This window comes from Mammaliicoccus sciuri (genome assembly GCF_002901825.1).
In the GTDB taxonomy this organism is placed as follows: Bacteria; Bacillota; Bacilli; order Staphylococcales; family Staphylococcaceae; genus Mammaliicoccus; species Mammaliicoccus sciuri.
On the sequence record NZ_PPQD01000026.1, the window covers coordinates 121,236 to 236,578 of the forward strand.

General features: G+C 33.0%; 123 protein-coding genes (1 of these 123 only partly in view). 30 read left to right on the forward strand and 93 right to left on the reverse strand.

Going from position 1 to position 115,343, the window contains the following annotated elements; translation table 11 throughout:
• Positions 1-18 precede the first annotated feature (18 nt).
• From rpmJ to rpsJ, 25 genes are all read right to left on the reverse strand, one after another.
• A complete protein-coding gene (gene rpmJ / locus CD035_RS07880) occupies positions 19-132 on the reverse strand; it encodes a 50S ribosomal protein L36 (RefSeq protein ID WP_003156543.1) in 114 nt (37 codons plus the stop codon).
• 32 nt (positions 133-164) lie between these two features.
• Complete coding sequence (gene infA, locus CD035_RS07885) at positions 165-383, reverse strand: translation initiation factor IF-1 (RefSeq protein ID WP_001118443.1); 219 nt, start codon at positions 381-383, stop codon at positions 165-167.
• 307 nt (positions 384-690) lie between these two features.
• Positions 691-1,338, reverse strand: coding sequence for an adenylate kinase (locus CD035_RS07890; RefSeq protein ID WP_048541064.1), 648 nt, complete (start codon positions 1,336-1,338; stop codon positions 691-693).
• Between the two features lie 18 nt (positions 1,339-1,356).
• On the reverse strand, positions 1,357-2,658 hold the full coding sequence (gene secY / locus CD035_RS07895; protein ID WP_048541066.1) for a preprotein translocase subunit SecY: 1,302 nt from the start codon (positions 2,656-2,658) through the stop codon (positions 1,357-1,359).
• Positions 2,658-3,098: a 50S ribosomal protein L15 gene (rplO, locus tag CD035_RS07900; RefSeq protein ID WP_025906782.1), complete on the reverse strand. Its 441-nt coding sequence runs from the start codon at positions 3,096-3,098 to the stop codon at positions 2,658-2,660. Before rplO ends, secY begins: the two co-directional genes overlap by 1 nt.
• 30 nt (positions 3,099-3,128) lie before the next feature.
• A complete protein-coding gene (gene rpmD, locus CD035_RS07905; RefSeq protein ID WP_025906783.1) occupies positions 3,129-3,308 on the reverse strand; it encodes a 50S ribosomal protein L30 in 180 nt (59 codons plus the stop codon).
• 16 nt (positions 3,309-3,324) lie between these two features.
• Entirely contained in the window at positions 3,325-3,825 is a 501-nt protein-coding gene (rpsE, locus tag CD035_RS07910; RefSeq protein WP_025906784.1) for a 30S ribosomal protein S5, read from the reverse strand.
• An 18-nt stretch (positions 3,826-3,843) separates the two neighbouring features.
• Positions 3,844-4,206, reverse strand: a complete 363-nt coding sequence (gene rplR / locus CD035_RS07915; protein WP_037589017.1) for a 50S ribosomal protein L18 — start codon at positions 4,204-4,206, stop codon at positions 3,844-3,846.
• 27 nt (positions 4,207-4,233) lie between these two features.
• Entirely contained in the window at positions 4,234-4,770 is a 537-nt protein-coding gene (gene rplF / locus CD035_RS07920) for a 50S ribosomal protein L6 (protein WP_025906786.1), read from the reverse strand.
• A 29-nt stretch (positions 4,771-4,799) separates the two neighbouring features.
• Positions 4,800-5,198 carry a 30S ribosomal protein S8 gene (gene rpsH, locus CD035_RS07925; RefSeq protein ID WP_025906787.1) on the reverse strand — a complete coding sequence of 133 codons (399 nt, stop codon included), beginning with the start codon at positions 5,196-5,198 and terminating at the stop codon, positions 4,800-4,802.
• A gap of 29 nt (positions 5,199-5,227) precedes the next feature.
• Positions 5,228-5,413, reverse strand: a complete 186-nt coding sequence (locus CD035_RS07930) for a type Z 30S ribosomal protein S14 (RefSeq protein WP_016998812.1) — start codon at positions 5,411-5,413, stop codon at positions 5,228-5,230.
• A 27-nt stretch (positions 5,414-5,440) separates the two neighbouring features.
• Positions 5,441-5,980, reverse strand: coding sequence for a 50S ribosomal protein L5 (gene rplE / locus CD035_RS07935; protein ID WP_025906788.1), 540 nt, complete (start codon positions 5,978-5,980; stop codon positions 5,441-5,443).
• Between the two features lie 25 nt (positions 5,981-6,005).
• Positions 6,006-6,326 carry a 50S ribosomal protein L24 gene (rplX, locus tag CD035_RS07940; RefSeq protein WP_048541067.1) on the reverse strand — a complete coding sequence of 107 codons (321 nt, stop codon included), beginning with the start codon at positions 6,324-6,326 and terminating at the stop codon, positions 6,006-6,008.
• Between the two features lie 43 nt (positions 6,327-6,369).
• Complete coding sequence (rplN, locus tag CD035_RS07945; protein ID WP_016911102.1) at positions 6,370-6,738, reverse strand: 50S ribosomal protein L14; 369 nt, start codon at positions 6,736-6,738, stop codon at positions 6,370-6,372.
• A gap of 33 nt (positions 6,739-6,771) precedes the next feature.
• The gene (rpsQ, locus tag CD035_RS07950) at positions 6,772-7,035 is read right to left on the reverse strand and encodes a 30S ribosomal protein S17 (RefSeq protein WP_016911101.1); all 264 of its coding nucleotides are present in this window, start codon (positions 7,033-7,035) and stop codon (positions 6,772-6,774) included.
• Between the two features lie 23 nt (positions 7,036-7,058).
• Positions 7,059-7,274, reverse strand: a complete 216-nt coding sequence (gene rpmC / locus CD035_RS07955; protein WP_016998808.1) for a 50S ribosomal protein L29 — start codon at positions 7,272-7,274, stop codon at positions 7,059-7,061.
• Positions 7,264-7,698, reverse strand: coding sequence for a 50S ribosomal protein L16 (rplP, locus tag CD035_RS07960; RefSeq protein ID WP_016998807.1), 435 nt, complete (start codon positions 7,696-7,698; stop codon positions 7,264-7,266). Before rplP ends, rpmC begins: the two co-directional genes overlap by 11 nt.
• Positions 7,699-7,700: 2 nt before the next feature.
• Positions 7,701-8,354, reverse strand: a complete 654-nt coding sequence (rpsC, locus tag CD035_RS07965) for a 30S ribosomal protein S3 (protein WP_025906790.1) — start codon at positions 8,352-8,354, stop codon at positions 7,701-7,703.
• A gap of 28 nt (positions 8,355-8,382) precedes the next feature.
• Positions 8,383-8,739 (reverse strand): 50S ribosomal protein L22, encoded by a 357-nt coding sequence (gene rplV, locus CD035_RS07970; RefSeq protein ID WP_025906791.1) that lies wholly within the window; start codon positions 8,737-8,739, stop codon positions 8,383-8,385.
• Between the two features lie 25 nt (positions 8,740-8,764).
• Positions 8,765-9,043, reverse strand: a complete 279-nt coding sequence (gene rpsS / locus CD035_RS07975) for a 30S ribosomal protein S19 (RefSeq protein ID WP_025906792.1) — start codon at positions 9,041-9,043, stop codon at positions 8,765-8,767.
• Between the two features lie 64 nt (positions 9,044-9,107).
• Positions 9,108-9,941 carry a 50S ribosomal protein L2 gene (rplB, locus tag CD035_RS07980; RefSeq protein WP_025906793.1) on the reverse strand — a complete coding sequence of 278 codons (834 nt, stop codon included), beginning with the start codon at positions 9,939-9,941 and terminating at the stop codon, positions 9,108-9,110.
• Positions 9,942-9,972: 31 nt separating this feature from the next.
• The gene (gene rplW, locus CD035_RS07985) at positions 9,973-10,251 is read right to left on the reverse strand and encodes a 50S ribosomal protein L23 (protein ID WP_025906794.1); all 279 of its coding nucleotides are present in this window, start codon (positions 10,249-10,251) and stop codon (positions 9,973-9,975) included.
• A complete protein-coding gene (gene rplD, locus CD035_RS07990) occupies positions 10,251-10,874 on the reverse strand; it encodes a 50S ribosomal protein L4 (protein ID WP_025906795.1) in 624 nt (207 codons plus the stop codon). The genes rplW and rplD overlap by 1 nt, the downstream gene beginning before the upstream one ends.
• A gap of 29 nt (positions 10,875-10,903) precedes the next feature.
• Entirely contained in the window at positions 10,904-11,566 is a 663-nt protein-coding gene (gene rplC, locus CD035_RS07995) for a 50S ribosomal protein L3 (RefSeq protein WP_025906796.1), read from the reverse strand.
• A gap of 31 nt (positions 11,567-11,597) precedes the next feature.
• Complete coding sequence (gene rpsJ / locus CD035_RS08000; protein ID WP_016998799.1) at positions 11,598-11,906, reverse strand: 30S ribosomal protein S10; 309 nt, start codon at positions 11,904-11,906, stop codon at positions 11,598-11,600.
• 317 nt (positions 11,907-12,223) lie between these two features.
• Here rpsJ and CD035_RS08005 point away from each other — a divergent pair, with 317 nt between their 5' ends.
• Positions 12,224-12,592 (forward strand): hypothetical protein, encoded by a 369-nt coding sequence (locus CD035_RS08005; protein ID WP_048541070.1) that lies wholly within the window; start codon positions 12,224-12,226, stop codon positions 12,590-12,592.
• Between the two features lie 54 nt (positions 12,593-12,646).
• On the opposite strand, the gene CD035_RS08010 is transcribed toward CD035_RS08005, so the two are convergent.
• Positions 12,647-13,981 carry an NCS2 family permease gene (locus CD035_RS08010; protein WP_025906798.1) on the reverse strand — a complete coding sequence of 445 codons (1,335 nt, stop codon included), beginning with the start codon at positions 13,979-13,981 and terminating at the stop codon, positions 12,647-12,649.
• A gap of 224 nt (positions 13,982-14,205) precedes the next feature.
• Positions 14,206-16,341, reverse strand: a complete 2,136-nt coding sequence (locus CD035_RS08015) for a DNA topoisomerase III (protein ID WP_048541072.1) — start codon at positions 16,339-16,341, stop codon at positions 14,206-14,208.
• A gap of 142 nt (positions 16,342-16,483) precedes the next feature.
• On the opposite strand from CD035_RS08015, the gene CD035_RS08020 reads away from it, so the two are divergent.
• The 3 genes from CD035_RS08020 (at position 16,484) to CD035_RS08030 (ending at position 19,192) form a co-directional block, all read left to right on the forward strand.
• Positions 16,484-17,356 (forward strand): GNAT family N-acetyltransferase, encoded by an 873-nt coding sequence (locus tag CD035_RS08020; RefSeq protein WP_048541074.1) that lies wholly within the window; start codon positions 16,484-16,486, stop codon positions 17,354-17,356.
• 162 nt (positions 17,357-17,518) lie between these two features.
• Positions 17,519-18,376, forward strand: coding sequence for a GRP family sugar transporter (locus CD035_RS08025; RefSeq protein ID WP_048541076.1), 858 nt, complete (start codon positions 17,519-17,521; stop codon positions 18,374-18,376).
• 30 nt (positions 18,377-18,406) lie between these two features.
• On the forward strand, positions 18,407-19,192 hold the full coding sequence (locus tag CD035_RS08030; protein WP_048541078.1) for a glucose 1-dehydrogenase: 786 nt from the start codon (positions 18,407-18,409) through the stop codon (positions 19,190-19,192).
• A gap of 53 nt (positions 19,193-19,245) precedes the next feature.
• Here CD035_RS08030 and CD035_RS08035 read toward each other — a convergent pair whose 3' ends face one another.
• Positions 19,246-20,157 (reverse strand): AEC family transporter, encoded by a 912-nt coding sequence (locus CD035_RS08035; RefSeq protein WP_037589023.1) that lies wholly within the window; start codon positions 20,155-20,157, stop codon positions 19,246-19,248.
• A gap of 104 nt (positions 20,158-20,261) precedes the next feature.
• The gene (gene ybaK, locus CD035_RS08040; protein ID WP_171992046.1) at positions 20,262-20,744 is read right to left on the reverse strand and encodes a Cys-tRNA(Pro) deacylase; all 483 of its coding nucleotides are present in this window, start codon (positions 20,742-20,744) and stop codon (positions 20,262-20,264) included.
• Between the two features lie 45 nt (positions 20,745-20,789).
• Here ybaK and CD035_RS08045 point away from each other — a divergent pair, with 45 nt between their 5' ends.
• The gene (locus CD035_RS08045; protein ID WP_088592203.1) at positions 20,790-20,957 is read left to right on the forward strand and encodes an SE1832 family protein; all 168 of its coding nucleotides are present in this window, start codon (positions 20,790-20,792) and stop codon (positions 20,955-20,957) included.
• A gap of 15 nt (positions 20,958-20,972) precedes the next feature.
• Positions 20,973-21,293, forward strand: a complete 321-nt coding sequence (mspA, locus tag CD035_RS08050) for a membrane stabilizing protein MspA (protein ID WP_048541081.1) — start codon at positions 20,973-20,975, stop codon at positions 21,291-21,293.
• 69 nt (positions 21,294-21,362) lie between these two features.
• Here the strand turns inward: mspA and CD035_RS08055 are convergent, their stop codons facing one another.
• The 5 genes from CD035_RS08055 to CD035_RS08080 form a co-directional block, all read right to left on the reverse strand.
• On the reverse strand, positions 21,363-22,523 hold the full coding sequence (locus CD035_RS08055) for an aminotransferase class I/II-fold pyridoxal phosphate-dependent enzyme (protein WP_048541083.1): 1,161 nt from the start codon (positions 22,521-22,523) through the stop codon (positions 21,363-21,365).
• Positions 22,524-23,111: 588 nt separating this feature from the next.
• On the reverse strand, positions 23,112-26,276 hold the full coding sequence (locus CD035_RS08060; protein WP_048541085.1) for an efflux RND transporter permease subunit: 3,165 nt from the start codon (positions 26,274-26,276) through the stop codon (positions 23,112-23,114).
• 125 nt (positions 26,277-26,401) lie between these two features.
• Positions 26,402-27,652, reverse strand: coding sequence for a lipid II:glycine glycyltransferase FemX (locus CD035_RS08065; RefSeq protein ID WP_048541317.1), 1,251 nt, complete (start codon positions 27,650-27,652; stop codon positions 26,402-26,404).
• 366 nt (positions 27,653-28,018) lie between these two features.
• Positions 28,019-28,786 (reverse strand): VOC family protein, encoded by a 768-nt coding sequence (locus tag CD035_RS08075; protein WP_048541087.1) that lies wholly within the window; start codon positions 28,784-28,786, stop codon positions 28,019-28,021.
• Between the two features lie 17 nt (positions 28,787-28,803).
• Positions 28,804-30,006 (reverse strand): multidrug effflux MFS transporter, encoded by a 1,203-nt coding sequence (locus CD035_RS08080; protein ID WP_048541089.1) that lies wholly within the window; start codon positions 30,004-30,006, stop codon positions 28,804-28,806.
• A 149-nt stretch (positions 30,007-30,155) separates the two neighbouring features.
• On the opposite strand from CD035_RS08080, the gene CD035_RS08085 reads away from it, so the two are divergent.
• Positions 30,156-31,196, forward strand: a complete 1,041-nt coding sequence (locus CD035_RS08085) for an SDR family oxidoreductase (RefSeq protein ID WP_048541091.1) — start codon at positions 30,156-30,158, stop codon at positions 31,194-31,196.
• A gap of 141 nt (positions 31,197-31,337) precedes the next feature.
• On the opposite strand, the gene moaA is transcribed toward CD035_RS08085, so the two are convergent.
• The 6 genes from moaA to CD035_RS08115 are packed head-to-tail and all read right to left on the reverse strand — an operon-like array spanning position 31,338 to position 35,392.
• Positions 31,338-32,360, reverse strand: coding sequence for a GTP 3',8-cyclase MoaA (moaA, locus tag CD035_RS08090; protein WP_048541093.1), 1,023 nt, complete (start codon positions 32,358-32,360; stop codon positions 31,338-31,340).
• Positions 32,361-32,388: 28 nt separating this feature from the next.
• Positions 32,389-32,979 carry a molybdenum cofactor guanylyltransferase MobA gene (gene mobA, locus CD035_RS08095; protein WP_048541095.1) on the reverse strand — a complete coding sequence of 197 codons (591 nt, stop codon included), beginning with the start codon at positions 32,977-32,979 and terminating at the stop codon, positions 32,389-32,391.
• Positions 32,980-32,986: 7 nt separating this feature from the next.
• On the reverse strand, positions 32,987-33,220 hold the full coding sequence (moaD, locus tag CD035_RS08100) for a molybdopterin converting factor subunit 1 (RefSeq protein WP_048541098.1): 234 nt from the start codon (positions 33,218-33,220) through the stop codon (positions 32,987-32,989).
• A complete protein-coding gene (locus CD035_RS08105) occupies positions 33,220-33,669 on the reverse strand; it encodes a molybdenum cofactor biosynthesis protein MoaE (RefSeq protein ID WP_048541318.1) in 450 nt (149 codons plus the stop codon). The genes moaD and CD035_RS08105 overlap by 1 nt, the downstream gene beginning before the upstream one ends.
• Positions 33,670-33,677: 8 nt before the next feature.
• On the reverse strand, positions 33,678-34,136 hold the full coding sequence (gene mobB, locus CD035_RS08110; RefSeq protein WP_048541100.1) for a molybdopterin-guanine dinucleotide biosynthesis protein B: 459 nt from the start codon (positions 34,134-34,136) through the stop codon (positions 33,678-33,680).
• Positions 34,133-35,392, reverse strand: coding sequence for a molybdopterin molybdotransferase MoeA (locus tag CD035_RS08115; protein ID WP_048541102.1), 1,260 nt, complete (start codon positions 35,390-35,392; stop codon positions 34,133-34,135). The genes mobB and CD035_RS08115 overlap by 4 nt, the downstream gene beginning before the upstream one ends.
• A 67-nt stretch (positions 35,393-35,459) precedes the next feature.
• Here CD035_RS08115 and moaC point away from each other — a divergent pair, with 67 nt between their 5' ends.
• A complete protein-coding gene (gene moaC, locus CD035_RS08120; protein ID WP_048541103.1) occupies positions 35,460-35,939 on the forward strand; it encodes a cyclic pyranopterin monophosphate synthase MoaC in 480 nt (159 codons plus the stop codon).
• Here moaC and CD035_RS08125 read toward each other — a convergent pair whose 3' ends face one another.
• From CD035_RS08125 to CD035_RS08190, 14 genes are all read right to left on the reverse strand, one after another.
• Positions 35,940-36,440, reverse strand: coding sequence for a MogA/MoaB family molybdenum cofactor biosynthesis protein (locus CD035_RS08125; protein WP_048541105.1), 501 nt, complete (start codon positions 36,438-36,440; stop codon positions 35,940-35,942).
• An 11-nt stretch (positions 36,441-36,451) separates the two neighbouring features.
• Entirely contained in the window at positions 36,452-37,453 is a 1,002-nt protein-coding gene (locus CD035_RS08130) for a ThiF family adenylyltransferase (RefSeq protein WP_048541106.1), read from the reverse strand.
• Positions 37,454-37,575: 122 nt separating this feature from the next.
• Entirely contained in the window at positions 37,576-38,736 is a 1,161-nt protein-coding gene (locus CD035_RS08135) for a nitrate/nitrite transporter (protein ID WP_048541108.1), read from the reverse strand.
• Positions 38,737-38,942: 206 nt separating this feature from the next.
• Entirely contained in the window at positions 38,943-39,596 is a 654-nt protein-coding gene (gene nreC / locus CD035_RS08140; RefSeq protein WP_048541110.1) for a nitrate respiration regulation response regulator NreC, read from the reverse strand.
• 16 nt (positions 39,597-39,612) lie between these two features.
• On the reverse strand, positions 39,613-40,647 hold the full coding sequence (locus tag CD035_RS08145; protein ID WP_048541111.1) for a sensor histidine kinase: 1,035 nt from the start codon (positions 40,645-40,647) through the stop codon (positions 39,613-39,615).
• Positions 40,644-41,087 carry a nitrate respiration regulation accessory nitrate sensor NreA gene (gene nreA, locus CD035_RS08150; RefSeq protein ID WP_048541113.1) on the reverse strand — a complete coding sequence of 148 codons (444 nt, stop codon included), beginning with the start codon at positions 41,085-41,087 and terminating at the stop codon, positions 40,644-40,646. The genes CD035_RS08145 and nreA overlap by 4 nt, the downstream gene beginning before the upstream one ends.
• Positions 41,088-41,114: 27 nt before the next feature.
• Positions 41,115-41,795, reverse strand: coding sequence for a respiratory nitrate reductase subunit gamma (gene narI / locus CD035_RS08155; protein ID WP_048541115.1), 681 nt, complete (start codon positions 41,793-41,795; stop codon positions 41,115-41,117).
• A complete protein-coding gene (narJ, locus tag CD035_RS08160) occupies positions 41,788-42,363 on the reverse strand; it encodes a nitrate reductase molybdenum cofactor assembly chaperone (RefSeq protein ID WP_048541117.1) in 576 nt (191 codons plus the stop codon). The genes narI and narJ overlap by 8 nt, the downstream gene beginning before the upstream one ends.
• Positions 42,356-43,912, reverse strand: a complete 1,557-nt coding sequence (gene narH / locus CD035_RS08165; RefSeq protein WP_048541119.1) for a nitrate reductase subunit beta — start codon at positions 43,910-43,912, stop codon at positions 42,356-42,358. The genes narJ and narH overlap by 8 nt, the downstream gene beginning before the upstream one ends.
• Positions 43,902-47,573: a nitrate reductase subunit alpha gene (locus CD035_RS08170; protein WP_048541121.1), complete on the reverse strand. Its 3,672-nt coding sequence runs from the start codon at positions 47,571-47,573 to the stop codon at positions 43,902-43,904. The genes narH and CD035_RS08170 overlap by 11 nt, the downstream gene beginning before the upstream one ends.
• 200 nt (positions 47,574-47,773) lie before the next feature.
• On the reverse strand, positions 47,774-48,373 hold the full coding sequence (locus CD035_RS08175; protein ID WP_048541123.1) for an ATP-binding cassette domain-containing protein: 600 nt from the start codon (positions 48,371-48,373) through the stop codon (positions 47,774-47,776).
• 6 nt (positions 48,374-48,379) lie between these two features.
• On the reverse strand, positions 48,380-49,048 hold the full coding sequence (gene modB / locus CD035_RS08180; RefSeq protein ID WP_048541125.1) for a molybdate ABC transporter permease subunit: 669 nt from the start codon (positions 49,046-49,048) through the stop codon (positions 48,380-48,382).
• Positions 49,049-49,059: 11 nt separating this feature from the next.
• Positions 49,060-49,827: a molybdate ABC transporter substrate-binding protein gene (gene modA / locus CD035_RS08185; RefSeq protein ID WP_037589049.1), complete on the reverse strand. Its 768-nt coding sequence runs from the start codon at positions 49,825-49,827 to the stop codon at positions 49,060-49,062.
• Between the two features lie 161 nt (positions 49,828-49,988).
• Entirely contained in the window at positions 49,989-52,349 is a 2,361-nt protein-coding gene (locus tag CD035_RS08190) for an FdhF/YdeP family oxidoreductase (protein ID WP_048541127.1), read from the reverse strand.
• Positions 52,350-52,483: 134 nt separating this feature from the next.
• Here CD035_RS08190 and fdhD point away from each other — a divergent pair, with 134 nt between their 5' ends.
• Complete coding sequence (gene fdhD, locus CD035_RS08195; protein ID WP_048541128.1) at positions 52,484-53,278, forward strand: formate dehydrogenase accessory sulfurtransferase FdhD; 795 nt, start codon at positions 52,484-52,486, stop codon at positions 53,276-53,278.
• Between the two features lie 45 nt (positions 53,279-53,323).
• Here fdhD and CD035_RS08200 read toward each other — a convergent pair whose 3' ends face one another.
• The 5 genes from CD035_RS08200 to CD035_RS08220 all read right to left on the reverse strand — a co-directional run bounded on the left by CD035_RS08200 (position 53,324) and on the right by CD035_RS08220 (position 56,898).
• On the reverse strand, positions 53,324-54,070 hold the full coding sequence (locus tag CD035_RS08200; protein ID WP_048541130.1) for a GNAT family N-acetyltransferase: 747 nt from the start codon (positions 54,068-54,070) through the stop codon (positions 53,324-53,326).
• Positions 54,071-54,084: 14 nt separating this feature from the next.
• Positions 54,085-54,636: a biotin transporter BioY gene (locus CD035_RS08205; protein ID WP_048541132.1), complete on the reverse strand. Its 552-nt coding sequence runs from the start codon at positions 54,634-54,636 to the stop codon at positions 54,085-54,087.
• 76 nt (positions 54,637-54,712) lie between these two features.
• A complete protein-coding gene (locus tag CD035_RS08210) occupies positions 54,713-55,567 on the reverse strand; it encodes an ROK family protein (protein WP_048541134.1) in 855 nt (284 codons plus the stop codon).
• A gap of 9 nt (positions 55,568-55,576) precedes the next feature.
• On the reverse strand, positions 55,577-56,215 hold the full coding sequence (locus tag CD035_RS08215) for a FadR/GntR family transcriptional regulator (RefSeq protein WP_048541135.1): 639 nt from the start codon (positions 56,213-56,215) through the stop codon (positions 55,577-55,579).
• On the reverse strand, positions 56,215-56,898 hold the full coding sequence (locus CD035_RS08220) for a FadR/GntR family transcriptional regulator (RefSeq protein ID WP_048541137.1): 684 nt from the start codon (positions 56,896-56,898) through the stop codon (positions 56,215-56,217). Before CD035_RS08220 ends, CD035_RS08215 begins: the two co-directional genes overlap by 1 nt.
• Positions 56,899-57,047: 149 nt before the next feature.
• Here CD035_RS08220 and CD035_RS08225 point away from each other — a divergent pair, with 149 nt between their 5' ends.
• Both CD035_RS08225 and CD035_RS08230 read left to right on the forward strand, forming a co-directional pair.
• Positions 57,048-57,917 carry an N-acetylneuraminate lyase gene (locus tag CD035_RS08225; RefSeq protein ID WP_048541140.1) on the forward strand — a complete coding sequence of 290 codons (870 nt, stop codon included), beginning with the start codon at positions 57,048-57,050 and terminating at the stop codon, positions 57,915-57,917.
• Positions 57,918-57,947: 30 nt separating this feature from the next.
• Positions 57,948-59,456 carry a sodium:solute symporter family protein gene (locus CD035_RS08230; RefSeq protein WP_048541142.1) on the forward strand — a complete coding sequence of 503 codons (1,509 nt, stop codon included), beginning with the start codon at positions 57,948-57,950 and terminating at the stop codon, positions 59,454-59,456.
• A gap of 370 nt (positions 59,457-59,826) precedes the next feature.
• On the opposite strand, the gene CD035_RS08235 is transcribed toward CD035_RS08230, so the two are convergent.
• Entirely contained in the window at positions 59,827-60,759 is a 933-nt protein-coding gene (locus CD035_RS08235) for an ABC transporter substrate-binding protein (RefSeq protein WP_048541144.1), read from the reverse strand.
• 191 nt (positions 60,760-60,950) lie between these two features.
• Positions 60,951-61,325: a YbaN family protein gene (locus CD035_RS08240; protein ID WP_048541146.1), complete on the reverse strand. Its 375-nt coding sequence runs from the start codon at positions 61,323-61,325 to the stop codon at positions 60,951-60,953.
• Positions 61,326-61,471: 146 nt separating this feature from the next.
• Here CD035_RS08240 and CD035_RS08245 point away from each other — a divergent pair, with 146 nt between their 5' ends.
• Positions 61,472-62,410 carry a DMT family transporter gene (locus CD035_RS08245; RefSeq protein WP_048541148.1) on the forward strand — a complete coding sequence of 313 codons (939 nt, stop codon included), beginning with the start codon at positions 61,472-61,474 and terminating at the stop codon, positions 62,408-62,410.
• A gap of 45 nt (positions 62,411-62,455) precedes the next feature.
• Here CD035_RS08245 and CD035_RS08250 read toward each other — a convergent pair whose 3' ends face one another.
• The 14 genes from CD035_RS08250 to CD035_RS08315 all read right to left on the reverse strand — a co-directional run bounded on the left by CD035_RS08250 (position 62,456) and on the right by CD035_RS08315 (position 76,646).
• Positions 62,456-63,625 (reverse strand): acyl-CoA dehydrogenase family protein, encoded by a 1,170-nt coding sequence (locus CD035_RS08250; protein WP_048541150.1) that lies wholly within the window; start codon positions 63,623-63,625, stop codon positions 62,456-62,458.
• A 144-nt stretch (positions 63,626-63,769) separates the two neighbouring features.
• Positions 63,770-65,161, reverse strand: a complete 1,392-nt coding sequence (locus CD035_RS08255) for an L-cystine transporter (RefSeq protein WP_048541152.1) — start codon at positions 65,159-65,161, stop codon at positions 63,770-63,772.
• A gap of 316 nt (positions 65,162-65,477) precedes the next feature.
• Complete coding sequence (locus tag CD035_RS08260; protein ID WP_048541153.1) at positions 65,478-66,146, reverse strand: ABC transporter ATP-binding protein; 669 nt, start codon at positions 66,144-66,146, stop codon at positions 65,478-65,480.
• A gap of 11 nt (positions 66,147-66,157) precedes the next feature.
• Positions 66,158-67,078, reverse strand: coding sequence for an ABC transporter permease (locus CD035_RS08265; protein WP_048541155.1), 921 nt, complete (start codon positions 67,076-67,078; stop codon positions 66,158-66,160).
• Positions 67,075-68,241, reverse strand: a complete 1,167-nt coding sequence (locus tag CD035_RS08270) for an ABC transporter permease (protein WP_048541157.1) — start codon at positions 68,239-68,241, stop codon at positions 67,075-67,077. The genes CD035_RS08265 and CD035_RS08270 overlap by 4 nt, the downstream gene beginning before the upstream one ends.
• Positions 68,242-68,259: 18 nt before the next feature.
• Positions 68,260-69,759, reverse strand: coding sequence for a DUF6583 family protein (locus tag CD035_RS08275; RefSeq protein WP_048541158.1), 1,500 nt, complete (start codon positions 69,757-69,759; stop codon positions 68,260-68,262).
• 77 nt (positions 69,760-69,836) lie between these two features.
• Positions 69,837-70,445 (reverse strand): C39 family peptidase, encoded by a 609-nt coding sequence (locus CD035_RS08280; protein WP_048541160.1) that lies wholly within the window; start codon positions 70,443-70,445, stop codon positions 69,837-69,839.
• Positions 70,446-70,595: 150 nt separating this feature from the next.
• Complete coding sequence (locus tag CD035_RS08285; protein WP_048541161.1) at positions 70,596-70,952, reverse strand: transcriptional regulator, SarA/Rot family; 357 nt, start codon at positions 70,950-70,952, stop codon at positions 70,596-70,598.
• Between the two features lie 418 nt (positions 70,953-71,370).
• On the reverse strand, positions 71,371-71,724 hold the full coding sequence (locus CD035_RS08290) for a DoxX family protein (RefSeq protein WP_025906850.1): 354 nt from the start codon (positions 71,722-71,724) through the stop codon (positions 71,371-71,373).
• Entirely contained in the window at positions 71,724-72,776 is a 1,053-nt protein-coding gene (locus CD035_RS08295) for an LLM class flavin-dependent oxidoreductase (RefSeq protein WP_048541162.1), read from the reverse strand. The genes CD035_RS08290 and CD035_RS08295 overlap by 1 nt, the downstream gene beginning before the upstream one ends.
• A 128-nt stretch (positions 72,777-72,904) precedes the next feature.
• Positions 72,905-73,270, reverse strand: coding sequence for a hypothetical protein (locus tag CD035_RS08300; protein WP_227532046.1), 366 nt, complete (start codon positions 73,268-73,270; stop codon positions 72,905-72,907).
• Between the two features lie 24 nt (positions 73,271-73,294).
• On the reverse strand, positions 73,295-73,843 hold the full coding sequence (locus CD035_RS08305; RefSeq protein WP_048541163.1) for a tubby C-terminal domain-like protein: 549 nt from the start codon (positions 73,841-73,843) through the stop codon (positions 73,295-73,297).
• Between the two features lie 30 nt (positions 73,844-73,873).
• Positions 73,874-74,620 (reverse strand): transcriptional regulator, SarA/Rot family, encoded by a 747-nt coding sequence (locus tag CD035_RS08310; protein WP_048541165.1) that lies wholly within the window; start codon positions 74,618-74,620, stop codon positions 73,874-73,876.
• Between the two features lie 19 nt (positions 74,621-74,639).
• Positions 74,640-76,646 (reverse strand): helix-turn-helix domain-containing protein, encoded by a 2,007-nt coding sequence (locus CD035_RS08315; protein ID WP_048541167.1) that lies wholly within the window; start codon positions 76,644-76,646, stop codon positions 74,640-74,642.
• Positions 76,647-77,134: 488 nt separating this feature from the next.
• Here CD035_RS08315 and CD035_RS08320 point away from each other — a divergent pair, with 488 nt between their 5' ends.
• Positions 77,135-77,914: a CHAP domain-containing protein gene (locus CD035_RS08320; protein ID WP_048541169.1), complete on the forward strand. Its 780-nt coding sequence runs from the start codon at positions 77,135-77,137 to the stop codon at positions 77,912-77,914.
• A 43-nt stretch (positions 77,915-77,957) separates the two neighbouring features.
• Here the strand turns inward: CD035_RS08320 and nhaC are convergent, their stop codons facing one another.
• Positions 77,958-79,358 carry a Na+/H+ antiporter NhaC gene (gene nhaC, locus CD035_RS08325; protein ID WP_048541173.1) on the reverse strand — a complete coding sequence of 467 codons (1,401 nt, stop codon included), beginning with the start codon at positions 79,356-79,358 and terminating at the stop codon, positions 77,958-77,960.
• Positions 79,359-79,738: 380 nt separating this feature from the next.
• Here nhaC and CD035_RS08330 point away from each other — a divergent pair, with 380 nt between their 5' ends.
• From CD035_RS08330 to CD035_RS08340, 3 genes are all read left to right on the forward strand, one after another.
• Complete coding sequence (locus CD035_RS08330) at positions 79,739-80,299, forward strand: CHAP domain-containing protein (RefSeq protein WP_048541175.1); 561 nt, start codon at positions 79,739-79,741, stop codon at positions 80,297-80,299.
• 144 nt (positions 80,300-80,443) lie between these two features.
• A complete protein-coding gene (locus CD035_RS08335) occupies positions 80,444-80,842 on the forward strand; it encodes a DUF4870 domain-containing protein (protein WP_048541176.1) in 399 nt (132 codons plus the stop codon).
• A gap of 231 nt (positions 80,843-81,073) precedes the next feature.
• Entirely contained in the window at positions 81,074-82,366 is a 1,293-nt protein-coding gene (locus CD035_RS08340) for a cation:dicarboxylate symporter family transporter (protein WP_048541320.1), read from the forward strand.
• Between the two features lie 42 nt (positions 82,367-82,408).
• Here the strand turns inward: CD035_RS08340 and gmpC are convergent, their stop codons facing one another.
• Genes gmpC through CD035_RS08355 form a run of 3 tightly spaced genes read right to left on the reverse strand, consistent with a single transcriptional unit; the run spans position 82,409 to position 84,961 of the window.
• On the reverse strand, positions 82,409-83,251 hold the full coding sequence (gmpC, locus tag CD035_RS08345; RefSeq protein ID WP_048541178.1) for a dipeptide ABC transporter glycylmethionine-binding lipoprotein: 843 nt from the start codon (positions 83,249-83,251) through the stop codon (positions 82,409-82,411).
• Between the two features lie 31 nt (positions 83,252-83,282).
• Positions 83,283-83,942, reverse strand: coding sequence for a methionine ABC transporter permease (locus tag CD035_RS08350; RefSeq protein WP_048541180.1), 660 nt, complete (start codon positions 83,940-83,942; stop codon positions 83,283-83,285).
• Positions 83,942-84,961, reverse strand: a complete 1,020-nt coding sequence (locus CD035_RS08355) for a methionine ABC transporter ATP-binding protein (protein WP_048541182.1) — start codon at positions 84,959-84,961, stop codon at positions 83,942-83,944. Before CD035_RS08355 ends, CD035_RS08350 begins: the two co-directional genes overlap by 1 nt.
• Before the next feature lie 261 nt (positions 84,962-85,222).
• Between CD035_RS08355 and CD035_RS08360 the strand changes: the two genes are divergently transcribed.
• Positions 85,223-85,534, forward strand: a complete 312-nt coding sequence (locus CD035_RS08360) for a DUF485 domain-containing protein (protein ID WP_048541184.1) — start codon at positions 85,223-85,225, stop codon at positions 85,532-85,534.
• On the forward strand, positions 85,531-87,078 hold the full coding sequence (locus CD035_RS08365; protein ID WP_048541185.1) for a solute symporter family protein: 1,548 nt from the start codon (positions 85,531-85,533) through the stop codon (positions 87,076-87,078). Before CD035_RS08360 ends, CD035_RS08365 begins: the two co-directional genes overlap by 4 nt.
• 203 nt (positions 87,079-87,281) lie before the next feature.
• Here the strand turns inward: CD035_RS08365 and CD035_RS08370 are convergent, their stop codons facing one another.
• From CD035_RS08370 to fdhF, 4 genes are all read right to left on the reverse strand, one after another.
• On the reverse strand, positions 87,282-88,409 hold the full coding sequence (locus tag CD035_RS08370; protein ID WP_048541186.1) for an FAD-dependent monooxygenase: 1,128 nt from the start codon (positions 88,407-88,409) through the stop codon (positions 87,282-87,284).
• Between the two features lie 105 nt (positions 88,410-88,514).
• On the reverse strand, positions 88,515-89,282 hold the full coding sequence (locus tag CD035_RS08375; RefSeq protein WP_048541187.1) for an N-acetylglucosaminidase: 768 nt from the start codon (positions 89,280-89,282) through the stop codon (positions 88,515-88,517).
• A gap of 123 nt (positions 89,283-89,405) precedes the next feature.
• On the reverse strand, positions 89,406-89,876 hold the full coding sequence (locus tag CD035_RS08380; protein WP_048541188.1) for a helical membrane plugin domain-containing protein: 471 nt from the start codon (positions 89,874-89,876) through the stop codon (positions 89,406-89,408).
• On the reverse strand, positions 89,876-92,815 hold the full coding sequence (gene fdhF, locus CD035_RS08385; RefSeq protein ID WP_048541189.1) for a formate dehydrogenase subunit alpha: 2,940 nt from the start codon (positions 92,813-92,815) through the stop codon (positions 89,876-89,878). Before fdhF ends, CD035_RS08380 begins: the two co-directional genes overlap by 1 nt.
• Positions 92,816-93,035: 220 nt before the next feature.
• Between fdhF and CD035_RS08390 the strand changes: the two genes are divergently transcribed.
• The 5 genes from CD035_RS08390 (at position 93,036) to CD035_RS08410 (ending at position 99,309) form a co-directional block, all read left to right on the forward strand.
• A complete protein-coding gene (locus tag CD035_RS08390) occupies positions 93,036-94,481 on the forward strand; it encodes a carbon starvation CstA family protein (protein WP_048541190.1) in 1,446 nt (481 codons plus the stop codon).
• 316 nt (positions 94,482-94,797) lie between these two features.
• Positions 94,798-96,096, forward strand: coding sequence for a D-serine ammonia-lyase (locus CD035_RS08395; protein WP_048541191.1), 1,299 nt, complete (start codon positions 94,798-94,800; stop codon positions 96,094-96,096).
• Positions 96,093-97,025 carry a DMT family transporter gene (locus tag CD035_RS08400; RefSeq protein ID WP_048541194.1) on the forward strand — a complete coding sequence of 311 codons (933 nt, stop codon included), beginning with the start codon at positions 96,093-96,095 and terminating at the stop codon, positions 97,023-97,025. The genes CD035_RS08395 and CD035_RS08400 overlap by 4 nt, the downstream gene beginning before the upstream one ends.
• Before the next feature lie 24 nt (positions 97,026-97,049).
• The gene (locus CD035_RS08405) at positions 97,050-97,511 is read left to right on the forward strand and encodes an NUDIX domain-containing protein (protein WP_048541195.1); all 462 of its coding nucleotides are present in this window, start codon (positions 97,050-97,052) and stop codon (positions 97,509-97,511) included.
• Positions 97,512-97,836: 325 nt separating this feature from the next.
• Complete coding sequence (locus tag CD035_RS08410) at positions 97,837-99,309, forward strand: catalase (RefSeq protein WP_048541196.1); 1,473 nt, start codon at positions 97,837-97,839, stop codon at positions 99,307-99,309.
• Between the two features lie 282 nt (positions 99,310-99,591).
• On the opposite strand, the gene CD035_RS08415 is transcribed toward CD035_RS08410, so the two are convergent.
• Positions 99,592-100,788, reverse strand: a complete 1,197-nt coding sequence (locus CD035_RS08415) for an MFS transporter (protein WP_048541198.1) — start codon at positions 100,786-100,788, stop codon at positions 99,592-99,594.
• Positions 100,788-101,219, reverse strand: a complete 432-nt coding sequence (locus CD035_RS08420) for a MarR family winged helix-turn-helix transcriptional regulator (protein WP_048541200.1) — start codon at positions 101,217-101,219, stop codon at positions 100,788-100,790. The genes CD035_RS08415 and CD035_RS08420 overlap by 1 nt, the downstream gene beginning before the upstream one ends.
• Positions 101,220-101,383: 164 nt before the next feature.
• Here CD035_RS08420 and CD035_RS08425 point away from each other — a divergent pair, with 164 nt between their 5' ends.
• Together CD035_RS08425 and CD035_RS08430 are read left to right on the forward strand one after the other, a co-directional pair.
• Positions 101,384-102,574, forward strand: coding sequence for a M20 family metallopeptidase (locus CD035_RS08425; protein ID WP_025906878.1), 1,191 nt, complete (start codon positions 101,384-101,386; stop codon positions 102,572-102,574).
• A gap of 117 nt (positions 102,575-102,691) precedes the next feature.
• The gene (locus CD035_RS08430; protein ID WP_048541202.1) at positions 102,692-103,927 is read left to right on the forward strand and encodes an ammonium transporter; all 1,236 of its coding nucleotides are present in this window, start codon (positions 102,692-102,694) and stop codon (positions 103,925-103,927) included.
• 95 nt (positions 103,928-104,022) lie between these two features.
• Here the strand turns inward: CD035_RS08430 and CD035_RS08435 are convergent, their stop codons facing one another.
• Positions 104,023-105,324 (reverse strand): Na+/H+ antiporter NhaC family protein, encoded by a 1,302-nt coding sequence (locus tag CD035_RS08435; RefSeq protein WP_048541205.1) that lies wholly within the window; start codon positions 105,322-105,324, stop codon positions 104,023-104,025.
• A gap of 159 nt (positions 105,325-105,483) precedes the next feature.
• Between CD035_RS08435 and CD035_RS08440 the strand changes: the two genes are divergently transcribed.
• Entirely contained in the window at positions 105,484-106,092 is a 609-nt protein-coding gene (locus tag CD035_RS08440; protein WP_048541208.1) for a hypothetical protein, read from the forward strand.
• A gap of 82 nt (positions 106,093-106,174) precedes the next feature.
• Here CD035_RS08440 and CD035_RS08445 read toward each other — a convergent pair whose 3' ends face one another.
• The 3 genes from CD035_RS08445 to CD035_RS08450 are packed head-to-tail and all read right to left on the reverse strand — an operon-like array spanning position 106,175 to position 108,777.
• Positions 106,175-107,014: a helix-turn-helix domain-containing protein gene (locus CD035_RS08445; RefSeq protein WP_037589104.1), complete on the reverse strand. Its 840-nt coding sequence runs from the start codon at positions 107,012-107,014 to the stop codon at positions 106,175-106,177.
• A 22-nt stretch (positions 107,015-107,036) separates the two neighbouring features.
• Entirely contained in the window at positions 107,037-107,177 is a 141-nt protein-coding gene (locus CD035_RS13945; RefSeq protein ID WP_153653931.1) for a hypothetical protein, read from the reverse strand.
• Between the two features lie 52 nt (positions 107,178-107,229).
• Positions 107,230-108,777: a M4 family metallopeptidase gene (locus CD035_RS08450; RefSeq protein ID WP_048541212.1), complete on the reverse strand. Its 1,548-nt coding sequence runs from the start codon at positions 108,775-108,777 to the stop codon at positions 107,230-107,232.
• Positions 108,778-108,985: 208 nt separating this feature from the next.
• Between CD035_RS08450 and iadA the strand changes: the two genes are divergently transcribed.
• A complete protein-coding gene (gene iadA, locus CD035_RS08455) occupies positions 108,986-110,131 on the forward strand; it encodes a beta-aspartyl-peptidase (RefSeq protein WP_048541214.1) in 1,146 nt (381 codons plus the stop codon).
• A gap of 133 nt (positions 110,132-110,264) precedes the next feature.
• On the opposite strand, the gene CD035_RS08460 is transcribed toward iadA, so the two are convergent.
• Positions 110,265-110,636 (reverse strand): winged helix-turn-helix transcriptional regulator, encoded by a 372-nt coding sequence (locus CD035_RS08460; RefSeq protein WP_048541216.1) that lies wholly within the window; start codon positions 110,634-110,636, stop codon positions 110,265-110,267.
• 119 nt (positions 110,637-110,755) lie between these two features.
• Here CD035_RS08460 and CD035_RS08465 point away from each other — a divergent pair, with 119 nt between their 5' ends.
• Positions 110,756-111,946: an MFS transporter gene (locus tag CD035_RS08465; RefSeq protein WP_048541217.1), complete on the forward strand. Its 1,191-nt coding sequence runs from the start codon at positions 110,756-110,758 to the stop codon at positions 111,944-111,946.
• A 71-nt stretch (positions 111,947-112,017) separates the two neighbouring features.
• Here CD035_RS08465 and CD035_RS08470 read toward each other — a convergent pair whose 3' ends face one another.
• A complete protein-coding gene (locus CD035_RS08470) occupies positions 112,018-112,734 on the reverse strand; it encodes a tyrosine-protein phosphatase (RefSeq protein ID WP_048541219.1) in 717 nt (238 codons plus the stop codon).
• Positions 112,735-112,920: 186 nt separating this feature from the next.
• On the opposite strand from CD035_RS08470, the gene CD035_RS08475 reads away from it, so the two are divergent.
• Both CD035_RS08475 and CD035_RS08480 read left to right on the forward strand, forming a co-directional pair.
• The gene (locus CD035_RS08475; RefSeq protein ID WP_048541221.1) at positions 112,921-113,523 is read left to right on the forward strand and encodes a nitroreductase family protein; all 603 of its coding nucleotides are present in this window, start codon (positions 112,921-112,923) and stop codon (positions 113,521-113,523) included.
• A gap of 84 nt (positions 113,524-113,607) precedes the next feature.
• Entirely contained in the window at positions 113,608-113,790 is a 183-nt protein-coding gene (locus tag CD035_RS08480) for a hypothetical protein (protein WP_025906889.1), read from the forward strand.
• Positions 113,791-113,982: 192 nt separating this feature from the next.
• Here the strand turns inward: CD035_RS08480 and CD035_RS08485 are convergent, their stop codons facing one another.
• Entirely contained in the window at positions 113,983-114,549 is a 567-nt protein-coding gene (locus tag CD035_RS08485) for a GNAT family N-acetyltransferase (RefSeq protein WP_048541226.1), read from the reverse strand.
• 13 nt (positions 114,550-114,562) lie between these two features.
• Positions 114,563-115,343, reverse strand: partial view of an ROK family protein gene (locus tag CD035_RS08490; RefSeq protein ID WP_048541228.1) — the 3' portion only. The gene runs 89 nt beyond the window's last position; only the last 781 of its 870 coding nucleotides appear in the window; its start codon lies off the right edge, out of view; its stop codon occupies positions 114,563-114,565.

Genomic DNA, 115,343 nt, shown 5'->3' on the forward strand with positions numbered 1-115,343 from the left:
ATTTACACCTCTCTTTTATTAGCCTTGTTTTTGTTTGTGTTTTGGATTTTCACAAATCACCATTACTTTACCTTTACGACGAATAACTTTACATTTTTCGCAAATTGGTTTTACTGATGGTCTTACTTTCATCTTTGTATACCTCCTTGTATTTGGAGTGACGATTATTTATAACGATAAGTGATTCTTCCGCGTGTTAGGTCATACGGAGACATTTCAACTGTTACTTTGTCGCCAGGTAGAATTCTAATATAGTTCATACGGATTTTACCACTAACGTGTGCTAAAATTTCATGTCCATTTTCTAATTCTACTTTAAACATAGCGTTTGGTAAAGTATCTAATACTGTACCTTCTAATTCGATTACATCTTGTTTAGCCATGATCATTTCCCCCTTTTTCTATTCATTCTCGTGAAATACAAACGTATTTCATGTTTTAAAACCTGGTCCAAAATTAGAGACATACTTTAGGTGATTAAATCACATAGAATAAGCACAGGTTTATAAAATTGGGATGATTTAATACTTAAGATTTGCATTCGACAACACTTCAAATACTTATCGCTTCTTGTAATCACTCCGATTGTATTCCAAAAACCTAAATACTATCTTGATTCTTAAAATTGAACGCATTCACGCGTTCAAGAATCACCTAAAGCTAGGCGAATTCGGGGTGAAAGCGTCATTACTATAATGATTCAAGAATTTGAATAACATCTTCAGTAACATTATCAATTTGTCTAGAACCATCGATGTTTTTAAGGACACCTTGATTTTCATAGAAATCTAAAAGTGGTTTAGTTTGTTTAACATTAACACTTAAACGATTTGCTACTGTTTCAGGGTTATCGTCTTCACGTTGATATAATTTACCACCGTCAAGATCACAAACACCTTCAACTTTTGGTGGATTAAATACTAAATGATAAGTTGTTCCACATACTTCACAAATTCTTCTGCCAGTTAAACGATTCATAAGTTCTTCTTCCGCAACTTCGATGTTAATAACAGCATCTACTTTACGATTTAAGTCACTTAAAATTTCATTTAATGCATCAGCTTGTTCAACTGTACGAGGAAAACCATCTAGTAAAAATCCTTTTTTCGCATCTTCTTCAGCTAGTCTTTCTCTAACGATACCTATAGTCACTTCATCTGGTACAAGTTCCCCGCGATCCATATAAGATTTAGCCTCTTTACCAAGGTCAGTCTCTTCTTTGATCGCTTTACGGAACATATCACCAGTTGAGATATGAGGAATAGGGTATTTCTTAACAATTTCACTCGCTTGAGTACCTTTACCTGCACCAGGTAAACCCATTAAAATGATGTTCATAAAAACCCTCCTACTTGCTTATCGTCTTCTAAAGCCTCTATATTCACGTTGATTGAGTTGAGCTTCTAAAGTTTTCATTGTTTCAATTGCAACACCGATAACGATTAGTAAGCTAGTACCACCAACTTGTATTGCTTGAGGTAAATTCATTAACTTAATTGCTAAAATCGGAATAATAGAAATTAAAGCTAAGAAAATTGATCCCACAAACGTTAAACGATAAAGCACTTTAGTGATGTATTTTTTAGTTTGATCTCCAGGTCTAATACCTGGTACATAACTACCTTGTTTTTGTAAGTTTTCTGCCATCTTTTCAGGATTAACCTGAACAAATGCATAAAAGTATGCGAAAGCTATAATTAAAATAACATATACAATCATACCAATATTATGAGAAGGATCTGCGTAATTTGTAACTGTTTGCGCCCATTCTTGATCAGGGAAGAATAATGTTAAAGTCTTCGGAAGCATAAAGAATGCCATCGCAAAGATTACCGGAATTACACCTGCTGCATTAACTTTTAAAGGTAAATATGTTGCGTTTGCAGATAAAGAACCACCTGCGCCTTGAGTTTGACGTTTAGCATATTGAATAGGAATTTTACGAATTGCTTGAAGTACATAAACTGCACCAACAGTAAGTAAAATCATACCTACGAATAAACCAATCGCTTTTAACCAAGCCATAGTAGTATCATCTGCGCCAACAAAACTTTGTTGGTAAAACTGAATTAATGAGTTTGGCATAGAAGATAATATACCAGCGAAGATAATAATAGATATACCATTACCAACACCAAATTGTGTTATCTGTTCACCTAACCACATTAAGAAAGCTGTTCCTGCAGTTAAAACAAGTGCTATTAACACATAATTTAAGACTGAAGTATTTTGAATTAAATTACCACCGAGCATATTATTAAATGAATATGACATACCTAAGCCTTGAACAAAGGCTAATACAATTGTGAAGTAACGTGTAAATTGATTAATCTTTTTACGACCAACTTCACCTTGTTTAGACCACTCTGTAAACTTAGGTACAACATCCATTTGTAATAATTGCATTACGATTGAAGCAGTAATGTAAGGCATAATACCCATAGCTAAAATTGAGAAGTTCTGCAAGGCACCTCCACCGAATGTGTTAAACAAATCGGTAATACCTTGCGAACCTTTATTTTGATTAAAAGCATCTGGATTAACACCAGGAGCTGGAATATATGTTCCAACTTTAAATATAACGAGCATTGCTAGTGTGAATAATATCTTGTTACGAATATCTTTAGTCTTCAAAAAACTAACGATCGTTTCAAACATTAGATCACCTCATGCGTTCCGCCCTTACCTTCGATTGCTTCAATAGCTGAAGCTGAGAATTTATGAGCTTTTATTGTTAATTTCTTTTCTAATGAACCGTTTCCTAAAACTTTAACGCCAGATTTTTCAGATTTAACAACACCTGATTCTACTAATAATGCTGGTGTAACTTCAGTTCCTTCTTCGAAACGATTTAATTGATCAAGATTAACAATTGCATATTCTTTACGGTTGATGTTAGTGAATCCACGTTTTGGTAAACGACGGAATAATGGTAATTGACCACCTTCGAAACCTAAACGAACACCGCCACCTGAACGTGCTTTTTGACCTTTAGTACCACGACCACTTGTTTTACCGTTACCTGTAGCCATACCACGACCAACACGGTTACGTTCTTTACGAGCACCTTTAACTGGTTTCAACTCATGTAATTTCATTTTGGCACCTCCTTAATACTTTAGATGAATTTATTTTTCAGTAACTTTTACTAAGTGACTTACTTTGTCGATTTGCCCACGAATCGCAGGATTATCTTCAACTACTACAGTTGAGTTTGTTTTTTTAAGTCCTAGCGCTTGAACTGTCTTACGTTGAGTTTCAGGACGACCAATAACGCTACGAGTGAGGGTGATTTCTAATTTAGCCATAGTGTTTGTTCCCTCCTTAATTTAATAATTCTTCTACTGATTTACCGCGTAGACTAGCTACTTCTTCGGCATTTTTAAGTTCTTTAAGTCCTTCGATTGTAGCACGAACCATGTTGATTGGTGTGTTAGAACCTAATGATTTACTTAAGATATCAGTGATACCAGCAAGTTCTAAAACGGCACGAACTGGTCCACCTGCAATAACACCTGTACCAGGTGCTGCTGGTTTAATTAAAACACGACCTGCACCAAAACGTCCAATAACTTGGTGAGGAGTTGTTCCTTCAACACGTGGAACTGTTACTAAGTCTTTCTTAGCATCTTCTACTGCTTTTTTAATTGCTTCAGGTACCTCTTGAGCTTTACCAGTACCGAAACCTACGCGACCATTTTTATCTCCAACAACTACTAAAGCTGTAAAACGGAAACGACGACCACCTTTAACTACTTTAGCTACACGGTTAATCGTAACTACGCGCTCTTCAAATTCTTTAACTTCTTGTTCTTTACGACGCATGAGTGTCCCTCCTTTAAATTAAAATTGAAGTCCGTTTTCACGAGCTGCATCAGCTAATGCTTTGATACGTCCGTGGTATAAATATCCTCCACGATCAAATACTACAGCGTCAACGCCTTTTTCAGCGGCACGTTTTGCAACGATTTCGCCTACTTTAGCAGCTGCTTCTACATTACCTGATTGCTCTAGGTTAAATTCTTTATCTACAGTTGATGCTTGAGCGATTGTTACACCGTTTAAGTCATCAATTACTTGAGCATAAATATGTTTGTTTGAACGATATACGTTTAAACGTGGCTTTTCGCTAGTTCCAGCTAATTTAGCACGTACGCGGGCATGTCTTTTCAAACGAACTTTATTTTTGTCGATTTTAGCGATCATGTTAGTGCTCCTTTCTTATCTTAATGATTACTTACCAGTTTTACCTTCTTTACGACGAACATATTCGCCTTCGTAACGAATACCTTTACCTTTGTAAGGTTCTGGTGGACGGATTGAACGGATATAAGATGCAATTGCACCAACACGTTCTTTTGAAATACCTTCTACTTTAACTTTAGTGTTTTTCTCTACTGATAATGTGATTCCATCTTCAGCAACGATTTCTACAGGGTGAGAATAACCAACGTTTAAGATGATATTTTTACCTTGCATTTGGGCACGGTAACCAACACCAATAAGTTCTAAGTTTTTCTCGAAACCTTTAGATACACCTTCAATCATGTTAGCGATTAAAGCACGAGTTGTACCATGGATTGTTTTATGTTCTTTAGAGTCAGATGGACGTACAACTTCTAAGCTGTTGTCCTCTTGTTTATATGTCATTTCTTCATTAAAAGTACTAGTTAATTCACCTTTAGATCCTTTAACTGTTACTGTGTTACCTTCGATAGTAACAGTAACGTCTGAAGGGATCTCAATAATTTTCTTACCAACACGGCTCATTATGTGGGCACCTCCTTATAATTTTATAATTACCAGATATAAGCTAATACTTCTCCACCGATTCCACGTTGTCTAGCATCTTTATCAGTTAAAACACCTTCAGATGTAGAAACAAGTGCAATACCTAAACCGTTAAGAACTTTTGGAAGTTCATCAGCTTTAGCATAAACACGTAAACCTGGTTTAGAAATACGTTTTAATCCTGTGATAACGCGCTCGTTGTTTTGACCATATTTAAGGAACATACGGATAACACCTTGCTTATCATCTTCGATATATTCTACGCTTTTTACGAATCCTTCTTTTTTAAGGATTTCAGCGATTTCTTTTTTAATGTTTGATGCAGGTAACTCTAATTTTTCGTGACGTACCATGTTTGCGTTACGCACGCGAGTTAACATATCTGCAATTGGATCTGACATTGTCATTTGTGTTTCCTCCTTTCATTCTTTTGAGTTTACCAGCTAGCTTTACGTACGCCAGGGATTTGGCCTTTGTATGCTAGTTCACGGAAACAAATACGGCAAAGTTTGAATTTACGATATACTGAGTGTGGACGTCCACAACGTTCACAACGAGTGTATTCACGAACTCCGAATTTTTGTTTACGTTGTTGTTTAGCGATCATTGATTTTTTAGCCACTTAATTAGCCTCCTTTATAATTAGAGATTACTTTTGAAATGGCATACCGAATTGTGTTAACAATTCACGAGCTTCCTCGTCAGTGTTAGCAGTTGTAACGATAACGATATCCATTCCTCGTACTTTACTTACTTTATCATAGTCGATTTCAGGGAAAATTAATTGTTCCTTAACACCTAAAGTGTAATTTCCACGACCGTCGAATGCTTTTTTAGAGATACCACGGAAGTCACGTACACGTGGTAATGAAACTGAGATTAATTTATCAAAGAATTCATACATTCTTTCTCCACGTAATGTAACTTTTGCACCGATTGGCATACCTTCACGAAGACGGAAAGTCGCAATAGATTTTTTAGCTTTAGTTACTAATGGTTTTTGACCAGTGATTGCTTGAAGTTCTTCAACTGCAGAGTCTAAAACTTTAGAGTTTTGAACTGCATCACCGATACCCATGTTTACAACTATTTTTTCGATTTTTGGTACTTCCATAACTGAACTATAGTTAAATTTCTTAACTAACTCAGCAGAAATTTCATTATTAAACTTTTCTTTTAAACGTGTCAAAGTGGATCCTCCTTTCACTTAATAATTATTCATTTGATGATTTGATTTCTTCGCCAGATTTTTTAGCGATACGAACTTTTTTACCATCTACTACTTTGAATCCAACACGAGTTGGTTCGTTTGTCTTAGGATCAAGTAATTGAACGTTTGATACGTGGATAGTACCTTCTGTTTCTAAGATACCACCTTCTGGATTGAACTGAGTTGGTTTTTGGTGTTTTTTAATGATGTTTACACCTTCTACAACTACGCGTTCTTTCTTAGGTAATGCTTCTAAAACTTTACCAGTTTTACCTTTATCTTTACCTGAGATAACGATTACGTTGTCACCTTTACGTACGTGCATGTGTAGGCACCTCCTTAGGAATTTTGTTTTTTATCATTATAGATTAAAGTACCTCTGGCGCTAGAGAAACGATTTTCATGAAGTTACCTTCACGTAATTCACGCGCTACAGGACCGAATATACGTGTACCACGTGGACCTTTGTCATCACGGATGATTACACATGCATTTTCGTCAAATTTGATGTAAGAGCCATCTTCACGACGTACACCTGATTTAGTACGTACAACAACAGCTTTAACAACTTCACCTTTTTTAACAACGCCACCTGGTGTAGCATTTTTAACAGTAACGACGATTACATCACCAATGTTAGCTGTCTTACGACCAGATCCGCCTAAAACTTTGATTGTTAATACTTCACGAGCACCAGAGTTGTCTGCTACTTTTAAACGTGTTTCTTGTTGGATCATCTTTGTTTGACCTCCCTTATCTTTATACTTCTATTAAATAATTACTGATTCTTCAACGATTTCAACTAGACGAAAACGCTTAGTTGATGATAAAGGACGTGTTTCTGCAATCTTAACGATATCGCCCATTTTTGCTGAATTGTTTTCATCATGCGTTTTATATTTTTTTGAATATTTTACGCGTTTACCATATAATTTATGAGTTTTGTATGTTTCAACAACTACTGTAATAGTTTTATCCATTTTATCTGAAACTACTTTACCAACGTAAACTTTGCGGTCATTTCTTTCACTCACAGTAATGAACCTCCTCTACTTGATTATTTATTATCTGCTGCTTTCTCTTCTTCGATTTCTCTTTCGCGAACGATTGTTTTTAGACGTGCAATCGTCTTTTTAACTTTTCGAATGTTAGCAGTCTCTTCAAGTTGACCAGTTGCTAACTGAAAGCGTAAGTTGAATAATTGCTCTTTAGCTTCTTTGATTTCTTTTTCAATTTCAGTAGTGGTTAAATTTCTGATATCCTTAGCTTTCATTTGTGTCACCACCCAATTCTTCACGTTTTACAAACTTAGATTTAACTGGAAGTTTGTGTGCTGCAAGACGTAATGCTTCACGTGCAACTTCTTCTTGAACACCTGCAACTTCGAACAAGATACGTCCTGGTTTAACTACTGCTACCCATCCTTCAACTGCACCTTTACCTGAACCCATACGTACTTCTAAAGGTTTTTTAGTATAAGGTGTATGTGGGAATATTTTGATCCATACTTTTCCGCCACGTTTCATGTAACGTGTCATTGCGATACGAGCTGATTCGATTTGACGAGAAGTAATCCAAGCTGCTGTTTGAGCTTGTAAACCGTACTCACCAAATGTTACTTCATTTCCGCCTTTTGAACGACCAGTTGTTTTTGGACGATGTTGACGACGGAATTTAACACGCTTTGGTAATAACATTATTATTTTCCTCCTTCACTAGACTTCTTTGTAGGAAGAACTTCTCCACGGTAGATCCATACTTTAACACCTAATTTACCGTAAGTAGTGTCGGCTTCTTCATGTGCGAAATCAATGTCTGCACGTAATGTATGAAGTGGAACAGTTCCTTCTGAATATTGTTCTGCACGAGCGATATCTGCGCCACCTAAACGACCAGATACTTGAGTTTTGATACCTTTAGCTCCCAATTTCATTGCGCGTTGGATAGCTTGTTTTTGAGCACGACGGAAAGATACACGGTTTTCTAATTGACGAGCAATATTATTTGCTACCAATGTTGCATCTAAATCAACTTTTTTGATTTCGATAACGTTGATGTGTACTTTTTTGTTAGTCAATGCGTTTAATTTGTTACGTAATTTTTCAATTTCTGAACCGCCTTTACCAATAACCATACCTGGTTTACCAGTGTGGATAGCGATATTGATACGATTTGCTGCACGTTCAATTTCAACACTTGAAACTGAAGCTTCTTTTAATGCTTCTGCGATATATTTACGAACTTTTAAGTCTTCATGTAAAAGTGTTGCGAAGTCTTTACCTGCATACCACTTTGCTTCCCAGTCACGAATTACACCGACACGAAGTCCGATTGGATTAATTTTTTGACCCACTATATTCCCTCCTTAATGATTTAGTTAATTATGCTTCTTTAACTTCTTTAGCTTCTTTTTCGCCAACTACGATTGTAATATGGCTAGTACGTTTGTTAATCGCACTTGCACGACCTTGTGCACGTGGACGGAAACGTTTCAATGTAGGTCCTTCATTAGCGTAAGCTTCTTTTACTACTAATGTGTCAGGATTTAAATCATAGTTATGTTCTGCATTTGCTAATGCTGACATTAATAATTTTTCAACAACAGGTGATGTTGCTTTGTTTGTTAATTTTAAGATGGCAATTGCTTCTGCCACTTCTTTACCTCTAATAAGATCTAAAACTAATCTCACTTTACGAGGTGCGATTCTTATTGTTCTAGCAACCGCTTTTGCTTCCATTGTGACTTCCTCCTCTTTTTAGAAATTAGCGTTTAGTCTTTTTGTCGTCTGCAGCATGACCTTTATAAGTACGTGTAGGTGCAAACTCTCCTAATTTATGTCCAACCATATCTTCAGTAATGAAAACTGGCACATGTTTACGACCATCATATACTGCTATTGTATGTCCGATGAAGTTAGGAAATACTGTTGAACGACGAGACCATGTTTTAATAACTGATTTTTTTTCACCTTCGTTTTGAGCTTCAACTTTTTTCATTAAATGATCATCAACGAAAGGTCCTTTTTTAAGACTACGAGCCATTATGGCGCCTCCCTTCTTATTTAATGCGCGCGGCATCTAAGCCGCACACGTAAATAAGGTATTATTATTTTTTCTTACGACCACGAACGATAAATTTAGATGAACGTTGGTTTTGTTTACGAGTTTTCTTACCAAGTGTTGGTTTGCCCCATGGAGACATTGGTGATTTAAGACCGATTGGTGTACGACCTTCACCACCACCATGTGGGTGATCGTTAGGGTTCATTACAGAACCACGAACTGTAGGACGTTTACCCATCCATCTAGAACGACCAGCTTTACCAATTGTGATTAATTCGTGTTGTTCATTACCAACTTGACCGATTGTTGCACGACAAGTAGATAAGATCATACGAACTTCACCTGATTTAAGACGAACTAGTACGTATTTACCTTCTTTACCAAGTACTTGAGCACTTGTACCAGCTGAACGGACTAATTGTCCACCTTTACCTGGTTTTAATTCGATGTTGTGAATTGTAGTACCAACTGGGATATCAGTTAATGCTAATGCATTACCTACTTTGATATCTGCATCTGGACCATTGAATACTTCTTGTCCTACTTTTAATCCTTTAGGAGCAATGATATATCTTTTTTCACCATCTGCGTATACTAATAATGCGATATTAGCTGAACGGTTTGGATCATACTCGATAGTTGCTACTTTAGCAGGAATTCCATCTTTGTTACGTTTGAAATCAATTACACGGTATTGACGTTTATGACCGCCACCTCTGTGACGAACTGTCAATTTACCTTGGTTGTTACGTCCCGCTTTTCTCGGAAGCGGTTGTAATAAAGACTTTTCAGGAGTCGTTGATGTAATTTCAGCGAAGTCTGAAGATGTCATATTACGACGACCATTTGTAATTGGCTTATACTTTTTAAGAGCCATTGTCGTTTTACCTCCTTAATGGTAATTGTTTTTAGTTAAATAGGTCTATTGAAGAACCTTCTTTTAGAGTTACGATTGCTTTACGACGTTTGTTAGTGAAACCATTGTAACGACCAACACGTTTAGCTTTTGCTTTAACGTTCATGATATTTACTGTATCAACTTTCACGTCGAAAATTTCTTCGATTGCGATTTTTACTTGTGTTTTGTTTGCACGTGTATCTACATCAAATGTGTATTTATCTAAAGCCATATCTGATGAAGATTTTTCTGTGATTACGGGGCGCTTAATAACATCTCTTGCTTCCATTATGCGAGCACCTCCTCTACTTTATCCACTGCTGCTTTAGTTATTACGACTTTACTAGAATCTAAGATATCTAATACGTTTAAGCTTTGAGCGTCGATAACTTTAACACCTGGAATGTTACGAGCTGATAATTCAACGTTGCTGTCTACAGTATCAACGATGAATAAAACTTTCTTAGAAAGTTCTAAGTTGCTCATTACATTTTTGAATTCTTTTGTTTTAGGTGCATCAAAGTTGAATGCTTCTAAAACTGTTAATTCGTTACCACTTACTTTTGAAGATAATGCAGAACGTAATGCTAAACGACGCATTTTCTTAGGCATTTTGTAAGAATAACTTCTTGGTGTAGGACCGAATACGATACCACCACCACGCCATTGTGGCGCACGGATTGTACCTTGACGAGCACGACCTGTACCTTTTTGTTTCCAAGGTTTACGTCCACCACCACGAACTGCTGAACGATTTTTAACTGCGTGAGTACCTTGGCGTAATGAAGCACGTTGTAAGTTGACTGCTTCGAATAATACGTGTTGGTTTGGTTCGATACCAAATACACTATCATTTAATTCGATAGAACCTGATTTTGATCCATCTACTTTTAATACATCAATATTAGCCATAATGTTGTTTCCTCCTTTCACCTAAATAATTATTTATTACCTTTTTTAATTGAAGTTGTAAGTTTTACTAAACCTTTTTTAGGACCTGGCACGTTACCTTTAACTAAAATTACGTTATTTTCTGCATCAACTTTAACTACTTCTAAGTTTTGCATAGTAACTGTGTTTCCGCCCATACGGCCTGGTAATTCTTTACCTTTAAATACTTTAGAAGCATCTGAAGCCATACCCATTGAACCAGAGCCTCTGTGGTAACGAGAACCGTGACTCATTGGTCCACGAGAGAATCCGTGACGTTTAATTGAGCCTTGGAAACCTTTACCTTTTGAAACGCCTGTTGCATCAATAATGTCTCCTGCTTGGAAAGTATCTACAGTGACTTCTTGACCTACCTCGTATGCTGAAACATCAATGTTTCTGAATTCACGAGTGAAGCGCTTAGGTGCTGTACCTGCTTTTTTAGCATGGCCTTCAGCAGCTTTAGTAGCATATTTGTTAGATTTACGATCTTTTTTATATGCTTGTTTGTCTTCAAAACCGATTTGAACAGCGTTGTAGCCGTCCACTTCTTCAGTTTTAGTTTGTAATACTACGTTTTGACTAGCTTCTACTACAGTAACTGGTATTAATTCACCGTTTTCTGCGAATACTTGTGTCATTCCAATTTTTCTTCCTAAGATTCCTTTGGTCATCGAAAGTCGCACCTCCTGTTATTTTAATGAATTATAATTTGATTTCGATGTCTACACCTGATGGTAAGTTTAAGCCCATAAGAGCATCAACTGTTTTTGGTGTAGGGTTAAGAATGTCGATTAAACGTTTATGCGTACGTTGTTCGAATTGTTCACGTGAGTCTTTGTACTTATGAACGGCACGGATTACAGTATAAACTGATTTCTCAGTTGGTAATGGAATCGGACCAGACACTTGAGCTCCTGAACGTTTAGCTGTTTCAACAATTTTCTCTGCTGATTGATCGATCATGCGGTGATCATACGCTTTTAAACGGATACGAATTTTTTGTTTTGCCATAATTTTCCCTCCTTGTTCGTCTACTTTATAGTGATAGACTTCTCCACGAAAACTCTCTTACACACCGCCATGGCAAAGCGGCCGGGTGTGTCAGTAACCTCTCGCTTCATCGCTTCTTAAAGTCCAACATTAGATATGATACATGATTTATTTCTATTAATCAATAGATAACCATATATTTTTTTCTAATTTCATCTAACACATACCCAAGTATTATAACGGATTATGCGTTCTTTTTCAATAGGTAAAATTTAAATAGATAATTTGTAATCTAAATGTTATAATATAACAAGCAATTTTAACTAGGTGGTGAAATCATGAAAAGAGGAATTAAATCAGTTTTGCTAGTTCTTTCTATTATATTAGTTGTATCTGAGTTATTATTAGCCATACCTTTTCTAGGTGGAGGAATCGTTCTTTCAACTGGTTATAATGCTTTGGTACTTAATGGAACGTTATACTTTATTACGACTCTCATCCTATTAATAGATAACCAGAATTCTGTTAAAGTAATATTTATCATTCCATTAATCGGACTAATCGCTAGCTTTGTTGCAATCATTCCTATTATTGGCTGGTTATTACATATCGTAATGGTCGTATTAATGATCATCTTCTTATTTACGATTATAATTGCGCCAGTATATATCCCATCTAAATATTACAAGACTACTTATAAAAGTTAATATATAAATAAAAAGCCACGAGACTTCATTAAATGAAGTCTCGTGGCTTTTTTATTATGCATGTACAAATACAAAGTAAGCGACAAAGACGAAGAATAAACCGTACATAATTGGGTGAATTTCTTTATGTCTTTTTGCTACGATCATTGTAATTGGGTAGAATATAAATCCACACGCGATACCTGTTGCAATTGAATATGTTAAAGGCATCATAATCATTGTTAAGAAAGCTGGTACTGCTATCTCAAATTTTTGCCAATCAATTTTACCTAAGTTACTAACCATCAACACTCCTACTATAACAAGCGCTGGTGCTGTAACCGCACTTGTAACAACTGCCATTAATGGAGAGAATAATAATGCTGCTAAGAAACAAATACCTGTTACAACGCTTGCGAACCCTGTACGTGCACCAACTGCAACACCTGCACTAGATTCTATATAACTTGTTGTAGTTGAAGTACCAAATATTGCACCTACAATCGTTGCTAATGAATCAGAGAATAATGCTTTACCTGCTCTAGGTAATTTATTATCTTTCATTAATCCAGCTTGGTTTGCAACCGCAACTAACGTTCCTGCAGTATCAAAGAAATCTATAAATAAGAAAGTTAAAACGACAATTAAGAATTGTACATTAAATATAGTAGATAAATCACCAAACGCTTCGAATGCTGCACCAAATGTTGGTGACACACTTGGTACTTTCCCTACTATACTATCTGGCATTGCAATTAAACCTGTAATTAATCCCGCAATAGCTGTTAAGACCATTCCGATGAAAATTGCTCCTGGTAATTTTTTAGCCATTAATATAATTGTAATGATAATACCGAATACTGCTAATAGTACTTCTGGGTTATGCATAGTTCCAAGTGTAACTAAAGTTGAATCTTCTTTTTTAACAATACCTGCCCCTTGTAAACCTACAAAGGTAATAAACAACCCTATACCGGCAGACACAGCCATCTTTAATTCAAATGGTATTGCATTGATAATAACCTCTCGTAAACCACTCATCGTTAATATTGCAAATATAACACCTGAGAATAACACGCCTGTTAAACCAGTTTGCCATGGAATACCCATTGTTAGCACAACTGTAAACGCGAAAAACGCATTTAATCCCATACCTGGTGCTAAAGCTATCGGGTATTTCGCAATGATACCCATAAATAAACAACCAACTAGTGCTGCTAAAGCTGTAGCAACAAACACAGAACCTTGGTCCATTCTCATTGAATCAGGTACATTTTCAACACTTGCCAAACTTAACATTGATGGGTTAACCGCTAATATGTATGCCATAGATAAGAATGTCGTTAAACCACCAAGAATTTCTCTTTTATAATTTGTTCCTAATTCATCAAACTTAAAGTAACGTTTCATCATAAGACTCCTTTATTAATTTCAACACTGTACATTGTATTACTGGGAACATCAAAAATCAATATTTTTTACGAACATTTATATATTTTAATTTATTTATGTTCGTGTTATAGTTCGCTTTTTACGCTTTATAATCCGTGACAGTACGCCTCTAGCCAACTCAATTAAATACATAAACAAAAACTGAGACATCACATGATGTCCCAGCCTTTATTCAGATTAAGTTAGAACTTCAACCCTTTTAAAGCGTCTTTAAATGGATTGTTTTCTACTTCTTCAGTTTGCATATATTTCTTCATTTCTTTTTTGCCTATTTTACCTGATTTTCTATTTTTAAGTCTTTCGTCCATATGCTCTTGTGTTTCTGTATGACCACATACACATCTATAAGTCGCTTTTTTTCCTGTACCATAGAGTGTAAGTTTTTTCTTACAGTTTGGACATCTGGCATTCGTTTGTCTTTGTTGATTCTTTTTAGTCTTACATGTTGGATCTTGACACACAAGCATTTGACCATTTTTCGTTTTAACTTTAAGCATAAATTTTCCACAAGTCGGACACTCAGTAGTTGTGATATTATCATGCTTGAATTTGTCATCACTTTCTTTAATATCTGTGATGATTTCTCTCGTGAAGTTTCTCATTTCATCCATGAATTTATTTTTAGAATAATTTCCTTTTTCGATTTGAGTTAACTTCATTTCCCAATCTGCTGTTAATTCTGGTGATGTCAGTTGTTCAGGTGCTAAGTTTAATAATTGTTTACCTTTTGGCGTAATCTTAATTTTACCTTGTACCGATTCTATAACATTAGAACTATATAACTTCTCAATGATATCTGCTCTAGTTGCAACTGTTCCGATACCACCTGTTTCATTTAAAGTTTGAGCCAATTTCTTATCTTTAAGTTTAAAGAAATGATGTGGTGATTCCATCGCTTTAAGTAAAGTTCCTTCATTGAAGTATGCAGGTGGTTCTGTATCTTTACTAACGACATTCACTTTTTGTATATTCACGTGCTGTTGTTCTTCAAAAGGTAAAACTTTCACATGCGTCTTTTCTTCATATAATTCCTTAAAGCCTAATTCAACTGCTACTTCTTGTGTCAGTTTAAAAGTTTCTCCTTCACATGTTAATGTCACAGTTGTTTCTTCATATTGATATGGTGGTAATAATACTTCTAAAAATCTCTCAGCTACAAGCATATATATTTTTTGTTCTCTAGGAGATAACTGATCAAAGTTAGGTCTCACTTCTGTTGGTACAATCGCATGATGGTCTGATACTTTTTTATTATCAACAAAATGTTTACCCGCTTTAATTGGTTTCTTAAGCAATGGTACAGCATGAGATTTAAGTGGCGTAGCACTTAATGATGATACTCGTTCTTTCATAGATGAAACCATATCATCTGTTAAGTAGTTAGAATCTGTTCTAGGATAAGTCAGTACTTTATGCTGTTCGTACAATGCTTGCATTGTATTCAACGTTTCTTTCGCACTCATTTTATATCGTTGATACGCTGTTTGTTGCAAACTTGTAAGATCGTATAACTTTTGAGGGTACTTTGTTTTTTTCTTCTTCGAAATATTTTGGATAATACCCTTTTTATTTTGAACTTTTTGTTTAACTTGTTCTATTAAATCAGAATCAAATGTTTTATCCCCACTCTTACTCAACCATTTAAATTTATATCCTTCAACTTCAATATTCATTTGATAATACTTTTCAGGTTTAAATGATTGAATTTCTTGTTGTCTCATTTGTACAAGATTTAAAGTTGGTGTTTGAACACGACCACATGATAATTGCGCGTCATATTTCGTTGTTAAAGCTCTAGTCGCGTTTATACCGACAATCCAATCCGCTTCACTTCTACATAATGCTGCTTGATATAAATTGTTGTATGCTTCACCAGGTTTTAAATTTTGAAAACCTGCTTTAATTGCTTTTTCAGTAACCGAACTGATCCATAGTCGCTTAATTTGCTTTTTGACTTTTGCTTTTTCAATAATTAATCTTGCAACAAGTTCTCCTTCCCTACCAGCATCTGTCGCAATAATAATTGAATTCACATCGTCTCGCTTCATCAAATGTTGAACTGTGTTAAATTGGCTTCTTGATTTCTTAATTACAACATGTTTCATATAATCAGGAATAATTGGTAAAACATTTAAATTCCATTCTTTAAATTTTTTGTCGTATTCTTCAGGCGTAGCATTCGTTACAAGATGTCCTAATGCCCAAGTAACGATATAATTTTTATTTTCAAAGTAACCTTTTTTCTGATCATGAATACCTAATGCTTTAGCGATGTCACGACCTACTGAAGGTTTTTCTGCAAGAACTAATGCTTTCATTTCTTTTCACCCATTCTTTTTTACATTCGTACTATTATAACATGAATAAAAAGTGTTCTAAAGGCATGAAAAACTTTTATAAATTTTCGATTAATCGTATAATGGAATAAAATAATCGTTGAATATTAAAGGAGTGACTATCATGCAAATACTGCCTCTTAAAGAAATCGATCCGATTGCTTCTTATTTACACGAAAAAAACAGGCAAGAAACAAACTACGTGACACATATACCTCAGTCAATAGAAGATATAAAGAATGACTTAAGCCATAAATTTGATGAGAATACCTTCTACTATATAGAAGATCATGACACAATTATCGGGATATTAGGATTTGAAAGCGTAGATGATGAAACTGCAAATGTATGGGGACCAATCGTTAATGATACAAGTGAAGAAACGTTAAGCGCGTTAAAAGAAATATGGGAAACACTTTTAAACGATCATCCAAACATTAAATATTGTCACATTTCACTACATAAAGATCACATTTTAAATAACAGTAAACTGAAGAGACTACATGCGGGATATGTAGAAACGCAATATACGTTAGAAATTCAACAACCACCTTTACCAATTGATAAGAAACACCAAATGACGCCGTACAGCAAACCATATTACTATGCATTTAATAAATTACATTCCAATAGTTTCAAACATAGTGATATCAGTGCTGACGATATAATAGACTCACTAGATGATAATCATGCGCTTTATTTATATATAGCTGAAGGGCTCGTTAAAGGCTACATATATCTATCCATAGATATACCTGAGAAATTAGCCACAATTCCTAATTTAGCTTCTCACCATGATTACAGAAAACAAGGCATTGCTTTTCAAATGATTCATTTCGCGACGACAGAAGCATTTAATCACCAAGATGTCGAAACAGTTCGTATCTATGTAGATAGTAAAAAACATGAACAAATACAATTATTATATGAAAAAGTCGGTTTCCACATCGTCAATGAAACACATCATTTCAAATATGTTAGACCATACGATGTTTAACATTTAAACTAAGACCCACGAATGCTTATTGAACATTCATGGGTCTATTTTTAATAGTAAAATTACATTGTGAGCTATATGTTTTACATTAAAAAAGTTTCGGGCGTATAATACTTGGGTAGTTTAAATAATACAAATAAATAGAGAAAGCGAGTCTTGTGTATGGAATACCTTATAGCGCTATTACCAGCATTGTTCTGGGGAAGCGTCGTATTAATCAATGTTAAAGTTGGTGGAGGTCCTTATAACCAAATCTTAGGTACAACAATCGGGGCTTTCATCATCGGTTTATGTTTATTCTTCTTTGGTGATGTACACTTTACATTCACTACAGTTATTATCGGTATGATTTCTGGTGCTTTCTGGGCACTTGGACAAGGATTTCAACTTAGAAGTGTAGACTTAATTGGGGTTTCAATTACGATGCCTATATCTACAGGCTTACAATTACTTGGAACAACATTATTCAGTGCTGCATTTTTAGGAGAATGGTCAACAGGTACGCAAGTTGCACTTGGCCTATCAGGTTTAGTGTTACTAATTATCGGCGTGATATTTACATCTGTTCAGAAAAAAGGTTCTGGCAATAGCGGAAATACTAAAAAGCTTGGTAAAGCTATTCCAATATTACTCATCTCTACAGTCGGTTATGTCGTATACGTTGTAATCGGCCAAGTATTCGGTGTTGAAGGTTGGGATGCGCTATTTCCACAATCTATAGGTATGGTAATTGGTGGTATCATTTTATCATTCAAACATAAACCTACTGTTAAACATACGTCACTCAACTTATTGCCAGGGATTGTATGGGCATTAGGTAATATGTTCCTATTCATTTCACAACCAAAAGTTGGTGTCGGAACGAGCTTTTCATTTTCACAAATGTTAGTAATTGTTTCTACTCTAGGTGGTATTTACCTATTAGGTGAACAAAAAACAAAACGTCAAATGACATTTATTTGGATAGGTATCGTGTTAATCATTATTGCCGCATTTATTATTGGTGCAGCTAAAGGGTAAACTCAATATATAAAAATAGGAGTGTTTAATATGTATGAAGATTTAAAAGATAAAGTTGTGATTGTCACTGGAGGTAACAGTGGTATTGGTAAAGCAACTGCTGAACGATTTGGTAAAGAAGGATCAAAAGTTGTCATTGGATATTTAGATCACGTTGAAGAAGCTGAAAAAATCGTTCAATCTATTAAAAATTCTGGTGCTGACGCGGTTGCTATTAAAGCAGACGTTTCAGTAGAAGCAGATATCAAAAACTTGATTCAACAAACACATGAAACATTTGGTCGTATAGATGTGTTGATCAATAATGCTGGTTTCGAAAAACCAATTCCATCTCATGAAATGAGTTTAGAAGAATGGTCTAAAGTTATCGATATCAACTTAACAGGTGCTTTTATTGGTAGTAGAGAAGTCATTAATTACTACTTAGAGCATGATATTAAAGGTCAAATCATCAATACTGCAAGTGTGCACGATGTTATTCCTTGGCCAAACTACGTCAATTACGCAGCAAGTAAAGGCGGCTTAAAATTGATGATGGAAACTTTATCTATGGAATACGGTAAAAATGGTATAAGAATTAATAATGTTTCTCCAGGGGCTATTGTTACAGAACATACTCGCGAAAAATTCTCTGACCCAGCAACACGTGAAGAAACATTAGAAATGATTCCATTACATGAAATTGGTGAAGCGGATCAAGTTGCAAATATTAATGCATTCCTAGCTTCAGAACAAGCAAGTTACATTCACGGTACAACAATATATGTTGATGGCGGAATGACAAACTATCCTGCTTTCATGGGCGGTAAAGGTTAATATATAACAAAAAGCGTTTGGATGCGAAATCCAAACGCTTTTTTAATGTTTAATTAAACAAAGAAAAATTGATATACATATAATATGACGATTGATATGACAATACTTAAATTAGTAGCCATGCCGACTATAGGTAAGGTCTTATATTTAAATGTAATAGCATAAGACAATACTGAAACACCTATAGGTAATAACCAACCAATAAGTAACGTCGTTTTGATCATTGGATCATCAACAGGTAAGAAGAAATGAACAATTAAGCCCATTAATAAACCAAAGCCATAATGAAATGCTAAGTATTTAACAACAATTGGTAAGTATGCTTTTTCGATTTTAAAATTCAAGAATAAACCTAATAAGATCATGGATAATGGCATATTGGCATTTGCAATAATTTCAAAGAAATCTATCGCTTTATCAGGTACTTTAATGCTCATTATATTTAAGATAAACATAATCATATATGTCATAAGTGGTACGGTCTTTAATAAATTTAAACCCATTCGTTTAAAGTCAAACTGATCGCCACCATCATTGAAGTAACTACCAACAAAATAAGTTACACCAAACATAATGATAGCTGTACCAATGTCTAACATACCAAAGTATAATAAACCATTTTTAGGCCAAATTTGTGCGACTAATGGATATGCAAACAGTCCAATATTAACTGAAGCGGCCATCATGCCAACAGTACCTCTTATTTGATTATTATATTTTTTCTTGAATAACCATATGATTAGTAGCTTTGCTATAATGCCGTATAATAGCATTAATATAGGTAGCCATCCTAAAGATAAATCTAAATCAGATCCATTTAAATTTACAATCACTAATGAAGGCAAAGTAACATTTAGTACAAGTGTTGCAAGTACATTACCATCAGAAGCTTTAAAGAATTTAAGCTTCTTTAGAACGTATCCTAAAGCAATTAATAAAATAATCATTATAAATTTTTCTGTCACTTTATCACTTCTCTCATTAAACTCACATTTATCTATATTAACAACAGTTTAACTTCTATGCACACTTTTTGTTTGAAATATTAATAAATTATACTAAAATTAGTTTAGTTATATTTAATAATATCATCAAATCTTACATCAATGACTTTGGCTAAATCTGCTGGATCAAGTTCAATTTGATAACCACGTTTACCTGCACTTACGATAAACGTAGTTAATGGTTCTGCATTGATATCAATTACGGTTTGATATGTTTTTTTCATACCAATTGGAGAACAACCACCTCTGACATACCCTGTAACTTTGGTGAGTTGATCAAGTGGTAAGAGTTCTAATTTTTTCTGACCAACAGCTTTACTAGCTTTTTTCATATCAAGATGTTCAACGACTGGAATAACAAAAACGAAATATTCACGATTCCCATTTGTTAATACAAGCGTCTTATACACTTGATGTTCTGGTTTCTGAATTAATTGCGCAACTTCATGACCATCTAAATGATCTTTTCCTATTTTAAATTCATGAGTATGATAAAATATATTATATTGATCTAAGATGCGCATAGCATTGGTTTTTACTTTTTTCAATTTATCACCTACTTCATAGCTATTTTATAAAAAGGAGTGTTTAAAATGGATTTAAACCAACATCTTTCTGAACTTAAATATGATTACATACGTATACAAAATGACCTAGAAAAGAGAGAATCTACTGGTCAAGCAACCGACTTACTTGAAAAACAACTTGTCAAAATCGAAGAAGAAATCAGTAAAGTTCGCGCTCAACTTGATCAAGATTAACGAAAGGAAATGACTATGTTAATTCTCATACTTTTATTATTTACCATTATTTATCTTATTATTAGTTACTTAAGTATATATCAACTACATACGATGCTTACGCAAGCTTTAAGATTTATAATGGGGCTTATGCTTATTGTCTTTTTAGGCAGTATTGTATTTAGTTTTGCAATACAAACTTGGTGGATATTAGCTGTATTGGTTTGTCTCGTTATCAATGTTGAAATCACAGCATTTAAATATCGTATTAAAGACCAAAAAGCGATTCAACTACTCAATTATATGTCGATCTTTATATTAATCATATTTGCGATTTTATTATTTATAGTGTTTTAATACCCTAAAGCATATCATCAAAATCTCATTTATGTGAAAAAGCTGAGAATCATTATTTCTCAGCTCTTTTTATTTGTATAAGTGAGCTAGACCTTGTAACCTCTTAGCACCTTCCAATAGTTCATCATCACTTAACGCTAATGAGATTCTAACGTAATTTTGACCATTATCGCCAAACGGTATACCTGGTGCGACTAAAATAGACACCTCTTGTAATAAATATTCTACAAATGCTTCTCCATCATATTCTGGAGGTGTTTGTAACCAAAGGAATATACCACCTTTCATTGGCTCAAATGGTATACCTACTTCTCTTAATGACGCTTCAAATTGATCTCTTCTCGTCTTAAATATTTCGTTTTGTTTAATAAGAAAATCATCGCATTCATTTAATGCGACAGTACTCGCATCTTGTAATGCACCAAACATACCGGCATGTGTGTGCGTTTGATATTTCTTTAAAGCGGCAATCATTTCTTTGTTACCGACTGCAAAGCCTACCCTGTATCCAGACATGTTATACCCTTTCGATAAGGAAAATATTTCTACAGCTATTTCTTTAGCACCTTCCGATTGGAGAATACTTGGATTCTTCTGATCAAATCCAAAAGCACTATATGCAAAGTCATGTATAATATTTGTTTTCGTATCTTTAAATTTAGCAATCGTTTCATCAAAAAATTCAGTATTTGCAACAGATCCAGTTGGATTATTTGGATAAGTTAAGTAAATTAATTTTGTCTTATCTAAGATTTCAGGTTCTATCTCATCCCACTGTGGTAAGTATTGATGTTCAGGCGCTAATTCTAAAGAATATGGCTTAGCACGAGCAAGTAGAACACCTGCTAAATAATCTGTATAGCCTGGATTCGGTAATAACACATAGTCTTTAGGTTCTACGACACAGATCGGTAAACCTACCAAACCATTTTTTGTACCATATAAAATACAAACTTCCTCTTCTTTATCTAAATCCACATCATATTGTCTCTTATAAAAATCTACAATCGCTTGTTTAAACGTGTCTTTACCATGAAAAGCACCATATTTCTGGTTTTCTGGCTTTTGTACGGCATTTATAAATTCATCTACAATAACTTTTGGCGTCTCACCATCTGGGACACCAACTGCCATATTAATTAACGGTAACGGACCATGTTCAACCTTACGACCCATTGTCTTTCCAAAGTAACTGTCTGGTATCTCTGATAATAGTTTTGATATTGGCACAATAACGACTCCTCGAAATAAAATTCTTCAGACTATATTTTTGTATATGAATATATTTTATCAAAGTATGAAACACGAACAAGTATTTTCTTATTAAATTACTAAGAAATAAATCATAGTAGGCGTTTGGAATTGTTATTCTGGATGCTTATATTAGGATAGGCTGCCTTAGTTACAATTCCGCTGACTTTTGTTACTAACGGCCTCCTTAGTTACAATTCCCACGACTTTTGTTACTATAGGCGCTTTTAATTACAATTCCGTTGACTTTTGTTACTAACGGCCTCCTTAATTACAATTCCGCTGACTTTTGTTACTATGGATGTCCTTAGTTACAATTCCGCTGACTTTTGTTACTATGGAGCGCCTTAATTACACTTCCGACGACTTTTGTTACTATGACCGCCCTTAGTTACAATTCCCACGACTTTTGTTACTATAGGCGCTTTTAATTACACTTCCACCAACTTTTGTTACTAACGGCCTCCTTAGTTACAATTCCGACGACTTTTGTTACTAACAACACCAATATATATACAACATACAAAAAGCCCCTCCTTGTCTCATAGACATGGAGGGGTTAAACATCTATTCTATACGTTCTTTTGGTCTTTTAAATATTGCTCGTTTAAATTTCATAATGATTTCATATGAAATTGGCACAACTAATAGTGTTAATATCGTTGAAGAAATTAATCCTCCTATTACTGTAATTGCTAATGCTTTAGAAATAAGGACAGAACTTCCGCCACCAAATAATAGTGGTACTAATGCCCCGATTGTCGCAATAGCTGTCATTAAGATAGGTCTTAAACGCGTGCCTGCTGCTTCTATTAATGCTTCTCTTGTAGTCATGCCCGCTTCTTCCATATTAATTACTCTATCTATTAATACAATCGCATTCGTTACAACAATACCAATCAACATTAACATACCTATCATGCTTGGTACGGATATTGTTTCTTGTGTAATTAACAGTCCTGCAATTACACCAATGATAGATACTGGTAATGAGAATAATATTGCAAATGGTGCTAATCCACCTTTGAATGTTAATACGATTACTAAATATACGATTAGAATCGCTGCGCCCATCGCAAGCAACAATTGTTCTATTGCTTCGTTGATGTCGTCGTTTGTACCGCCAACATTCAATTCAACATCTGTTGGTGTATCAATTTTAGAAACTCTTTGATTAACATCTGTTGTCACTTTCGCAACATCGTCTGCAGTGATTTTAGCATCTACAGAAACAGAGATTTTGTCATTTTCTCTTGTGATTGTATCTGGTGAAGTTGTTTTCTTCAATGTCGCAATATCACTTAGTTTCACATCTTTACCTAATGGAGATGTAATCTTAGTATCTTCTAATTTCTTCTCTGACCAATCTGTTTTTTCTTTTTTAGTCAGTTTAACGTCGATAGATTTACCATCATCATTTAATTTAGTAACAACTTTTTCTTGTGTTGTTTGATTAAGCGTCATAGCAATTTGACCTGCAGAAAGTCCTAATTTGCTCGCTTTATTTTGATCAACTTTCACATCGTATTGCTCATAAGATTTAGAAAGGTTCGAACTTACATTTTCTACACCTTTAACTTTCTTCATTTCTTTCTCTACATCTTTAACTGTACCTTCTATTGCGTCAGTTGATGGACCTGATACTTTTACAGATACTTCGTTCGCTGTACCACCAGTAGAGAAATCTTGTTGTTTCCATTCACCTTTATGATTGAATTTACCGATATGGTCCATAACTTCTTTACCGACATTATCCCAGTTAGGTGTATCTTTATCGTATTTAACCATTAAAGCCATGTCATTTTTGGCAGAAGGATTAAATGGATTTTCTCCGCCTACGCTATATTGAACAAAATCTACGTTTTTATCTTTTGATAAATATTTCTCAGCTTGTTCACCGTTTTTAACAACTTGATCTTCTTTTTCACCTGGTGAAGGTTTATAAGTCAGTGCTAACATTTTATCTTCGCCTGTATCGATAAATGATTTACCAATATAAGGCGTGAATACAAGTGCAATACTTGCGATAACAAGCACAATACTTAGTACGATAACGAGCCATTTATGATTTAAATTCCATTTTAAAATGCCTTTGTATTTATTCGCTAACCAATGTCCTCTTTCTTTTTTAGCTTTCTTAATACCATTTCTAAAGAAAATGTGTGAAAGTACTGGCACAATTGTTAATGCTATAAGTAGTGAAGCTAATAAGCTAAATGCTACTGCTAAAGCAAATGGTCTAAACATTTCTCCAATTTGTCCAGTTACAAAAGCTAACGGTAAGAATACGACAATTGTAACGATTGTTGAAGACATGATTGGTATAAACATTTCTTTCGTCGCACTTGTAATCAGTTTACTACCTTTCAGTTCTTCACCTTTATCCGACATACGTCGATAAATATTCTCTATTACAACAATGGAGTCATCAATAACACGTCCAATTGCGACTGTTAATGCCCCTAAAGTTAAGATATTTAATGAAACATCCATCGCTTTTAGACCAATGAGTGCCATTAATAATGACATTGGAATAGATACCATCGCGATAATAGTTGATTTAATATCTCTTAAGAAGAACATAATGATAATAACTGCAACGATAGAACCGATTAAAGCTTTCTCAACCATCGTCGATACTGAGTCTTTAATTGTTGATGCTGTTTCCATCAATTGCACAGATTCTATGTTTTTATGATCTTTCTTATAAGCTTCGAGTTCTTTGTCTACATTATCAACGACATCTACTAAATTGGCATCTGTAGATTTCGTTACTTGAAGAGCTAAAGCATCTTTACCGTTTGTCTTAGAAATTGAATCTCGTTTCTTCTCTTGTTTAACATCTGCGATATCAGATAATTTTACAGATGGGATACTTTGAGATGCACTGCTATCATTTGATTCGGAGCCTTCTTGAGCTTGTTGTGCTTGCTGGCCTTGTTGTGATTGACTTGCAACACTTTGTTGACCACCACTTGAAGCACCACCTGTCATAGGTATTTCTAAGTCTTTCAGCGCTTTAATTGAAGTAAATCTTCCATCTACGACAATTGATTTCAAATCATCACCAAATGTATATAAACCTAAAGGTGATTCTTTCGTAGCACCGTCGATATATTGAAGCACTTCATCCTCACTCATACCACGTTTCGTTAATTCATTTTGGTCAAATTCTAAATTTACTTCTTCTAACGTTTGACCAGACAATGATACATTTTGAACGCCGTCTACTTTTTCAAGTTTAGGTATTAAATCTGATTGCATTTGTTTTGTTACTTTTTCAAGATTATCATCTTTATCAGATATTGAATAACTCACAACTGGGAATGAATACATAGACATTCTACTCATATCTGGGTCTTGAACTCCGTCAGGTAAATCTAACGCTTCTAATTTCTTTCTTAATTCAGTCTCAGCTTCATCCATGTCTGTTTGATATGTATATTCTAATGTAATTGCTGAAGCATTTTCTAAAGACTGACTTGTTACATTTTGTACGCCTTCTAAATTTTGAACTTCTTTTTCAACTGGTTCTGTTACATTTTCTAGTACACTTTCAGGTGTTGCACCAGGATATGGTGTCGTAATAGTAATAACAGGAGTTGTAATATCCGGTAATAACTCTAGTTTCATTTTGAACGCTGAATATATGCCGCCAAGCAAAATAATAATCGTCATAAGCAAAATAGCAAATTTATTATTCAGCGAGAACTTGATCATTTTTTGAACCACTCAATTTCCCCCTAATTTATGATTTGTAAGTAATTGTATAATAATTTAATGTTGAAACAAACCTTATACATAAAGAAAGCACTAAAATTTTAATAATTTAAAGTTTTAGTGCCTTAATCTTATGTCTAGTTTCTTTTGATTTTCTTTTCGATTTTTCTTTTATATGTGACTACTGCCGGTTTTACTTTCTCGATTGCAGTATAAAGTGGTTTATTTAATACATAATCAAATTCACCGATTTTCTCACTTAAATAAGTGCCCCAAACTCTCTTGAATGCCCATAATCCATAATGTTCATGGTCTTGGTCAGGGTTATTATCCGTACCACCGAAGTCGAACTTAGTAGCGCCTTTCTCTTTAGCAAAGCGCATCATTTCAATAATCATGCGGTGATTCGGTAAAAATTCACGATATTCATTTGATGACGCACCATATAAATAATATGATTTCTTACCTGAGAAGATTAAGATACCGCCAGATAAATACACGCCATCTGGTTTTTTACTTTTTAATTCTTCCATTTCTTGAATACGTTTTTCAAAGTTACCTAGTTTTTCATCAGCATCATTTAACTGATTAACGACTTTCTTAGTTTGTCTTCTATTTGCTAATTTTTCTTTTTCTTCTAATAGTGCATCACGTTCTTTAAATAAGTCTTTTAAGACTGTATCTGGCACGACTTTGACTAAGAATAATTCACAATCCCCATCTGGATGTAAATGATCATAAATATTCTCAAAGTATGAAACATCTCTTGTTAAGAAATTATCTCTCTCGCCTGTTTCTTCCATGATTTTCGCAAAGATTTTCAAGTCGTCACGGTTACCGATGACTAATTCAGTACCTCTTTTTAGAGAGTTTCTAACACGTGAACGGTTTCGTTTATCAAAGCTTTGCATTAAGTCTTCTTCAGGTTGATCGATTTTTGTGATCATCGTCATTCTAGGTTGGATATATTTCTTACTTAATCCATCTTCAAAACCTTTATGTTCAAATCCTAATGAAGTTAAATATTCAAGAACACCTTCAGATTGATCCACTTCTATATCTGGGTCAATTTTAATGGCATAACTTTTCTCATTACGTGCGATTTCTTTAGATAATTCAAAAAGTACTTTAACAGATGTTTCGTCTTTATAATCAACAACAAAACCTCTAGATATGTAACATAATGTATATGGTAGCTTTGGCACTTTCTTAAATAAAAGTTGTGCTACACCTGTTATTTTTTCACCATCGCCCACTGCTATACGACGAGAATACCAACCTGTAAGCTTTTTGGATTCTGCCCACTTTGTAAGTTGCAACATATCACCATTTGGATGTTGCTTTACAAATTCATCATGTTGCTCATGAGTGATATTCATTTTCTTTATCGTCATTTATAAATCTCCTTTTTATCAATTCGTCTTTTAATTATACAATGAAACGTACTATAATTTCACGCAAAAGACCAATATTTGTTATACTTGTCATATAAAACATACAGTTAGGATTGAAATATATGAGACAACTTGTTCTAACGCTTTTTATTATTATAAATATCATACTGATTGCGGTCAGTCTAAATTTTGATAGCACGATTAATTATTTAAGCTATCGTATCATAACTGTTGCCTTCACCTTGCTACTAAGCATCGTCTTTATTCTCGAAAACGCACGCAAATCTATATTATTTATAGCCATTATAAGCGCCTTGATTGCACTCGTGAATTTAAGTATTATTATTCAAAGTGTCTATCTCAATGTTTATGCGAATTAGCTTTGAATTCGTAACACGCGCCTTTATATAAAATGCGCGTGTCTTTTTTTATATTTGTTGATGAGAGTGATAATGTTGTGTATTTCTCTTCTGCATCCTCTATAAGTTTAATGACAACATCATCTTCTTTAAAGCCTAACTTAACATCATCTTCGCTTTTCTCAATCTCTTTCAATCCATACCATGATTGCCAATTTTGACTAGATTCTTGAAGATTACCGACTTGAATCGTCACTTCATCAATTGATAAGTTATAATGAAAATTATCTTCTAATGAAGCTTCTCTTTCTTCATCACTTTCGCCCCACTGAATGATGAATGGTAAATTTAACTCTTGCTTATCATCTAAATATAGTAATTGCCATTGTATCGTTGTGCCGTCCTGTTTCGTTCTCGACATTTCAATTGGACCTATAATATCTAAATCAAATTGCTCTAGATGAGTCTTAACGCTATCGATATTTTGTGTTCTAAGACAGATCCTTTTAAATCCTTCTTGTACATGCTCATCTTTAAACGTATTCGCAAAGCTTAATCTACCTTCTTCCGTTTGAGCATATGAACGCGCTAAAGCTGCATCAAAGACATCAATCCACTCTATATAATGTAAATCTATATAACTTAATTGATTGTACGTTCCTAATTGTGTATGTTTACCACCTTGGATGGCTTGAATATATTGATGTGGAAATTCAATTGATTCTATACCGTCTACGTAATGAATAATATGATCAAATTTTAAATTCATGTACATACCTCCTACTTTTAAGCTGCTCTTTTAAACACTTTACTATTAATGAAGAATAAAATAATCAGCAATATTGAAACGATAATAATCGTAAGGACATATGGATATACTTCGTGTTCTCCTTTTATACCCACTAACGGTGAAACGATACCACCGAATAGAAATTGAGATAGTCCTAATAAACTTGCCGCACTTCCAGCGCCACCTTTATTGTTAGCCATCGCAATAGAAAAACCAGTCGTACCAATTGCAGATACTGGACTAACGAGTATGAAGAATCCAATCATTAATATCCAAATGGATAATCCATTCATCAATGTGATTGAAACGATAATCACACCTATAATTTGAATCATTCCGAATAAACGCATAAGTACATGTTCGTCATAATAGTCGACTAATTTATTAATAATTTGACCTGATAATATTAATCCAAAACCATTAAAAGCAAACATACAACTAAAAGCTAATGGTGAAATATGATAGACAGATTGCGTTATGAATGATGAAGCGGATATATAACTAAATAACAATGCGTATGTACATCCTTGTATAAATAAAGGCATTAAAAATTTTGGACTTTTGAGTAAATTTTTAAAGTCTGTTAGCACTTCACTGATTCTACCTGATGAACGTTCTGCTTCTGATAATGATTCTGTTAATTTTAATGAAGATAAACTAAACATAATAAAGCCGAATATCGTTAGTAAAATAAAGACCACTTTCCAAGTTGAAAATGATAATATAATACCACCCAATACAGGTGCTAAAATAGGCGCAACACCATTAACAAGCATTAATATCGCTAAGAATTTCGTTAAAGCTTTACCTTTATATAAATCACTGGAAATTGCCCGGGAAATAACTGCGCCTGCCCCACCAGTAAAACCTTGTACAAATCGTAATGCCATCATGACGTATATATTAGGTGCAAATACGCATAATATTGAAGCAACTGTATAAACAATTAATGCAACCATGAGTGGTCGCTTACGCCCTATAAAGTCAGATAGTGGCCCGACAAATACTTGTCCAACTGCTAAACCAACCATAAAGAGTGTGAGCGTTAATTGCGTGTTTGACGTTGTTGTATCAAAATCACGACTAATTTCTGGTAATGCTGGTAAATACATATCTATTGAAAATGGTCCAAATGCGGTTAATAAACCGAGAATCACGATTAAAAATAATGAAGGCTTAGCCATCTTTTGTTCGTTCATGAAATACGCTCCTTTTATATCTATTACCTAATATTATTGCTTAACAATTTTCAAATAGCAATGTTATATGTGAACACTTATTAAAATACTTTACTTTCAGATAGTCATCATTCAAAATATAGTCAGAAACTTAGAATCGGAGTGGAAACATGAACATTTTTTTAACAGGTGCTACGGGATTTGTAGGTGCAGAGTTAATACAATCACTTGCAAAAGATGCACAAAAGCAATTTTATGTATTATACAGGAGTGAGCAGAAGAAAGATCAATTGCTCAATAAATTAAATCCATCGTATCATTCAAGAATTCACTTTATTAATGGAGACATTACAGAAGTATTATGTGGTGTGTCTGAAGGTGATATTGAAACGATACCTCAAATAGATAAATTTTATCATTTAGCTGCACTCGTCAAATTTAATTTCGAACTTGCAGATGATCTTTATCAAATCAATTATATCGGCACACAACATGCTTTGGATTTAGCAGAACATATACAAACAAAGCATTTTTTATATGTATCAACAGCCTATACAGTTGGTGAGCAAGAACGTGGTAATGAAGTACTGCATTCAATCGATTCACCAACAAATAATCCTTATGAAGCGACTAAAATTAGAGCTGAACATATTGTGATGCAAAATAAAACAATGGCAACTTCAATTATTCGTCCTGCCATTATAATAGGTGATTCCGTAACAGGCGAAGCTGATTCAAACTTCACATTGTACGGCTTTATGAAAGCATTAAAAGTCTTCAAAAGACGTGTAGAAAAAAAGAAAGATCATGCAATATATAGACTATTTGGAGATGCAAGTCATACGTCGAATTTCGTACCAGTTGATTATGTTGTACAAGTACTCACAGTAGCATGTGATTATGCAGAAAACCATAAAATTTATCACGCAACCAATCAGAACCCACCATCAAATGACTTTATATTTGAGACAATCAAGAAACACTTAAACTTCCATCAATTAGAAGTTGCTCCAATGAGTGAGATAAACACAATAACAGATGAAGAAAGAGTACTGAATAGTTTTATCGATGTATTTGCACCTTACTTCTCTAAATCTATCAAATTTAATGATGAGAATACTGAAGAAATGCTCAAAAAAGCAAACGAACAGACACTCGTACTTTCAAAAGAAACATTGGATATGATTATCGGAAAATATTTTATGAAATAGTAAAACAAGCTAGGACAATCGTTTTGTCCTAGCTTGTTTTAGTTGTATTAGAATGCTGTAACTTCCACTATTTCGAATTGTGGTAGTTAGATGGGCGCTCATTTAGAGACATTTCTCAGAATTCTGTCCCTAACTTTTAATCTAACCACCTATATAGTTCATATTAATTTTATTTTTCTTTCGTCTAGCTACAGTAGCTGCTGTTCGTTCATCTGAGTATCTGTCATCTCTTATATTCCATAAATACTTTAATATGGTTAATAATTCTTCGTCCGTCTTACCGCTTCTTAGCTCTGATTTTATATCATAGCCATTCTTTTCAGCAAATAAGCAACCATAAAATTTACCATCAGATGAAATTCTTGCTCGTGTACATGATGAACAAAACGATGCTGATACACTCGTGATCAAACCAAATTGTGCGCCATTATCTTTATGGCGATAGTATGTTGCAACTTCTCCAAAATAATTGGCTTCTACTGGTTCTACATCATAGGCTGAAGAAATGATATTTAACATTTCTTTCTTAGTGACGACTTTATCAAAATTCCACCCATTATCATTACCTACATCCATAAATTCTATAAATCTTACGATAATGTTTTTCTCTTTAAAATGCTCAACAAGTGGTAGTATTTCTTGGTCGTTCACCCCTTTTTGGATTACGACATTCACTTTAACTTTTAAACCTATGCTCACTGCATAATCTATTTGATCGAGTATTTGAGAAGCGGATATTTGACGATTATTAATCGATTTAAATAATTCATCATCCATTGCATCTATACTTACATTCACTCTACGTAGTCCTGCATTGTATAAATTCAATCCATGTTTTTTTAACAACATACCATTTGTTGTTAGTCCGATGTCTTCAATACCTTCTATTTTGTTCAAAGCTTCTACAAGCTCATATAGATTTCGTCTTAGAAGCGGCTCTCCGCCTGTAATTCTAATTTTCTTTACACCAAGTGTGCTGTATAACTTAGATAATCTCGTAATTTCTTCAAAACTCAACAATTCTTCTTTAGGTAAGAAGACGTAATCATCTCCAAAAATTTCTTTTGGCATACAGTAATCACAGCGAAAATTACATCGGTCGGTAACGGATATTCTTAAATCTCTAATTGGTCTTCCTAATTTATCTTTGATAGGTTGATGCATCGTAACGCCCCCTCTACCTATACAATCGTTAAGACTCTGCTTTTTCTAAATCTTCAATGTAATTTATGTTTTGGTACCAATTAGTTGAATCTTTCACATTTGATACATCTAACCATTGTGAAGGTTTCTTTTCGTATATTTCTTTCATTCTAAAGGCTTCATGGTCTAACGCTTCTTTAATGTCCGCTTCGACACGATGACTATAAAATGCTAACGTCGGCATTTTTTTACCATTTGCTTCGTATCCAGCAATATCTAGCTGTTCTTCCATTACACGCGAAATAAAAAATTGATACAAATGACTAATCGCTTTTTCGGTAATTTTAGGTGTATCGCAAGCAATCACAAAATAACATTCCGAATCATGTTTTTGCATCACGCTATATATCCCACCTAAAGGACCATTATTTTTGTACTTTGATAAATCTACGACAACATCATGGTGATTGAATGAATCTTTCAATTCTTCACTCGTACTAATCACAACTTTTTCAAATAAATTCGTTTGATTTAAAGTTTGAATGATTTTTTCATAAAAAACTTCTCCATTAATTGTCGCTAACGCTTTTGGTGAACCAAATCTACTGGACTTACCGCCAGCTAGAACTATTGCTATCATTTTCTCTTTACCCTCCACTAACTGGTGGAATCAATGCAACAACATCTTGGTCTGTTATAACACTTGAATCTTGCACGAATTCCTCATTTACAGCAACTTGAAAAGTTTCATCCTTTAACTCTGGATGCTTCTCAACTAAATATTGCTTAAAGTTTAACACAGAGTAGTCTTGGTTAAGAGTTATTTGCTCTTCATTTATGTTTATTATTTCTTTTAAATGAGCAAAATACAATACTTTCATTATTCACCCTCCATTTGAATAGAAGAATGGTACTGTTTTTGACTGCCTTGCCATTCTTCACCATCTTCCCATATTTCTTTTTTCCAGATTGGTACGATTTCTTTAATCCTTTCAATTGCATATTCATTCGCCTTATAAGCATCTTGTCTATGCGGTGAAGATACACTGATGACAACAGCTATATCTGATATTTGTAATTCACCAACTCTATGTGCAATTGCAACTATTGTACCTGGCCATTTTTCTTTAATTTCATCACCTATTTGAGCTAATTTCTTCTCTGCCATTGGGATGTAAGCCTCATAAGCTAAGTACTCCGTTTTAATGCCTTTTGTCCATTCTCTGACATGTCCTGTAAAGACAACGACTGCACCTTGCTTTTCATTGAGTGTCCAGTTTCTGTATTGTTCAGGATTTATTGGATCATTGACGATTTCAAATTGTTTCACTTCAACACCTACTTTTTCAACCAATTTTCAAACCAAACTATAAAGTCTTTCTTTTCTTCAAGATTAAACGCATCAAACTGATATACGATATTTTGTAGCGTTTGTTCCAAATCTTCAGATTGCTTCGTTAAAAGTACTTTTGGAAAATGATCATGCTTAAATCCTTCAATTAGTAGTACATCAGGCTCAATAGACAAATCTTCATCTATTATTTGCTGTAATGACTTCTCCTCAAATGTTACTCTCTCTATTAACTGTTTACCCAATACGATACTTTCTTTAGCACCGCTATTTATAAACTTTAAACTGTCTACTTCTTTATGATTTAAAGAAATTTCGTCTGCACCATGCCCATGATGTTTAATTGTAGATACTGTTAATTGCTGACTGCGACATTCTTTAATTAATTCATTTATTAATGTTGTTTTACCACTATTTTTATAGCCAACTATTTGTAATATCTTCATAGTGTTAATTGACTTTCATATGACTGATGATCCGTTAATAGAACTTTCACATCGTCATCTTTTTGATAGCCTCTTGTTCCACCAGGTAAAATAATCATACCATTACTTTTAGCAATCGCTACAACCGCATTAGATTTATTAAATCCTGATGGTTCAGCATAAACACCTTGTGAAGTGAATGATAATTTACCTCTTATAAATCTCGTAAATGGGTTAGCTTTTTTAAAGTCTTCATTCAACTTCGCGTCTATTATGACCGGGTATATAGCATCTGCAGACATCATTTTTAGAATGGTTGGCTTAGTAAACAAATGAAATCCTGAGTAACAAGCTGATGGATTACCCGATAAACCAAACAACAACTTCTCACCTTTGCAAGCAACCGTTGTTACGCTACCAGGTCTCATTTGCACTTTATTAAAGAATACTGTTGCACCAATTGCATCATACACTTTCGGTAAATAGTCGAAGTCTCCTACTGATACGCCACCAGTTGTAATCACGATATCATGTTGTGACATTGCTTTTTCAACAATATCAATGCAACCTTGTAAGTTATCTTCTTGAATTTTGTATGTAGTAGCTTCGATATCAACTTCTTTACATAACGATTCAATCATAGGACCATTTGAATTTCTAATCTGTCCTGGTTCTAATGGCTCATTTGGTCCAACTAACTCGCTACCTGTTGCTATGACTGCAACGGTTGGCTTCTTGGATACTTTAACAGTTTCGTAGCCAAATGTTGCCAACACTGCAATAACTCCACTATTAATACGTTGACCTTTATGTAAGACGTATTCATTTTCTTTACATTCTTCTCCTTGAAACGCGACATTTTCACCTTCCGTAAATGGTTTACGAATGGTAAATCCTGTTTCTGTTTCCACTGTTTGTTCAAACATTACAACTGCATCTGCACCTTCAGGTATAGGTGCGCCAGTCATAATACGTACCGCTTCTCCACTATTTAAAGTCACATTTGAAGCTGTTCCAGCACCGATATGATCTACAACTTTAAATGATATTCTATTATCTCCTGATGCCCCTTTAGAATCAGCGCTTTTAATTGCAAACCCATCGTAAGGTGATTTATTAAATCGAGGAATATCATAAGTTGCTTGAATATCTTCAGCAAGTATATAGTTTAAACTTTCATTTATTGATACTGTTTCTGTCTCTAACTGCTTTACTACTTTAATAACACGTTCAATTGCTTCTTTTACTGGTATAGGTGTTCTCATTTCAACTGTCAATTGTCTACACTCCCTATCAATTTATTTAAACTTACATGTTATAATATCTTTAGAAAGGATGATGATTTTGTCTGAATTTACACATTTTAACGAGCAAGGCCATGCAAAAATGGTCGATGTCTCAGATAAAGAAACAAGCACACGTATCGCAATTGCAAACTCAAGTATTAAAGTAAATCAAACAATCTATGATCAAATAAAAAATGCAACAAATAAAAAAGGCGATGTACTTGGCACAGCACAAATTGCAGGCATTATGGCTGCTAAGAATACAAGCCAATTGATACCTATGTGTCACCCACTTCAATTAACAGGCATCGATATCTCTTACGAATGGGATAAAGATCAACCATACACAATCAACATTTCAGCAACCGTTAAGACGAAAGGTCAAACGGGTGTAGAAATGGAAGCTTTAACTGCTGCAAGTGTTACAGCTTTAACAATATATGATATGTGTAAAGCCGTTGATAAAGGCATGGTTATTGGTGAAACATATTTATCTTATAAGACTGGTGGCAAAAATGGCGACTTCAAACGCCAATAGTTATTTATTAAGCTCATGTACTAAATGATTCAATTCTTTAGTTATGAGCTTTTCCATTGCTAATTTAACTGCACCTGTAGAACCCGGTATTGAAATAATAACTTGATGCCCTACTGTACCTGCAATTGCTCTAGAAAGTATCGCTCTCGTACCTACATCTTCTGTATAACTTAAATATCTAAATATCTCACCGAATCCTTCAATTTCTTTATCTAGTAAAGGCTTAATCGCCTCGATCGTAACATCTCTTTGACTAATACCTGTACCGCCAGTTGTAATAATGGCGTCAACATCATTATTAAGCCACTCATTTACTTGTGTTTGAATTTCAGTGACATCATCTTTAACAATTTGGTAATGGCCTTCTTTAATTTCAACATTGAGATCTTTCAAATATTGTTGAACAAGTTGTCCACCTTTATCTGTTTCTTTCTTTCTCGTATCACTTACGGTTAAAACTGCCACATTTATAAGACGATCTATTCTATTAACTACACTCATCGATTTAACTCCTATCCAAACATATTCTCAACAAACTGTCTGCCTTCTTCTACAGAATCCAAATCATGAATTAATAACCTACCATTATTAAATGCTACGACACGATGGTCATCGTATAAATACTGAATCATATACGCATTAGAACGATGCAATAATCCATTTTGAGCAACAAACTTTTCAATAGCTGGTCGATTAAGCTTCTCGTTTATATATTGAACAGTATGACGACCACATAATTCAGTTAGTTGTTTGTCTGAATTTGATAATTTTGAATAAGTTGGTTCTGCTCCACAAGTCTCACAATAGTCTTGTTTCATTTGTTCAAATCCAAATGATTGATGTTCACCGAACCAAACGTCACCGTACGTAATTTTAGGTGTAAATGAATAACCAGCCAATATTTTAAGTGCATCTGCAACTTGTAAACTTGCTGCCATTGTTACTGCTGGATTTATCACGCCTACTGTGTCACAAGTTCGGTTAATCACTGGCAATTGTGGTAATACACAGTTCAAGCAAGGTGTTTCTTTAGGCACAAAAGTCGCTTGAACATAAGTAGATTCTAAGCATGCGCCATATATCCACGGAATATTCATCTTGTACGCAAAATCATTAATAATTTGTCTCGTATTAAAATTATCTGTCGCATCAATAATAATGTTTGAATAACGCGCTACTTCATGTAATAACTTTGCATCACATTGCGCAATATAAGATTTTATTGTAATATCTTCACGAATTTTCATTAAATGTCTTTCTGCAGCTACAACTTTAGGTAGCATTTCTTTAATATCATTCTCTATAAATAATGTTTGTCTTTGTAAGTTTGACGATTCAACATAATCTCGATCAATAATATTGAGTCTCTGTATCCCCGACCTAGTCAACTGTTCAGCAACATGCGTACCAAGTGCACCCATGCCTACAATTGTGACACTCGCTTGTTCAATTCTTTCTTGACCTTGTTCTCCAATTTTATCGAATAAAATTTGACGAGAATAACGTTCGTTCATTTATATCAACCTTTCACGAATCTCTTTAACTCTATTATAAAGTTAAACGCTTTTATCCTCAATTAATTGTAAGGCTGAGACAATACATTGTCCCAGCCTTCTTAATTTTTAAAGACAAACAACTATAGATACTTTCTTTCTATTTTAGTCATATGCATCATTGTGATAAGTGCAATCACACCAAATATAGCAAGCATAAAGAATGCTAAATGATTTGAACCAGTCAAACTCGTTACTAACGTTATAATTAATGGTGGGAAAAAGCCTCCGAGTCCACCCATCATAGATACAATTCCGTTTACAACACCCGCTTCTTTTGTGAAGTATGTTGGTACAAGTTTAAATACAATTCCATTACCAATACCTGCACAAACACTTACCGTCAAACATCCAATTGTAAACAAGATGAGATGATGTGATATTGAAAGTACGATTGCACCTGCTATTAAACCGATAAAGAATACTTTCAATACGTTTAAAGCATTAAATTTATCTCCTAACATACCACCTATTGGTCTAAGTAATGTTGCGATTGCAATAAAGATACCTGTTCTAATACCAGCATCTACTTTATCAATTTCAAAATGACTCACTAAAAAGTTTGGCAAGAACAAACCAAATGCAACAAATGCACCAAACGTAATAAAATACCAGAAACTAAAATAGTAAAGTTTATAGTTATTGATAACTTGTTTCGTTTGTGAAATCATTGGAATTTTGACTTTATGTTCTTCCTTATCTCCAAAGATAAACATTAATACTGCGAAGATAAGTAATACGATTAAATAAAGTTGAACAGTATGTTGCCATCCGATAATGCTTGCTATTGGAGGCGCTAAAAATGATGATACGGCTGTCCCTAAATTACCCATTCCATAAATACCATTCGCAAAACCATGTTTTTCTTTTGGAAAATATTTAGGAATAGATGTAACACCTACTGAAAAGATTGCACCACCAAGACCAATAAAGAATCCTGCAACCATCAATCCTGTAGTTGAATGTGCTTGACTTAAATAAAATACTGGAAACAATAAAATAATAAAACTCACTAAAAATACCAATCTAGAACCTAACAAGTTCGTATAATAGCCAATCGGTATTCTTAATATTGATCCTAAAATAACGGGGATTGCTAAAATAATAGCTTTCTGACCTTCTTCAACACTTATATCTTGTGTAATATAAGGCATTAAAGGTGCGAGTATACTCCAAACCATAAATCCTGCCATTAAACTAAAGGTTTGGAGTGGTAGTTGAACTTTTCCTAAGTTATTTCTCATGTTTTTCACCCTTCGAAATTAATCTTTATGTATAATCTTTCCAATATTATTGTAGGTCATTTGTGAAAAAGTGCACATAAGGATATCCCCTTATTGAAACATGGAAAATCCCTATATTCATTTATAAATTCAATACACTAAAAAAACATAAAAAGACCTGATAAATTGAGGCTTTTGAGCCAAAAATTTATCAGGTCAATTTCATTTTAGAAGTCCAATAATTTTTTCTTCATAGCATATTCAACTAATTCTGGGCGCGATTTTAAACCAAGTTTATCCATAATTCTCGCTTTATGTGCTTCAATCGTTTTGACAGAAACAAATAATTTCTCCGCGATTTCTTTATTACCATAGCCCTTTGCAATTAAAGGTAAGATTTCTAGTTCTCTTTGAGATAATATTTTAAATGGATCAGAAGTACTTTGATCACTGTTATCTTGATGATTAAAAAGTTCATTCACAAGTGAACTTGTGACTTTAGAATCAATATACATATCGCCTCTATATATTGTTCTTACAGCATGTATTAATTCTTCATCTGGTGCATTTTTCAAGATATATCCTTTAGCACCACTTCTTAATACATGAAATAAATATTCTTCATCATCATACATTGTTAATATTAATATTTTAGTTTGCTTAAAGTCATCTGATATTTTACCAGTTGCGATTAATCCCGATTCACCAGGTGGCATACTTAAATCCATGATCAATACATCTGGTGAATGTTTTGCAACCATTTGATATGCTTCTATACCATCTGCAGCTGTCGCAACAACTTCCATGTCTTCTTGATAATTTAAAATCATTGAAAAGCCTGTTCTCACCACTGCATGATCATCTGCTATTACGATGTTCATATATACCACCCACCATTTATGCTATTGGTACATTCAATTTAATATTTGTACCTTTTTTAAGTTTACTTTCGATATTGATTTTACCGCCAACGATTTCAGCTCGTTCTTTCATACCATATATACCTAGTCCTGAACCTTTTGGCTGACTACCTAATACAAATCCATTCCCTTGGTCAGCAATTTCAACTTCTATTTCATTTCCATCACAAGACATATGTACATCAACACTATCCACATTAGCATACTTTAATGCATTAAACACTGCTTCTTGTACAATTCTATATACGACCGTTTCTATTTCCGTATTAAAACGTTTAATAGACGAATCATAATGATAGTGAACATGGAAACCGAAATTTTTCTCAAGCTGTTTAAAATATGACTTGAATGCTGCGTCTAATCCAAGATCATCTAATGATGAAGGTCTTAGTTCTAAAGATAAGTTTCTAATATCATCGATTAATCGAGACATTAACGTTTCAATATGTTGAGATTGTTGCTTCAATTCGTCAATATCATTCTGATATTTCAATAATCTAAGTTCAACACTGACATTAAGCAATTCTTGAACAACACCATCGTGTAATTCTCTAGAAATTCTTTTACGCTCGTTTTCTTGTGCGGATATTGTTTTTTGGATCATCGTTTGCTGATGTAATTTCTGTTGTCTTTCAATTTGTGGTGATACATTTTGTAATGTATATACTTTAACATCGTCTTCTTGACTAATCGTTTGATAAGTCGCTGTAAAAGGTTCAACAGTCCCGCTATTCGTCTGCATAAACACTTGAAAGCTTGTGTTGCCAATCTTTGAAGACTCTAAAAAGCAGTCTCTACATGATTGTAAGGCATATTCATTTGAATAACCTTCACACCTACTACAAATGGCATGTGTCAATGATGATTGATTGTCTTCAGAGATTACTTTTCGGGCAGCTTCATTCATATTAATAACCTGTCCTTTACTATTTAAAAACACAATCATTTCGCTCGTTTTTTCATAGTATTGTTTTAATATATCCATCAATATTGAAGCATCTTCTGAACTCATACATTCATCATGTCCTTTCCATAAAATGGTCCAAAGCGATTAAAATCATTCATATCTATTTCAGGAAATCGTTTTTCATCACGTTGTCCGAGCAAGAGTACACCACAAACTCGGTATTTTTTCCATAATGGAATCGCAAGCAATGATGTTAATTGTTCACTTTGTACGATCGGATAGTTAAAGGGGTGATCATGATAGGGACTTTCTTTCAAATCATGAATTTTAACAGGTTTCCCACTTTTGATAACAATTCCTGCTATTCCTCTTCCGCTTCTTAATACGATGTTTTGATATCTATGATTTAAATTTCCAGATACATACTGCCATTTTATATGAAAGTGAGCAGCGTTTTCAGAAGTCATTGCTAATCCGACAAAATCAACACCATAAGTACTACGAATAAGATCCAACTGTACCTGAAAATCAAAATCATTAGACATTTTAAACACCTCGCTTTTACTTATAGTTTAATTCGTTTTATGTTTTCTGTAAATAATGTAACTTCTACTAAAGTAATTAAGTGGAACACTCCAAACATGTACCAATCTCGTAAATGGCCATAAACTTGTGATTAAGAATCCTAAAATAATATGTACCTTAAATGTTAAAGGGACGTCTTTCATTAAAGCAACATCCGGTTTAAAGATTAACAAGCCTCTAAACCAAACAGAAATTGTTTGTCTATAATCAAAGTCTGGTGTTGTCGCGTTCGTCCATAACGTCGAGATACAACCCATCAACACGATAACTAACAATAATATATTTACAATAATATCCGATGCTGAACTTAACCTTCTTACATTTTGTTTCGTGATTCTTCTAGCTGTTAAGAGGACCATACCGATTAATGTCACAATACCGAAAATACTCCCAATATAAACTGCGCCGATATGATATAAATGATCATTAACGCCGACACTACTTAGCCATTCTGCAGGTACACCTAAACCAACTACATGTCCGAATATAACTGGAATAATACCTAAGTGAAATAAAACACTTCCCCACATCAATTGTTTCTTCTCAATAAACTCACTAGACTTTGCTGTCCATGAAAATTGATCATATTTAAATCTAAATAAATGACCAATAATAAAAATAGCGATACATAAATAAGGATAGATAACCCATATAAATTGATTAATCACCGTTGATCACCTTCTCTTGCTCTACTACACATGATTTTAACGTTTCTCTAATTGCTTTAATCAAATGAAAGTACGGACTGTTTTGTTTACCTAATGCTTGAAGCAATTCATATGTTCCATCTTCAATGACCATCACAACAAGCGTTAAACTTTCTTGTGCACGACTGTCGCCTCTCCACTCAGCAGCATATAAGAATTCAAGCATAAGTGGTAAAAAATCTGATAGTTCATTTTGAGGCATTTCTAGCCCGAACATTTCATAAAGTACTTTTAATCTTGCAAGCATTTGACCTCGTTCTTTTTGTTCTGTTAGTTTATTGTACGTCATATATAACGTCGTCTTTTTTTCAAAATCAAATGTTCTTGTATATACTTCTTGAATATCATCTAAAGAAATATCATGCATATTTTCCCAGTATTGTTTAATTTCGTGATAGGCAGGATGATTGGTATCGAAAGCTTTATCAAATGCTTTAGGATGAAAGTCTAGCTTTTCTGGATAAGTTAACTGGTTACTAAAGAAACCAAAGCTTTCTTTAAGTTGATATAATGCATCTAAATTAATCACGGAAAATCCCTCCATAGAAGTTCTCATTGTATATTTCTTGTCCGGATTTTTGTTCTGATAATCCTTGAACACCACAACCATCACAATTTGAGCCAAACATTTCGCCACCATAACCTTGGCTACCTTGTGCTCTATAAGTATCCATATAACCTTCTTTATGTGATGTCGGTACAACAAAACGATCTTCATGTTTAGCAATCGCGAGTAATCTATACATCGATTTCGTTTGTCTTTCAGTGAGTCCTACACGTTCAAGTCTTGAAATATCAAAATCTTTACCACTTGATTTAGCTCTCATATAAATACGCATCATGGCCATTTTTTGCAATGCTTCTTTAACCGTCTTCGTATCACCAGCTGTTAACATATTCGCTAAATATTGAACGGGTAATCTCATTTCTTCGATAGCTGGGAAAATCATATCTGGATTTCTAATAGAATCTTTACCTTCAAAGTAATTCATAATCGGACTTAATGGTGGGCAATACCATACCATTGGCAATGTTCGATATTCAGGGTGTAAAGGAAATGCTAATTTATATTCTATTGCCAGTTTATATACTGGTGAATTTTGTGCAGCTTCAATCCAATCTTGTGAAATACCATCTTTTTCAGCTTGTTGAATAATATCTTCATCAAATGGATCTAAAAATAGATCAAGTTGCTTTTGATATAAGTCTTTTTCGTTTTCTGCAGAAGCTGCTTCTTGAACTTTGTCAGCATCATAGAGTAATACACCTAAATATCTCATACGACCTGTACAAGTCTCAGAACATACTGTTGGTAACCCGGCTTCAACTCGAGGGAAACAGAATGTACATTTTTCTGCTTTGTTCGTTTTCCAGTTGAAATACACTTTCTTATAAGGGCAACCTGTCATACAATATCTCCAACCACGACATGCATCTTGATCGACAAGTACAATACCATCTTCATCTCTTTTATACATTGCACCAGATGGACATGATGCAACACAACTTGGGTTTAAGCAATGTTCACACAGTCTTGGTAAATACATCATAAATGTTTGGTCGAAGTTAAATTTAATTTCTTCTTCGATTTTTTGAATGTTAGGATCAGTAGGTCCTGTAACATGAGCACCAGCTAAATCATCTTCCCAGTTTGGTCCCCATTTAATATCTAATTTTTTACCTGAAATAACAGATTCTGCTTTTGCTACTGGAGAATGGTTTCCTTCTTTAGCTGTTGTTAAATGTTTATAATTATATGTCCACGGTTCATAATAATCTTTCATTTCTGGCATATCAGGATTATAGAAAATTTTACCCAATGCAATTTTAGATAGTTTACTACCTGACTTTAATTCTAATTTTCCTTTTTTGTTGAGTACCCAACCACCTTTATAAGTTTCTTGGTCTTCCCAACGTTTCGGATAACCGATACCAGGTTTTGTTTCAACATTATTAAACCATATATATTCAGCGCCCGGTCTATTTGTCCATGTACTTTTACATGTGACACTACATGTATGGCATCCTATACATTTATCTAAATTCATAACCATAGCTACTTGCGCTTTAATCTTCAAGCCAATCTACCTCCTTCATTTTTCTTATCGCAACATATACATCTCTTTGGTTTCCAATTGGCCCATAGTAATTAAAGCCATAACTTATTTGTGCATAACCGCCTACTAATTGCGTAGGTTTCAAGTGAATACGTGTAGGTGCATTATGTGAACCACCACGAGTATCTGTAATTTCTGATCCAGGTGTCTCAATATGTTTATCTTGTGCATGATACATAAACATCGTACCTCTAGGCATTCTATGCGATACAACTGCTCTAGCTGTAACAACACCATTTCTGTTATATACTTCTAACCAATCATTATCTTGAATGTCGTTCGCCATTGCATCTTCTTTCGCAATCCAAACAGTTGGACCACCTCTAAATAACGTCAACATATGCAAATTATCTTGGTAAGTTGAGTGAATATTCCACTTACCATGAGGCGTTAAATATCGTAATACTAATGTATCTACGCCACCTTTTATGTTTTTATCTTTCGTACCGAATACCATTGGCGGTAATGTTGGTTTATAGATTGGTAAGTTCTCGCCAAACTGTAAGAATACTTCATGATCAATATAATAACTTTGTCTACCTGTTAACGTTCTAAAAGGGACAAGACGTTCGATATTTGTCGTAAATGGCGAATATCTTCTGCCTAATTTATTTGAACCAGGGAATACTGCTGTCGGTATAACTTCTCTCGGTTGTGCTGTTATATTTTGGAACGTTATTTTTTCTGATGCACGTTCACTAGAAATATCTTTCAATGTCATCCCCGTTTGTTCTTCTAAGTCATCGTAAGATTTTTGTGATACTTTACCATTTGAAGCTGATGAAACATTCAATATAACATCTGCTACTTTTCGTGCTGTATCCATTCTAGGAAGGCCATTTTTAACAGTGTCATCTTCCCACGTATCTAACATAATCTTTAATTCATCGTATTGCTCTTTAACTGAGAAACTTACACCATGAGCACCGACTTTACCTTTTTCTAACAACGGTCCAACTGATATATATTTATCGTATATAGCTGTATAATCTCTTTCTACAACTGCGAAACCAGGCATCGTTTTACCAGGTATTGCTTCAATTTCACCTTTAGACCAATCTTTAACAATTCCGTAAGGTGTTGAAATTTCTTGTTTAGAATCATGCGCTAAAGGTGTTGTCACAACATCTTTAAATGTGCCTTTCATATGTGTCTTCGCTAAATCAGAAACAGATTTTGCTAACGTTTTATAAATATCCCAGTCTGATTTTGATTCCCATAATGGGTCAACTGCAGGGTTAAACGGATGTATGAATGGATGCATATCAGTAGAAGATATATCATGTTTTTCATACCATGTTGCTGCCGGTAATACGACATCTGCATACAACGGTGTTGCTGTCATTCTAAAATCTAGCGCAACTAATAAATCTAATTTGCCGGTTGTTTCTTCTCGCCAAACAATCTCTTCTGGTTTATCTGTTTCATTAGGATTTGCTAATAGACCTGATTTAGTACCTAATAAATGTTTCATAAAGTACTCTTGTCCTTTTGCTGAACTAGAGATTAAATTTGAACGCCATACAAACAATGTTTTTGGATGATTTTTCTTTGCATCTGGGTCTTCTATAGCAAATTTAGTCTTTTTAGATTTTACTGATTCAATTGCCCTTTGAAGAATCACTTCATTTGAGTCATCCCCTGCATCTTTCGCTTCTTCTCCAAACAATAAGCTATTACAATCAAATTGAGGATATGATGGTAGCCATCCTAATCGTGCAGCTAATACGTTATAATCAGCTGGATGTTGATGTTTCAATTCATTTGATAATGGTGACTGTAATTTATCAACACCAGACTCTTCATATTTCCACTGATCCGTTGCAAAGTAGAACCAACTTGTTGCATTTTGAAGTCTAGGTGGTCCTTGCCAATCCTTCGCAAAAGCAATCGTTGACCAACCTTCTATCGGACGACATTTTTCTTGACCAACGTAATGCGCCCATCCGCCACCATTTACACCTTGGCATCCGCATAATATAACAAGGTTTAATATAGAGCGATAAATTGTATCAGAGTTAAACCAGTGATTGATACCTGCCCCCATAATAATCATTGAGCGACCATTTGTATCAACTGCATTTTGCGCAAATTCTCTTGCCACTTGCGTCACTATTGAAAATTTAACACCTGTTACTTTTTCTTGCCATTTAGGTGAATACATAGAATTTTCATCTTCATAACTTGATGCTTCAAGTGGATGATTTAATCTTCTTACGCCATATTGACTTGTCATTAAGTCGTATATTGTCGCGATATAAATTGTTTCTCCGTCCTTATTTTCGATTTCTTTAACGATAATAGGTCTTTCGAAAATACCATTTCCATCATTATCAAAATACGGAAATTGAATTGTGATCACTTTAGAATCATGGTCTTTAAAAGATAGAGCTGGATCTATTTCTTTTCCATCTTCACCTACTAAATTTAAGTTCCATTTAACGCCTTCTTCATATCTTTGTCCCATCGTTCCATTAGGTATGACAAGTTGTTCACTATTTTGGTCGTAAACTACTGGTTTCCATTCTGCATGTTCTGTTTCCATACCTAAATCACTTGATCTTAAGAAACGACCTGCTTTATAACCTTCTCCATGTTTATCAAGTTGTATGATAAAAGGCATATCAGTGTATTGTTTTGCATAGTTGATAAACATTTCTTCTTGTTTATCTTCATAATATTCTTGAAGAATGACATGTGTCATAGCTTGCGCTAATGCTGCATCTGTACCAGGATTTGGTGCTAACCAGTTATCAGCAAATTTTACATTTTCAGCATAGTCTGGTGCGACAGACACAACTTTAGTACCTTTATATCTTACTTCAGTCATAAAATGCGCATCTGGTGTACGCGTTAATGGTACATTCGATCCCCACATAATAATATAACCGGCGTTATACCAATCACTTGATTCAGGTACATCCGTTTGTTCACCCCATATTTGTGGTGAAGCAGGTGGTAAGTCAGCATACCAATCATAAAAACTAAGCATTTCCCCACCTAATAACGATATAAAACGCGCACCTGAAGCATAGCTAATCATGGACATAGCCGGTATAGGTGTAAATCCAGCAATTCTGTCTGGACCATATTTTTTCACAGTATATATAATTTGTGCTGCGATGAGTTGTGTAACATCTCTCCAATTTACGCGAACATGTCCACCTTTACCGCGTGCACTTTTATAAATTTCAGCTTTCTGTTCATCTTCAACAATGGATGCCCAAGCGACAACAGGATCTCCGTATTCACTTAAAGCAGCTTTCCAAAGTTTCCACAACTTACCTCTAACGTAAGGGAATTTCACACGTAATGGACTATATTCATACCATGAAAAAGAAGCACCACGCGGACATCCTCTAGGTTCAAATTCAGGCATATCAGGTCCACAAGAAGGATAATCAATTTGTTGATTTTCCCATGTAATCACACCATTTTTCACGAACACTTTCCATGAACAAGAGCCTGTACAGTTTACACCATGAGTCGTTCTGACAACTTTATCGTGACTCCATCTTTCTCTGTACATTTTCTCCCATTCTCTACTTTTTTCTTCTAAGATAGACCAATTTCCATTAAATTTTTCGGTTGGCTTAAAGAATTTCAAACCTAACTTAGACATAGTTAGAACCTCCTATTATTTGCCCTTAATTATCTATATCAATTGTAATTTTTTTCACAATGTTTATGTATTAGGGGATTACCTATACAACATGACGAATTCCCTACATTCCTTTATTTGCGCAAAAAAGCCTCAAACAAAGTGTTGATCTTTGTTTGAGGCTTCGGACATATTATTTATTTTCACCTTACAATTAACTGTTAATTAATTTCGATAACTTCATCTGCTAAAATTTGAACTTCTTTTTTAGAATGGGACACAAGTATGATCGGTATTTGCCAAGTCTTGAAAATGGACTTTACTAATGCCATACCTTCGTCTTTTGTTTCATCATCTAAACTTGAAAATGGTTCATCTAATAGTAATAAGTTAGGTTTGACACTTAATACTCTACATAATGCAACTCTTTGTGACTCTCCACCAGATAAAGTAGATGGATATTGATTTAAACAATTTTCTATACGTAAATGTTTAATCAATTGCTCTGTCTCTTTATTAGGCTCAATCATATAATGAATATTTTCATGAACTATCTTATGTGGAAAAAGTTGATAATCTTGAAACAGATAGCCAATATTTCTATCTTGCACTTTAATCACATGCTTTTGATCACTGAGCACTTTTTGATTAATTTCTATTCTGCAAGTTTCCGCTTCTGTAAGTCCTGCAATAATGTTCAATAATGTAGATTTACCTATACCTGATCGTCCAACTATCGCATAAATTTTCGGAGTATCAGATTGGATATTTAATGATATCGTTCTGTCTTTGATTAACTTTTTAATTGATATATCAATCATCCATATCTACTCCCATTTATGATTCTTTTGATTTAATATATTAAGTGAGCTAATCACACAAACTGCAAATGCGATAAGTACAATAACCCATAACCATGCTTTGTATTCCTCACCAGCTTGCACTAAGAAATAAATTTCTAATGGCAATGTGTTCGTTAAACCAGGAATATAGCCAGCAATCATGAGCGTTGCACCAAATTCTCCTAACCCTCTAGCAAAACTCATTACTACACCAGAGAAAATGGATTGTTTTGATAACGGTAAAATAATCGTTCTAAAAATTTTCCCTTCACTAGCGCCCATCGTTCTTGCTGAGTTTAGCATCTTTGGATTAATAGATTGAAATCCATTCATTACATGTTGGTACATAAGCGGTAAACTTACAATAATCGCTGCAATCACCGCACCTACCCACGTAAAAATCACATTGATATGCAATACATCAGATAAAAATTGTCCAAAAAATTTATTTTTACCAAATACAATAAGGAGTATAAAACCCATAACTGTCGGTGGTAATACAATTGGAAGCATAATGATGCTTTCGATTACAGGCTTTAATTTACCTTTATAATTGAGCATCAGCTTTGCCAGAATAATACCTAGGATACAAACAATGATTGTACTGATAATTGTTACTTTAATTGATATCCATAGTGGTGTTAAGTCTGGCATAGCGTTATCTCCTATCCTTCAAAGTGATATTCTTTAAGAATTTCTTTTGCTTCTTTTGATTTTAAGAATTCAAACCATTCTTTAGCTTCTTTCTTGTCAGTAACAAGACCAGCTCTATAAGTAATTGGATGATCTAAAGGTGCATCTGCTAATTTAACGACGTTATCGACTTTTTTATCTTTACCTTTATACATATCTGTTGCGTATACAAATCCTGCTTCTGCATTTTCTTTTTGAACATAGTTTAATACTTGTTTAACATCTTTTGCGAAAACAAATGTACTTGTCATGCCGTTATATAGATCTTCTTTTTTCAAATACTCTACAGCGTAGCGACCTGCTGGTACACTTTTTTCTTCACCAATTGCGACTTTGTTAGGCGCACTAACATCTTTAATATTTTTGATGCTAGAGTTTTCGTATTTAATGATAATTAATTTATTTTTAGCGTAATCATAAACTTCTTTAACTTTTTTACTATCTTGTAATTTATCAACATCAGAAGTGTTTGCAGACATTAATACGTCTACATCTGCACCAGCTTCTACTTGTTTACGTAAACTACCTGAACCACCATAATTGAATTTAATATTGGTATTCGGATGCTTCTTTTTAAATTCTTTTTCTAGAGCTTTAGAAACATCTGTCAAACTTGCTGCTGCTGATACTGTTAACGTCTTGCTTTCAGTTTCTTTTTTAGCTTTATCTTGGTTAGATTCTGTGCTACAACCAGCTAATACAAGTAACAAAGCAAAGACTAATGTTAAAAATCTTTTCATGACTTCTTTCCTTCCTTTTTAGATATGTACAAACTTAATTTACACCTTTATCTATACTATTGTAAGACTCTTATACATTTTTTCACAAATTATTCTTAAAGTATAGTGAAATATGTAATGATAGGGAATATCCTTATTTATTTGAGGATACTCCCTATCTATTATTGCATCGGTATTTCTTCTAAATCTTTAATCGGTTTTTCATAATAGTCTCTATCTTTTTTGGCGTTAAATCTGTCCGCTTTTTCTACTTTGACTGTAATGTTATAATCTGGAATCTTAGCGTATTTCTCGTATCTACCTCTAGGTAATAAATAGTTGCCTTCAGGGAAGTAGACTTCAATGTTTCCTTTTAAGATATCTACATATTTTGCGACACCTTGAAATACGCCGAAACCATTATGCAATACAACACCTTCCCCTTCAGCGATGCTTAATCTATCAGCATCTTCTTTATTCATTAATACATCATATCTTCCACCATGGTTAAAGGATTCATAATCACCATATACCATTGAGTTAAATTGTTTACCTCTTCTAGTCGTTAACATGAAATCATCAGGTTGTCTGTTTAAGTCTGGAATATCTACGCTAATTAAATGACCTTTACCATCTTCAGTTGGACAAATCCCATCTTCACATAACCAAGCGCCCCCCCACTGGAAGACGTCTCCTTGATTTCTTAAATGTTGGATACCATCATAATCTGGATTTGATTTTGCAATCTCTTCTCTAATAGCTTGACCATCTTTAAAATCAATTAAATGTGCTTGTTCAGGTTTAACACGTTTAGCTAAATCAATATATATTTGCCATTCTGATCTTGCTTCTTTTATTCTATTTTGATTCCCTTCAATTACTGGTGAGTAGTAAACCATGCGTTCTGTTGAAGTAGACGTACCGCCACCATCTTGCTCATAACGTGTCTTCGAAGGTAATACAATAACGGTTTCTTTCGCATCAACTAAAGTAGATGTATTTAATATAATATCTTGATGTACTCTAAGTTCTAAGTTTTCTAAAGCTTTTTGTATAAATGTTGGGTCAGGCATTGTTTCTAAGAAATTCCCACCGGACATGTAATAACATTTAATTTTACGCTCATGATCATCTGGTAACATAATATTTTCCAACGTTACACCGACAGTATCACCTTGCCAATCCGCAATATCAAATCCCCATAACTTCTCAATACGCTTTTTATTTTCTCCATCAAATGCACCGCCTGGCAATACAAATGGATCACAGCCCATTTCTCCAGTACCTTGCACACTAGAATGTCCCCTGAACGGCATTAGACCACTGTGCTTTCTACCTAAGAAACCTCTTAATAAAGCTAAATTACATACTTGAGATATATTATCCGTCGCAAACTCATGCATCGTTAATCCTAGTGCCCAGGCAAATACAGCATTTTGGGCATTGGCAAGTTCAAGCGCTAATTTATAAATTTGATCTTTAGAAATACCACTTGATTGTTCAATGTCTTCCCACGACTGCTTCTCGACTGTTTCTTTAAGTTCTTCATAGTTCGTAACATGTTCCTCAACAAACTTATGGTTAATTGCAGAACCGTATGCCTGTTCTTCCATTTCAAACCAGTGTTTCATAATGCCGTGCATAAATGCAATGTCACCACCAATATTGACTTGATAGAATTCGTCTGCGACATTTGTACCAAATAATGCTGATTCTGCCACAGATGGAATCCAATATTTATCCATTGCTGGTTCCTTATATGGATTGATAACGATGATTTTTGTTCCTTTTTTCTTTGCTTCAAGCATATATTTAGTTGAAACAGGTGAAGCATTAGATGCTACACTTCCCCAAAACAGTAACACGTCTGTACCTATCCAGTCTTGGTAATTCGCTGTTGAAGCTCCAACGCCTACTGAACGTTTCATCGCTGTTTTACTAGGTGAATGACATATTCTAGAAGCATTATCGATATTGTTAGCACCTAAATATCTCGCGACCTTACCTGCAACATAATATGATTCATTCGTAATCCCTCTTGAAGTTAAATAAAATGCATAATTTCTTGGATTCAATGATTTCATTTTTTCAGCTATTGTTTGCATCGCTTCTTCCCAAGAAATACGGATAAACTTACGATCACCTTTTCGTCTCATCATTGGATAAGGAATACGACCTAATTGCCTTAATTCTGTGCTATTATATTTTCTCAATTCATCTATATCTTGATGCAAAATTTCTGGTTTAATTTCTGGCATTGTATTCAATCTTAAAACATTAAATCGTGTTGTACACATGTGAGGACCGGTTAAAGTTTGATCACTTAATCCAGATACACCTAATGCACATCCATCACAGACACCTTTAGTGATAATATTTTTAGCGTAATTTAAATTATCTTTATTATCCCAAACAATTTTCATTGTATCTCTTATATGTTTAGGCTTTACTTTTCCTAGTCCAAAAGGTATTGGACTCACCCAAAATTCTGGTGCTGGCTTTAAATCTTTCTTCATAGGACCTTGATGTTTTGTCTTACCCATATTTAACCCTCCATGATTTCACTTACATTTATTATATGAAATCACAATATATTTTGAAAGTGCTTTCACTTTATTATTCATAGGTTACAAAGTAAAATAAACCTATTAAACAATTATTTAAATGGGGAATCATTATGAAGCAAAATATGACTTACAATCTTCCAATATTAAAATACCAAAATGATCAATTTATAGAGACAACGGATAGCTACGCAACAGAATTTCCTATTACGATTATTATAAATGGAGAAGAATTTGCAACAATCGTTTGTTCACCTAAACATTTAGAAGAACTCGTGCTCGGCTTTATTGCATCTGAAGGAGTTATTAAGAAGAAATCTGAAATTAAATCTATTTCAATAGATGATTCTAAAGGTTTTGCTCATGTAGAGCTCACAAAAGAAATTGATATCAATTTCAAAAAAAATACACAACGCATGATTTCGTCGTGTTGTGGTAAAAGTAGAGCTTTCTATTTTAATAACGATGCCGTAACAGCTAAAGTGTCACAATCTAAAATAAACATTACACCTCAACAAATTATAACTATGATGGATAAACTACATGAAGAAAGTAAGATTTTCAAAGAAACAGGTGGTTTGCATAATGCTGCAATAAGTGATGGAGATGACTTTTATTTGCATCGATCTGATATTGGTAGACATAACGCATTAGATAAATTATATGGTTATTGTATAGAACATGACATTCCAATCAGAAATAAAGTACTCATTTTTAGTGGAAGAATTTCCTCGGAAATATTAATCAAAGCATCTAAAATTGGTGTCGGCATCATCTTGTCTAAATCAGCACCAACTAACTTAGCAATTGGATTAGCACATGATTTAAATATAACGGCAGTTGGATTTATAAGAGATGGCAGCTTTAATGTATATAGCCACACTTATAGAATACAAAATGAATCCTAACAATAAATAAACAGGTTGAGACATCATTTGCTGTCTCACCTGTTTTTATTTGTATTCTTTTAACGTTTCAAATTGAAATCCACTATAAATATAACCTTGTCTTTTATACATATCTTTAGCTGTATCTTCACCATCTGCTACTAGAATAATCGGTTTATCTTTAGCGATTTCTGCTACGAAGGCTTGCATTTTCGTTCCTATACCTAACCTTCTATATATTTCTCGAACACCAAAGCTATCTAATTCTACATATTTCTCATTCATCCATATAAGCAACATACCTGCAGGCTTACCTTTATAATAAGATAATACTTGAATCGGATTATCACTATGTAATTGTTCTTTATTTAATTCAACTTTAAGATCTGCATAGTCTTTGCCATATGCTTCATCTTGTTCATATGATACGTTCAAGAAATCAACAATGTTATCCTCATTCGTTAGAACAACTTCAACCTCTTGATTGTCATCACTTTCAAAGTTCTTCTCAGCATTGATATATAATTCTAACCAACCTGTTTCATAACCTTGTAATTTCAAATATTCTCTTAATTCAATATCGATTGTTTCATTTTCAGGAAAGACAAATTTAAGAAAAGGCTGATTATTTTTTTGATGGATTTCTTTCAACATTGCTTCATCTGCTTTAAACGTATCTAAGTCTGGCATTTCTTTATATACAATTTTGTTAGAATCATACTGAATACGTTTATCCAATGTTTGATAATGTATATATCTATTTGTTTCAGTCAAAACCTTTCCATCTGTTTCTATATCTTTAAATGAAACCATCGTTATTCACCTCATTAAGTATTTCTTAATCGTTTTATTTCGGGTACATTCTTCAAGCTAAATAATAACATAGTTGCTAATATTGCTTTAACAATATCACCTGGTAAAAACGTTGCTGCTAATATGTATCTTTTAGCGATTGAAATATTCATAAACTCACCCATCACAAATCCGCCAATTAAATTGAGTAATAGAACTCCAATCACAATATTAATTGTTAACGCATATGTAAACGAGATCTCTTTCCACTTTCTATCTATAAAGAATCCAATTAGAAATGCAACAACTGGGTAGCCAAATAAATAACCAGCAGATGGTCCAAAGAATACACCTAGTCCGCCTCTACCACCTGATAATAATGGCAGTCCTGTTGCAACAAGTAATAAGAAGATGATAACACTTAATGTACCTCTTTTATATCCTAATAAACATCCCGCTAATATGATACCAATATTTTGTAGAACGATTGGTACCGGCATAAATGGTAATGGAATTGGTGGTATAAATGCTAATACTGAAATAAAAGCAGTAAACATTGCTATAATAACGATATCTTTAGTTTTCAAATTTTTCACTCCTAATATAAGATAACGATATTATACCACATTGTTAACCAATGTAAATTATAAGTTAACAATTATTTTATAAACTAGAAATCGCACCATATAAAGCTGAATCATTTCCCTTTGAAGTGACTTCAATTTTGGCATGACCATAATCAGTTGGTAAATAATCATCGATAAATGGTTCTATCAATGATAATAGTCTTACTTCTTGTTGAGAAATTCCTCCTCCAATAAGTATAATTTCTGGATCAAACATAATTTGTACTTGCGCAATACCTTCTGCTACATGCTTAGCCCATTGATAAAGGATATCTTGAGCTTTTTCATCATTTTGATACGCTAAATCAAACAACTTCTCGACTTGCACATCTTCTTTATAATTGGCACTGATTAATCTTTTTAAAGCGGTTGTTGAACCCCTATCCTCATATGTTGTATTCGTTTCTTTGTCATATAATAAATAGCCTATTTCGCATGCTCTATACTTTTCACCTTCTAATAATTGATTTTCATAATATGCGCCACCTATACCCGTACCAATCGTCATTAAAAATATCGATTTAACTTCTCTATCAAATGTTAACAATTCACCAAGTAACGCGCATGATACATCGTTATTAACTGCTACATTACTAGCTATATCTGCTAATGATTGTTTAAAATTTGTACCATTATAATATGGTATCGTCGGACTAGCATATGTAATTTCACCTTTATGTGAATCAACGACACCTGCAGTAGAAATACCAACTTCAGGTTTATTTAAGTTAAATTCTTTTGTATATGATTCCACGATCTCTTTAACCGCTTCAACTATACCCCCATCTTTATTATGTGGTGTTTCAATTTTTTGATAACTATGTATTGTGTGGTGGTTATCAATTGCACCAGCTTTAATAAATGTGCCACCTATATCAATTGCAATTTTCATAATATCCTCCTAAATAGACAAATGTGTCGTCATAAGTTCTTTAGCTAATTGAACATCTTTATTGGCAATTGCTTCGATAATTTTCCTATGCATTTCATTCGTTTGAATATAATTAATTTCTTTCCCTTCTTCTTCAATATGATAGAAGTATGACTGAATAACAGAGCTTAATTGTTCGAATAATACATTGCCTGTAGAGCTTAGTAAAGTTTGATGAAATGCTTTATCATTCTCATAATGATTGATAACATCTTCATTTACAATTGCTTTTAATTCAGTGATATCCTTATCTAATTTAACGATTTCTTCAATAGCTGCACATTCAAAAATAATTCTCAATGACAGTAAATCATTTTTTGAACCATTTGCGACTTGGAAACTAAATAGAAATCCTTCAACTAAACTAGAGATATCCGGTGCTTTGATAACCGTTCCTCTTCCTTGAACTGTCTCGATCACACCTGTATGTTCCAGATAACTCAAAGCTTCTCTTACAACTGAACGACTCACGCCATACATTTCAGTAAAAGCACGCTCTGTCGGTAAGCGATCCCCTTCTGTCATGCCATTATCCAAAATATATTGTTTAATTTCTTGTAATACTTGCGACTTCAAACTTTGGACTTCAATCTTATCTAATTTACCCATCATTTTTGCTCCAATTCTTCTATCCACTCAACGACTCTAGACAGATGTTTATTAATAATGTCATGTGCTAAAGTTAAATTTTGTTTCTCAATTGCTTCTATTAAATCAGCATGTTCTTTGTAAGATTTTTCTATGTCTTCTTTATCAACGATTTGATTAAACTGGTTCTTATCGAAATACTCTTTAATAACTTTACTCATCGTGATTAATGTTTGATTTTCAGTAAAGATAATAATCGTTTCATGAAAAGCTGAATCATAATGTGCAAATTTTTGAGATTTGTTAAAAGACTCATAATAAATATCATTCAAATCTCTTAGTTTATTCGCATCGATCACGATTTTATTTTCTATTAAAAGACGTATCGCACCGAGTTCTAATATTTTACGCACTTCAAGTAATTCTTTAATTTTAAAACCATGTACTTTCATATGCGACTCAAAAAGCATTGATAAATGTTTATTCTTCTCTGTTATAAACATGCCACTTCCTGATTTAACTTGAATGAGACCACTTTGTTGTAAACGACTAATCGCTTCTCTCACAACTGTGCGACTCACCCCTAATTGTTCGACAAGCATTTTCTCTGAAGGTAGTTTATCTCCATTATCAAATTGATGTTCTGCTATATATTCTTTTAATTTTTCAACAGCTACATCAACGAGTGATGTTCGTTTCATCATTTTACCTACCTCCTCTTAATTATTTATTTTATCATAAGTGATGTATCAAATAATAAAACGATTGACAGAAGAATATGTATTCGCTTACAATATGATTATAAATTGGTCTGACAATATTATCAATTAATAAATATAAGGGAGTTTTTTTAATGAAAGGATTATATTCTGCATTACTAGTGCCATTTGACGAGAAAGGCAATATTTTAGAATCAGGTTTAAGACAAATCATTCGCCAAAATATCGATAAACAACAAGTAGATGGTTTATATGTAAATGGTAGTTCAGGTGAAAATTTCTTAATGAATACTGATCAGAAGAAGAAAGTCTTTGAAATTGTTAAAGACGAAGTAGGATCAGACGCTAAATTAATCGCACAAGTTGGTGCATTAGATTTAAACGAATCAATCGAATTAGGTAAATTTGCTACAGAATTAGGTTATGATGCATTATCAGCTGTAACACCATTTTATTACCCATTCAAATTCGAAGAGATCAAGTATTACTACAATGCCATCATTGAAGCTACTGGAAATGAAATGATCATTTATTCAATTCCAGCATTAACTGGTGTTAACTTATCTATACAACAATTTGAAGAACTTTTCGAAAATGAAAAAATTATCGGTATTAAATATACTGCAGCTGACTTCTACTTATTAGAAAGAATTAGAAAAGCGTTCCCAGACAAATTAATACTTTCTGGCTTTGATGAAATGCTTATTCAAGCAGCTGTTTCAGGTGTAGACGGTGCAATCGGTTCAACTTATAACATCAATGGACAACGTGCTAGACAAATATTTAATTTAGCTAAAGAAGGCAAAATTGAACAAGCGTATGAAATTCAACATGAAACAAACGATATTATTGAGCAAGTATTGGCTTTAGGTATTTACCCTACTTTGAAAGCTGTTCTAAATGAAAATGGCATTGAGGCTGGTACAACTAAACGACCACTCGCGCCATTAGATGAAGCATCACTCAAAAAAGTTAAAGAACTTGTTTCTAAATACAATTTATAATTATTTGATGTACAAAGGGGATGCCATATTATGAATGAAGTAGGATTTGGTACAGGAAACTGGATTGCATTAATTTTATATTTAATTGCAACATTATTAGTAGGTGTATATTTTACAAAAAGAGCTGGGCAAGATACAGACGCGTTCTTCAGAGCAAAAGGTAGAGTCCCTGCATGGGCAGTTGGATTCTCAATCTATGCTACAACTTTAAGTGCGATTACTTATATGGGAACACCAGAAAGAGCATTTAATACAGACTGGTCTTATGCAGCTGGAAATATCGCCATTATCGCGATCATTCCATTATTGATTTATTTCTATATTCCATTCTTCAGAAAGCTTGATGTAACAACAGCTTATGAATATTTGGAAGAAAGATTCGGTATCACAATGCGTGTTATTGGATCTCTAGCATTCACATTATTCCATATTGGACGTGTTGCGATTGTTATTTATTTACCAACATTAGCAATCACTTCCGTTTCAGATATTAACCCATATTTAATCGCAGCATTAGTTGGATTATTATGTGTTATCTATACGTTTATGGGTGGTATAGAAGGGGTTATTTGGAGCGACGTTATTCAAGGTATTATCTTATTAGGTGGTGCTGTTGCCGTTATTTTCTTAGGTGCTTTCCAAATTGATGGAAACTTCGGTACAGTCTTAAATGAAGCTGTGCAAGATAAGAAATTTGTCTCAGTGGACAACTGGAAATTCGGAACAGCTGCTGCTGCAATTCCAATTATATTTATTGGTTCTATCTTTAATAACTTACACCAATACACTGCAAGCCAAGATATCGTTCAACGTTATCAAACAACTGGTTCAATATCATCAACAAACAAATCATTATGGACTAACGGGTTATTAGCATTTATTACAATCCCTATCTTCTATGGAATGGGAACTGTGTTGTATTCCTTCTATAATAATGTAACATCTTTACCAGAAGGATTTAACACATCAGCTATCGTACCTTATTTCATACTTACACAAATTCCACCATTTGTTGGCGGATTATTAATCGCTGCTATATTTGCTGCAGCACAATCAACAATTTCTTCAAGCTTGAACTCAATTTCAGCCTGTGTAGTTGTCGATTTAAAACAAAGATTTTCTAAAACAAATAACGCTAAAAATGATGTACTATTAGCAAGAATCATCATTATTCTAGCAGGTGTCTTTGGTACATTGGCATCATTATACTTAATTAATCAAAAAACAAACGAAACATGGGATTTATTCTTACTTGTAACAGGACTATTCGGTGTACCAATCGCCGGCGTGTTTGCAGTAGGTATATTTACTAAAAAAGCCAATACTTATGGTGTTATCATCGGACTAATCGTCGCAGCAATCGTTTCTTACTTTATAGGAAAAACAGATATCACACCATTTACAGTATCCGTAATCGGTTTCTTTATCGCATTTATTGTAGGTTACTTAGCAAGCTTACCATTCGCGAAACACAACAAGAATATCGTAGGCTTAACTATTCATACAATTAATGATCAATATGTTAAAGAAACAAAATAATGAACTATATAAAAAGCAGGGACATCAGCGTCCCTGCTTTTAATTTTTGTTGCATTATGTTCGAGAGTCTTCGTGCGTTACACACTAATTTTGTACCTTTGCGCACGATATCTCTTAGTCTTCGTGCGATTCACCCTGATTTTATACCTTTGCGCACGATATCTCTTAGACTTCGTGCGTTACACACTGATTTTGTACTCTAGCGCACGATATCTCTTAGTCTTCGTGCGTTACATACTGATTTTGTACTCTAGCGCACGATATCTCTTAGTCTTCATGCGTTATGGCCTGAACAATAAAAAGCAAAGACTGACGTCCCTGCTTTTTATATTCTGATAATGAGAATCGGTGTTATAGCATTTGCTATTGATTATTCAGCTTTTTTAAGAATTTCATCTTTTAAGTATTTACGTTGCATTTCTAATGAATATGGATCGTTATACCAGAATGTTTGTGCATCAATTTCGATGACTTTATCATTTTTAACTGCTGGAATTGATTTCCATGATTCAGTTTTTGTGAATTCTGGTTTTGCTTGTCCTTTTGTTACTGGTAAGAATAAGTAATCTCCTGAATATTTTTCAATTTCTTCTTGAGAGATTTTTTTCCAACCGTCTTTTTTAACATCTTTTTCAATGCTTTCTGGCATTGCTAAACCGAATGCTTGGTATAATACTTCTGTTCCTCTACCCCAGTTTTCACCGTAAGTATAGATGTCTTTTTGGAATGCTTCAATAACTGATACTGTTGTATCTTCGCCGATTTTATCTCTAATTTCTTTCCCGTCTTTAGAAGTTTCTTTCTTCCATTTTTCTACCCATTCTTTTGCTTTGTCTTCTTTACCAACTAATTTACCTAATTCTACTTGCATGTCTAAGTAATTGTGTTTTGCATAGTCGTAAGGAATTGTTGGTGCGATTTTATCATATTTCTTTAAGTTTTTATCTGCGTTATATGTAATGATTAAGTCTGGTTTTAATTTAGCTACTTGTTCAACATTGTCTTCACTTACTTTTTCAATACCTTTAATTCTATCTTTAAGTATTGGTGTTTGATCTGTAGAAGCTGGTACACCCACAGGTTTAACACCTAAGTGTAATAAGCCACCAACGTATGATGGTGCTAATACAACAATACGTTTAGGGTTTTTCGGGATATCTATTTTTTTACCGTCGTCTAATTTATAACTTACTGTATCTTTACTTGATTTTGTTTTACTGTTGCTCTCTTTCTCATCAGATTTATTGCCACAAGCAGCAACAACTAATGCTAAAGCCATAATAAACACTAAAAGTTTCTTCATAATTATCCTCCCAATTGATAATGACTCTCATTTTCATCTTTGTCTATTATATAACCCTTCAATCTATATAGCAATAGAATTTTTAAATTTATATAACTTTTTTATTCTATTTTACAATAATAATGATGTATGCAAATACAACAAAAAAATACCGATAAAAGACGTTACGTCATTTTATCGATATTTTAATATTACGATTTATTTTTACTTGGCAAAGTTTTAACAAAAGTGAATAATACAACAGTTTGGAAGAATAACATGATGCAAAGACCTATGCGAACATAAAAATGATCGACCATCCAAATTGAAAAGCCTACTACGATATATACACTTATAAGCAATTCGAACTTTTTCTTTAAAGTGTACCCTCTATATTTTTGAAAATCTTCTACATATTCTTTATAAACTTTTGTGCTTACTAACCAACTATGGAATTTATCTGAACTTTTAGCAAAACAAAATACTGCTAATAATATAAATGGTGTTGTAGGTAATAACGGCAATACAGCGCCAGCAAATCCTAATATAGTAGCAAGTATACCAACTGATATTAATACAAATTTCATGCGGAAACCTCACTTTTAACTCATTATGTTCATTATAAGAACGCATATTATAAAATTGCAAGTAAAACATTTCAGCTTATTGTTTAATAATTTATCAAATGCTAAAATTAATTAATTAACATCTTTTAGAATCGAGGGGCTTATAAGTGCAGAACAAACAACTAAAAGGTACCTTATTAGTGATGCTTGGCGCTACATTTTGGGGGTTAGGTGGAACGGTTACTGAAAAGTTATTTACAGAATACCATTTACCTGTTTCATTATTTGTAGCTGAAAGATTGATATTAAGTGGATTTTTCCTTTTGCTCATTGCAAAATTAATCCAGAAACATCCTTTAACAAATATATTTAGAGTCAAACATTCATTATTTCAATTGACTATATATGCTTTATTCGGCATGTTAGGTGTACAATACACCTTTATGGCGACAATTGATAAAGGGAATGTTGCTATTGCTACTTTGTTACAATTTTTAGCACCAGTCGTCATATTACTTTATTTACTAATCACTAGAAAAAGTAAATTTAGATTAACTGATATTATCATCATCGTGTGTTCACTATTCGGAACGAGCTTATTATTAACAAATGGTGATTATGCCACATTATCAGTCCCTCCAAATGCCATCGTTTGGGGATTATTAACAGCTTGTGCAGCTGCTTTTTATACTGTATATGCTGTTAAATTATTTTTAAATTGGCCATCTCTTGTTGTAATCGGTTGGTCAATGTTTATTGGCGGTATTGCACTTTCAATTATCAACTTAGATTTCTCATTTCCTTGGCATTTATTAGATATACGAGGCGTCATTTATTTCATCTTTGTGATCACTTTCGGAACGATGTTTGCTTTTTGGATGTATTTAGAAAGTGTGAAATATATTAGCCCACAAACAACAGCATTATTTGGTGTACTTGAGCCCGTAACAGCTGTTATATCTTCAGTTCTATGGTTAAAAGTACCATTTGGATTGTGGCAACTCATCGGTATGATTATCATCTTGATTGTCGTACTATATATGTCAGTAGGCATGAAACCAAGACGTAAAAAACGTAAAAAAGCCACACAAACAGATCATCTATAGTAAAAAAGAATGGTTAGAAATCTTTAAAATTTCTAACCATTCTTTTTATTGATTTTTACTTCTTTCTTCTCTAGCCTTTTTAGCTAATTTTGTAATGGTTACGTCATCCATCGGTGGATTGTGTAAGCCAGCTCTTATATCTCTATAATAGCGTTGCAACGGTCTTTCCATTTGTAAGCTTTTCGCACCTACAATTCTCATTGCGATATCAATAATTTTAATAGAGTGATTAACGACAACATGTTTAGCCGCACCTATTTCAACATCTATAACTGCATCTGTTATGGAAGGATTTAAATACTTATTGATTACACTATATATATAATGTCTTGCAGTTGTTAATTCTAATTCCATCTGACCAATATTTTGTTGAACAGCTGGAATATCTGCAATCACGCCATCGATACTTCCAGGACTATATTCATTTGCAAAATCAACAGCATAATCTCGTGCTGCTTGCCCAATACCTAAATATACTGCTGGAATATGTAGATTCCATGGGTTGATATTATTACCTCTTGGACCATTCGCAACTTCTACTAAGTATTTCTCATGAACTTTAACATCATCTAACACTAAATCATGACTCTCAGTAGCACGCATACCTACCATATTCCAATTCTCTGCTATTGATAAACCTTCAGATTCTCTTGGTATTAAAAAGAAACCGAGTGCTTCTTTTTCTGGTACATATGCACCAACAAGAAAATGCGTTAACCTTTGACTCATTGTTGTAAATGTCTTAACACCATTTATAATATAATGATCTCCGACACGATCAGCGTATGTACTTGGACGTGCACCTCGAGTTGGGCTGCCTGTTTCCGCTTCACTTACAGCTCTATTAACAATCGCGCCATTTAATACTTCTTCAGCAAATTCATCTAATAAATCTTGTGTCCATAATTTTTCTTGATAAATTTGTCCAACTACACCCATATGCCAACCAATTGCTAATGCAGTTGCACCATCAATTCTACCTAATGTTTCTTGGAATAAAATAATATCTTCTGGTGTCGCACCTTCGCCACCATATGATTTTGGAAGCACAATTTTAGTATAGCCTTCATCAATTAACCAATTAATATTTTCATATGGAAATTCTGAATTTAAATCATTTTTTTCAGCGTGTTTTTGTAATGACGCTTTATGATTTTCTATTTTATTAACCCATTTTTGTTGGAATTCATTCTTAATAAATAAATCTCTACTCATCGTGTCCTCACTCCTTAATATCACTTTATCATTGTATTTATTTGCTTTCAATATATATCCGAGCATACCAATAAGTTTTTATAAAAAACAGGCAATACTGAAATTCACGATCGGTATCAGTATGTGCCTGTATAAAATTAATAATTAATATGACTCTCCAAGTTCATTGAAGTCTTGGTCATTGTATTTTTCTTCATCTAATTGTCCTGTAATTTTAGCAGTAGCCGTACCCGCTAACATTGAATCATTAACATTCAATGCTGTTCTACCCATATCGATTAATGGTTCAACTGAAATTAATACCCCTGCTAAAGCAATAGGTAAATTCAATGTTGAAAGTACGAGTATAGCGGCAAATGTTGCACCGCCACCTACACCTGCTACACCAAATGAACTGATGACTACAACGCCGATAACAGATAAGATAAACGGTAAATCAATGTCAATACCTGCACTTGGTGCAATCATCATAGCTAACATCGCTGGATAAATACCTGCACAGCCATTTTGTCCAATTGATAAACCAAATGAACCTGCAAAGTTTGCAATACCTTCTGGAACACCTAGTCTAGTTGTTTGTGTTTGAACATTTAAAGGTAACGTTCCTGCACTTGATCTAGACGTAAATGCGAATAGTAATGTTTCACTTGCTTTTTTAACATAAGTAGCTGGGTTTAAACCAACAACAGATACTAAAATTAAATGTATGATGAACATCGTAATTAAGGCCGCATAAGATGCTACAACAAATTTACTTAATGTCCATACTGCTTCAAAGTTACTTGTCATGACCGTTTTAGTCATAATCGCTAAAATCCCGTAAGGTGTTAATCTTAATACAAACGTAACGATTCCCATAACTAAGGCATAAATCGCATCTATCCCTCTTTTAATTAAGTTACCTTTTTCAGGTTCTTTTCTCATCACACGTAAGAAACTAAATCCAACAAATCCAGCAAATATAACGATCGCAATTGTTGAAGTACCTCTAGCACCTGTGAAATCTAAGAATGGATTGGCAGGTAACAATTCAATAATTTGTGATGGTAAATTATTAGCCGTCATATCTTTAGAAGTTTGTTCAATTTCTTGACCACGACTATTTTCTACATTACCTAAATCGATTTGTGATGCATCTAAATTAAATAGCATCGCATAAATAATACCAACTAAAGCTGCAACAGCAACCGTTCCTAGTAAAAATGTAAATATCCAAGCGCCAGCTTTAGCAAAGTTTTGACCAATTGTTATTTTAGTAAATGCTGAAACAATTGAGATAAAGATAAGTGGCATAACGATCATTTGTAATAGTTTTACATAACCTGTACCTACAATATCAAACCATGAAGCTGTCGACTCTGTTACTTTAGAATCTACACCATAAATAAGATGTAAAGCTAAACCAAACACAATCCCTATTCCTAAGCCAATAAGAACACGTTTAGAGAACTTTACATGTTTCTTATTTAAATAACCTAATAAACCTATAAATGATAAGAAAACAATAATATTAATGACTACCCAAAGTGTTTCCATTAATGGACCTCCTAAATCTTTTAATTCCGATACATTAAATAAGAATACACTTTAAAAATATGTTTTGCAATACGTTTTTCTTTTTCTAAAAATTTAGATAAATACAATCAAAAAAACATACTAAGATTATTGTTTCAATAATCTTAGTATGTTTAAAATTATGATGATTTTTTTAATTACTTACGGTCGCTTTAGTTACAGTTCGACCAACTTTTGTTACTATGGGCCTCCTTAGTTACAATTCCACCGACTTTTGTTACTATGGGTCTCCTTAGTTACACTTCCGCCGACTTTTGTTACTAACTGCTACTCTTTTTCACAATACAAGACTGTCTTCAAATGCCCAAGATTTATCGGTTAATATATTTCTATAGAATGGATCTTTTCCTATTAACTTAATTTCATCTGCTAAGCTTTCGACTTCATCTAAATGGTGCGTTGTTAATATAATAAGTCTTGTTGTTTTTAAATGATTTAATAATTTATGAATGTCAAATCTAGATTTCAAATCAATACCTACTGTTGGTTCATCTAAAATTAATATACTTGGATTACCGAGCAATCCGATTAATAAATTAACTTTACGTTTTGTACCACCAGAAAGCGAAGAGATTTTTGCTGTTCTTTCATATAAATTCAACTGATTACAGTAATCTTCTATAAGCTCTGAAGATATAGGTTGTTTATTTAATGCTTTAAAAAATTCTATATTTTCATTTACTGTCATATGTTCAAATAATGCAATATCTTGAGGTATATAACCTATGATTTCTTTGATTTTTTTATTGTTTAACTTTTTCCCAAAATAACGGATACCCCCACTATCTGGATTTTCTAATGCTGTAATCATCCTTAGTAATGTTGACTTACCAGCACCATTTTCACCTAGCAATACGGTAAGTGTCTTATCCTTAAATGTTGTATTAAAGTCATGGAAAATTTCTTTATCTTTATACTTTTTTGATAAATGCTCTATTGTAATCATGTATACACCTCCTAAACTTGAATATACAAATAAAGACAACTTATTGCGATAGACCATATGATAGACATAAATAATTTATGACTAAGCGTATTTATTTTAAATAAGAATATACTTAAGACACTTTCATATATACATAATGTCATCAATAAGACCAAATAAAATACGATGCTTAATGACCATGATAATAGTAAGCTCGTAATGGTTACAATCGCGAATAATAATATGACATGACTCAATATATAATACGTATATAATTTGATTTTGGTGCCATTAAACATCATTAATCGCTCTAGTGCAGCATTTTGTTTCAGTCGTTGGTGCAATACAATTTGACTACAACTCACGATTAATAGCAATGCAACATATACTGCTGCACCAATCGAAACATCTGAATGCTTTTGAACTGCATGGTGTTCCATTTTAGAGTGAGGTGTATTTTTAATATACGCTTCTTTAATTTCTTGCATTGTTACATCTTGTTTAGATTTCTTTAAATGACCTTCAATAATGACGGGTATTTGCTGTTGGTATAAAGCTTTACTCGTCACTTCTAATGCAATTTCTCCAATGAAATCATCTTTGTAATATAGCGGAATGCTATCACGTAAACGATTTTCTTTTAAACGGTTACTAAAATCATCAGGTATTTGTAAGCTTACGATTGCTTGCTTTTTTTGAATGACATCTTCGATATACGCCTCATTCTTTGGTAAATGTATGACTTCTAAATATTTTGTTTGTTCTAAAGTATGCACTAACTCTTTTGAAGATTGAGATTTATCCAAATCTTGAACAGCTATTGGCATTTTAAATAATTGATTGCTAGATGCTTGAACGCCTACAATGAGCAATATTGTTATAAACAGCAACGCCACTAAAGTTAAATATTGTTTCCATTGCTTTTTAACAACTAAATGAAAGATTGATTTCATCGGCGATACCTCCAATACAAAGCAGAGATTACTAATACAAGCATAATACCTAAATGCCAATAATACATTGGATGTGTGTCAATGATGTAATTATTTAATAGCATTTCTACTAACTGATTAAACACAATTGAAAATGGTAATGCCTCAATTATTCCTGCACTCAAACTTTTTAAATAAATGATTGGAATCACTGCGCCAGATAACAATATTATCACTAACGTTAATAAAACTTTGAACAAATAATTCAACATACTTCTAAACGCAATATCTATAAGGAGAAACACTAAGAATATCATGATTAAATAATAAGCAATATCTAAACTAAGTTGCCCAATATTATACATTTCAAATTCTGGTTTAAGAAAATGTATGATGACCCATAAACCCAGTATACTCCATAGTGTTGTATAGAAAAGACTAAACACACCTCTTACAATTGTTAATTTTTCATATGAGAAATGATACATACTTAATCGTTCTCTCAACACATCTTTTTGATTCATTTTTAAAATGCTAAAAATTGAAAAGAAGAAGAAAAAAATAGATAAAAAATAAGTTGAAATTGTATAATAACTGAATGTATCAAATACTTTGATAGGCTCATCATCAAAGGAGCCGCTTCTATTTAAACCAGTAAATAACATATCTGTCATCATCGTTAATAATTCATTTTCGGATGCACTAGGATAAAGATACGTATAAGACATCGCCCCACCCATCGACAACATTAACCGGCTATAGACCGAATCTGTTAATTGCAAAATAATAATACTTTCAACTGATTGTTTATCATATGTATTCACAACTATTGGTAACTCACCATTTTTATAAAATGCTTTCGTCATGCCATCTTTAAAGACAAAATAGCCATCAATTTTCTTTTTTGATAATAGTTGTCGTGCTTTCTCTTCATTATAATGCTTAATAGACAAATCATTTCCAAGCGATTGCCCATCACCTATCGCATTTAAAATTAACTTTGTTTCTTTTGATTGATCTTTATCTACGATTCCAATCGTAAACGCCTGATCTTTTTCGTTTACTTGGTTAACCCCAATCATTACGGCCAACACAGCTAACAATAATAATAAAATATATGCAATCAAATACCACTTTTTAATTAAAAAAGAGTGGTATATGTTGAACAATTTTATTGTCGACATATAACCACTCCTCTCTAATTATTGAATATCTTTCGCAAGATCTTCTCCTAAATCTTGTAGCTTATCTTCTATTTCTTTTGTTAAATCATCAACTTCTGAATCTGATAATGTATTAAAGTCAATCGCGCCATCTTTCTTGAATTTAATGTCTTTTTTCAGTTCAGTTTTACCATCCATAATTAATTTAATATTTTCACCATTCACATCAAAATCAACATTTAATTTTTGTTTTTGTTGATTGTTTTTAGTGTCTGTTGTTAAATTATGGTCGTAATTTAAGTCGAAGCTTTGACCGCTAGATGGTGCAATCGTCACTTTACCTTTATCCGTACGTTTATCTCCGTCAACTTTAGATTTATTATCTAATTTTAGTGTTGTTGTTGAGTATGAATTTTCTTTGATTTCTAGATCATATTTATCGCTAATTTCATCTTTACCAGTTGATTTACCTTTAAGTGTAAGTCCACCGTCTTCACCTGGTGCTGATACTTTATAATCTACTTGTACGCCATCATCAATAACATTTGTACCTTGAATTCTAACTTTTTCATTATCTTTATTTGTAATTGTTAAGTCACGTTTCAAGATTTCTTTACCATCTACATAAATGATAGATTTAACTTTAGGATAATTCTTTACATCTTCGTCTTTAGCTTTTTTCAATAAATCTTTAATTTCTTTATCGTACTCTTTTACATTACCTTGTTTTTCTACGATGTTTTTAATATCTTCATCTTTTTTAGCTTCTTCAAGAATTGCTACAACAATTTTCTTAGTATCTTTCTCACTTAAGTTCATTGTTACTTTTTTCAAATCTTTTTCATCATCAAAAATCTTAACTTTTTCTTTGTCTTTTTCAAAGTTATCGTCATCTAATTGATCAACAAACAAGTCACTATATCTTTTTGAGATTTTGTCGATTTGATCTTGAGAGATTTGAGAGCTTGATAAGATCGTATTTAAATTTAAAGAATCATTTGTGATTTCTTGTCCATCTGCTGAATCTAATGATTCACCAGAAGCTTTTTCGATTCCTTTTTTAATTTCATTATTTTTCACTTTATATATGTCTTTAAATAATGGTGTTTCTAAATATTGATTATTTTTGTCTGCGCTCCATTGGAAGTTACCTATCTTGTTGTCTGCAATTGTAGGTTCAATACCTAGTTTAGAGTTTTTCGCTTTAGGATCATGCCCAACATTGAAGACAATATTCGTTGAGTCAATAACCGACTTTGGTATACCTAATTGTGAAACTAATGAATCTGATACTTCTGCTCCAAATTTCAATGAAGTTTCATAAGATTCATCTTTCATTTTATCTTGGAATTCAGTTTCATTTTCAAACCTGTCGTTAAAATATTCTTTCCAAGATTTTGCTGATTCTTGTTCACTTAATAAATATGTATTCTTTGGCGTATTAGTTAGAAAATAATATGTTGCTGCACCACCAATTCCTACTATTGCAAGAAAGGCTACTACAATTCCTATAATTAGTAACTTTAATTTAGTAGACATTTAAACACCTCTTTTTAAAATTTATAATCATATCATAACAAATGTTACAACATTATGACATAATATTTTAAAAATATTTATATTTTTTTGTAAATACACATTTTTCCTGGCGTATTATAACTAATCTTCATTTTATTTTTTTTCATTTTGATAATTTGATATTTGGATGGCCCCAAAGCTGGGATATATACGTACCCAAATATTTGTTTCCATAAAGGATCTATATAATAATAATATTCATCATCATATCCAATTAATAAAGTTACATGGATATTTGTAACATAGGATTTACCTTTATTTCCGATTTTAAAAACTTTTCGAATCGGTTTAGACCCTAATGTTGTATGATATATTACAATTGGATGTCCTTTATCAATTATATGCTCAAGCTCTTCAAGCTCAGTACCAGTACCATCTATAATTTCAGAGTCATATCTACTTAGAAATTCCGCAAGCACATTCGGAAAAATAGTTTGGTGATGGCCAAATTTTATTAGAAAATGATTGCCTACATATCCCTTTTCCGGGTTATCTGAATGTGTTGGCCACTCTCTCATAATAGTCGTTGCATTAATATCTTTATTATAGTAATTAAGCAACATTGAACTTGCCGTACCTTCACACCCCATGACCATTGGTATAGGAAATAATTGACTTTTCGGTTTAACATTTAATATTACGCCCATAAAGGTTCTCCTTTTACGAAATCTTCTTAAATTAAAACGTTTGTTTATACTTATAATATATCATTTAACATTTAACTACATAGTATAAGAAAGCGAGACTGAAGTATCTTTTAAATAAAAAGATTTCTTAGTCCCGCTTCTCACGATTTTTTATAATATTTCAGCTTCAATTTCCATTAATAATTTTTTTATCTTTTTATGTTGGATTTTAGATACTTGAATAGCGACAGTTCTCTCATCTTGATCATTTCTTTTCTTAGAAATAAGCCCTTTTTCTTTTAAGTTTTGTACGGCTTTTGAAATATAGTACGGCTTAAATTTAGATTGTTTGATGATATCTTTAACATTGTAACAATCTTTCTCGCCTCTATATATATAAACTAAAATATATATTTCTTCGAATGAGAGTGCAAATTGACTTTTGATATTTGCGACATAATCTTTAGATTTCTTAGTTGTGACAACTAATTCAACGATGTTTCTGATTGGTACTGATACTGATTCCATTGCAAATCAACTCCTCAAAATAATCTAATAAATTGTTGAATTGGTATATTGTGCAATCTTTAGTATCTATAGCTTTTTTCCTTTTCAACACAATGATTTAATAATATTTATTATTTTATAATGAGTTTTAAAAACATTCAACAAATTTTCAAATAATGACTTTTCAACATTTTTATTTTTAAGACAAACCCTTTTATATCAAGCTCTACAGCGTTCAATTCACAAAATAATAACCCGTGTATATAGTTTGTTTTTATGACATTTTAAAAGTTCATTACTTTTGAAATATAAAGAAATCCTGTCATAAATTGAAGAATATATATTAATAGTGATGATAGATTTTCTTTTGTATTTTCATAATTTTGTATTATACAAAAAATCTGATACATCATAATGTACCAGATTAAAAGGTTATATATTATTTTTTCTTACCTAATGTATCAACGAAACTTAATGCAGATAAACCTAAAAGTGTTAATGCATGTTTTGCACCTTTAAAGCCATGTCCAGCTTCATAATGTTTATATGCTGCAACTGTCATAACTGATCCTACAAGTACTGAACCTAATCTTGATAAAGATTTGTTACAAGCACTTAAGAATAAGAAGATTGAACCTACTAATTCAAGCCCGCCAGCTAATTTCATAGCGTTTCTTGAAAGACCAAAACCTTCTTCGAATTGTTGAGCCATACCGTCGTCATCTTTCACTTTTGGTTGACTTGAATCAAAAATTTGTTTACCTACATATACATTTAATAAATATCTTAACATTACTTAATTTCCTCCTTATTTTTCATATATTCATCTACAATCGGTTTAACTCTTTCACCTAATAGTTGAATAGATTTTAATACTTTTTCATGTGGCATAGAACCTACTGGTAAATGTAACATAAATCGATTAACACCTAAATCTTCGTGCAGTTTAATAATTTTTGCTGCAACTGTTTTAGGGCTTCCGACAAACATTGCACCATGAACAATTTCCTGTTCAAATTTTTCCATTGAATATGGTGGCCATCCACGTTCTCGTCCTAATTGATTTATAACATATGCACTTGATGGATAATATTCTTCCATCGCTGCTTCATCAGTTTCTGCAATGTAACCCCATGAGTGTGTCGCAACAGGTAATTTAGATGTATCAAAACCATTTGATTCAGCAACAGCTTTGTACATTGCTACATTACGTTTAAAACGACTTGGCGCCCCTCCTATAATAGCATAAGTGATAGGTAATCCCAATTGTCCTGCTCTCATAGAAGATTCTGGATTTCCTCCAGTTGCTAACCAAATAGGTAATTTATCTTGAACTGCTCTTGGAAATACTTTTAAATGATCAATTGCTGCTCTTGTTTCTCCTTGCCAAGTTACAGATTCATTTTCATTAATTTGCATTAATAAATCCAATTTTTCTTTATAAAGTAAATCGTAATCTTTTAAGTCATATCCAAAGAGTGGAAAAGACTCAATAAAAGAACCCCTACCTGCCATAATTTCTGCTCTTCCATTACTAATAGCATCTAAAGTAGCAAATCTTTGATAAACCCTAACAGGATCATCAGATGATAATACCGTTACAGCTGATGATAATCTAATATTTTTAGTTTGACTAGCCGCAGCTGATAACACTGTAACTGGATCTGATACTGCATAATCTTCTCTATGATGTTCCCCTAATCCATAAACATCTAATCCTACTTTATCAGCTAGCTTAATTTCTTCAACGATTTGATTAATTCTTTCGTGTGCGGGGAAAGGTTTATCCACACCATTAATTGGAGAGATTTCAGCAAATGAAGATAACCCTAATTCAAATTTCATGTTCTCACCTCGATATAATTAATATACTAGGTATAATTATAATACTAATTTGTTATTTGTCAATGAAATTAAACAAAATAATAAATTAGCGAATAAACTTATGCATAAGTTTATTCGCTAATTTTTATTTAAATATCATTTTCTAAATTGCATATTTTTAAAATAGACTGCTTTAATGGCATTTCTTGTTCATAGATTCTTAGTTGATCGATTGTTTCTGGATTTAAATAAATACACTTTCGAGGTTCTCCATTTTGAAAAGCGACAATTGCTTCTCCATCATCTGTATTTTCAAACATTCTATCAACGTCGGAAAAATATTGACTTAAAATATAAATTAATGCATCACTATATCTTTCACGGTCTTTTTTATATAATTCAACTTGATCATCTTGTATATAATACGCATCAACAATAGTCATGCCATCCATTTCAAGTTTTTCATGAGTAACATCTTGACTCAGTTGTTCTCTCTTAAAAAATTTAAACAACATAAACGATCCCCTTCATTAATCATTTTAATTAGATTTACTTCTTTGATACTCCTGATACTCAAAAAATACTTGGAATAACATAATTAACATTGCAGGATGATATTGTGAATTGAAAATATCAATATCATGATTAGATGCAATTTTAAATCTTTCAGACTTAGTTTCCATGATTAAGTTATTTGTGTCATCTGTTACTTTAACAGATCTAGATATAAATCCTGATTCAAACAACAAAGTATCGTTTTTTTCACCATTAAATATTATTCTAGGTTTGAATCCAATTTTTGTTTCGAATGTGCCTATTTTAGTATCATTCTTAAATACTTCCCAAACAGTTTTAAAAGGGGTCTTTAACTTTCCTTCTATCGATCTTTCTTGTATCACTTTAAAAGAGCCACCTTCAAATTCGATCATAAAATTATGTTTCTTTCTCCCTAATAACGCGAATGTTTCTTGTCTAGTGGATGTGTAATACAAACTTAATATAAATATAGGATTATTGTGTTCATCATAGACTTCAATTGGTTTAGTAGATGCACCAAAAAAGTTTTCTTTGAAATGATATTGTGACATATTAACCTCCCTAATAAGCTGTTATTATGACTATTCTACCATAGCTAAATTTTGTGCACCATTTTTAATGTTTTGTGCTTTTAGAACATTTTCTATCATTAATTTAATCATTTTTTCTTTGTATGGCTTAATAGAAACTAATACAATTCTTTCATCGGTATCAGCTCTATCTTTATCAAGATAGTTTAATTGCACAAGGGCTTTTATGGATTTATTGATTTTTACTAAATCCCATCCAAATTGCTGTTTAATGTCTTTTAGTGTTCGACATCCATTCTGAGACATCTGTATAAATAATAAAATCATAAATTGATCGACATTTATTCTATATTGATGATGGATATTATGATGGATTTCACTAATCATACTATTAACCTCTATAGCATAATCAATACAATAATTTGAATTTACATGTGTAGATATCTCATTTAAATTACTCTTAAAGTCCAGTTCTATTTGATTAATTAGTTGAGAAATTTTCATTTTGTGACGAGTTTCTACTATTATAATTATTTTTCTCTCATCTTGTTTTAGTCGTTCTTTTTTATAATAATTTAAATCATGTAAATAGGATATGACATGTGTTAACATCGTTTGATTAATACGAAGTACTTCTTTAAAATCTAAAGCTGTAAATTTCTTTCTCTTCTGATTATCGTTAATAAATTTCAATATTTTTAAATGATAAATATTTAATGCGTAATTTTTCTTTAGTATTTTCTTCACCTGAAAATTTAAATAATTAAATTTCAATAATTCGTTCTTATGTTCAATCATAGCTCAATACCACCTTAGTTTATTTTCGTTTTATATAGATATGTTTAATGACATCCGCTGAAGAATCATAATCTATTACTAATTTTTTTGATTCTTTTTTTAAATTTATTGTATTTATCTTTTTATTCGTTTCTTCATTAAACTGCTGATTAATTGCCTTATTACGCTTAATAAAAATATCGTGAATTCTAAACTCAAATTCCTCAATGTTTAAACCAGTAATATTTAGTTTTTGCTGCAGCTTATTAAACAGTTTATTGTTTGGAAAGATTAATAGCTGGTATTCATTTAAATAATGCGTTATGAGGATACTGCCATTAAAAAATATGATATTTCCTCTTAATCTTTTTAAAGTTAATATTAATTCGAATAACTGATACTGACTTTCTTTATTTAACTGTAATTCTTTTATCATAAGGTGACTGCTCTGTGAAGGTATCATACTATCAATCCAAGTATCATCTATAATAATTGAAATTCTTTGCTTATATTCTAAACACCATTTAAATGTTTCAATAAGTGAATCAATTCGATTAGGGGTTGTCGGTTGATATAAGATATTTATCGAAGAATTATTCTTTAATATAGTAGTTATTTCTCTATCGGAGACTAATTCATGGTAAACTTTATAGGCAATTTGTTTATTTCCTTCTATTATATTTGTCATTCGGTTAGTTATGTATTTATCCCGATTATTTAATATTAGTGTTACTTTTGAATCTTTTAATGTGTCTTTTATCATTTTATAGATATGATTATATTGGTAAAATGTCATATTTAAATAGAAATGAAATTGTCGTTGTCCATAGTAGTATGTACAATCGATTAGATAATTTAAAAGTTTCTTTAAGTCTTCTTCAAACGCCTCTAGATTTTTATTTCTAGACAACTTTAATTCAAATGAAATTTCAAATTGATGCTCTAAAGAAAATGAAAACATTTGATGCATTAATCTATTTTTCTCAAAATTAGCTTCATTTAAAAACTCATCAAGTAATGAATGCGAGAATAATAAACCATATTGCCCAATTTCTCTCCTCATCGTTAAAAGTTTTGATTGTTGAAAATTATTTGTTAGTGCCTCAATGTTTCTGATATATATTAATAAGTTTGATGATGGCATATTTGATGTTAGCTGTGAGTCTATATTAATATCTAAACTAATAAAATCTACAAAATTGTTTGTCAAAGCTCTAATTTCCTGAGATATCTTATTAAAATTTTCAAGAAGATTCGAGCGCTTATTATTAAATGGATAATACTGATCATTTGTGAGTTGCTTTCGATATTTCGCTGGTGTTATATGATATTTATCTCTGAAACTTGCTATAAAGTTTGATTCGTAAGTAAAACCATTATCACCTGCAATTTGCGTTATAGACTTCTTTGAATAAATCAAGTCAAATATGGCGTAGGATAAACGAATATTTTTTCTAAGTTCTCTATATTTCATATCTGTTATTTCTTCTAGATTTTCTGAAAACCATCTCACTGATAAAATACAATTCGTCGCAACTTCAGCAATATATAACTTCTCTTTATAATGTTCATACATATAATTGATTGCTTTATGTATATCATTATTTAAAAAATAATCATGATTTTCATTTACAATTCTATATAATCGCAATGTCATCATTAATTGCTTAATTACATCAAACATATTTATGTCCTTGTCTTTTTTATATTTAATATAATTGGCGAGTACCTTATTCATGTAAAATCTAATAACATTGTAATCAAGTTTATCTACATCAATATAGTACTTTTTTTCGAATTGAAAAAAATAATCAAGTTCACATCTTGATAAATATAAACTAGCTATAACTGTATCTTCATTAGAATAAATACGATATTGTTCTAAATCATTTATGATAAGAATGTCATTTGCTTGATATACTTTACGTTTACCATTGATATATATTTTACTACTTCCTTCTATTACATATAGCAGTATTAACCCCATATTAAAATCAGATTGAATATTTAATGGTTGATAAATCTTAAAATTACCATCATACAACATGTTAAACACCCCAATTCCTTATGAAACATCTTTATTTATTATTTATGATAATTATAATTCAACAAATATTACTAAAAATACTTTATTCTTGACTTTTTATTATGAAATTTTGTACTTATTTTAATCCTTCAGATGGAATATTCTTTTGTTTATTGGATATAATTTTTCATAGTATTATCCAAAGTCAATTATTTTATTATGTCTTAAATATTACAAACGTGTAACAAAGAATCGTGTATAACACCTAAAAGTACTTAAAAACGTTGGTATTACAACGTTCTTTATTCAGTGTAAAATGTTCGGAATTATTACATGAAATCTTTAGATATTTAAATTAAATTACAAAGCTTTAACATTCAACACAAACTAAACGATTTCTGATAAAGTAGATTTTGTTGATTAACAGCGAAGAAAAAACTTATTAGAAAAAAAAACATAAAACATATACGAAAAATTATTTTTAAATTATCTAGGAGGATTTATTTATTATGAAGAAAATCGCAACAGCAGCAATCGCAACGGCAGGAATCGCAACATTTATGGCACATGACGCAGATGCAGCAGAAAATACACAAGGATATAATCCAAACGATCCATATTCTTATTCTTACAATTACACAATTGACCAACAAGGTAACTACCACTACACATGGGAAGGTAACTGGAATCCATCATCTCATTATGGTAACCAAGCTCAACAACAAGTAGCATCTAACACTGCTTCTTCAAATAACGAAGCAGCTTCAAATACAAATTATTCACAACCAGCATTCAATGCTGCACCAAATGGTGGTGGTTTAGGAGATTCACATAACACGTCTTCAAATCAAAATAATGTTCGTGTAACAACTACACAAGCACCATCAACTAGCAACAATACAGCAACTACATCAAACTCAAGTTCAAATGTAAGCACTACAACTACATCAACTTCTCGCCCATCAACTGGTGGAGGAGCTAACTTATACACTGCTGGACAATGTACTTACTATGCATTCAGCAAACGTCCTGACTTAGGTAGCACTTGGGGAAATGCTAATAACTGGGCTAGTGCAGCAGCACAATCTGGTTACACAGTAAATAACAACCCATCTGCAGGTTCAGTATTACAAACTACAGCTGGTGGTTATGGTCACGTAGCTTACGTTGATAAAGTGAACTCTGACGGTTCTATCCAAGTTTCTGAAATGAACTACCAAGGTGTAGGTGTTGTTTCAACTCGTACTATCTCAGCTTCAGCAGCTGGTTCATACAACTACATTCACTAAGATGAATATAAAAAAAAGAGCAATCGCTATGATTGCTCTTTTTTTATGCATTTGTTTTTACTTTTTTAATACCGATACCTGTTATACCATAAAACGCTGCAAAGATTACACATAAATAACATGGAACAGCCCACCAGAAGAAATCTCCTAATGAAACATGCAATAAATCTCGATAGTATATACCTGAAGTTCCCCAAGGAATAAATGGCAACACCATTGTTCCGCAATCTTCTAGCGTTCTTGATAAGTTCACACGATCTAAATTACGCTCATTATACATTTCCATTAACAGTACACCTATCATAATAATCACGACAGATGCAACACCAGCTGCAAAAACGAGTATTAAACTTCCCGCTATCGTAACTAATATCAGATGTGAATCTTTAGAAACTTTACTAGATATTGTCGTTAAAATAACTTTTAAACTGCCAGATGCTTCTACAATACCCGCAAAAGCATAACCACAAAAAATCGTTACAACAATTTCAGTCATACTCATAATGCCACCACGTTTTAACAGTTCTACCATTGAACTTGATGCATCATTTTCAGATAAGCCTGTCATATTGATGTTGAAACCTTGCATCGTTACATTAAATGCATCTACAATTTCAAATCCATTATTAAACACACCTACAAACATTGCGACTAAACTGGATAATAACATCATCGGTACAGTAGGTTTTCCTATACTAATACCTAATACGATAACAATGACTGGTATCCATACCCAAAAATTCAAATTAAAAGCCGTATCAATATTACTCAATAATTCATTTATTCTTTTGCTTTCTACATTTTTAGCATCAAATTGTAAACCTACTATAAACCATACAATGAGCCCTATAATTGATGCAGGTATTGTCGTCCACATCATATGTTGAATATGCCTAAAGATATTTACTTTCGTTACTAATGCAGCTAAATTAGTTGTATCTGAAAGTGGTGACATTTTATCTCCAAACACTCCACCAGCTATTACAACACCTGCAACCATACCTATCGGAATATTCATCTCATTAGCAATCGCCATTAAAGCTATACCGGCAGTACCTACTGATCCCCATGCAGTACCTGTTGCGACAGATGTAACGGCTGTTATGACAAATGCAGTTACTAAAAAGTATGTCGGATTAATCGTTTCTAAACCATAGTAAATTAAAGCAGGTACAGTGCCTGAATACATCCACGTACCTATTAAAATACCGACTGCAAATATTATGTATATAGCTGGCATTGCAGTTGCTAGCCTCTTTGTAATGCCATCTTGCAAGTCTTCCCAAGTTAAGCCTACTCTAATGGCTATAAAGCTCGCATAAACAGCCGCAATAATTAATAATGGCTGAATTGGATAATGTAAAATCCCAAAACCAATCAATACGACTAACCCCATAAATAAAATTGTAGAAATTGCTTCAAATAAAGTTGGTAATCTCTTCATATAATGCCCCCTTCCATATACTTAGAAAAGTAATCATATTATTTTATATATGAAAAAAGTAGTCGCAAATGATTTGCTAACTACTCTTTTTCAATGATTTAATCCTTAATACAAATATTACAAGCTAATGACATTAATTTTCTAAAAATTCCTCGTAAAACCTTATATTATCGGTATATTTTCTATATTACTGTTTGTCATAATTGGTCAAAAATATTACTAAAATATTGTATCTGATTATGATTAAGTAACAACTGTATGAAAACACACACAAACATAAAAACATCTGTTAAAGTATTATTTGTCGTCGGAAAACGACACAAACAAAACTAAAAATTTAAATTTAAAACATATACGAAATTTACGGAGGATTATTTATAATGAAAAAATTAACAGCATTCGCAGTATTATCTACGGGACTAGCAACAACAGTAATTGGAAATGGTGAAGCTTCAGCAGATACTTTCGATAACGCTCAAGCTCCAATTCAAAACCAAACTCAAACTCAAAACTTTAACTATACTAATAATTATAGCCAAAATTACAATACTTCAAACATGAGTCAATCATTTACTTCATCAGTTACTCAAACTGCAACTCAAACTTCAAGTTCATCAGCTAACTTATACACTGCTGGACAATGTACTTATTATGTATTTGACAAAAAGCAAGCAGATGGAGACCCAATTAGCTCAACTTGGGGAAATGCTAACCAATGGGCAGCAAATGCAGCAGCAGATGGTTACACAGTAAACAACACACCTAAAAAAGGTTCAATCTTACAATCAACAGCAGGTGCTTACGGTCACGTAGCATACGTTGAAAATGTAAACTCTGACGGTAGTGTTGAAGTTTCAGAAATGAACTACCAAGGTGAAGGTGTTGTATCAACTCGTACTATCTCAGCTTCAGAAGCTGGTACTTACAACTACATTCACTAAGATTAATATAATATATCTAAAAAGGAGACTAGGCATACCATTGTCTAGATCTCCTTTTTTATTTATAAAATAATTAATTTATATTATTGATTGGCTACAGCGATAAAAAATTGTATACTTAAATTAAGTTAGGAGGGATTATACATGAGTGAAAACGAACAAAATCCATTTCAACAAACTTCAACACATTCAACATATGAAGATGTATCACAACACTTAGATACAACTGATGATGATAGATTATTTGGTATGCTTATATATTTAACAAGTTTCTTTGCTTCATTTTTTGCGCCACTTATCATTTGGTTAATTAAAAGAGAGAACTCTCCATTCGTTGATAAAATTGGTAAAGATTATTTAAATTTCTTTATTTCATATACGATTTGGGGACTTGTTGCTTCCCTATTATGTTTAATACTAGTAGGTTTTATTTTAATACCAATATTAGCTATTTTAGCTTTTGTCTTTACTGTTATTGGTGCTATCAAAGCATACAATGGAGAAACTTATTTACCACCATTATCAATCCGTATGATCAAGTAACACTTTCATTTTTCGAAAGTGTTATTTTTCTTTTTTATGGTAAAACTGATTAAATACGAATATTTAATTTCATGATAGAATGATGTATACTCTTATAATCTTAAGAGTACCGTATTTTATGAATCCCCTTTTTAAACGTTATTTGTGCACTTCCATTTTATGGAAAGGCATAATTTTTTTTGTACTTTATTACTACAGTGCTTTAAAGGAGGAGTTTTTTTGGATCAAAAAATTAAAAAACCGAGAAGAAGATATATAAGCTTACCGACACAAATATTAATCGCTTTAGTATTAGGTGTTGTAGTAGGATACTTTTTACACGGACAAGACCATTTGATTAAATTCATTCGACCTATTGGAGATATCTTTTTAAACCTTATTAAAATGATTGTTATTCCAATTGTATTCTGTTCACTAGCATTATCAATTTCAAACGTTGGTGATATGCATACAGTTGGTAGATATGGTTGGAAAACAATTTTATACTTTGAAATCATCACTACAATTGCTATTGGATTGGGAATTATATTCGGAAACTTATTCAAACCTGGATTAGGGATTGACGCAAACAAATTACCTAAAGGTGATATTTCTAAATACGAACAAACTGCCGATGCTGCAGAAAAATCGACTTATGGTAACCATATGATAGATACAATAGTTGGCATCATACCTACAAATATATTTGAAGCTTTAACAGCTGGAGAATTACTACCTATTATATTCTTTGCAGTATTCTTCGGATTAGCAATCGCTGCAGTTGGTGAAAAAGGTCAGCCAGTTAAAGATGTATTAAGTGGAACATTAGAAGCTGTATTCTGGATGATACATAGAATATTACGATTAGCGCCTTACGGTGTATTTGCTTTTATCTGTGTAACGATTATGACATTTGGATTATCTGCTTTAATTCCATTAGTTAAGTTATTAGTAGTTGTTGTAGGTGCAATGGTATTCTTTATTATTGTTGTATTAGGGATTGTCGCAAAAATTTGTGGCATCAGCGTATTCTCTATTATTCACATATTAAAAGACGACTTATTGTTAGCGTTCTCAACTTCAAGTTCAGAGACAGTACTACCATCAGTAATGGAAAAAATGGAAAAATTCGGTGCACCAAAAGATGTTGTTTCATTTGTTGTACCAACAGGATATACATTTAACTTAGATGGTTCAGCCTTATACCAATCAATCGCAGCATTATTTGTTGCACAGATGTATGGTGTCCATTTAACACTTGTTGAACAGTTAATATTAATGTTTACATTGATGATTACATCTAAAGGTATGGCTGCTGTTCCTGGTACTTCTATAGTTGTTCTTATTACAACATTAGGATCTATGGGATTAAATCCAGAAGGACTTGCATTAATTATCGGTATAGACAGACTATTAGATATGACAAGAACATGTGTCAATGTTGTAGGTAACGCACTATCAACAGTTGTTATCTCTAAATGGGAAAACAAATATGACCATGCAAAAGGACAAGAATACTTAAAATCATTGAAAAAAGCATCATAAAAAAAGATTCGGCTAAGGGGAGCCGAATCTTTTTATTTTAGTTTATTTTAGTGAATCCACAATTTCTTTAATTTCATCTTGTTTTAAGTCTACAACAATTTCTCCGTCTTTAGTATCTTCTTTTAAAGCATCTTTAGCTTCTTCTGAATGATATAATTCTGCAATTTTCTTGAATGTTTTATTATCTTTGTCTTTCGTATTTGCTGCGATAAAGTTGATATAAGGTTTAGCTGCATTAGCATCTGGATCTTCTAAGAATATAGGGTCTTTCTTTGGATCTAATCCTGCTTTTGAAGCTACACCATTATTAATAACAGCAATATCCACTTCATCTAATGCTCTCGCTGTTTGTTGTGCATCTACTGCTTTAATGTTTAAATTCTTTTTATTTTCAACTATGTCTTTAGGTCCACCACTTAAACCGAAGTTCTTATCTAATTTAATGTAACCTGCTTTTTCTAATAATTTTAACGCTCTTGCTTGGTTTGAAACATCATTTGGAATCACGACTTTCGCACCATTTTTTAAATCTTTTACATCTTTTAATTCTTTAGAATATATACCTAACGGTGCAAACACTGTTGTTCTAATAGGTGTAATGTCTGTACCTTTATTTGCTTTCTTAAATTGATCTAAAAATGCGAAATGTTGGAAGGCATTTAAATCAATGTCTCCGTCTGATAAAGCTTTATTTGGAACATTGTAATCTGAAAACTGTTTAATTTCGACATCAATGCCATCTTTCTTAGCTAATTCTTTAACTTTATCCCATACTGCTGTGTCATTCGACGCGATACCGATTGTGACTTTTTTGTCGTCTTTCTTATCTCCACATGCTGCGAGTAATAAGACTAATGCTACTAATAATGTTAAGACTTTTTTCATTTAAACTTCTCCTTTATATTAAAATGTTTATTTAACTTCTACGTACTAATCTAGATAATACATTACCTAGAGATTGAATAACTTGTACCATAATAACAAGTATAATAACGGTAATAACGATGACGATTGTATCAAATCTTTGATAGCCGTATGCGAGTGCTAAGTCACCTATTCCGCCGCCACCAACTGCACCGGCCATTGCTGTAGCACCAATTAAACCAATAATTGAAGTTGTTAATGCTAAAATTAATGAACCTAATGCTTCCGGTAATAAGAAATATCTAATAATTTGAAATGGTGAAGCACCCATTGAATGTGCAGCTTCAATAACTCCAGAATTAACTTCTAATAATGAGTTTTCTACTAATCTTGCTATATAAGGTGCAACATAAACAGTCAGTGGTACAATTGCTGCAGATGTACCTATTGAAGTACCTACAATTAATTTAGTAAAAGGTACAATCGCAATTAATAAAATAATAAAAGGTAATGATCTGAAAATATTAATAATTGGGTTGAGTAAATAATAAATAATGACATTTTCCCATATACCATTTTTTCTAGTAATCACTAACAAAATACCTAATGGAATACCAATTAAGGCACCTAATACAAGTGATACAGTTACCATGTATAAAGTTTGATATATAGAATCTAACAATAGTGAAGAATCTAATGATGATCCGAACATTATGCACCAACCTCCTCAAATTCTATATTTAATGAATCTAAATGGGCAAAGCTTCTTCTAATTGCACTGTCGTCACCTTTCAAACGTAACGTTAAGTACCCTACAGGTGTGCCTTGAATATCTGACATTGAAGCAAACAATACATTAATTTGAACTTGATATTTTGTAATTAAGTCATTAATGATAGATTGTGTCACTTTATCTCCATCTATGTATAATTTAATGTCTGTTGCTTGATGATCAGTTGGTATTAATTTTCTTAAATTAGGTGATATATCTGTTGTAATAACTGTAGATACAAAGTTCTTCGCTGTTGCTGTTTTAGGATGGCTGAAGACATCTAATACAGGTCCAATTTCGATTACTTTACCATTTTCCATCACTGCGACTTTGTTACAAATCTTCTGTATCACACTCATTTCATGTGTAATCAGTAGAATTGTGACACCAAACTCTTCATTGACACTTTTCAATAATTTCAATATAGAATCTGTCGTAGCCGGGTCAAGTGCACTTGTTGCTTCGTCACATAATAATATTTTAGGATCTGTCACGAGTGCTCTTGCAATAGCCACTCTTTGTTTTTGTCCGCCAGATAATTCATTTGGATATTGCTTCCCTTTATCCTCTAGACCAACAAACTTGAGTAGTTCATCTACTTTAGCTTTAATTTTATCTTTACTTGTACCTTGCAAAATAAGCGGCATCGCAACATTATTAAACACTGTCTTAGAATTTAATAAATTAAAATGTTGGAATATCATGCCGATATTTTTCTTAACACTTTGTAATTCTTTCTTTGAATACTGATTGATGTCATGGCCATCTACAATGACCTCTCCCGTTGTTTTTTCTTCCAATACATTAACAAGTCTTATTAACGTACTTTTTCCTGCTCCACTATATCCAATTACGCCAAAAATATCTTGTTCTTCGACTTTAAAACTGACATCATTTAAAGCTTGGATTTTAGAATTCTTTTGCTGGAAAATTTTATTTACATTTTTAAATTCAATCATCGTATTTATCCCTTCCGAATTCTTATTAATATGATAAGAATTATATGGGTGTTTCCTTTTATCGTCAATACTTATAATCAAATTTTTCTAAATATTCATTTATCTATATTGTAATTTTTCTCTTTAATGATTGATTAACATGTTCTTAATGAATTTTTATTAATGTAAGCGCTATCAATAATTTATTGACAACTTTGTGAACAACAAATAAAATGAAACTTAAGATGTATTTTTACATCTACAAATAAGGGGGTTATAAGTATGGCAGAGCATGATTTCAAGCGTTTAGCAGCAGATCCAAAGTTTAAAGAACTTCTGAAAAAAAGAAATAATTTCATATTTCCTATCTCTATATTCTTTATTATTGCAACGCTCCTATTTCCAGTATTGACTGGTTATACAAACATCTTGAATAATATTGCATTTTGGAATATCTCTTGGGCATGGATTTACGCTTTATTATTATTCATTATGGTTTGGACACTTGTCACTTTGTACATGCGAAAAGCGAAGTCTTTTGATAAAGATGCTGAGGAACTATTAAAAGCATATAGAGAGGAGCAAAACTTATGAATGTCATCGTTGTCGTTATGTTTTTAGTATTTGTCGGGATCACATTGTTTATTACATATTTTGCATCTAAAAGAACGCAATCAGCAAATGACTTCTACACTGCTGGTGGTGGCTTAACAGGTTGGCAAAATGGATTGGCAATTGCAGGTGATTATTTATCTGCCGCATCATTTTTAGGTATAGCAGGTGCCATCGCATTATGGGGGTTTGATGGTTTTTTCTATAGTATCGGTTATTTAACAGCTTATCTTATTGTGTTATACATTGTAGCTGAGCCGTTAAGAAATCTTGGTAAATATACTTTAGCAGATATGATTGCAGCACGATTTGAATTGAAAAAAGTGAGAGCAATGGCTGCAGTTTCTTCTATTACAATAGTTATTTTCTATATGCTTGCACAACTCGTTGGTGCAGGTGCACTTATTCAATTACTATTTGGTATACCTTATACACTCGCTGTTATTCTAGTTGGTATTATGATGACCATTTATGTATTATTTGGTGGTATGACAGCAACAAGTTGGGTACAAATGGTTAAAGCAGTATTACTTATGATTGGCACAGTGATTATTTCATTTTTAGTGTTATTACATTTTGACTTCAACCTTTCTACGATGTTTGGTGAAATGCATAACATTAAGTCATCTGATTTCAAAGGTGAATTTATTAATCCAGGTTCACAAGGTAAACCACCGTTAGATAACATCTCATTAATTATTGCGTTATTATTTGGTACAGCTGGATTACCACACATATTGATGCGATTCTTTACAGTTAAAGATGCTCAAACGGCAAGGTCTTCTGTTATGTGGGCAACATGGATTATCGGTATCTTTTACATTTTAACGATATTCCTTGGATTTGGCGCAGCAGCATTATTAACACGTGAAGAAATTATTAGCGCCAACCCTGCTGGTAATATGGCAGCCCCATTATTAGCAGCAAAATTAGGTGGAGATTTCCTAATGTCATTTGTTTCGGCCGTTGCATTTGCTACGATATTGGCAGTAGTAGCAGGTTTAGTATTAACAGGCGCGTCTGCATTCGCACATGATATTTACGGACAAGTCATTAAAAAAGGTAAAATAAGCGAACGTGAACAGATGAAAGCAGCAAAATTAGCTTCATTAGCAGTTTCAGTCGTATCCATTATATTAGCCTTATTTGCTCAAAATTTAAACGTAGCATTCTTAGTATCATTAGCATTTTGTGTCGCAGCAAGTGCAAATTTACCAGTCATTGTATTTACGATATTTTGGAAGAGATTTAATACACACGGTGCCATCACAGGAATAGCTGTCGGCTTAATCGTGTCACTTATACTCGTTATACTAAGTCCAAATGTCATGAATCCAGAAGGAACAGCATTTATTACAATGTCGCCAATATTCCCTTTATCAAATCCTGCAATCATATCAGTACCAGCAGGCTTTATTGGTGCATTTTTAGGAACATTCCTAGGTAAATCAGAATCACATGATAAATTCCAAGAAGTACAAGTTAAATCAGCAACAGGCATATCAACTTCAGATATTACACATTAAAAATTAGTAATGTTGGTGAAGTATTTAGGGACAGAATTCCGAGTAATGTCCCTAAGAGGCTGTTAGAGACACAATTCCGAATAATGTCCCTAATTAGACGCTCCTAACTACCATTTCTCGGAATTCTGGTAATTAGCATATCCAACTAACTTATTAAATGTCAAAAACCGCTTAGACACGACGGATGTCTAAGCGGTTTTTACTTATTTTAATTTTGCTTTTTGTAAAAACTTCACTTTTTTACTAAGTGATTTTGAAGATTTTTGTTTGAGCATTTTATTTCTTATTTTAATTTTTAAAGTACTTGATGATTGTGCTGCTTTACCGATTTTTCTTGATTTTATGATGACTTTTTTAGTATGTTTCGTTCTTAATTTGTCATATCGTTTTAAGGCTGATTCTATATCTCGATCGTTTATTAAATTAACTAATGTTACGGCGTCTTCTATTGCTTGGCCTGCACCTTGTCCCATGTTCGGTGTTGTTGCATGTGCTGCGTCACCTAATAGAACAACTCTATTTGAAACGAATGATTTCAATGGTACGAGGTCATACATATCATGATGTAATATGCCTGTTTCTTCTTGTGCATCTAATACGGTTCTTACTTCATCTGGGAATTGATTGAAGTATGCTTGAAGATGTGGTTTCTCAAATGACTTAAATTGCAAATCATTTTCTTTAGCATTCATTGTGCAGAACCAGTATAATTCGTTGTCTTTTAAAGGAACTATGCCAAATCTTCCTTTATGTCCCCAATATTCTAGTGTAACGTCTTGTTCAATATTTAACTTCTCATTTACAACGCCTCTGAAACAAGTGTATCCAGCATACTTAGGTGCTGATTTCGGATAAAGTTGTGTTCTTACTTTTGAATGTATACCATCTGCTGCAATTACTAAATCAAATTGTTCTTCTAAACCATTTGTAAAATAAAGTCGTACATCGTCAGCTGTTTGTTTAAACGTTTTAACTTCATGATTTAAATAAATATTATCTGATGGTACATGTGTTTTTAAGATTTCATGTAACACTTTTCTATGAATCGTAATATTTTTATGTTCATCTTGATCCATCATTAATGAATTTAAAAATTCATCTAAATCAGATCTAATTTCTATTTTTCTTAATGGTTGGCCTTCTTGCTCAATTGCATATGCCATTTTATATTGTTTTAATGCTTTAAGGACATTACTTCCAATGCCTAAACCGGCGCCATCTTGTTCTAAATTGCCACGTTGTTCATAAACATAAACTTCATGTCCCGTTTGACTTAGTAATCCAGCAGTCGTTAATCCACCGATGCCTGCCCCAATTACAGCAATTTTCATTTTGTTCACTACTTTCTTTGAAATAAAAATTTGATTATAAACTTTATTTTAACACGAATCCTTACATATCTTTACCCCTAGTTCATATTGAACTAGGGGTAACCTTTATTTGTAATAGTCTTTATGGACTTTTGATTTCTTCAAATTATGGTCATCATAATAACCTTCCATAATTTTACCGATACTTGTTGCCCAATTCACATCTGTTGCATAAAGATGCTGTCCAGGATTATAAGGGTTCCATCTCATTTTATATAATGTGTCTTGCCCATTGTTAAGATAGTCCTTTTTAATAAATTCTGCGCCTCCATTTATAGCTTTTTCTGGAGAAGTCCAACCTTTCTTACGCGCATAACTACTACCCGTTTCTACAGCATCTTGATCAAATGCCCCAATCCCATAGAAATTATAGAATGTTTTACCGTTGGACATTTTGACACCACTTGCCAATTCAGAATTACCATTTCCAGTTTCGATAAAAGCATGACTCATCAAGTAGATGATATTGACATCATATTTTTCTTGGGCTTCTATAAATGCTTTTTCTTTACCTTTTAATATGCCTTTATCTTTTAAAATGTCTTTAACTTGTTTTTCTGATACATCTACTTTTTTAGATATATCTATGAATTGAAAGTCTGTCTGACTTTTGTCAATATCCATAAATTTATCTATATCTTTTTTATCAGCATACACGAATTTATTGTCCTTTTGTGTAACAGCTGGTGCATCACTTTGCGTTTGAATTTCGAGCGCTTCTTCATAAGTATGTGTTTGATGATTTTTAAAAAAAGGAGACTCAAAAATAAATAATAAAACAATAAATATAATAATAATTGTGAGCCCTAAAATTAAAGAAAACCTTTCTCTCAAAAAGTTAATAATATTCACACCTTTTCTATTTGTATAAGCAATGTTACTGTTTTAACTTATCTTATATTTTCTTAAATTTCAACGAAATGTTTTCAAAAAATAAGAGTGAGACAGAAATCTGTCTCACTCGTCTCTACTCATACCTTTTAAAAAGTTCAATAATAGCGTTACACTTTGATTAATTTCTGGATCTTTAAGTGCGCCTAATAAATCTGTTACAGAAGTCTTCTTATAAGGATTAGCCCTATTCGCAACTTTCATGCCGTTATTAATCCTTCTCACGAAAGTAGATGTTTCTTCTATATCCAATTCTCCTAATAGAAATAGAACTTGTCCAAGATTTCCTAAAATACCTTCATATTGTTCTTTATTCAGTTCATTGACGATATTTTTCGTAATGATTTTACGTTGCACAATGGCTGCGTGAAATGCATCTAACGCTTCCGCTTCTTCCAGTGCATCGAGTATATCAATTCCTTTTTCAATGGCAATTTTTCGATCTGATAATCGTGATTTAATGTCATTCATATTTTCTTCAATTATATATTCTCTACTTTTATGAATTTTCTTAATCACTTTAACTCTTTCACCCATTATGCATCGCCACCTTTACTAGGGAATGTATAACTTGATTTCGCCCACTTGTCTTGTACTCTCACACTAATCTGTGGCTGTCTATTACCAAACCGCGAATTATGTTTAGGTATAGGTGATTTGCCTTTTTTAGTGATAACTTCTAACTTCGCATAATTATCTTTATATGCTGGTGTATTTGTATCTTTATCAACATCACTATCTGTTACAAAGTTAGGTGCACCTTCATTCTGATCATTTAACGGAATATAAATATTATTACCTGCTACTCTGTCTGTAACTTGCACATTCACTTCTACTGTACCTACCTTGGAAGTTACTTTAACTCTCGCACCATTTTCGATACCATGTTCTTCAGCGAGTTCTTTAGAAATCTCACAGAAGTTTCTAGGCATTTTATATTTTAAACCAGGTACTTGATAAGTCATATTACCTTCATGGAAATGTTCTAATACACGTCCATTGTTAACGTGTAATGACATTTCTTTTGTCTTTTTAGACTCAACATTAAATGACAATGGATAAAGTCTAGCCTTACCATCAGGGAAATTAAATCTTTCTGTATATAATAATGGTGTATCAGTACCATCATCATTCATTGGCCATTGTAAACTATCAAATCCTTCTAATCGATCATACGTAATTCCTTTAACTAAAGGCATGAGTGATTGTGCTTCATACCATATTTCACTAGGATGTTGATAATCCCAATCTGCGCCAAGTGACTGTGCAATTAATTGAATGATTTCCCAGTCTGGTTTAGAATCTCCAAGCGTGTCTAATGCTTTATTTATTCTTTGAACACGTCTTTCAGTATTTGTAAATGTACCATCTTTTTCTAATGAAGGAGATGCAGGTAACACAACATCCGCAAATTCGGCTGTTTTTGATAAAAATAAATCTTGAACGACTAAGAAATCAATTTTCTCAAATGCTGATCTGACATAATTAATATTAGCATCTACAACACCTGTATCTTCACCTTTAATATAAAGTGAGTGTAATGTCCCTTCATGTATACTATCTATCATTTGATGGTTGTCCAAACCTCTTTCTGAATCGAGCGAAACTTGCCAAGCTTGTTCAAATTTATGTCTCACTTCATCATCAGACACATCTTGATATCCTGGGAATGTGTTTGGCATACTGCCCATATCACTACATCCTTGAACATTGTTGTGACCTCTTAAAGGATAAGCACCTGTACCAGGTCTCATATAATTACCTGTTACTAACAATAAGTTAGAAATGGCTGTACTTGTATCACTACCGATACGATGTTGCGTTACACCCATAGCCCAACAAATGGATAGAGATTCAGTTTCTGCAACTTGTTTGGCAATATGTTTGAGTTCTGTTTGACTAATGCCCGTTAGACTTTCTGCATACTCTAACGTAAACGTTTTAAGACTGTCATAATAACTATCAAAATCATTAACCCATTTATTGATAAAAGCTCCATCGTGCCAATTTTGGTCGATAATATATTTTGTAACAGCTGATAGCCAAACTAAATCTGTACCAGGATTTGGTTGATAAAATTTATCTGCACGTTCAGCCATCTCGTGTTTTCTAATATCAAATACATATAATTTTTGTCCTAATAATTTATGTGCACGTTTAATTCTACTCGCGATAACAGGATGTGCTTCGGCTGTGTTTGTACCGATAGTAATGACCATTTTAGCTTTTTCTAAATCTTCAATTGAACCGGAATCACCACCATAACCCACCGTTCTAAACAATCCTTGAGTAGCTGGTGATTGACAATATCTAGAACAATTATCGACATTATGCGTTCCGATAACTTGTCTTGCTAATTTCTGCATTAAATATGATTCTTCATTCGTACATTTAGAAGATGAAATAAACGCTAATGCATCTTTACCATATTGATTTTTAATTTGAGATAATCGAGTACTGATCACTCTCAAAGCTTCATCCCATTCAACTTCTTGGAAATAGCCTTCTTTTCTAACCAAAGGCTTCGTTAATCTATCTTCAGAATTCACATAATCCCAAGCAAATTTCCCTTTTACACACGTAGAAATATGATTTGCTGGAGAATCTTCATGCGGTAACACTCTTAATATTTCTCTATCTTTTGTCCAAACATCAAAAGAACAACCTACACCACAGTATGTACATACTGTCTTAGTCTTCTTAATAACATCTTCTCTCATCGCCGCTTCTGAATCAGAAATCGCAAATAGAGGTCCATACCCAGTTTCAGCTTTTTTAGTGAGTTCAATCATCGAACGTAATAAACCTGGTTCTTGATCAGTCATATAGCCTGCATTACCTAGCATGTTATTTTCCATCAAAGCATTACATGGACATACCGTTACACATTGTCCACAATTCACACAACTTGATTCATCAATCGCACGATCATTGTCCCAAATAACTCTAGGTTGTTTTCTTTCCCAATCAATCGTCAATGTTTCGTTCACTTGTACATCTTGACATACCTCTACACATCTTCCACATAAAATACATTGATCCGGATCATATCTATAAAATGCCCCAAAATCTTTTTCATAACCTTTAGATTGGAATGGATTAGATTGATGTTCCAAACCAAATTCACCCATTGTATTATGAATTTCGCAATTGCCATTATTATAATCACAAACTGTACAATATAATTCATGGTGTTCAAGCACTCTGTCCAATGCTTGTTTCTGAGCTGATTTTACAGATTCAAGTTGCGTATTCACAACCATACCATTCTCAATCATCGTACTGCACGCACGTTGAAGTTGCCCATTAACTTCAACGACACATGAGTCACACGTTTCAATCGGTCCTAAAGATTCGTTGTAGCATATAGACGGCACAAAGGATAACTTTTCAGCTTTAATAAAGTCCAATAGCCTCATGCCCTCTTCTACAAGAAAATCTTTACCATCAATTGTTATAACCTGATGTTCTTGCATATTGACTACCCCCTCTATGAAATTATGCCCAAAAAAGCCAAATATAATCATCTTTAAATGAAAAGGCTTACTTTTGATTATAATTTTGTAATTTTACAATTGCAAATAATTGTTACGTTTACTATATCGATAAATTTTCAGAAATTTCAAAAATATTATTGATACACTGTAAAATTTTTGCTAATCTATGAATATTCTTAGTTCGAAAGAAGGTTTTACAATGGTTACATTTATTTCTAGTATTATTATTTTAATTTTGGGGTATATCTTTTACGGAAAATATGTTGAACGTGTATTCGAGATACATCCAGATAAACAAACTCCAGCGTATAGTAAACAAGATAATATGGATTTTGTACCTATGCCTGCTTGGAAAGGATGGATGATTCAACTGCTCAACATAGCTGGATTGGGTCCGATATTTGGTGCAGTAGCTGGTGCTTTATATGGACCTGTAGCATTTATCTGGATTGTTATAGGTTGTATCGTCGCTGGAGGTGTACATGACTACTTCTCAGGCATGCTAAGTTTGAGACATGGCGGTGCACAGTTCCCTATGCTTGTACAACATTATTTAGGTAAGATTATTAGAGTGTTCACAGACGTTGTGTCTGTCGTCTTGATGGTGCTCGTTGCAGCTGCTTTTGTTGCTGGTCCAGCTCAGTTATTATCAAGCAAGACACCTATTTCATTCTTCGTAGCATTAGTTATCATTTTTACATACTTTATACTAGCAGCTATTCTTCCTATCAATAAAATAATTGGACGTATTTATCCAATATTCGGTGTTATCTTAATCGTTATGGCAGTTAGTGTAGCCGTTGCTTTAATATTCAGTGGTAAACCTATTCCTGAAATTACCATTCATAATATGCATCCTAAAGAACTACCTGTTTGGCCATTACTTATGGTGACAATATCTTGTGGTGCAATTTCAGGTTTCCATTGTACGCAAAGTCCAATCATTTCAAGAACAGTTAAGAATGAATCAGAAGGTAGAAAAGTCTTTTATGGTGCAATGATTTCAGAAGGTATTATTGCATTAATTTGGGCAGCAGCTGGTATGACATTCTTCGGTGGTACAGAAGGATTAGCAGCAAAATTACAATCTATTGGTCCAGCTGGTGTAGTTGACCAAATCTCAATGGAACTATTAGGACCATTTGGTAGCATCCTTGCACTACTTGGTGTCATCATCCTACCTATTACAACTGGTGATACTGCACTTAGAAGTTCAAGAATGATTATAGAAGATTTCATGAGAGATAAAATAAATATTAAACCAAAAGTATTAATGATTGCAGCAAGCTTTGCTGTAGGATTACCAGCTTTCTTACTATCAACAATTGATTATTCATTCTTATGGAGATACGTTGGATTCTCTAATCAAATCGTCGCAACCGTTATGTTGTGGGTAAGTGTAAGTTACTTATTAAGATATGGAAAGAAACATTTAGTAGCCGGAATACCAGCATTATTCATGACAGCTGCAATTAGTGTATATGTGTTATACGCACCTGAAGGATTATCATTACCATATCAAACATCTGTAATTGGCGGATCAGTGGTATTTCTAATTGTCGCTTCATTATATGTACGTGCAATTATTAAACATGCAGATCCAAGTAGAATCCCGACACCTACAAGAGATTTATATACATCATAAAAATAGAGACTTTCGATTATAGGTCGGAAGTCTTTTTGTTGAGTATGTTTGGTGTGAAGTGATGATAATGGGGTTTTTAGTTACAGTTTGTTCGGGTTTTGTAATTAACGCCCCTCTTAGTTACACTTCCGCCGACTTTTGTAATTAACTCACCCACTACATACATGCCGTTCTTGGAATCCCAAAAACTACCAAACCTCCTATTATTGTTAAAGGATACAAATAATCATATATTTTTTATAATCACAATCTATCTATAATATTGAAACAGTTGTACTATTGTATTACATCATATTTTAAAAAGGAGAGATTATTCATGTCTATAGACATAAAAGCATTAGAAGATACGTATCCTATTATTTCTAATATTAAACGTCGAGAAGAAATATTCTGGAAAAACCCTGACTATTTAACGACTACTGACTTACCATTTTCAATGGATGATGTACTAGATGCTGAACAAAGATTGGCACGTTTTGCCCCGTATATTGAAGAAGTCTTTCCTGAAACGAAACAAAATAATGGAAAAATTGAATCTCAAATTTTTTCATTAGATCATTTCAAAAGAGCACGATTCAGCCATTTAAAGGGACATTTATTACTTAAAGGTGACCACGCTTTACCTATTTCTGGTTCTATTAAAGCACGTGGTGGCATTTATGAAGTGCTAAAGTTTGCTGAGGAAACGGCAATTAAAGAAGCTGATTTTACGATCAACAGTGATTATCGCCTACTTGCTACTGAACAATATCAATCTATTTTCTCTAAATACAGAATTGCTGTTGGATCAACTGGCAATTTAGGATTAAGCATTGGTATTATGAGTGCCAAATTAGGTTTCAAAGTAACAGTTCATATGTCTCAAGATGCTAAGACATGGAAAAAAGACCTTCTCCGTTCTAAAGGAGTCGAAGTCGTAGAACATGTTCAAGATTATGGTTATGCTGTAAAAGAAGGTCGTAAAGTTGCAGCAGATGATCCATATTGCCACTTTGTTGATGATGAAGCATCTAAAGATTTATTTTTAGGATATGCAGTCAGCGCACTAAGACTTAAACATCAATTGAAAGACTTAAATATTCATGTAGATAAAGAGCATCCGTTATACGTCTATTTACCATGTGGCGTTGGTGGTGGTCCAGGTGGTGTCGCATTTGGATTAAAACTTATTTATGGTGATCATGTATATCCTATCTTTATTGAACCTACTGAAGCACCTTGTATGACTTTAGGCATGATTACACAACTACATGATCAAATTTCCGTTCAAGATATAGGTTTATCTGGAAAAACAATTGCAGATGGTTTAGCAGTCAGTCGCCCTTCTAAATTAGTCGGAAACATAATGACTTCACTATTGTTTGGTTCATGTACTGTGAATGACCATCAACTTTATCTTTATTTAAAATCTTTAAAAGATCATGAAAATATCTTTATAGAACCTTCTGCTACTTCAGGTTTCCAAGGTTTGAAATATATTCATGATTTAAATTATGATTCTGAAAATGCCACGCATCTCGTTTGGTCAACAGGCGGTAATATGGTGCCAGAAAATGAACAAAAGATTTATTATCAAGAAGCTGTAGATATAGAAAAAAGGGGTTATGAAGATTGATTTTATTAATTATTCTAGGCATTTTAGCAGGGTTATGTGTACCATTACAAACATCTATTAATACGAAACTTGGTAGTTACACGAAATCACCCATACTCGCATCATTTTATTCATTCTTAATTGGAACCATTGTGTTAATCATTGTGAATACTATTATGAATCCACAAAAATTAACACCTTCATTTATAATGAATCAAGACTTTTCATACGTTTGGTTTACAGGTGGTCTATTAGGCGTCGTCTTTTTAACAGGTAATTTATTGTTACTTCCAAGAATTGGCGCAGCATTAACAGTCGTGATGACAGTTTCTGGTCAAATCATTATGGGACTGATCATCGACCAATTTGGATTATTTGATGCTGACATTCATACAATCAATATCGGAAGAATTTCTGGCGTAATTCTGATGTTACTGGGTATATTATTAATGAATTATAAAAAGAAATCATCACGTGTCATTACAACACAATCTAATCATACAAACTATTGGATGATACTCGGTATTATGACTGGTTGTCTTCCCCCTATTCAAACAGCTATTAATAGTGCACTCAGATATGAAGTAGATTCATTTTATTTTTCTGCACTTATTTCATTTGCTGTTGGGACAATCGCTTTATTCTTTCTTTCACTTATTCTTGTTCGTAGAATTCGTTTTAGCTTCCATCAACCTGAACAAGGTACGATTAAACCGATTTACTTTATTGGTGGTGCATTAGGTGTTGTATTTGTTACGACGAACATATTACTTATGCCTGAACTCGGTGCAGCACTTACATTAATGGTCGTTATATTTGGACAAATGTTAATGGGGCTCTTAATTGATCATTTCGGTTTATTTAATACACCAAAATTTAAAATTACAACGAGACGATTAATTGGCGCAATATTAGTCTTTGTTGGCATTGTCATTCTTAAATTATTCTAATTTAACACTAAGGAGGTCGTTGTGATGGATCTTTCACTTAAATCAGGCGATGGTATGTTGAACATTAGAGTTGGCGCAATCATCAAAGATAAGCATGGTTATTGTTTCCACTATGATAAAAAACATGATTATTATGCATTAATTGGTGGGAGAGTAAAATATTTCGAAAGCTCGGACTCAGCTATTAAACGTGAAATCAAAGAAGAACTCAATATTGAATGTGATGATATTTACTTTTTAACGACTGTTCAAAACTTCTTTGAATATGAAAGTACGTCTTATCACGAAATATTATTTATTTATCATGCTACAATTAATGAATCTTTAGATGATTTAACCATTCCATTCGATCAAAAAATTAAATATGTATCATTAAAAGTCTCAGAAATTCCTGAAATCAAACTGCTACCTCAAAAAGCAAAAGAAATCATTTTGAAAAGAGTAGACGTTCAGCCACTATTTATAGACAGAGATTTACCTAATTAATATTTATTTCTATTAAGAACGCGAAAAAACGCGTTCTTTTTTTATTATTTATAGTTCTTATAATCAATTAATCTGTCCAATTCTCATTTTAAATAAAAATTATTCTATTAACAATTTGTGTACAAAACGTAAAATTTACTCAAAAAGTCCTGTTTAATGTTTAGTTTTTACACTTTTAGGTTATTATATCTAAATATATAACAAAGTATCTCTATAATTCTTTCTGTATTTTTTATTCTTTTACTTGTCACTTTGCTCACTTTAAATTATAATTAGTATGAAATTAGAATTATTATAATTAAGAAATCTTGAGGAGGATTATGATATGAGTAATAAATCAAAACTTACAGGACTTTTTGGTACGCCAGTATCAGATCGTGAAAATTCATTAACTGCTGGTAAACGCGGACCACTTGCTATGCAAGATATTTATTTCTTAGAACAAATGGCACATTTCGACAGAGAAGTGATTCCAGAGCGACGTATGCACGCTAAAGGTTCTGGTGCGTTCGGTACTTTTACTGTTACACATGATATAACACAATATACAAATGCTAAAATATTCTCTGAAATTGGTAAGCAAACTGAAATGTTTGCACGTTTCTCTACAGTTGCTGGTGAACGTGGTGCTGCAGAAGCTGAACGTGACATACGTGGTTTCGCACTTAAATTCTATACTGAAGAAGGTAACTGGGACTTAGTTGGTAACAACACACCTGTATTCTTCTTCCGTGATCCTAAATTATTTGCAAGTTTAAACCATGTTGTTAAACGTGACCCTAAAACAAACATGCATAACCCACAATCAAACTGGGACTTCTGGACATTATTACCTGAAGCATTACACCAAGTTACAATTTTAATGACAGATAGAGGTATTCCAAAAGGATTCCGTAACATGCACGGTTTCGGTTCACACACTTACTCAATGTACAACGATGCAGGTGAACGTGTATGGGTTAAATTCCACTTCAGAACACAACAAGGTATCGAAAATTACACAGCAGAAGAAGCTGAACAAGTAATTGCTAAAGACCGTGAATCAAGTCAAAGAGACTTATTCAACGCTATTGAAGAAGGCAATTTCCCTAAATGGAAAATGTACATTCAAGTTATGACTGAAGAACAAGCAAGAAATCATAAAGATAACCCATTTGACTTGACTAAAGTATGGTTTAAAGACGAATATCCATTAATTCCAGTTGGTGAATTCGAATTAAATCGTAACCCAGAGAACTATTTCCAAGATGTTGAACAAGCTGCATTTGCGCCAACAAACATCATCCCTGGTATAGACTTCTCTCCAGATAAAATGTTACAAGGTCGTTTATTCTCTTACGGAGATGCGCAACGTTATCGCTTAGGTGTTAACCACTGGCAAATCCCAGTAAACTCTCCAAAAGCTGCAACAAATGTTTGCCCATTCTCAAGAGATGGACAAATGAGAATAGATGGTAACCAAGGTGGCGGAATTAACTACTATCCAAATAGTTATGAAGCGCATCAATCACAACCTGAATACAAAAAACCAAGTTTAGAACTTGAAGGTGAATTATACGAACACGACTTCCGTGAAGATGACGATAATTACTATGAACAACCAGGTAAATTATTCCGTCTCCAATCACCAGAACAACAACAACGTATTTTCCAAAATACAGCTAACGAAATGCAAGGCACTACTGACGAAGTAAAACACCGTCACATCCGTAACTGTTACAAAGCAGATCCAGACTACGGTAAAGGTGTAGCAAATGCATTAGGCATTGATATCAACTCAGTTGATTTAGAAGGATAATATATAAATAGCGTATAGGACAACGAATGTCCTATACGCTATTTTTTTAAGTAGTGTCTGAGACATCTCGGTGTCTCAGACTACATTATTATGAAATTTAGAAATTGAGTATCGCTAACTTCCTTTATTCTGAATTCTGGTAATTAGAATGCTGTAACTTCCATTATTCTGAATTCTGGTAGTTAGAAACTGCTCACTTAGAGACATTTCTCGGAATTCTGTCCCTAACAGCACCTCTTACGGACATTTCTCGGAATTCTGTCCCTTCATATCATCAACTTATTATAATTGACTTACTTTTTTAGCTTTAATCATGTGTAAGAAATAGAATGCGACTAATCCTATTAAGGCTACGATAGACATTGCTAGATATAATCCTGAATATCCGATTGAATGTGTGAAGTTACCTAGTACATATGGTCCGAATCCTAATCCGAAGTCTAAGCCTATGAAATATGTTGATGTTGCTAATCCCATTGCTTCTATTGGAGATACTTTAACGACTAATGCTTGGAATATAGATTGTAAGTTACCGAATCCTAATCCTATAAATGCACCTGCGATTAATAAGATCACACCATTACTTGCAATACTAATTAAGAATAAACCGACAATTAAACATATAAATGCTGGTATTGTAACGATATTCTCACCGCGTTGGTCCATAATTCTTCCTGTAAATGGTCTTGTAATTAAGACTGCTACTGCATAAACAACAAAGAAGAAACTTGCTGCATCTACTAAATGATTTTCTTGTGCAAAGAATTGAATAAATGACAATACTGATGAATATGCAATACTAACAATTACAACTACGATTGCAATTGGTAAGGCATGTACTGAGAAGAAATCAGTAAGTTTAAATCCTTTTTTCTCTTCTGTTTTGAAACTAGCCATTACAGGTGTTTCAACTTTCATGAATAGTGACATAACAAATGCTACAACAATAAGTATCGTACAAATTGTAAATAGTCCAGACATTGGAATGTGTTGATATAGTAATAAGCCTATAAATGGTCCGATTGCTGTACCGAGTACCATACTTAAACTATACATACTGATACCTTCACTACGACGTTGTGCTGGTGTGATAAATGCTGCAATTGTTCCTGTAGCTGTACTTGCTACCCCACTTGCAATACCATTTAGAATACGTACGATTAATAACAATGCGAATGATGATGCAGTCACGAGATATAAACCATTTGTGATAACTAGTAGAATCCCACCGATGACTAACACTTTTTTACTACCTACTATATTGATATATTTACCTGTTAAAAATCTACCTACTAATGATCCAACAATAAATAATCCTGATGCTAGACCAGCCATACTGTCTGAAACTCCAAATGTTTCCTTACTATAACCACCTACTGTTACTAATAGTAAGTACATTGATAAAAATATAAAAAAGCTAATAACAAAATTAAATATAAAATCTTTTGTCCAAATCGGTTTCTTAATTTGGTCATTCATTACACTGTTTCCTCCTCTATTAAATAACTTCTCAAATTCTCTAAAATCTCTTGTGCCTTATTAAGTTCCGCTTCTTCGACACCAATTGCTTGCAGACATTTTTCTTGAAATACACCAATTCTATGATGGATTTCATCGAATTGATTTTGACCTTGCTCAGTTAAAGTAAGGAATTTTTCTCTTTTATCTTCTTTACTATTAACTGCTTGAATCAATTCCCGTTCGATCAATTTTTTTATAATTTTACGAGCTGTAGGCTTCTCAATAAAAGAACGCTTTGAAACTTGTACCAGTGTGGTTGGTTGATTAAATGCAATATCATGCAACACTTTGTACTGCGCAGCATATAAATCAAACGGTTCCAATATCTCATTAATATGATGAATATATGGTCGATACAAATTTGTATAGGAATATAAAAAGTTCTTCATTGTTTTCACCTTTTCTCATAAAAATATAGTTAGCTTTGCTAACTAATACTCAATCATTCTACGCCCATTGTCATGTTATGTCAACACCCATTTACGCTTCTAACAACAATTTTTCAAAAATTTCTATTATAATTAAATTAAACAAATATAAGGAGAAACTTGATATGTTAAATGATTTCTATGAAAGATTATCTAAGAAAGAAAATAAAATGATTGAAATCAGAAGATACTTACATGAGCATCCTGAGTTATCTTTTGAAGAAAAAGAGACAGCCCAGTATATTGCAGACTTTTATAAAGATAAAGATGTAACATTGCAAACGCATATCGGAGGAGAAGGCATTTACGGTATTAAAGTAACAATTGATTCTGGTAAACCAGGTAAGACATTAGCGTTACGCGCTGATTTCGATGCTTTACCAATAAAAGAAGATACCGGCCTACCTTTCAGTTCTAAAAATGAGGGTGTCATGCATGCATGTGGTCATGACGCACATACTGCTTATATGATGGTCCTTGCTGAAACTTTAATTGAAGTGAAAGATCAACTTAAAGGTAAGATTGTCATCATTCACCAACCTGCTGAAGAAAAGCCACCTGGTGGTTCACAATACTTAATTAAAGATGGCATTCTTGATGGCGTTGATAATGTCATCGGGGTCCATGTCATGAGCGCACTTGAAAGTGATCACGTTTATTATAGAGAAGGCAATGTTCAATCTGGTCGAAATATATTTAAATTAAAAATCACAGGTCGTGGTGGTCATGGTTCGTCACCACATTTAGCAAATGACCCAATTGTTGCAGCAAGTAGCTTTGTCATGTCTGTACAAACAATCGTTTCAAGAAGATTGAATCCATTTGATATGGGCGTTATTTCTATCGGTTCATTTGATGGTAAAGGACAGTTTAATATCATTAAAAATGAAGTCACACTTGAAGGTGACGTTAGAGGTATGAACGAAGAAACACTACAACTCATTGAATCAGAAGTTAAACGACTTTCTAAAGGTCTAGAATCTATGTATGGTGTTCAATGTGAACTTGAATATACGAGAGATTATCCAGTTCTATATAATGATCCTGAATTAACGAAACAAGTTGCGAAAGCAATTGAAGCGGCTAATATTCCTGAAGTTAAAAGTGTTGAACGTTGCGAACCACAACCACCATCAGAAGATTTCGCTTACTATGCAAAAGAATTACCTTGTACATTCTTCTATGTAGGTGCAAGTCCAAAAGATAAAGAAACATTCCCTCATCATCATCCTAAATTTGATATTGATGAAGGTTCTCTACTTATTGCAGCCAAATCAGTAGCTGCTGTTACCTTTGATTATTTAGGTGTTCAATAATCAATTTACTTAACAGATGTTAAGTAATGTCACACCAAGTGTAAATTTACCTGACTCATATTTCTTTTTTCTTATTTTATATTTTATACTTTTAAAAAAATAAGGAGTTGAGGGAAGATGAGTCAGACAGATACACTTTTATTATTCGGATGTACGTTGTTAGTTTGGTTAATGACACCTGGATTAGCATTATTTTACGGAGGATTAGTTCAATCTAAAAATGTTTTAAATACTTCCATGCACAGTATTTCAGCAATTGTTGTTGTAACATTCACGTGGGTATTAATAGGATTTTCTATTAGTTTTGGCGGTAACAATTTATGGATAGGTGATTTCTCACATGCGTTATTAAACGGAGTTGGATTCACACCTAATGGTAATTTTAGTGAAACCATTCCATTCGCATTATTTATGCTTTTCCAATTAACATTTTGTACCATTGCCGTTTCAATTCTTACTGGTTCAGTAGCTGAAAGAATGAAATTCGGACCATTTTTAATCTTTATGAGTTTATGGGTCATTCTAGTTTATAGCCCAGTAGCACATTGGGTATGGGGTGGCGGCTGGATTCACAAACTTGGTGCAATTGATTTTGCTGGTGGTACAGTAGTCCATATTTCATCTGGTGTTTCTGGACTTGTACTTGCCCTACTACTTGGTTCTAGAAAGCCTAGCAATAAAAAACCACCACATAATTTAGTCATTACTCTAATCGGTGGTATTCTCGTATGGTTCGGTTGGTTTGGCTTTAATACAGGATCAGCACTCACTTTCGATTCAGTTGCCATGCTCGCATTTGTTAATACAATATTAGCATCATGTGCAGGTATTGCCGGTTGGTCTATCTTTGAATATATTCAAAAGAAAAAGGTCACTTTAATCGGAACGTTATCAGGAATGTTAGCAGGACTCGTAACGATTACACCAGCAGCAGGTTTTGTCGGTTACGGAAGTGCAATGATTCTAGGAATATTAGGTGGATTCGTTTGTTACTATGTTATCACGCACCTTAAAGTATTACTTAACTATGATGATGCATTAGATGCATTCGGTTTACATGGATTTGGAGGCATCGTTGGTGCAATAGGAACAGGTTTATTCCAAAATTCTAGCGTTAACTCAACAATAGCAGACGGTGTATTCTTTGGTGGTGGCATTATGCCAGTAGTCGTACAAATCGTTGCCGTCGTCGTAACAATCGCATTTAGTGGAATTATGACTTACATCATCGCTAAAATCATCAGTATCTTTACAACATTAAGAACAGACGAAAAAGCAGAACTAGAAGGCTTAGATGCCGTCTTCCATGGCGAAACCGCATATGGATACGAACTCAAACAAGAAAAAGCATAAAAATATAGCTATGAAAAAACAAGCATATCACTTAACTGAATCATTCAGTCATAACGTGATATGCTTGTTTTTGTTTATAATATTAATATTTAAGCTTATTCCGCTTCTTTCTTCTTACGTGGATAGCCTATTATAATAGACACGATACCGCATATGCCTAATAAATATGGATAAAATGAATATGGTAATAGTGATACTGTTGATATTCCTGCGACGCTTGTTGCTGCTAATACTTGTGCGCCGTATGGGATAATTCCTTGTACTGTACTTGCAAATATATCTAATATACTTGCTGATTTTCTGCGATCAATTTGATAATCATCTGCTATTTCTTTGGCGAGTGGTCCTGCTGTAATGATTGAAATTGTGTTGTTAGCTGTTGCTAAATTCGTCACGCCTACTAAACTGGCAATACCAAATTCTGCGCCGCGTTTAGATTTTAAGCGTTTCGTTACGGTATTGAGCAACCATTTTATTCCGCCATGATATTCTATTAGACCAATCATACCGCCGATTAATAATGCAATCATAGAAATATCTTGCATGCCGATAAGTCCATCTGAGATTGCTTTTAAGTTTTCTCCAAGTGTAAATGAGCCGTCTAATAATCCTATTAAGCTTGCTACGATGACACCAAGCACTAATACCATCAATACGTTCATCCCACATAACGCACTAATTAATACAAATAAATATGGAATGACTTTAATGATACTATAGCCACCTTGACTGGCATCTGTCATACCTGCATCTTTTGTAACAAACCATAGAATAAGCACTGTTAAGATTGCACCAGGTAATACAATTAAGAAATTCATCTTAAATTTATCGCTCATTTTCGTTTGTTGCGTTCTAACTGCTGCGATGGTTGTATCTGAAATCATTGATAAGTTATCACCGAACATTGCACCACCTACGACAGTTGCTGTTGTTAAAGCAAGTGAGATATCTGTCGCTTCTGAGATACCTACGCCTACCGGTGCTAATGCTGCTACTGTTCCCATTGATGTACCCATAGCTACTGAAATAAATGCACCAACTATGAATAAACCTGCTAATAAAAACTGTCCGGGAATTAAAGATAATCCTAAATTAACAGTTGAACTTACAGCACCCATACTTTTAGCTGTTTGACTAAACGCACCTGCCATTAAAAAGACAAATACCATTAATAAAATGTTAGGATGAGCTGCGCCTTTTGTAAATATATCTAATTTCTTAGCTAAAGGTGTCTTTGGATACATGGCACATGCAAAGACTGCCGCAATAAGAATCGCTACATTTAAAGGTAAGTAATTAAAATCTTTCATGATTAATCCAGTACCTATAAACAGCGTTACAAATACGATTAACGGTAATAAAGCTATAAATGATCCTTTATGATTAATTTGATTCATTATTTTCTCCTCTTAAATATCTTGAATACTTTAAAAGGGTACAGGACATATTGATTCTCGTCAATTATTAATTTTTAATTTTACCATTTGATGATTAATTCATCAAAATCAGGTAATATAACTATCATAAGATTAAAGCAAATGTTAAGGGGTTCAATTATGATTATTAGTAATACAATTAATGATTTTTTTAATAACTTTCATTTAAATGAACAGTCTAGGCTTTCATATTTTACAAAGTATCGTACAGAGTTTCAACATGCAGGTTATGATGAACAAGTACTATGTCAAAATATCCATCCAACGCTTCTTAAATTAGAACAAGACCTTCCCTTAATTTTAAAAATAAACACGAAATTGGTTCATATTATCTTTGAAGTAAGGCTGAAATTTCTAAAGCAATATCAAACATATTTAAGGCCAGATATTTATTTTCTTGTTGGGACATATAAAGAAGATGCTTCAATTCAATTAGAAGATAACGCACATTTATATTTATTTATAGAGTCTCTATGTCATAAATATGATTTATTAAACGATGTGATAGCGTATTATTTCGCGAAGTTATACATATATGAAATCATTAAAGATTACAATCCTGAAAAGATTACGACGACTATTTTGAACAATAAACATGTCATATTAGAAGAAGCGCTTATCTTACATATCTTACAGACGCTCAATTATACATATCCTTATAAAGACAGACATGACTTTAAAGCTATTCAACAATTAGCTTCTAAACTTGAATCTGAATTAACGACATAAACCATCCTTCAAGTCATTCAAAAATAAAAAATACTTTCATATCCTATTCGTTTAGAAGAATTGGTTATGAAAGTATTTTTGTTTATAAAGTTTTCATTAAATCTCTAATTAATATTGTGATGTTATGTTTTTTAGATTGTTCACTTAAGAAAAGTGCAATGTCTAATTGTTTCTTATCTGTATCATTTAGAATGCCCATCTCTAATCGTGATTGCACAATATTATAAACTAATTCACTATATAACATATATCTATTCGATTTAATCGTAATATCTAATGCAGATTGAGCATAAGCTAAACATCTGTCATAAGCTTTTTCATTCGAGTAAATATTAGATAATGTATATAACAATTTGATTTGATAATTATCATCTACATTATAGCGTTTAGCAATTTCTAAACCTTGTTCTAGTGATGACTTTGCTTTTTCATTTTCATTCTGTCTATAGTAGTAAATAGCGCGCGTATTACAGATAGAAACTTGTAATTTCTCATACATATTATGATCCATTAAACGATAAGCTTCTTCTATTAGTTGTAGAGATTGTTCAACATCATCATGCTTATAAAAAGTAATAATAGATCTTACCCACTTCGAAGCAGCAATTTCATCTGTTGAACTATTTGATAAATAATTGCCATCTATAATAGGTATTAGTGCATCATAATCACGCTCTTCTAACAATCTTTCTATTACTTTTAACTTCTGTTCTAATTGTGTATCTAACTCATCACCAATATATAAATAGTCCATACTACAATTTAATCTTCTTGAAATGTTAAATAGTAGTTGAGATCCCGGTTGTAATTCATTCTTTTCTATTTTTGAAATTTGACTTTGAGTCGCAATACCTTGCGCTAAGTTCTGTTGAGATAGCTTTAAATCTATTCTCCTTTGTTTGACACGTTCTCCTAATTTCATATATAACGCTCCCCGTATTCAGTTATCGAATTAACATGTTTGAATAACCCACGCTATGCATATCATCTGGTATCGGTGTTGCTGTGCATATTTGTCCCGTCAAATATACACGACCTCCATTCATAAGCATTTTACGATGTATCATATGTTTCGGATTCTGCATGTTAATGTCCTCCTCTTTATTTTAAGTCTCAATGTGTGAAAATACAATTATTTTATCCAGTTACGCCTACTGAATTCCAAGCATTGACTACTTGTTGTACTTCAGTTGAGTTTGCACCATATAAATCAGATGCTGCTTGTTTTAATGCAAATTTAGCATCTAAGAATGAAGAGTTTGAACTTAAGTATTGTGTTAAAGCTCTATAATAGATGTCTTCTGATTTTTCTTTTCCAATTTTAGTAATCGTTAAATAAGCTGCTTTATTTGGTATACCACTATTAATATGAACGCCACCATAGTCACCTTGTTCAGTATTTGGCAAGTTCTGATAATTATTCATATGTGCAGGTTGATTATATTGTTCTGGATTAGAAAGACTTCTTAATCCATCACCTGGTTTACCTGGTGTGTATGCATCTTCTCCCATTAACCAGTCTTCAGGGTCAACGAAGTAACCAAACACATCTGACATCGATTCATTTAAAGCACCTGGTTGATTCTCATATACAAGATTTGCACTATGTTCAGTAACAGCATGTGTTAATTCATGTGCAACAACATCATCTGCAGCTGACAATGACGTAAATGTTTTGCCATCTCCATCTCCATACACCATGTATTGGCCATTCCAAAAGGCATTATTATAATTTCTATCAAAATGAACAATAGAATTAATTTCTGCACCGTTTCCATCATAACTATCTCTATTGTGTGTATTTAAATAGTAATCATATGTTTTAGCAGCATTAAAATGCGCATCCACACCTGCAGCTTGATTTTTACTATTAAAGTTTGTATCCGTATCTGTCATAAGTGAGAAGCTAGACGTTCCATTCTTTGCATCATAAGTATGGATTGTTCCAGAATGTGTTTCATCTTGTAAACCATAGCCATTGCTTATTTTAGTTAAATTGAGTGGCTTTTTAGTATCCCCATTAACACCTACACCACTACCAGCAACATGTTCAATTTTATTTTTCTTACTTACGACTTCACCAGTCTCAGCATCAATTTTAATTTCCCAACGTGCTGGTTTAGGATCTAAATAAATAATTTCAACATTATAGACTAATTTTTTCTTTTCAGCATTGATCACTAATTCATCTTTATTAACGACTTTTTGTCCTTTAATATTTTTCACTTCATTTTGACTCACGCCGATACTTTCAAAAGCTTTATTAACCGCTTCATCTTTAGATAAGCTTTGTTTATTTGTATATGTAACTTTTTCTGTATTGACATCCCCATTGACGAGTTCTAATTCTTGATTATGATTGGTATGTATTTTGACTTCTTTATCTTCGACAACGTAGTTATCTACTTTAGGTTTTAATGTATAATGCGTATATCCTAAGTTATCTTTAAATTCATTTGCTACTTCAAATTGTTTGTAACTTTTTTTAATATTTGGATTGCCTGGTAATTGACTCAAAATCTCTTGTGCTTCAGCTTTTGTGTTAATTTCTTGTTTAGGAATTGATTTTAATTCTTTTTGATCTAAAGGGCTACTTTCTTTCGCACTAGCCACATTTGATAATCCTAAAGTCAAAGCCATAACTGAAGTAAAACCTACTGATAAAATTTTTTTCGATCGATACATTTAATCCACCCCTATATATTTTTAGAATAAGTACAACTTAATTATATATAATATGAAGTATAAAGTCATTATAAAAAGTGTAATTTTATATTACATTTATATTACATATAGAATATCGACATATATTAATTTAGTTTGCTACATTTTGATTTCACGATATACTTGCTCTAAAATATATAGATAAAGAAAGCTTTAAAGGAGGATGCTGATGTTTACAATTATTAAAAATGGTGATTTATATTCACCAAACTATATGGGTCAGCAATCGATACTTATTCAAGGGCGATCTATTATTAAAATCGGAGATATAGATATTGAATTAATAAAGCAACTGGATCCAAACTTAAAGATCATCGATGCTACAGGATATACGGTTATGCCAGGGATTATAGACCCACATATTCACTTGCTAGGAGGTGGCGGTGAAGCGAGTTATGTGACAAGAACGCCAGAAGTTCAATTAACGCATTTAATATCAAATGGTATTACAAGCGTAGTTGGATTGATCGGTACAGATGGTATTTCTCGAACGCTAACGAGTTTATATGCAAAAGCTCAAGCATTAGAAGCTGAAGGTGTCTCTACATATATGTACACAGGTAATTATCACCTACCCGTTACTACAATTACAAACTCCATCAAAGAAGATTTATTTTTAATTGATAAAGTGATTGGCACTGGCGAGATAGCTATAAATGATTTCAGATCATCAATTCCAACAACTGAAGAGCTCTCAAGAATTGTGGCGGATACAACAGTTGGCGGTATGCTAAGTGGAAAAGCTGGTGTAACACATTTTCATATAGGTACAGGTAAACATAAATTGAAACAAATTCATGACCTAATCGAGCATTATGATGTTAAACCGAACAAACTATATGTTACACATTTTGATAAAGGTATAGATTTGTTAGAAGAAGGTATTTCATTAAGTCATAAAGGTGTGTATGTTGACTTAACAGCAAGTACAAATACAGTAGAATACGTCAATTATTACCGAGAACATGGAGGCGACATTTCGAAATTGACGGTTTCTTCAGATGGACATGGCAGTTTACCTAAATTCGATGAACACAATCAACTTGTAGGTTATGACGTTGCAAAATGCAGCACTTTAACAGACCAATTATTTAATTTATTGGTACAAGACTCGAACTGGGAAGAAGTAATTGCTTTATTTACTTCAAATGTCGTAAACGTATTAACACTACATCATAAAGGTCATATCGAAGAACATTATGATGCAGATATATTAATAATTGATGTGAAAAAGAAACGAATAAAAGATGTATTTGCAAAAGGACAACATATGCTTTCAGATTATAAAATGATTAGAAAAGGTATGTTTGAATAAGATACAAAACAAGCAGGGACAAAAATTTGTCCCTGCTTGTTTACACTTCTTCCAAGTTTTGTTACTATGGGCGCTCTTAGTTACACTTCCACCGACTTTTGTTACTAACAGCTGCCTTATTTACATTTCCTACTTAAACACCATCTATAAATTCTACGGAATCAAGCTCTATTTGCTCGCCATCTTCTTTACGTTTTTTAATATGGAATTCTCCCCATTTACATAAGTGCTCTAGTAATTCATTTAATGTACTACCATATTCTGATATCTCGTATTCAACTTTTGGTGGTACTTGTTGATATACAATTCGATTAATAATGCCATCTTTTTCTAACTCTCTTAATTGTTGCGTTAACATTTTCTGTGTAATATGCGGAATAGCTTTTTTAAGTTCAGATGTTCGCATTGTCCCATGCTTTAAATGACACAGTATAACTGGCTTCCATTTACCGCCAATGACATCTATCGTTGCTTCTACACCAATATTATATTCCGTAACTTCCATCATGATTCCTCCCTAAGGCACTTTTTAGTACCTATATGACTTTAAAGTGCGTACTTCCTATTTATCTTATTACGTTTTAAAATATCACATATCTTATAATAAAGGAAGGAATTTAAAAATTGAAAAACAAATTTTCGAATCAACTCGCACTTATATCACTTGCTATCTCAGCTTTTGCTATTGGTTCTACGGAATTTATTAGCGTTGGGTTACTCCCATTAATTAAAGACGCCTTTGATGTGACGATCCCATTAGCAGGACTTACTGTATCTTTATATGCAATTGGTGTTACAGTTGGCGCACCTATCTTAACGCCTTTAACAAACAATATGAAAAGAAAGACTGTTTTGATACTCATTATGGTTGTGTTTATTATTGCTAATGTATTTGCAGGACTTGCAACATCATTTAGTTTATTACTAGCTATGAGAGTCCTCAGTGCTTTCTCACATGGTGTATTCATGTCTATTGCAACAACCATTGCAGCTGACTTAGTCCCTGCGCATAAACGTTCAAGTGCCATCGCCATGATGTTTACAGGTTTAACAGTTGCAACGATTACAGGTGTCCCATTTGGAACTTGGGTCGGTCAAAACTTCGGTTACGAAATGTCATTCTATACGATTGCTTTAATAGGACTCATTAGTTTAATCGCAAATATATCATTCGTTCCAAAAAATTTAACAGAATATGAGCAAGCACCTATTATTAAACAACTTGCTGTCTTTAAGAACAAACCACTTATGTCTATTTATTTAATTACAGCGCTTGGCTACGGTGGTACATTTGTTGTTTACACATATATGACTGAAATTTTAACGAATATTTTAGGGTATGAAACAAATAGTATTGTTATTATTTTAATATTGTATGGTGTAATGGTTGCAATTGGTAATACATTAGGTGGAAAATTAACAAACCATGCGCCAACAAAATCATTAACGATTATTTTTCTATTACAAGCATTAACGTTATTACTAGTCGGATTTACGATACATTTTCATGTCGTTGGTCTTATCAGTATATTATTAATGGGACTATTCGCATTTATGAATGTACCCGGCTTACAACTTATTGTCGTACTTTTTGCTGAACGTAATAGTAAAGAAACTGTCAATTTCGCTTCAAGTTTAAACATATCTGCATTTAACATAGGTATTACACTTGGATCTGTTATTGGTGGATTTATATTAAATCATTTAACATTATCTAGTACACCTTATTTCGCATTCATCATGGTGCTTGTAGCAAGTATCTTAATGTTTGTCGTCAACAAGCATGAAACAACTGAACCTTTACAAACAACTTAGTAATAATAAAAAAGCGAGAAATGTATGAGATATCAACTGGTACCTCATGCTTTTCTCGCTTTTTAAATACTTCATATTTCTTCATTTTTTAATATTTTTCGGGCATTCTCTTTCAATCGTATGACAGTCTCAATACCTTTTGTACGTTCTAAAAATTCATAAGCTTCTTTAATATGAAAGTTTCTATTAGACGTATTATGAGCATCGCTTCCGACAATATGAATCGCATCTTGTTCTAATAAATAATCAGCTACTCTTTTAGCATCTTCACCATATTTATGAACTAAAGAGCCTGCTGTAACTTGACATAATGCGCCTCTATCAATTAAATCAAATAAAATTTGCGGATCATCTTGAATAGGAATGATACGTTCTGGATGAGCTAATATCGGACGGTATCCTTCATTAAATAACTTTTCAAATGTTTGTTCAGCGAATTCTGGTATCGAGAAAAATGGAAACTCAATTAACACATATCTTGAACCTTCAGTAATAGGTAACAATTCACCAGATTCTAATCCTTCAAGTTCCTCACCAAACATATGAATCTCTTGGCTAGGATAAACTTTAATATCAATATGATGATCATTTAATATAGATTGTACTTCTTCAGTTCTACTTTTAACGATATCGGCATTATTTCTAAATCGATGTTTTATATAATGAGGTGTTGCAACTATATCTGTTATACCTATTTTCTCAGCTTCTCTTGCAAGTTCTAGCATACTTTCCTCATCTAATGGACCATCGTCTAATCCATATAATAAATGATTATGAATATCTATCATGTGCACCTCTCCTTTTGTCACGTATCTATAATCATACAACTTTATTCCCTTATTACTTATATTGTAACAAATAACTGTTTGTAACCAGTATTAAAATGACTGATTTTTGTAAATAAGCAGAAAAGTTGTTTTTAAGACTATTTTATATGAACATAAAAATATCGACATATAAGGAGTGGGAAAAACATGGAATTAGCAAAAGCATTAGAAAGAAGACGCTCTGTTAAATCTTATGAGCCATACGATTTAGATAGAGAAACAATTTATAATTTATTAGATCAAGCTGCATTATCACCTTCAGCTTGGAACTTACAACAATGGAAAGTAATCGTTGTTGATACAGATGAAGCAAAAGAAAAATTATATAACGCGGCTAATAAACAAATTAAAATAAAAGAATCTAGCGCGACATTTATTATTTTAGGTGACTTAAATGCACATGAAACAATTGGTGATATCGCAGATGATTGGATAGACCATAAACATATACCAGCTGATAAGAAATCAGGATTAATACAAAGTGTCCACCAATTCTTTGAAAGTGATTCAAACAGAAGAGACGAAGCAATACGTGGTGCTTCATTATTTGCAATGAGTTTAATGTTAGTCAGTGAAGACGCTGGACTTGCAACTTGCCCAATGATAGGCTTTGACAAACAAGCAGTAATTGATGCATTTAATATTGAAGATAACTTAGTACCAGCAATGCTTATCTCAATTGGTAAAGGTGAAATGAATAATGACAGAGCTTCACGTATACCAGCATCAGCATTTGCAAAATTCGAATAGCGAATGTTCTAAATTTGTAAAAAACTCACCTCAATCATGCATGAAAAAGTACTATAATAAAAGTAACAAAGTGAGGTGTTTAAAATGAACAAACGGTATCAAAAAGTTCTAGTACTTTACTTAATTTCAACGTTCGTGCCATATGCATTATTCAGTAGAAAAAATGATAGCACGTTAACTAAAACTTGGTTACCAAGTTCATTAGTAGGATACGGTATCTTTGCATATGGACTCAAAGTTTTAACAAAAATGAAAAAAGCAGCTTAAACATAAGCTGCTTTCCGATTATGAGCAACCTGAACTTATGTAAGTTCAGGTTGTTTTTTGTTTGGGGTGGATGGTGGTATGAATGGTGCGAAAGCCTTGGCTTTACTTGGTACTTAAGCCATGACTTGGACAATCTCTTGGCTTTACTTGGTACTTAAGCCATGACTCAAGACTCTAACCTACACCACACCACTACTTCTCACGATTTACCATTTCTGCATATTCTGCATCCGTTATGGCATAAATGACATCGTCTACTATTTTTTCTTTATGAATTCTATTTTTAGGCATGACCCCTATTTTCTTCATGCCGAGTCTTTTCATCACTTCGCCTGATTTAGGATTAATGGTACTGTGCATTGCTTTTACTTGATTAAGTCCTAATGTTTCAAATGATAGTGATAGCAATGCTAATCCCGCTTCTGTCATATAGCCATTACCTGTAAATTTTAAGTTAAGGGCATAACCGAGTTCTCCGCGTTTATGTTCTTGTTCAACTCTTAAATCGATTGTACCTATTAGTTTATTTTCGGATTTTAATTCAATTCCATACTTTCCTAATGGTGCGTTCATATAATATCGAGCAATCACATTTTTAGTTTCTTCTATAGATGAGTGTGTTGGAAATACATGTGTTGTATTCTCAATATCAGATGCATATTCGAATAATGACTCAATATCATTCAAATTAATAGGTCTTAAAATAAGTCTTTCTGTTTCTAATATTTGATTTTCTGCTAATTCGACTAATACATTCATACTTAACACCTACTTATGATTGATATTCGTTCAACGCCAATGCTAAACAACCGATTATACCTTGGTCATCATTTAAACTTGGTGTAACAATATATGTTTCAACTGGTGGCACTGCAATATAATTGTTATTTAATAGTTCAAATTGCTCATGCACTTTTTTTAATAAATGTGTTTGATGCATTACACCACCACCAAAAATGATTTTTTCAGGAGATAACATTAATGCCGTATTAAGTGCTGCTTGAGCAATGTAATAAGCAACGATGTCCCAATCTTTATCATTTTCATGAATTTCTTTGGCAGAAATACCTGCTCTTTTTTCGATTGCTGGTCCTGAAGCTAAACCTTCTAAGCAATTACCGTGATATGGACAATTACCTTCAAAGTCTTGATCATCTTTATGAATTTTAATAGACATATGTCCCATTTCAGGATGACTTAATCCTTGTACAATTTTCCCTTTAACGATTGCACCGCCGCCGATACCTGTACCTACTGTATAGTAAACCGCTGAGTCAATATTTTTTGCGATTCCTTTTTGATACTCTCCATATAAAGAGGCATTTACATCTGTCGTAAATGCTACAGGTACATCGAAATGCTCTTGAACTGCACCTATAAAATCAAAATTCTGCCACGCAATTTTTGGTGTCGAAGTGATATAACCATATGTATCAGAATCTTTATTGATATCTATCGGTCCAAATGATCCTATACCTATACTACTAATTTGATATTGTTTAAAAAATTCTATAACTTTAGGTAATGTTTCTGACGGCTCAGTTGTTGGTATT

Excerpts from the sequence above, each read along its gene's own strand:
- CD035_RS08280 (WP_048541160.1), bottom strand. The coding sequence starts at position 70,445 with ATGGGCGTAATATTAAATGTTAAACCGAAAAGTCAATTATTTCCTATA.
- fdhF (WP_048541189.1), bottom strand. The coding sequence starts at position 92,815 with ATGCAAGAACATCAGGTTATAACAATTGATGGTAAAGATTTTCTTGTA.
- CD035_RS08320 (WP_048541169.1), top strand. The coding sequence starts at position 77,135 with ATGAAGAAAATCGCAACAGCAGCAATCGCAACGGCAGGAATCGCAACA.
- CD035_RS08190 (WP_048541127.1), bottom strand. The coding sequence starts at position 52,349 with ATGGGTAAGACAAAACATCAAGGTCCTATGAAGAAAGATTTAAAGCCA.
- rplP (WP_016998807.1), bottom strand. The coding sequence starts at position 7,698 with ATGTTATTACCAAAGCGTGTTAAATTCCGTCGTCAACATCGTCCAAAA.
- rplW (WP_025906794.1), bottom strand. The coding sequence starts at position 10,251 with ATGGAAGCAAGAGATGTTATTAAGCGCCCCGTAATCACAGAAAAATCT.
- rplD (WP_025906795.1), bottom strand. The coding sequence starts at position 10,874 with ATGGCTAATATTGATGTATTAAAAGTAGATGGATCAAAATCAGGTTCT.
- rplC (WP_025906796.1), bottom strand. The coding sequence starts at position 11,566 with ATGACCAAAGGAATCTTAGGAAGAAAAATTGGAATGACACAAGTATTC.
- rplO (WP_025906782.1), bottom strand. The coding sequence starts at position 3,098 with ATGAAATTACATGAGTTGAAACCAGTTAAAGGTGCTCGTAAAGAACGT.
- nreA (WP_048541113.1), bottom strand. The coding sequence starts at position 41,087 with ATGTCTAATGATTTTGATTTTCAGGTACAGTTGGATCTTATTCGTAGT.
- CD035_RS08045 (WP_088592203.1), top strand. The coding sequence starts at position 20,790 with ATGGATTTAAACCAACATCTTTCTGAACTTAAATATGATTACATACGT.
- CD035_RS08015 (WP_048541072.1), bottom strand. The coding sequence starts at position 16,341 with ATGAAAGCATTAGTTCTTGCAGAAAAACCTTCAGTAGGTCGTGACATC.
- CD035_RS08390 (WP_048541190.1), top strand. The coding sequence starts at position 93,036 with ATGGTTACATTTATTTCTAGTATTATTATTTTAATTTTGGGGTATATC.
- CD035_RS08335 (WP_048541176.1), top strand. The coding sequence starts at position 80,444 with ATGAGTGAAAACGAACAAAATCCATTTCAACAAACTTCAACACATTCA.
- CD035_RS08005 (WP_048541070.1), top strand. The coding sequence starts at position 12,224 with ATGAAAAGAGGAATTAAATCAGTTTTGCTAGTTCTTTCTATTATATTA.
- rpmD (WP_025906783.1), bottom strand. The coding sequence starts at position 3,308 with ATGGCTAAATTAGAAATCACCCTCACTCGTAGCGTTATTGGTCGTCCT.
- CD035_RS08380 (WP_048541188.1), bottom strand. The coding sequence starts at position 89,876 with ATGGGTGAAAGAGTTAAAGTGATTAAGAAAATTCATAAAAGTAGAGAA.
- CD035_RS08135 (WP_048541108.1), bottom strand. The coding sequence starts at position 38,736 with ATGAGAAATAACTTAGGAAAAGTTCAACTACCACTCCAAACCTTTAGT.
- rplR (WP_037589017.1), bottom strand. The coding sequence starts at position 4,206 with ATGATCGCTAAAATCGACAAAAATAAAGTTCGTTTGAAAAGACATGCC.
- CD035_RS08200 (WP_048541130.1), bottom strand. The coding sequence starts at position 54,070 with ATGGTTTCATTTAAAGATATAGAAACAGATGGAAAGGTTTTGACTGAA.
- rpsH (WP_025906787.1), bottom strand. The coding sequence starts at position 5,198 with ATGACAATGTCAGATCCAATTGCAGATATGTTAACTCGCGTGCGTAAC.
- CD035_RS08310 (WP_048541165.1), bottom strand. The coding sequence starts at position 74,620 with ATGATTGAACATAAGAACGAATTATTGAAATTTAATTATTTAAATTTT.
- rpsS (WP_025906792.1), bottom strand. The coding sequence starts at position 9,043 with ATGGCTCGTAGTCTTAAAAAAGGACCTTTCGTTGATGATCATTTAATG.
- CD035_RS08215 (WP_048541135.1), bottom strand. The coding sequence starts at position 56,215 with ATGGGTAAATTAGATAAGATTGAAGTCCAAAGTTTGAAGTCGCAAGTA.
- modB (WP_048541125.1), bottom strand. The coding sequence starts at position 49,048 with ATGCCAGACTTAACACCACTATGGATATCAATTAAAGTAACAATTATC.
- CD035_RS08470 (WP_048541219.1), bottom strand. The coding sequence starts at position 112,734 with ATGATAGATATTCATAATCATTTATTATATGGATTAGACGATGGTCCA.
- modA (WP_037589049.1), bottom strand. The coding sequence starts at position 49,827 with ATGAAAAGATTTTTAACATTAGTCTTTGCTTTGTTACTTGTATTAGCT.
- CD035_RS08370 (WP_048541186.1), bottom strand. The coding sequence starts at position 88,409 with ATGAAAATTGCTGTAATTGGGGCAGGCATCGGTGGATTAACGACTGCT.
- CD035_RS08405 (WP_048541195.1), top strand. The coding sequence starts at position 97,050 with ATGGATCTTTCACTTAAATCAGGCGATGGTATGTTGAACATTAGAGTT.
- moaD (WP_048541098.1), bottom strand. The coding sequence starts at position 33,220 with ATGAAAGTATTGTATTTTGCTCATTTAAAAGAAATAATAAACATAAAT.
- CD035_RS08450 (WP_048541212.1), bottom strand. The coding sequence starts at position 108,777 with ATGTATCGATCGAAAAAAATTTTATCAGTAGGTTTTACTTCAGTTATG.
- CD035_RS08460 (WP_048541216.1), bottom strand. The coding sequence starts at position 110,636 with ATGGAAGTTACGGAATATAATATTGGTGTAGAAGCAACGATAGATGTC.
- secY (WP_048541066.1), bottom strand. The coding sequence starts at position 2,658 with ATGTTTGAAACGATCGTTAGTTTTTTGAAGACTAAAGATATTCGTAAC.
- CD035_RS08295 (WP_048541162.1), bottom strand. The coding sequence starts at position 72,776 with ATGAAATTTGAATTAGGGTTATCTTCATTTGCTGAAATCTCTCCAATT.
- CD035_RS08270 (WP_048541157.1), bottom strand. The coding sequence starts at position 68,241 with ATGTCGACAATAAAATTGTTCAACATATACCACTCTTTTTTAATTAAA.
- CD035_RS08305 (WP_048541163.1), bottom strand. The coding sequence starts at position 73,843 with ATGTCACAATATCATTTCAAAGAAAACTTTTTTGGTGCATCTACTAAA.
- rplB (WP_025906793.1), bottom strand. The coding sequence starts at position 9,941 with ATGGCTCTTAAAAAGTATAAGCCAATTACAAATGGTCGTCGTAATATG.
- CD035_RS08030 (WP_048541078.1), top strand. The coding sequence starts at position 18,407 with ATGTATGAAGATTTAAAAGATAAAGTTGTGATTGTCACTGGAGGTAAC.
- rpsE (WP_025906784.1), bottom strand. The coding sequence starts at position 3,825 with ATGCGTCGTAAAGAACAAGAAGTTAAAGAATTTGAAGAGCGCGTAGTT.
- CD035_RS08420 (WP_048541200.1), bottom strand. The coding sequence starts at position 101,219 with ATGAAGAACTTTTTATATTCCTATACAAATTTGTATCGACCATATATT.
- CD035_RS08230 (WP_048541142.1), top strand. The coding sequence starts at position 57,948 with ATGAATGAAGTAGGATTTGGTACAGGAAACTGGATTGCATTAATTTTA.
- iadA (WP_048541214.1), top strand. The coding sequence starts at position 108,986 with ATGTTTACAATTATTAAAAATGGTGATTTATATTCACCAAACTATATG.
- CD035_RS08355 (WP_048541182.1), bottom strand. The coding sequence starts at position 84,961 with ATGATTGAATTTAAAAATGTAAATAAAATTTTCCAGCAAAAGAATTCT.
- CD035_RS08235 (WP_048541144.1), bottom strand. The coding sequence starts at position 60,759 with ATGAAGAAACTTTTAGTGTTTATTATGGCTTTAGCATTAGTTGTTGCT.
- CD035_RS08315 (WP_048541167.1), bottom strand. The coding sequence starts at position 76,646 with ATGTTGTATGATGGTAATTTTAAGATTTATCAACCATTAAATATTCAA.
- CD035_RS08360 (WP_048541184.1), top strand. The coding sequence starts at position 85,223 with ATGGCAGAGCATGATTTCAAGCGTTTAGCAGCAGATCCAAAGTTTAAA.
- rplX (WP_048541067.1), bottom strand. The coding sequence starts at position 6,326 with ATGCACGTACGTAAAGGTGACAACGTAATCGTTATCTCAGGTAAAGAT.
- mobA (WP_048541095.1), bottom strand. The coding sequence starts at position 32,979 with ATGATAGCAATAGTTCTAGCTGGCGGTAAGTCCAGTAGATTTGGTTCA.
- CD035_RS08445 (WP_037589104.1), bottom strand. The coding sequence starts at position 107,014 with ATGAAATTAGGAGAACGTGTCAAACAAAGGAGAATAGATTTAAAGCTA.
- CD035_RS08430 (WP_048541202.1), top strand. The coding sequence starts at position 102,692 with ATGAGTCAGACAGATACACTTTTATTATTCGGATGTACGTTGTTAGTT.
- infA (WP_001118443.1), bottom strand. The coding sequence starts at position 383 with ATGGCTAAACAAGATGTAATCGAATTAGAAGGTACAGTATTAGATACT.
- CD035_RS08025 (WP_048541076.1), top strand. The coding sequence starts at position 17,519 with ATGGAATACCTTATAGCGCTATTACCAGCATTGTTCTGGGGAAGCGTC.
- nhaC (WP_048541173.1), bottom strand. The coding sequence starts at position 79,358 with ATGAAGAGATTACCAACTTTATTTGAAGCAATTTCTACAATTTTATTT.
- CD035_RS07890 (WP_048541064.1), bottom strand. The coding sequence starts at position 1,338 with ATGAACATCATTTTAATGGGTTTACCTGGTGCAGGTAAAGGTACTCAA.
- CD035_RS08225 (WP_048541140.1), top strand. The coding sequence starts at position 57,048 with ATGAAAGGATTATATTCTGCATTACTAGTGCCATTTGACGAGAAAGGC.
- CD035_RS08130 (WP_048541106.1), bottom strand. The coding sequence starts at position 37,453 with ATGAACGAACGTTATTCTCGTCAAATTTTATTCGATAAAATTGGAGAA.
- CD035_RS08350 (WP_048541180.1), bottom strand. The coding sequence starts at position 83,942 with ATGTTCGGATCATCATTAGATTCTTCACTATTGTTAGATTCTATATAT.
- CD035_RS08265 (WP_048541155.1), bottom strand. The coding sequence starts at position 67,078 with ATGAAATCAATCTTTCATTTAGTTGTTAAAAAGCAATGGAAACAATAT.
- CD035_RS08255 (WP_048541152.1), bottom strand. The coding sequence starts at position 65,161 with ATGGAAACACTTTGGGTAGTCATTAATATTATTGTTTTCTTATCATTT.
- CD035_RS08080 (WP_048541089.1), bottom strand. The coding sequence starts at position 30,006 with ATGAACGAACAAAAGATGGCTAAGCCTTCATTATTTTTAATCGTGATT.
- rpmC (WP_016998808.1), bottom strand. The coding sequence starts at position 7,274 with ATGAAAGCTAAGGATATCAGAAATTTAACCACTACTGAAATTGAAAAA.
- fdhD (WP_048541128.1), top strand. The coding sequence starts at position 52,484 with ATGAAGCAAAATATGACTTACAATCTTCCAATATTAAAATACCAAAAT.
- CD035_RS08440 (WP_048541208.1), top strand. The coding sequence starts at position 105,484 with ATGATTATTAGTAATACAATTAATGATTTTTTTAATAACTTTCATTTA.
- mspA (WP_048541081.1), top strand. The coding sequence starts at position 20,973 with ATGTTAATTCTCATACTTTTATTATTTACCATTATTTATCTTATTATT.
- CD035_RS08260 (WP_048541153.1), bottom strand. The coding sequence starts at position 66,146 with ATGATTACAATAGAGCATTTATCAAAAAAGTATAAAGATAAAGAAATT.
- CD035_RS08285 (WP_048541161.1), bottom strand. The coding sequence starts at position 70,952 with ATGGAATCAGTATCAGTACCAATCAGAAACATCGTTGAATTAGTTGTC.
- gmpC (WP_048541178.1), bottom strand. The coding sequence starts at position 83,251 with ATGAAAAAAGTCTTAACATTATTAGTAGCATTAGTCTTATTACTCGCA.
- CD035_RS08475 (WP_048541221.1), top strand. The coding sequence starts at position 112,921 with ATGGAATTAGCAAAAGCATTAGAAAGAAGACGCTCTGTTAAATCTTAT.
- rpsJ (WP_016998799.1), bottom strand. The coding sequence starts at position 11,906 with ATGGCAAAACAAAAAATTCGTATCCGTTTAAAAGCGTATGATCACCGC.
- CD035_RS08010 (WP_025906798.1), bottom strand. The coding sequence starts at position 13,981 with ATGAAACGTTACTTTAAGTTTGATGAATTAGGAACAAATTATAAAAGA.
- CD035_RS08395 (WP_048541191.1), top strand. The coding sequence starts at position 94,798 with ATGTCTATAGACATAAAAGCATTAGAAGATACGTATCCTATTATTTCT.
- CD035_RS08300 (WP_227532046.1), bottom strand. The coding sequence starts at position 73,270 with ATGTTGTTTAAATTTTTTAAGAGAGAACAACTGAGTCAAGATGTTACT.
- CD035_RS08020 (WP_048541074.1), top strand. The coding sequence starts at position 16,484 with ATGCAAATACTGCCTCTTAAAGAAATCGATCCGATTGCTTCTTATTTA.
- CD035_RS08415 (WP_048541198.1), bottom strand. The coding sequence starts at position 100,788 with ATGAATGACCAAATTAAGAAACCGATTTGGACAAAAGATTTTATATTT.
- nreC (WP_048541110.1), bottom strand. The coding sequence starts at position 39,596 with ATGAACATCGTAATAGCAGATGATCATGCAGTGGTGAGAACAGGCTTT.
- CD035_RS08330 (WP_048541175.1), top strand. The coding sequence starts at position 79,739 with ATGAAAAAATTAACAGCATTCGCAGTATTATCTACGGGACTAGCAACA.
- CD035_RS08085 (WP_048541091.1), top strand. The coding sequence starts at position 30,156 with ATGAACATTTTTTTAACAGGTGCTACGGGATTTGTAGGTGCAGAGTTA.
- rplF (WP_025906786.1), bottom strand. The coding sequence starts at position 4,770 with ATGAGCCGTGTTGGTAAGAAAATTATTGAGATCCCTTCAGACGTTACT.
- moaA (WP_048541093.1), bottom strand. The coding sequence starts at position 32,360 with ATGCATCAACCTATCAAAGATAAATTAGGAAGACCAATTAGAGATTTA.
- CD035_RS08175 (WP_048541123.1), bottom strand. The coding sequence starts at position 48,373 with ATGATTGATATATCAATTAAAAAGTTAATCAAAGACAGAACGATATCA.
- CD035_RS08480 (WP_025906889.1), top strand. The coding sequence starts at position 113,608 with ATGAACAAACGGTATCAAAAAGTTCTAGTACTTTACTTAATTTCAACG.
- CD035_RS08410 (WP_048541196.1), top strand. The coding sequence starts at position 97,837 with ATGAGTAATAAATCAAAACTTACAGGACTTTTTGGTACGCCAGTATCA.
- CD035_RS08210 (WP_048541134.1), bottom strand. The coding sequence starts at position 55,567 with ATGAAAATTGCAATTGATATAGGTGGCACATTTATTAAAGCTGGTGCA.
- CD035_RS13945 (WP_153653931.1), bottom strand. The coding sequence starts at position 107,177 with ATGCAGAATCCGAAACATATGATACATCGTAAAATGCTTATGAATGGA.
- CD035_RS08125 (WP_048541105.1), bottom strand. The coding sequence starts at position 36,440 with ATGAGTGTAGTTAATAGAATAGATCGTCTTATAAATGTGGCAGTTTTA.
- CD035_RS08275 (WP_048541158.1), bottom strand. The coding sequence starts at position 69,759 with ATGTCTACTAAATTAAAGTTACTAATTATAGGAATTGTAGTAGCCTTT.
- CD035_RS08435 (WP_048541205.1), bottom strand. The coding sequence starts at position 105,324 with ATGAATCAAATTAATCATAAAGGATCATTTATAGCTTTATTACCGTTA.
- CD035_RS08075 (WP_048541087.1), bottom strand. The coding sequence starts at position 28,786 with ATGAATTTAAAATTTGATCATATTATTCATTACGTAGACGGTATAGAA.
- rplN (WP_016911102.1), bottom strand. The coding sequence starts at position 6,738 with ATGATCCAACAAGAAACACGTTTAAAAGTAGCAGACAACTCTGGTGCT.
- CD035_RS08425 (WP_025906878.1), top strand. The coding sequence starts at position 101,384 with ATGTTAAATGATTTCTATGAAAGATTATCTAAGAAAGAAAATAAAATG.
- rplV (WP_025906791.1), bottom strand. The coding sequence starts at position 8,739 with ATGGAAGCAAAAGCGGTTGCTAGAACAATAAGAATCGCACCTCGTAAA.
- CD035_RS08145 (WP_048541111.1), bottom strand. The coding sequence starts at position 40,647 with ATGAGTTCAGAAGATGCTTCAATATTGATGGATATATTAAAACAATAC.
- CD035_RS08170 (WP_048541121.1), bottom strand. The coding sequence starts at position 47,573 with ATGTCTAAGTTAGGTTTGAAATTCTTTAAGCCAACCGAAAAATTTAAT.
- CD035_RS08220 (WP_048541137.1), bottom strand. The coding sequence starts at position 56,898 with ATGATGAAACGAACATCACTCGTTGATGTAGCTGTTGAAAAATTAAAA.
- CD035_RS08240 (WP_048541146.1), bottom strand. The coding sequence starts at position 61,325 with ATGAAATTTGTATTAATATCAGTTGGTATACTTGCTACTATATTAGGA.
- CD035_RS08250 (WP_048541150.1), bottom strand. The coding sequence starts at position 63,625 with ATGAGTAGAGATTTATTTATTAAGAATGAATTCCAACAAAAATGGGTT.
- CD035_RS08485 (WP_048541226.1), bottom strand. The coding sequence starts at position 114,549 with ATGAATGTATTAGTCGAATTAGCAGAAAATCAAATATTAGAAACAGAA.
- CD035_RS08365 (WP_048541185.1), top strand. The coding sequence starts at position 85,531 with ATGAATGTCATCGTTGTCGTTATGTTTTTAGTATTTGTCGGGATCACA.
- CD035_RS08290 (WP_025906850.1), bottom strand. The coding sequence starts at position 71,724 with ATGTTAAGATATTTATTAAATGTATATGTAGGTAAACAAATTTTTGAT.
- rpmJ (WP_003156543.1), bottom strand. The coding sequence starts at position 132 with ATGAAAGTAAGACCATCAGTAAAACCAATTTGCGAAAAATGTAAAGTT.
- mobB (WP_048541100.1), bottom strand. The coding sequence starts at position 34,136 with ATGAAGATATTACAAATAGTTGGCTATAAAAATAGTGGTAAAACAACA.